This window comes from Selenihalanaerobacter shriftii (assembly GCF_900167185.1).
Taxonomy (GTDB): Bacteria; Bacillota; Halanaerobiia; order Halobacteroidales; family Acetohalobiaceae; genus Selenihalanaerobacter; species Selenihalanaerobacter shriftii.
Window position 1 is genome coordinate 1 of the sequence record NZ_FUWM01000011.1, and the last position, 115,343, is coordinate 115,343.

Annotated in this window: 101 protein-coding genes, 5 tRNA genes, 1 pseudogene and 1 other annotated feature (1 of these 108 running past the window's edge); of the genes and pseudogenes, 3 read left to right on the top strand and 104 right to left on the bottom strand. The window is 32.3% G+C overall.

The features are described from left to right. Window positions 1-202, bottom strand: a 202-nt coding sequence (locus B5D41_RS07145; protein ID WP_143555677.1) for a helix-turn-helix domain-containing protein, incomplete at its 3' end; no start/stop codon positions are given. 180 nt (window positions 203-382) lie between these two features. Between B5D41_RS07145 and B5D41_RS14605 the strand changes: the two genes are divergently transcribed. Then, on the top strand, window positions 383-559 hold the full coding sequence (locus B5D41_RS14605; protein ID WP_234983915.1) for a hypothetical protein: 177 nt from the start codon (window positions 383-385) through the stop codon (window positions 557-559). 36 nt (window positions 560-595) lie between these two features. Here B5D41_RS14605 and B5D41_RS07155 read toward each other — a convergent pair whose 3' ends face one another. The 43 genes from B5D41_RS07155 to B5D41_RS07365 all read right to left on the bottom strand — a co-directional run bounded on the left by B5D41_RS07155 (window position 596) and on the right by B5D41_RS07365 (window position 41,876). Then, window positions 596-1,108: a hypothetical protein gene (locus tag B5D41_RS07155; protein WP_078809943.1), complete on the bottom strand. Its 513-nt coding sequence runs from the start codon at window positions 1,106-1,108 to the stop codon at window positions 596-598. A gap of 125 nt (window positions 1,109-1,233) precedes the next feature. Next, window positions 1,234-2,535 (bottom strand): glutamate-1-semialdehyde 2,1-aminomutase, encoded by a 1,302-nt coding sequence (gene hemL, locus B5D41_RS07160; protein WP_078809944.1) that lies wholly within the window; start codon window positions 2,533-2,535, stop codon window positions 1,234-1,236. A 49-nt stretch (window positions 2,536-2,584) separates the two neighbouring features. Then, the gene (gene ahbB / locus B5D41_RS07165; protein WP_078809945.1) at window positions 2,585-3,079 is read right to left on the bottom strand and encodes a siroheme decarboxylase subunit beta; all 495 of its coding nucleotides are present in this window, start codon (window positions 3,077-3,079) and stop codon (window positions 2,585-2,587) included. Further along, window positions 3,079-3,567 carry a siroheme decarboxylase subunit alpha gene (gene ahbA, locus B5D41_RS07170; RefSeq protein ID WP_078809946.1) on the bottom strand — a complete coding sequence of 163 codons (489 nt, stop codon included), beginning with the start codon at window positions 3,565-3,567 and terminating at the stop codon, window positions 3,079-3,081. The genes ahbB and ahbA overlap by 1 nt, the downstream gene beginning before the upstream one ends. After that, complete coding sequence (gene nirJ2 / locus B5D41_RS07175) at window positions 3,564-4,559, bottom strand: putative heme d1 biosynthesis radical SAM protein NirJ2 (RefSeq protein ID WP_078809947.1); 996 nt, start codon at window positions 4,557-4,559, stop codon at window positions 3,564-3,566. The genes ahbA and nirJ2 overlap by 4 nt, the downstream gene beginning before the upstream one ends. Window positions 4,560-4,563: 4 nt before the next feature. Next, window positions 4,564-5,541 carry a porphobilinogen synthase gene (gene hemB / locus B5D41_RS07180; protein WP_078809948.1) on the bottom strand — a complete coding sequence of 326 codons (978 nt, stop codon included), beginning with the start codon at window positions 5,539-5,541 and terminating at the stop codon, window positions 4,564-4,566. A 62-nt stretch (window positions 5,542-5,603) separates the two neighbouring features. Continuing rightward, window positions 5,604-6,782, bottom strand: coding sequence for a putative heme d1 biosynthesis radical SAM protein NirJ1 (gene nirJ1 / locus B5D41_RS07185; protein WP_078809949.1), 1,179 nt, complete (start codon window positions 6,780-6,782; stop codon window positions 5,604-5,606). Window positions 6,783-6,815: 33 nt separating this feature from the next. Continuing rightward, window positions 6,816-8,327 carry a uroporphyrinogen-III C-methyltransferase gene (gene cobA, locus B5D41_RS07190; protein ID WP_078809950.1) on the bottom strand — a complete coding sequence of 504 codons (1,512 nt, stop codon included), beginning with the start codon at window positions 8,325-8,327 and terminating at the stop codon, window positions 6,816-6,818. Then, the gene (gene hemC / locus B5D41_RS07195; protein ID WP_078809951.1) at window positions 8,327-9,271 is read right to left on the bottom strand and encodes a hydroxymethylbilane synthase; all 945 of its coding nucleotides are present in this window, start codon (window positions 9,269-9,271) and stop codon (window positions 8,327-8,329) included. Before hemC ends, cobA begins: the two co-directional genes overlap by 1 nt. Beyond that, the gene (locus B5D41_RS07200) at window positions 9,261-9,989 is read right to left on the bottom strand and encodes a precorrin-2 dehydrogenase/sirohydrochlorin ferrochelatase family protein (RefSeq protein ID WP_200806434.1); all 729 of its coding nucleotides are present in this window, start codon (window positions 9,987-9,989) and stop codon (window positions 9,261-9,263) included. Before B5D41_RS07200 ends, hemC begins: the two co-directional genes overlap by 11 nt. 127 nt (window positions 9,990-10,116) lie before the next feature. Further along, on the bottom strand, window positions 10,117-10,941 hold the full coding sequence (gene ccsB, locus B5D41_RS07205; RefSeq protein WP_159442916.1) for a c-type cytochrome biogenesis protein CcsB: 825 nt from the start codon (window positions 10,939-10,941) through the stop codon (window positions 10,117-10,119). A gap of 1 nt (window position 10,942) precedes the next feature. Beyond that, a complete protein-coding gene (gene hemA, locus B5D41_RS07210; protein ID WP_078809954.1) occupies window positions 10,943-12,223 on the bottom strand; it encodes a glutamyl-tRNA reductase in 1,281 nt (426 codons plus the stop codon). A gap of 160 nt (window positions 12,224-12,383) precedes the next feature. After that, window positions 12,384-12,911, bottom strand: coding sequence for a NapC/NirT family cytochrome c (locus tag B5D41_RS07215; protein ID WP_078809955.1), 528 nt, complete (start codon window positions 12,909-12,911; stop codon window positions 12,384-12,386). 38 nt (window positions 12,912-12,949) lie between these two features. Then, complete coding sequence (locus B5D41_RS07220; protein ID WP_078809956.1) at window positions 12,950-13,954, bottom strand: polyprenyl synthetase family protein; 1,005 nt, start codon at window positions 13,952-13,954, stop codon at window positions 12,950-12,952. A gap of 49 nt (window positions 13,955-14,003) precedes the next feature. Continuing rightward, window positions 14,004-14,723 carry a bifunctional demethylmenaquinone methyltransferase/2-methoxy-6-polyprenyl-1,4-benzoquinol methylase UbiE gene (ubiE, locus tag B5D41_RS07225; protein ID WP_078809957.1) on the bottom strand — a complete coding sequence of 240 codons (720 nt, stop codon included), beginning with the start codon at window positions 14,721-14,723 and terminating at the stop codon, window positions 14,004-14,006. Between the two features lie 542 nt (window positions 14,724-15,265). Next, entirely contained in the window at window positions 15,266-16,117 is an 852-nt protein-coding gene (locus tag B5D41_RS07230; RefSeq protein WP_078809958.1) for an FAD/NAD(P)-binding protein, read from the bottom strand. A 3-nt stretch (window positions 16,118-16,120) separates the two neighbouring features. Then, window positions 16,121-17,152, bottom strand: a complete 1,032-nt coding sequence (locus tag B5D41_RS07235; RefSeq protein ID WP_078809959.1) for a 4Fe-4S dicluster domain-containing protein — start codon at window positions 17,150-17,152, stop codon at window positions 16,121-16,123. A 29-nt stretch (window positions 17,153-17,181) separates the two neighbouring features. Further along, the gene (locus B5D41_RS07240; RefSeq protein ID WP_078809960.1) at window positions 17,182-18,159 is read right to left on the bottom strand and encodes a 4Fe-4S binding protein; all 978 of its coding nucleotides are present in this window, start codon (window positions 18,157-18,159) and stop codon (window positions 17,182-17,184) included. Then, window positions 18,156-18,599, bottom strand: coding sequence for a hydrogenase iron-sulfur subunit (locus tag B5D41_RS14385; protein ID WP_159442917.1), 444 nt, complete (start codon window positions 18,597-18,599; stop codon window positions 18,156-18,158). The genes B5D41_RS07240 and B5D41_RS14385 overlap by 4 nt, the downstream gene beginning before the upstream one ends. Next, window positions 18,590-20,566, bottom strand: a complete 1,977-nt coding sequence (locus B5D41_RS07250; protein WP_078809961.1) for a CoB--CoM heterodisulfide reductase iron-sulfur subunit A family protein — start codon at window positions 20,564-20,566, stop codon at window positions 18,590-18,592. Before B5D41_RS07250 ends, B5D41_RS14385 begins: the two co-directional genes overlap by 10 nt. Before the next feature lie 26 nt (window positions 20,567-20,592). Then, complete coding sequence (locus tag B5D41_RS07255; RefSeq protein ID WP_078809962.1) at window positions 20,593-21,456, bottom strand: CoB--CoM heterodisulfide reductase iron-sulfur subunit B family protein; 864 nt, start codon at window positions 21,454-21,456, stop codon at window positions 20,593-20,595. Beyond that, a complete protein-coding gene (locus tag B5D41_RS07260; protein ID WP_078809963.1) occupies window positions 21,456-22,022 on the bottom strand; it encodes a 4Fe-4S dicluster domain-containing protein in 567 nt (188 codons plus the stop codon). The genes B5D41_RS07255 and B5D41_RS07260 overlap by 1 nt, the downstream gene beginning before the upstream one ends. A gap of 330 nt (window positions 22,023-22,352) precedes the next feature. Further along, window positions 22,353-23,531 carry an RnfABCDGE type electron transport complex subunit B gene (locus B5D41_RS07265; RefSeq protein ID WP_078809964.1) on the bottom strand — a complete coding sequence of 393 codons (1,179 nt, stop codon included), beginning with the start codon at window positions 23,529-23,531 and terminating at the stop codon, window positions 22,353-22,355. A 106-nt stretch (window positions 23,532-23,637) separates the two neighbouring features. Further along, window positions 23,638-24,216 carry an electron transport complex subunit RsxA gene (gene rsxA / locus B5D41_RS07270; protein WP_078809965.1) on the bottom strand — a complete coding sequence of 193 codons (579 nt, stop codon included), beginning with the start codon at window positions 24,214-24,216 and terminating at the stop codon, window positions 23,638-23,640. 59 nt (window positions 24,217-24,275) lie between these two features. Further along, window positions 24,276-24,878, bottom strand: a complete 603-nt coding sequence (gene rsxE, locus B5D41_RS07275) for an electron transport complex subunit RsxE (RefSeq protein ID WP_078809966.1) — start codon at window positions 24,876-24,878, stop codon at window positions 24,276-24,278. A gap of 2 nt (window positions 24,879-24,880) precedes the next feature. After that, window positions 24,881-25,426 (bottom strand): RnfABCDGE type electron transport complex subunit G, encoded by a 546-nt coding sequence (locus B5D41_RS07280; protein WP_078809967.1) that lies wholly within the window; start codon window positions 25,424-25,426, stop codon window positions 24,881-24,883. Next, complete coding sequence (locus B5D41_RS07285; RefSeq protein WP_078809968.1) at window positions 25,426-26,352, bottom strand: RnfABCDGE type electron transport complex subunit D; 927 nt, start codon at window positions 26,350-26,352, stop codon at window positions 25,426-25,428. The genes B5D41_RS07280 and B5D41_RS07285 overlap by 1 nt, the downstream gene beginning before the upstream one ends. Window positions 26,353-26,363: 11 nt before the next feature. Continuing rightward, complete coding sequence (gene rsxC / locus B5D41_RS07290) at window positions 26,364-27,692, bottom strand: electron transport complex subunit RsxC (protein ID WP_078809969.1); 1,329 nt, start codon at window positions 27,690-27,692, stop codon at window positions 26,364-26,366. A gap of 372 nt (window positions 27,693-28,064) precedes the next feature. Then, window positions 28,065-28,421, bottom strand: a complete 357-nt coding sequence (locus B5D41_RS07295; protein ID WP_078809970.1) for a (2Fe-2S) ferredoxin domain-containing protein — start codon at window positions 28,419-28,421, stop codon at window positions 28,065-28,067. Beyond that, window positions 28,418-28,972 (bottom strand): ATP-binding protein, encoded by a 555-nt coding sequence (locus B5D41_RS07300; RefSeq protein ID WP_078810057.1) that lies wholly within the window; start codon window positions 28,970-28,972, stop codon window positions 28,418-28,420. Before B5D41_RS07300 ends, B5D41_RS07295 begins: the two co-directional genes overlap by 4 nt. An 18-nt stretch (window positions 28,973-28,990) precedes the next feature. Next, on the bottom strand, window positions 28,991-29,731 hold the full coding sequence (locus tag B5D41_RS07305; RefSeq protein ID WP_078809971.1) for a PHP domain-containing protein: 741 nt from the start codon (window positions 29,729-29,731) through the stop codon (window positions 28,991-28,993). Between the two features lie 11 nt (window positions 29,732-29,742). Next, window positions 29,743-30,075: a DRTGG domain-containing protein gene (locus B5D41_RS07310; protein ID WP_078809972.1), complete on the bottom strand. Its 333-nt coding sequence runs from the start codon at window positions 30,073-30,075 to the stop codon at window positions 29,743-29,745. 27 nt (window positions 30,076-30,102) lie between these two features. Further along, window positions 30,103-31,401, bottom strand: a complete 1,299-nt coding sequence (locus B5D41_RS07315) for a [Fe-Fe] hydrogenase large subunit C-terminal domain-containing protein (RefSeq protein ID WP_078809973.1) — start codon at window positions 31,399-31,401, stop codon at window positions 30,103-30,105. Between the two features lie 18 nt (window positions 31,402-31,419). Continuing rightward, complete coding sequence (locus tag B5D41_RS07320; RefSeq protein WP_078809974.1) at window positions 31,420-32,322, bottom strand: CBS domain-containing protein; 903 nt, start codon at window positions 32,320-32,322, stop codon at window positions 31,420-31,422. 5 nt (window positions 32,323-32,327) lie between these two features. Beyond that, window positions 32,328-32,684 carry a DRTGG domain-containing protein gene (locus tag B5D41_RS07325; RefSeq protein ID WP_078809975.1) on the bottom strand — a complete coding sequence of 119 codons (357 nt, stop codon included), beginning with the start codon at window positions 32,682-32,684 and terminating at the stop codon, window positions 32,328-32,330. Between the two features lie 137 nt (window positions 32,685-32,821). Next, the gene (locus tag B5D41_RS07330; RefSeq protein WP_159442918.1) at window positions 32,822-33,346 is read right to left on the bottom strand and encodes an SPOR domain-containing protein; all 525 of its coding nucleotides are present in this window, start codon (window positions 33,344-33,346) and stop codon (window positions 32,822-32,824) included. Window positions 33,347-33,498: 152 nt separating this feature from the next. Beyond that, window positions 33,499-34,788 carry a bifunctional folylpolyglutamate synthase/dihydrofolate synthase gene (locus B5D41_RS07335; protein WP_078809977.1) on the bottom strand — a complete coding sequence of 430 codons (1,290 nt, stop codon included), beginning with the start codon at window positions 34,786-34,788 and terminating at the stop codon, window positions 33,499-33,501. A gap of 272 nt (window positions 34,789-35,060) precedes the next feature. Further along, a complete protein-coding gene (locus B5D41_RS07340; RefSeq protein ID WP_078809978.1) occupies window positions 35,061-36,374 on the bottom strand; it encodes a TolC family protein in 1,314 nt (437 codons plus the stop codon). 48 nt (window positions 36,375-36,422) lie between these two features. After that, window positions 36,423-36,884: a S1 RNA-binding domain-containing protein gene (locus tag B5D41_RS07345; protein ID WP_078809979.1), complete on the bottom strand. Its 462-nt coding sequence runs from the start codon at window positions 36,882-36,884 to the stop codon at window positions 36,423-36,425. A gap of 209 nt (window positions 36,885-37,093) precedes the next feature. Continuing rightward, window positions 37,094-38,179 (bottom strand): Fic family protein, encoded by a 1,086-nt coding sequence (locus B5D41_RS07350; protein ID WP_078809980.1) that lies wholly within the window; start codon window positions 38,177-38,179, stop codon window positions 37,094-37,096. A gap of 118 nt (window positions 38,180-38,297) precedes the next feature. Continuing rightward, window positions 38,298-39,938, bottom strand: a complete 1,641-nt coding sequence (locus B5D41_RS07355; RefSeq protein WP_078809981.1) for a hypothetical protein — start codon at window positions 39,936-39,938, stop codon at window positions 38,298-38,300. A gap of 1 nt (window position 39,939) precedes the next feature. Next, window positions 39,940-40,701: a hypothetical protein gene (locus tag B5D41_RS07360; RefSeq protein WP_078809982.1), complete on the bottom strand. Its 762-nt coding sequence runs from the start codon at window positions 40,699-40,701 to the stop codon at window positions 39,940-39,942. A gap of 533 nt (window positions 40,702-41,234) precedes the next feature. Next, on the bottom strand, window positions 41,235-41,876 hold the full coding sequence (locus B5D41_RS07365; protein ID WP_078809983.1) for a flavodoxin family protein: 642 nt from the start codon (window positions 41,874-41,876) through the stop codon (window positions 41,235-41,237). A gap of 219 nt (window positions 41,877-42,095) precedes the next feature. On the opposite strand from B5D41_RS07365, the pseudogene B5D41_RS14545 reads away from it, so the two are divergent. Beyond that, window positions 42,096-42,242, top strand: a pseudogene (locus tag B5D41_RS14545) (transposase); the annotation flags it as partial. A 109-nt stretch (window positions 42,243-42,351) separates the two neighbouring features. Here B5D41_RS14545 and B5D41_RS07375 read toward each other — a convergent pair. The 45 genes from B5D41_RS07375 to nhaC all read right to left on the bottom strand — a co-directional run bounded on the left by B5D41_RS07375 (window position 42,352) and on the right by nhaC (window position 93,044). Continuing rightward, window positions 42,352-43,482: a protein kinase family protein gene (locus B5D41_RS07375; RefSeq protein WP_078809984.1), complete on the bottom strand. Its 1,131-nt coding sequence runs from the start codon at window positions 43,480-43,482 to the stop codon at window positions 42,352-42,354. 552 nt (window positions 43,483-44,034) lie between these two features. Next, a complete protein-coding gene (gene istB / locus B5D41_RS07380; protein ID WP_078809985.1) occupies window positions 44,035-44,796 on the bottom strand; it encodes an IS21-like element helper ATPase IstB in 762 nt (253 codons plus the stop codon). Continuing rightward, entirely contained in the window at window positions 44,797-46,377 is a 1,581-nt protein-coding gene (istA, locus tag B5D41_RS07385; protein WP_078809986.1) for an IS21 family transposase, read from the bottom strand. It abuts the gene before it with no gap. Between the two features lie 202 nt (window positions 46,378-46,579). Then, on the bottom strand, window positions 46,580-47,737 hold the full coding sequence (locus B5D41_RS07390) for a DUF3800 domain-containing protein (protein ID WP_078809987.1): 1,158 nt from the start codon (window positions 47,735-47,737) through the stop codon (window positions 46,580-46,582). A 310-nt stretch (window positions 47,738-48,047) separates the two neighbouring features. Then, entirely contained in the window at window positions 48,048-51,329 is a 3,282-nt protein-coding gene (locus B5D41_RS07395; RefSeq protein ID WP_078809988.1) for an Eco57I restriction-modification methylase domain-containing protein, read from the bottom strand. 125 nt (window positions 51,330-51,454) lie between these two features. Then, complete coding sequence (locus B5D41_RS07400; RefSeq protein WP_078809989.1) at window positions 51,455-54,103, bottom strand: valine--tRNA ligase; 2,649 nt, start codon at window positions 54,101-54,103, stop codon at window positions 51,455-51,457. A gap of 45 nt (window positions 54,104-54,148) precedes the next feature. Beyond that, window positions 54,149-54,381, bottom strand: a binding site (T-box leader). Window positions 54,382-54,478: 97 nt separating this feature from the next. Next, window positions 54,479-55,087 carry a UbiX family flavin prenyltransferase gene (locus tag B5D41_RS07405; protein WP_078809990.1) on the bottom strand — a complete coding sequence of 203 codons (609 nt, stop codon included), beginning with the start codon at window positions 55,085-55,087 and terminating at the stop codon, window positions 54,479-54,481. Window positions 55,088-55,097: 10 nt separating this feature from the next. Then, window positions 55,098-56,444 (bottom strand): amidohydrolase family protein, encoded by a 1,347-nt coding sequence (locus B5D41_RS07410; RefSeq protein WP_078809993.1) that lies wholly within the window; start codon window positions 56,442-56,444, stop codon window positions 55,098-55,100. A 36-nt stretch (window positions 56,445-56,480) separates the two neighbouring features. Continuing rightward, window positions 56,481-57,560 carry a cyclic dehypoxanthinyl futalosine synthase gene (gene mqnC, locus B5D41_RS07415; protein WP_200806436.1) on the bottom strand — a complete coding sequence of 360 codons (1,080 nt, stop codon included), beginning with the start codon at window positions 57,558-57,560 and terminating at the stop codon, window positions 56,481-56,483. Next, window positions 57,547-58,395: a menaquinone biosynthetic enzyme MqnA/MqnD family protein gene (locus tag B5D41_RS07420; RefSeq protein ID WP_078809996.1), complete on the bottom strand. Its 849-nt coding sequence runs from the start codon at window positions 58,393-58,395 to the stop codon at window positions 57,547-57,549. The genes mqnC and B5D41_RS07420 overlap by 14 nt, the downstream gene beginning before the upstream one ends. Continuing rightward, a complete protein-coding gene (gene mqnE / locus B5D41_RS07425; RefSeq protein ID WP_078809997.1) occupies window positions 58,395-59,492 on the bottom strand; it encodes an aminofutalosine synthase MqnE in 1,098 nt (365 codons plus the stop codon). The genes B5D41_RS07420 and mqnE overlap by 1 nt, the downstream gene beginning before the upstream one ends. Window positions 59,493-59,566: 74 nt before the next feature. Further along, a complete protein-coding gene (locus B5D41_RS07430) occupies window positions 59,567-60,418 on the bottom strand; it encodes a UbiA-like polyprenyltransferase (protein ID WP_456154137.1) in 852 nt (283 codons plus the stop codon). Then, window positions 60,402-61,853, bottom strand: a complete 1,452-nt coding sequence (locus tag B5D41_RS07435; protein ID WP_078810001.1) for a menaquinone biosynthesis decarboxylase — start codon at window positions 61,851-61,853, stop codon at window positions 60,402-60,404. Before B5D41_RS07435 ends, B5D41_RS07430 begins: the two co-directional genes overlap by 17 nt. 212 nt (window positions 61,854-62,065) lie before the next feature. Further along, window positions 62,066-62,554, bottom strand: a complete 489-nt coding sequence (locus tag B5D41_RS07440; RefSeq protein WP_078810002.1) for a flavin reductase family protein — start codon at window positions 62,552-62,554, stop codon at window positions 62,066-62,068. 168 nt (window positions 62,555-62,722) lie between these two features. Continuing rightward, window positions 62,723-63,304 carry a ribosome biogenesis GTP-binding protein YihA/YsxC gene (gene yihA / locus B5D41_RS07445; protein ID WP_078810003.1) on the bottom strand — a complete coding sequence of 194 codons (582 nt, stop codon included), beginning with the start codon at window positions 63,302-63,304 and terminating at the stop codon, window positions 62,723-62,725. A 2-nt stretch (window positions 63,305-63,306) separates the two neighbouring features. Then, window positions 63,307-65,643 carry an endopeptidase La gene (gene lon / locus B5D41_RS07450; protein WP_078810005.1) on the bottom strand — a complete coding sequence of 779 codons (2,337 nt, stop codon included), beginning with the start codon at window positions 65,641-65,643 and terminating at the stop codon, window positions 63,307-63,309. Between the two features lie 75 nt (window positions 65,644-65,718). Then, a complete protein-coding gene (gene lonB, locus B5D41_RS07455) occupies window positions 65,719-67,395 on the bottom strand; it encodes an ATP-dependent protease LonB (protein ID WP_078810007.1) in 1,677 nt (558 codons plus the stop codon). Window positions 67,396-67,499: 104 nt separating this feature from the next. Beyond that, window positions 67,500-68,753 (bottom strand): ATP-dependent Clp protease ATP-binding subunit ClpX, encoded by a 1,254-nt coding sequence (gene clpX, locus B5D41_RS07460; protein ID WP_078810008.1) that lies wholly within the window; start codon window positions 68,751-68,753, stop codon window positions 67,500-67,502. Between the two features lie 20 nt (window positions 68,754-68,773). Then, window positions 68,774-69,373: an ATP-dependent Clp endopeptidase proteolytic subunit ClpP gene (gene clpP / locus B5D41_RS07465; protein ID WP_078810009.1), complete on the bottom strand. Its 600-nt coding sequence runs from the start codon at window positions 69,371-69,373 to the stop codon at window positions 68,774-68,776. 72 nt (window positions 69,374-69,445) lie between these two features. Beyond that, window positions 69,446-70,726 carry a trigger factor gene (tig, locus tag B5D41_RS07470; RefSeq protein ID WP_078810011.1) on the bottom strand — a complete coding sequence of 427 codons (1,281 nt, stop codon included), beginning with the start codon at window positions 70,724-70,726 and terminating at the stop codon, window positions 69,446-69,448. A 207-nt stretch (window positions 70,727-70,933) separates the two neighbouring features. After that, window positions 70,934-71,008 (bottom strand) — tRNA-Gly (locus B5D41_RS07475). Between the two features lie 27 nt (window positions 71,009-71,035). Continuing rightward, window positions 71,036-71,112, bottom strand: a tRNA-Arg gene (locus tag B5D41_RS07480). Window positions 71,113-71,122: 10 nt separating this feature from the next. Continuing rightward, window positions 71,123-71,199 (bottom strand) — tRNA-His (locus tag B5D41_RS07485). A gap of 20 nt (window positions 71,200-71,219) precedes the next feature. Next, window positions 71,220-71,296, bottom strand: a tRNA-Arg gene (locus tag B5D41_RS07490). A gap of 7 nt (window positions 71,297-71,303) precedes the next feature. Then, window positions 71,304-71,380 (bottom strand) — tRNA-Gly (locus tag B5D41_RS07495). A 154-nt stretch (window positions 71,381-71,534) separates the two neighbouring features. Then, on the bottom strand, window positions 71,535-72,002 hold the full coding sequence (locus B5D41_RS07500) for a YfcE family phosphodiesterase (protein WP_078810012.1): 468 nt from the start codon (window positions 72,000-72,002) through the stop codon (window positions 71,535-71,537). Window positions 72,003-72,028: 26 nt separating this feature from the next. Continuing rightward, window positions 72,029-72,634: an XTP/dITP diphosphatase gene (locus tag B5D41_RS07505; RefSeq protein ID WP_078810014.1), complete on the bottom strand. Its 606-nt coding sequence runs from the start codon at window positions 72,632-72,634 to the stop codon at window positions 72,029-72,031. Next, window positions 72,627-73,388, bottom strand: a complete 762-nt coding sequence (rph, locus tag B5D41_RS07510; RefSeq protein WP_078810015.1) for a ribonuclease PH — start codon at window positions 73,386-73,388, stop codon at window positions 72,627-72,629. Before rph ends, B5D41_RS07505 begins: the two co-directional genes overlap by 8 nt. A 27-nt stretch (window positions 73,389-73,415) precedes the next feature. Beyond that, window positions 73,416-74,309 (bottom strand): alanine-tRNA synthetase second additional domain-containing protein, encoded by an 894-nt coding sequence (locus B5D41_RS07515; RefSeq protein ID WP_078810016.1) that lies wholly within the window; start codon window positions 74,307-74,309, stop codon window positions 73,416-73,418. Window positions 74,310-74,445: 136 nt separating this feature from the next. After that, on the bottom strand, window positions 74,446-74,979 hold the full coding sequence (locus B5D41_RS07520) for a Fe-S-containing hydro-lyase (RefSeq protein WP_078810017.1): 534 nt from the start codon (window positions 74,977-74,979) through the stop codon (window positions 74,446-74,448). A gap of 16 nt (window positions 74,980-74,995) precedes the next feature. Further along, entirely contained in the window at window positions 74,996-75,838 is an 843-nt protein-coding gene (locus B5D41_RS07525) for a fumarate hydratase (RefSeq protein ID WP_078810018.1), read from the bottom strand. 4 nt (window positions 75,839-75,842) lie between these two features. Further along, window positions 75,843-77,258: an aspartate ammonia-lyase gene (locus B5D41_RS07530; protein WP_078810019.1), complete on the bottom strand. Its 1,416-nt coding sequence runs from the start codon at window positions 77,256-77,258 to the stop codon at window positions 75,843-75,845. Between the two features lie 17 nt (window positions 77,259-77,275). Further along, entirely contained in the window at window positions 77,276-78,439 is a 1,164-nt protein-coding gene (locus B5D41_RS07535; protein WP_078810020.1) for an NAD(P)-dependent malic enzyme, read from the bottom strand. Between the two features lie 405 nt (window positions 78,440-78,844). Next, window positions 78,845-79,822: an asparaginase gene (locus B5D41_RS07540; RefSeq protein ID WP_078810021.1), complete on the bottom strand. Its 978-nt coding sequence runs from the start codon at window positions 79,820-79,822 to the stop codon at window positions 78,845-78,847. Continuing rightward, window positions 79,809-80,957, bottom strand: a complete 1,149-nt coding sequence (locus B5D41_RS07545; protein WP_078810022.1) for a M20/M25/M40 family metallo-hydrolase — start codon at window positions 80,955-80,957, stop codon at window positions 79,809-79,811. The genes B5D41_RS07540 and B5D41_RS07545 overlap by 14 nt, the downstream gene beginning before the upstream one ends. Window positions 80,958-81,002: 45 nt before the next feature. Further along, window positions 81,003-83,057: a sigma-54 interaction domain-containing protein gene (locus B5D41_RS07550; protein WP_078810023.1), complete on the bottom strand. Its 2,055-nt coding sequence runs from the start codon at window positions 83,055-83,057 to the stop codon at window positions 81,003-81,005. Between the two features lie 137 nt (window positions 83,058-83,194). Beyond that, the gene (locus tag B5D41_RS07555; RefSeq protein WP_078810024.1) at window positions 83,195-83,521 is read right to left on the bottom strand and encodes a DUF4387 domain-containing protein; all 327 of its coding nucleotides are present in this window, start codon (window positions 83,519-83,521) and stop codon (window positions 83,195-83,197) included. 13 nt (window positions 83,522-83,534) lie between these two features. After that, complete coding sequence (locus B5D41_RS07560) at window positions 83,535-84,893, bottom strand: acyclic terpene utilization AtuA family protein (protein WP_078810025.1); 1,359 nt, start codon at window positions 84,891-84,893, stop codon at window positions 83,535-83,537. Between the two features lie 18 nt (window positions 84,894-84,911). Next, window positions 84,912-86,159: a methylaspartate ammonia-lyase gene (locus tag B5D41_RS07565; RefSeq protein ID WP_078810026.1), complete on the bottom strand. Its 1,248-nt coding sequence runs from the start codon at window positions 86,157-86,159 to the stop codon at window positions 84,912-84,914. Window positions 86,160-86,510: 351 nt separating this feature from the next. Then, complete coding sequence (locus B5D41_RS07570; protein WP_078810027.1) at window positions 86,511-87,959, bottom strand: methylaspartate mutase subunit E; 1,449 nt, start codon at window positions 87,957-87,959, stop codon at window positions 86,511-86,513. Window positions 87,960-87,971: 12 nt separating this feature from the next. Further along, on the bottom strand, window positions 87,972-89,366 hold the full coding sequence (glmL, locus tag B5D41_RS07575; protein ID WP_078810028.1) for a methylaspartate mutase accessory protein GlmL: 1,395 nt from the start codon (window positions 89,364-89,366) through the stop codon (window positions 87,972-87,974). Between the two features lie 27 nt (window positions 89,367-89,393). Beyond that, entirely contained in the window at window positions 89,394-89,810 is a 417-nt protein-coding gene (gene glmS / locus B5D41_RS07580; protein WP_078810029.1) for a methylaspartate mutase subunit S, read from the bottom strand. A 200-nt stretch (window positions 89,811-90,010) separates the two neighbouring features. Next, window positions 90,011-90,148, bottom strand: a complete 138-nt coding sequence (locus tag B5D41_RS14095; protein ID WP_159442919.1) for a hypothetical protein — start codon at window positions 90,146-90,148, stop codon at window positions 90,011-90,013. A 234-nt stretch (window positions 90,149-90,382) separates the two neighbouring features. Further along, window positions 90,383-91,390: a formimidoylglutamase gene (hutG, locus tag B5D41_RS07585; protein WP_078810030.1), complete on the bottom strand. Its 1,008-nt coding sequence runs from the start codon at window positions 91,388-91,390 to the stop codon at window positions 90,383-90,385. 235 nt (window positions 91,391-91,625) lie between these two features. Continuing rightward, complete coding sequence (nhaC, locus tag B5D41_RS07590; protein WP_078810031.1) at window positions 91,626-93,044, bottom strand: Na+/H+ antiporter NhaC; 1,419 nt, start codon at window positions 93,042-93,044, stop codon at window positions 91,626-91,628. 233 nt (window positions 93,045-93,277) lie between these two features. On the opposite strand from nhaC, the gene B5D41_RS07595 reads away from it, so the two are divergent. Then, window positions 93,278-93,460, top strand: a complete 183-nt coding sequence (locus tag B5D41_RS07595; protein WP_078810032.1) for a hypothetical protein — start codon at window positions 93,278-93,280, stop codon at window positions 93,458-93,460. A 70-nt stretch (window positions 93,461-93,530) separates the two neighbouring features. Here B5D41_RS07595 and hutH read toward each other — a convergent pair whose 3' ends face one another. From hutH to B5D41_RS07670, 15 genes are all read right to left on the bottom strand, one after another. Continuing rightward, on the bottom strand, window positions 93,531-95,060 hold the full coding sequence (hutH, locus tag B5D41_RS07600) for a histidine ammonia-lyase (RefSeq protein ID WP_078810033.1): 1,530 nt from the start codon (window positions 95,058-95,060) through the stop codon (window positions 93,531-93,533). A gap of 425 nt (window positions 95,061-95,485) precedes the next feature. Further along, complete coding sequence (locus B5D41_RS07605) at window positions 95,486-98,554, bottom strand: AAA family ATPase (protein ID WP_078810034.1); 3,069 nt, start codon at window positions 98,552-98,554, stop codon at window positions 95,486-95,488. 212 nt (window positions 98,555-98,766) lie between these two features. Beyond that, complete coding sequence (gene hutI / locus B5D41_RS07610) at window positions 98,767-100,020, bottom strand: imidazolonepropionase (RefSeq protein ID WP_078810035.1); 1,254 nt, start codon at window positions 100,018-100,020, stop codon at window positions 98,767-98,769. Then, a complete protein-coding gene (gene ftcD / locus B5D41_RS07615) occupies window positions 100,020-100,922 on the bottom strand; it encodes a glutamate formimidoyltransferase (protein WP_078810036.1) in 903 nt (300 codons plus the stop codon). Before ftcD ends, hutI begins: the two co-directional genes overlap by 1 nt. A gap of 116 nt (window positions 100,923-101,038) precedes the next feature. After that, window positions 101,039-101,647 (bottom strand): cyclodeaminase/cyclohydrolase family protein, encoded by a 609-nt coding sequence (locus tag B5D41_RS07620; RefSeq protein ID WP_078810037.1) that lies wholly within the window; start codon window positions 101,645-101,647, stop codon window positions 101,039-101,041. Between the two features lie 173 nt (window positions 101,648-101,820). Continuing rightward, on the bottom strand, window positions 101,821-103,845 hold the full coding sequence (locus tag B5D41_RS07625) for a urocanate hydratase (RefSeq protein ID WP_078810038.1): 2,025 nt from the start codon (window positions 103,843-103,845) through the stop codon (window positions 101,821-101,823). A 290-nt stretch (window positions 103,846-104,135) separates the two neighbouring features. Then, window positions 104,136-105,518: a sodium/glutamate symporter gene (locus B5D41_RS07630; RefSeq protein WP_078810039.1), complete on the bottom strand. Its 1,383-nt coding sequence runs from the start codon at window positions 105,516-105,518 to the stop codon at window positions 104,136-104,138. A 30-nt stretch (window positions 105,519-105,548) separates the two neighbouring features. Next, window positions 105,549-106,952, bottom strand: a complete 1,404-nt coding sequence (locus B5D41_RS07635) for a trimethylamine methyltransferase family protein (protein ID WP_078810040.1) — start codon at window positions 106,950-106,952, stop codon at window positions 105,549-105,551. 182 nt (window positions 106,953-107,134) lie between these two features. Then, a complete protein-coding gene (locus B5D41_RS07640; RefSeq protein WP_159442920.1) occupies window positions 107,135-108,604 on the bottom strand; it encodes a trimethylamine methyltransferase family protein in 1,470 nt (489 codons plus the stop codon). Window positions 108,605-108,715: 111 nt separating this feature from the next. Then, the gene (locus B5D41_RS07645; protein WP_078810042.1) at window positions 108,716-109,834 is read right to left on the bottom strand and encodes a PucR family transcriptional regulator ligand-binding domain-containing protein; all 1,119 of its coding nucleotides are present in this window, start codon (window positions 109,832-109,834) and stop codon (window positions 108,716-108,718) included. Window positions 109,835-109,872: 38 nt separating this feature from the next. Beyond that, window positions 109,873-111,852: a hydantoinase/oxoprolinase family protein gene (locus tag B5D41_RS07650; RefSeq protein WP_078810043.1), complete on the bottom strand. Its 1,980-nt coding sequence runs from the start codon at window positions 111,850-111,852 to the stop codon at window positions 109,873-109,875. 166 nt (window positions 111,853-112,018) lie between these two features. Then, entirely contained in the window at window positions 112,019-112,816 is a 798-nt protein-coding gene (locus tag B5D41_RS07655; protein ID WP_078810044.1) for a methyltetrahydrofolate cobalamin methyltransferase, read from the bottom strand. A gap of 68 nt (window positions 112,817-112,884) precedes the next feature. Then, window positions 112,885-113,517, bottom strand: coding sequence for a corrinoid protein (locus B5D41_RS07660; RefSeq protein WP_078810045.1), 633 nt, complete (start codon window positions 113,515-113,517; stop codon window positions 112,885-112,887). A 95-nt stretch (window positions 113,518-113,612) separates the two neighbouring features. Then, the gene (locus B5D41_RS07665) at window positions 113,613-115,016 is read right to left on the bottom strand and encodes a trimethylamine methyltransferase family protein (RefSeq protein ID WP_078810046.1); all 1,404 of its coding nucleotides are present in this window, start codon (window positions 115,014-115,016) and stop codon (window positions 113,613-113,615) included. A 169-nt stretch (window positions 115,017-115,185) separates the two neighbouring features. Then, window positions 115,186-115,343: the 3' portion of a helix-turn-helix domain-containing protein gene (locus B5D41_RS07670; protein ID WP_078810047.1), read on the bottom strand. 385 nt of this gene lie beyond the right edge of the window; only the last 158 of its 543 coding nucleotides appear in the window; its start codon lies off the right edge, out of view; the stop codon is at window positions 115,186-115,188.

Here is a 115,343-nt window from a genome sequence, read left to right on the forward strand (position 1 = left end):
TATCAGACCAATCTGCGTTTTTAAAAGTAGTTAAACCCTTTTTTATTTCTCGGCTTATTGTTGTCCTATGACAGTTCATTTCTCGGGCTATTTCACTATAATTTTTATTTTGCTTATTATATAAATGAGCAATAATCTTACGAGCTCCTAGTTTTAAATGTTTCCCTTTTTCTCTTTCTATGATATAATTACTTTGACGCATATTTGTGCCTCCTTAATGTTTAAGTGTGGTTACTTAACATTTTATCAGAGGAACAAGTATGTGTCATTTTTTTATTAGCCCGTGCATTTAATTATACAATGCACCCCTAATAACTATATCTTTCCTGTATACCTGACTTTATTATGGAGATAGTAAATATTAAATGAGGAGGGAAATTAAATGCAACTAACAAGCAAAGAAAAAAGTTATCTACAAGATGCTAAAAAACATGAGGAAATGTGTGTTAAAAAGAAGAACAACAGCATGCAGAACAGATCTTTAATGCTATGCAACAACGCGGTTGGTATAATCCCGAAAGCAACCAATAAAACTATATTATTTTCAGTGTCAGTGTAATTCCACTCTTACCCTGACACTGATTTCATAATAAATCTATTCTATCGAAATTAGGTTACCAGCTTTGATAGAAAATAAATCTACAAAACTAAAAATAATTATAATTAATAAAAGTTGATTAGTTATAGTTGCTGCTATAAAACTGACAACAGCTACATCAACACTAGTAATAATCCCTAATTTTATTAAAATAGCCATTTTATCCTCTTCTACATCTCCTACACTCAATCTATCCTCTATAACCTTTATTCTTTTAAATTTATTATTAACAACGTATGTTTTATTTGGGTCTTTCATAATTATATAGAATAATAAGCTGATTGCTCCTAATAGTAAGACACTAATTAATTTAGAAATCTCTGTTCCTGCTAAGATGAAAGTTAATCTTCCTAAAAGAGTAGTAATAGTAATTAATATAATAATATATCCAAGTATAATTAATAAATTAGAATACTCTATCTCCCCACACTCTTTTTTATATACCAGTCCACTATAAAAGCTATCTATACTAACTAATACAGCTAGTAAAACTAAGGTTCCTACTCCCAAGCTAAGTACCTCCTTTATAGGTCTTTATCTCATTATCTATAATATGATACTAATAGGAAAAGTGTGTTTCATTGCTTGGGAAATGAAAAAAGTAGCAGAACAATAATAGCCCTGCTACTTAAATTTTATAAATTTTCTTTTACTGCCTTTAAAGCATTATAATTAGCTTCAATAGTCTTTTGAATATCCTTATCAGTATGAGCTAAGGACATGAATGCTGCTTCAAATTGTGAACATCCCAAGTAAATACCTTGCTCTAACATTTTTCTAAAATAAATAGCAAATGAATCAGTATCACATTCTTGGGCAGTAGCATAATCTACTACTGGATTTTCATTAAAGAAGAGACTAAACATAGCTCCTTCTCTGGATTGATAACAATTAAGTCCTAACTTCTCTAAATTATCTTTAATTCCTTCATTCAACTTAGCTGACTTTTCTTCTAACTGTTCATAAACTCCTGGTTCTCCTAAAAGTTTTAAAGTTTCGATCCCTGCTGTCATAGCTAATGGATTCCCAGATAAAGTTCCAGCTTGATAGACTGGACCATCTGGCGCAATATGATTCATGATTTCTTCTTTTCCTCCATAAGCACCTACTGGCAATCCTCCGCCAATTATTTTACCTAGACAGGTTAAGTCAGGTGTTACTCCATACTTCTCTTGTACACCGCCGTAAGCCACTCTAAAACCGGTCATTACTTCATCAAAGATTAATAGCGACTCATATTCATTGGTAACCTTTCTTAAACCTTCTAAATATCCTTTTTTAGGTCTAATAACTCCCATATTACCGGTTACTGGTTCCAAAATAATTGCTGCAATATCGTCACCATATTTGTCAAAAATATCTTTAACTGCATCTAAATCATTATAAGGTGCAGCTATAGTCTCCTTAGCAATCTTCTCCGGAACACCAGGACTACCTGGAATCCCTAGAGTTGTCACTCCAGAACCTGCATTAATTAATAAGCTATCTCCATGCCCATGATAGCAACCAGTCAATTTTATAATTTTATCTTTACCAGTATATCCTCTTGCTAACCTTAAAGCACTCATAGTAGCTTCAGTACCGGAATTGACCATTCTTACTTTTTCAATTGACGGCACAGCTTCTACTACTAATTTAGCCATTTCAGTCTCTAATGTAGTTGGTGTCCCAAAACTAGAACCTTTAGCCACCGCTCCTTGTATAGCTTCTGTTACTTTAGGATGAGAGTGACCTACAATCATCGGTCCCCAAGAACCTACATAATCAATATACTCATTCCCATCGGCATCATACATTTTAGAACCTTCAGCTTCTTCAATGAAAAGCGGTTCAGCCCCTACCGAACTAAAAGCACGTACTGGGCTATTAACTCCACCAGGAATTACTTCTTTTGCTTCCTGAAATAATTCATTTGATTTCTTTCTGTCTAAACTCATAATTTATGTAATCTTCACCTCCAAAAGTTATTAATAACAACTTATTTAATTATTCTTCCTCACGAAAGTATTTCATACTCACTTTCTTTAATTGCTCAGTGCTATATAAAATAGTATATTCTTCAATTCCTGTCTTTTTAGAAATATCTTTTGCTACTCTTTCTACATCTTCTTTACTTCGACCATGAATCATACTAAATAAACTATAAGGCCAATCAGGATAAGTTGGCCTCTCATAAACATGGCTAATTTCATCATAAGTCGCCATTAATTTACCTATTTCTTCTCGCTTTTCTTCTGGTATTATCCAAGCACCCATACCATTAAAGGAATAACCTGATTCACGATGGTGAAGAATGACCCCCATGCGACGCAATTTACCTTCTTCATCTAATCTATTTAATCTAGTTAAGAGTTCATCCTCTGTTATTCCTATCTTCTCTGCAATTTTTCTATATGGTCTTGCTTCTAATGATAAATCTTCTTGAACTTCTCTAATAATTGCTTTATCTATTTTATCTATTTCATCAATTTCAACAGGCATTATGAAACCTCCTTTTCTGATTGATCCTCTTTCATATTAAGATTAACACCTAATTTAAAGAATCGAGTTGCAGGCAAATTTCTTAAGGTTTTAATCCCTGTTAAATCTGAAATTTCATTAAATTGCTTTTCTAATTCTTCCTCAGAAGGAGCAATTAAAGTAAACCAGAGATTAAATTTATGGTTTCTACGATAATTGTGAGTTACACCGTGATACTCATTAATCATCTCAGCTACATCATAATATTTATCTTCTTCTACTTTAGCAGCTACTAAAGTACTGACATATCCTAATTTTTTTGAACTGAAGATTCCACCTAATCTTCTAATGTATCCTGTCTCTTTTAAATTCTTTAATCTTTCAATTACTTCTTCACCACTGATATCTAATCTGCTACCAATCTCTTCGTAAGGATTAGCTATTAATGGAAAGTTGCGTTGAGTAATATTTAGTAATTCTTTATCTATTTGGTCTAGTTCTTTTTTCATGCACATCCACCTCTATGACACCAAGGTTCTCCGGCCATATAATCACCATCTGAATAGTAATAGGCTCTAGCTCTACAGCCGCCACAGATATCAGTATGTCCACAGCTTCCACAACTACCACTATAATCCATAGTCCTTAATTCATTAAAGATTTCAGCATCCTCCCAAATTTCATCAAAAGGAGTATCTTTGACATTCCCTACTTCTACTGGAAGATAAGGACAGATATGAACCTCTCCGTTAGGTAGAATACAACAATAATCTGTACCTGCTAAACAACCACGAGTAAATCGCATGTCCATATCTTTTTCTTTAGCTGCTGGCATAAACTGCGGGGCACAAGTCGGCTTTAATTCAATATCGACTTCCTGCTGCTTTTCTAAAATCCGATCAATCATATTATGGTAACGTTTAGCTCTAACCGAATCCCTTTCGATTTCCTTTCCTCTTCCAGTTGGCACTAAGAAGAAAGGATGATGAGCTTTAACACCTAAATCTATTACAAAATCAGTAATCTCTTCAAATTCATCATAATTAACATCGGTAATAGTAGTATTAATCTGCACTGAAATTCCTACTTCAATACAATTCTTAATTCCTTCTACTGCTTTTTCCCAAGCACCCTCAAATTGTCTAAATTCATCATGTATTTTAGGATCAACACTGTCAAGACTAATCCCCATACCGGCAGTTCCAGCATTTTTTAATTTCTTAGCAACCTCTTTAGTAATATACATTCCATTAGAACCAAATACAGGCCGCATTCCTAAACTAGCAGCATGTTCAACTAATTCATAAATATCATCCCGTAATAAAGGCTCCCCACCACTAAAAATCATAATTTTAAAACCAGCTTTAGCAATCTCATCTAACATTTTCTTACCTTCTTCAGTAGTTAATTCATCATTTTGTTTTGCTTCAGGTCCTGATTCTCTATAACAATGTTTACAGTATAAATTACATTCTTTAGTAGTATTCCAAGAAATAATCATTATCTTATTCCTCCCTTAACCATTCTGCTACATCTTTAGCAAAATAAGTCAGAATTAAATCTGTTCCAGCCCGCTTCATACTTAACAACATCTCTAAAACTATTTCTTTTTCATTAACCCAACCTTTTTCGGTTGCTGCTTTAATTAATGAAAATTCACCACTAACATTATAAGCTGCTACTGGATAATTAAATTCTTCTTTAATCTCTTTAATAATATCTAAATATGATAAAGCAGGTTTAACCATTACAATATCTGCACCTTCTTCTATATCCAAGGCAGTCTCTTTTATAGCTTCTCTACTATTTGCTGGATCCATTTGATAAGAACGACGGTCACCTTCCTGTGGAGCAGAATGGGCTGCATCTCTAAATGGTCCATAAAAACTAGAAGCATATTTAGCTGAATAAGCCATAATTGATACATCTTCAAATCCATTCTCATCTAATCCCTGACGAATAGCTCCTACTCTGCCATCCATCATATCAGAAGGAGCTACCATATCAGCACCTGCTCTAGCGTGAGAGACTGCTGTCTGTGCTAATAATTCTAATGTTGGATCATTCTTGACTTTCCCATCTTCTAATATACCACAATGACCATGATCTGTGTATTGACAGAGACATACATCAGTGATAACTAATAATTCTGGGTACTTTTCTTTAATCTTTTGACAAGCCTGCTGTACTATTCCTTCTTCAGCCCAAGCATTAGAACCTTGAGGATCTTTTGATTCAGGAATTCCAAATAAAATTACAGCTTTAATCCCTAAATCAACTAACTCCTCTATCTCATCCATAACTAAATCTAAAGACCAATGATAATTACCTGGCATTGATGGAATTTCTTCTTTAATTCCTTCTCCATGTACTACAAATAGCGGATAGATTAAATCATCAACACTCAGCTGTGATTCCTTAACTAAATCTCGAATATTACTATTTCTTATTCTTCGTGGTCTTTTAATTAAATCTGGGAACATACTTTTCACACTCCTCTGTTACTGATCATCACTTACAAATTATAGCTTACGTCTACAACTTATTATTCTAAACCAATCTCTTCATCGGTTAAATAACAAGCAGGATCTTCATGCCAAAAGTCATCATGTATTGCTTCAGCTCTTGATCTAAAGTTACCATTACATACTTCCAACCACTTACATTTAGCACAACGTCCTTTTAATAATGGCTTCCTATCCTTTAAACCTGCTAAGATTTCATTCTTAGAAGTGTCAGTCCAAATTTCACTAAATTTACGTTCACGAACATTACCAAAAGTATGGTTTTGAGTAAATTGATCAGGATGTACATCCCCAATCCAATTTACATTAGCAATCGCAATCCCTGTTCTATTTCCACCGTTTCTACTCAATAGCTCCCAAACTTCTTCTGCTTTTTCAGGATATTCTTCCTTCATTCTTAAATATAAATAAATTCCGTCAGCATGGTTGTCTACAGTTAAAATTTCTTTGTCCAAACCTCGATCTAAAAAGTCCATAGTCCTATCGATAATTAGATCCATTACTTTTCTAGACTCTTCTAAAGAAATATCTTCCTTAACCATTTCACTTCCACGACCAGAATAAACTAAATGATAGAAACAAGCCCGAGGAATATTCTCTTCTTCAATTAAATCAAAAATATCATTTAAATCCTTATAATTATGACGATTAATAGTAAATCTTAAGCCTACTCTTTGGTCAATCTCTAAACAATTATGCATTCCTTCTAAAGCTTTATCAAAAGCTCCATCTTTACCTCTAAATTTATCATTTGTTTCTGGCATTCCATCAAGACTAATACCAACATAACCTACTCCTATATTTTTAAGTCTTTGAGCAACTTCTTTAGTAATCAATGTTCCATTAGTAGAGATAGTAGGTCTAATTCCTTTCTCAGCAGTATACTCTGCTAATTCGAAAATATCATCACGAATTAATGGTTCCCCACCAGAAAATAATAATACTGGTACATTAAAATCTGCTAAGTCATCAATAAATTTCTTAGCTTCTTTAGTTGTTAACTCACCATCATATTGTTGATAATCTGAATCTGAATAACAGTGGGTACAACTTAAATTACAAGTTCTAGTCATATTCCAGACCACAATCGGACCGCTTCCTTCTCTAGTACCATGTTTTTGCCCTTTTGACTTACGGCTATATCTTAATTTATCACCGTATTGTTTTGCGCCACCTAATAGTTTTGAAACACCAATCATAATTTATCCCACCTTTATTAATTTTAAATAAATTTATTTTACATACTTTAACAAAGCATCTACCAGACCATCTATCGTATATTCTTCAGCAATTATATCTACATCTAATCCTAAATCTCCAGCAGTATCTGCAGTAATAGGACCAATACAAGCAATAGTTACGTCAGCCAATAATTCTTCATGATCACGATCACCTAACATTTTAACAAAATTTCTAACTGTAGATGAACTAGTAAAAGTTATAATATCTACTTCTTCTTCATTTATTAATTTTAATGCTTCCTTATTACCTTCACCCGTAATAGTTTTATAAGCTACTACATTATCAACTTTAGCACCTTTTTCTTTTAATCCTGCTGGCAATGCATCCCGAGCAATATTTGCTCTTGGTAGTAAGAATTTCTGGTTAGAAAGATCTTCATCTAAACCTTCTACAATAGACTCAGCTACATATTTTTCTGGAACATAATCTACTTTCAATCCGGATTTTTCTAGTTCTTCAGCAGTCTTTGAACCAATGGCACAGATTTTAGCATTACCAAATGCCCGTACATCTTTATTTAACTCTTTTAATCTGTTTATAACTCCTTTAACTCCATTAACACTAGTAAAGACCACCCAATCATACTCATCAGCTTTTAATAACTTTTTATCCAATGATTTAAAATCTTCTGGAGGAACAATTTTAATCGCTGGACATTCTACTGGATCCGCTCCTAATTCGTATAATTTCTTAGAAAGCCTACTAGCTTGTTTTCTAGATCTAGTTACTAAGATCCGCTTACCGAATAAATCTTTATTATCAAACCATTGTAATCTCTCTCTTAATTCAACCACATCACCAACTAAAGTAATAGCAGGCGGCTTTAATTCTGCTTCCTTTACTTTTTTCACTATAGTATTCAAATTACCAACTACTGTCTCTTGTTCTGGTCTAGTCCCCCAACGAATTAAAGCTACTGAAGTTTCAGGATCACGCCCATGCTTCTTTAACTGCTTAACAATATTAGGTAAGTTTCCAACTCCCATTAAGAAAACAATTGTTCCTGTAGCAGTAGATAACTTTTCCCAATCAATATTTGATTCATCTTTAGTAGGATCTTCATGACCGGTTACAAAAGCTACTGACGAATTAAAATCTCGATGTGTTAGAGGAATTCCTGCATAAGCTGGAACAGCTATTGGAGAAGTAATTCCTGGTACAATTTCAAATTCAACTCCATGCTCTCGTAAATATTCTGCTTCTTCTCCTCCTCGACCAAAGATAAAAGGATCTCCCCCCTTAAGTCTCGTGATGACTTTTCCTTCTTTAGCCTTTTGAACTATTATATCATTAATCTTTCCTTGAGAATATGTATGATCTCCAGCCTTCTTACCTACATAGATTAACTCTACTTCTTCAGATGCTTCAGTTAATAATTGAGGGTTAGCTAAATAATCATAAATTAATACATCAGCATCTTTGATTGCTTCTAACCCTTTGACCGTAATTAACTTTGGATCTCCTGGGCCTGCACCAACTAAAAAGACTTTTCCCTTCTTCATTATTTATCAGTCTCCTGTCTTGCTTTTTTTAATATTTGATGAGCACCTTTCTTAGCTAAATCTTTAGCTAATTTAACCCCTAGATCACTTGCTTCATCCACAATACCTGAAATCGTTGCCTGTAAGGTTTCTTTACCATCTAAAGTTGCTACCATTCCTTCTAAATTGATGTTATCTCCTTCAACTTTAGCTAAAGCACCAATAGGAACTTGACAGTCACCTTCTAAATATTCTAGAAAAGCTCTTTCTGCTTCTAAACGATACTTGGTTTCTTGATCATCAATCCTTGAAACAATCTCTTTAATCTTTTCATCATCTTCTCTAGTTTCAATAGCCAACGCACCTTGTCCAGCAGCTGGTAAAATCACATCAGGTTCTAAATATTGAGTAATCTTATCTTCCCAGCCCATTCTAATTAAACCAGCAGCAGCTAAAACAATGGCATCTAAATTTAATTCTTCATCCTGTAATTTCTTTATTCTAGTATCTATATTACCTCTAATTGGAACTATATCTAAATCAGAACGATAACTTAACAATTGAGAAGTTCGGCGCAAACTACCTGTTCCAATTCTAGCCCCTTTAGGTAACTCATCAATTAACAAATTATTATTAGAAATTAAAACATCACGAGGATTTACCCGCTTAGGAATAGCTGTAATTTCTAAATTATTTGGTAATTCTGCTGGCATATCCTTCATGCTATGTATTGCCAAATCTATTTTAGACTCCAAAAGTGAAACTTCTAATTCTTTAATGAATAAGCCTTTACCACCTACTTGAGCTAAAGGCTTATCTAAAATTTTATCACCTTTAGTTACAATCTTTTTTAATTCAAATTCATATTCAGCCCAAGCATCAGCTAACATATCTGCTACTAATTGTGTCTGACCAACAGCCAGTTGGCTTTTTCTAGTTCCAATAATTACTTTATTATTCTTCATTATTCGCCTCCTTTACCTCAATGATTTTAAATTTATCATCATCTTGATCATCTTGATCATCTTGATCATCTAGCAATGCAACTTTAATTTCACTAGGTAAGATATTATTGATTATTTCTATTGCTTGTTGATAACTTCCTTCTTGCATGTATTTAATCGCTTTAGAATAGGCTAAATCTTTAAAAATTTGTTTTCTAACTCTTTCCTTATTAACTTTAGCAATGATTTTTCCTCTTAAATCTCCCATTAGTTCTAGGAAGTGATCGTATTCAACTCCAAAACCTTCTTCTAATTCCCTTCTAATTCTACCAGAGAGCGCTGGGCTCTTCCCACCCGTAGAGATACTTAAACATAATGCACCTTCCCTAACTACTGCTGGTACATTGAAGTTTGATATCTCCGGTTGGTCAACAATATTAACTAACAAATTTCTAGCAAAAGCATCTTCAGCTATTTGTTTATTAACATCGGGGGAATTTGTAGCCCCTATTACTAGGAATTCATCCTCAATATCAGCCGTTTGATAGTTCTTTCTCTCACAAGAAATTAAATCCTGATCCTTTTGCTCCTCTAGTTTAGGAGTTAATTCTGGACTGACAACTGTAATATCTGCTCCTGTCTCTAATAAAGCACCTACTTTTCTTTCAGCTACAGTCCCTCCACCAACTACTAATATTGATTTATTATCTAAATTTAATGCTATTGGATAATGACTCAATATTTTACCCCCTTAAATTTTTTATAATATAATTAATATATTCTATACAAATTAGATATAACCTTGCAACCGTACAAAAGTTCACTAATAATTCATTTTTAAGAAGTATTATACCTTTTTGAATTAATTAAGTAAAATTATGCAAACTGGATGAAATAAAAGTTAATCCTAAATAAGTAATTAAGATAGTTAAAAATCCGATTACAGTAATATATGCACTATTTTTTTTACTCAAATTATTCCTGGCTCTATTATATAAATATATGGCATATATTAACCAAACTATCCCAGTCCACACTTGTTTAGCATTCCAATTCCAGTACATACCCCAGACTTGATTAGCCCATAGGGAACCAGTGATAATTCCAGTCGTTAATAATGGAAAACCAATCATTATCAATTGATAGCTTAGCTTATCTAATTTATTGAGTGAAGGTAATCGATAATAAAAACGAGATGGTGTTTTATCATTTAATTGTTTCTCTTGTAAAAGATAGGCAACACTTATACAAAAAGCTAAAGTAAAGACACCATAGCTAATGAAAATAGCTGAAGTATGAATATCTAACCATATGCTATGGATCTCTGCTGGTAAATTATCTATTTCATTAGGTAAAAAACTAGCATATAAAAGTACTAATGAATTAAAGGGAATAATAAATGCTCCTAATACTCTAACCTTATATAGATATTCAATTAACATATAAATAATAATTATAGTCCAAGTTATTAATAAAAGAGTTTCATAGAAATTTTTTATAGGTAAGTAGCCTGTTTGTAAAATCAAAATTAACAGACTTAAAGTATGAGTTCCTATCCCAACATACAGAAGGTTTGATGTCCAATGATTTGGGCTTTTAGGATTGGAAAAGAATTCACGTTTAATATAAAATCCGCCACTAAATAAATAAATTATTAAAGTTATTTTAAATAATATTTGAGACCAGTCCATTTTACTCATCCTCCTCATTATTCTTTAAACCGAATAATTTATTAACAGCTTGAAGATACAACTGGCCATTTTCAATATTAGCAAACTCTTTAACTTGAACAGTAGGTTTATGCAATAATTTATTAATAATTTTATAAGTTAACCCTTTAATTATATTCTTATCTTCTTCATCGATACCGTCTATCTTTGCCAAGGCTCTTTCTAATTCTTTTTGCCTAATTTGCTCAGCTTGTTTTCTTAAAGATTTAATAATTGGAACTACATCTCTAGAGTTTCTCCAGGTATTAAAATCTTTAACTTCTTCTTCAATAATTTCTTTAACAGATGAAACACAGGCTTCACTTTTCTTTAAATTTGCATTAACTACTGATTCTAAGTCATCAATATTATACGCATAAACATTTTCAATTTGATGAATATTAGGGTCTATATCTCTCGGTACCGCAATATCTATAAAGAATAAAGGTTTATCATTACGTTTAATTAAGATATCCTTAACCATATCATAATTTACTATATAGTGTGGAGCTCCAGTAGAACTAATAACTATATCTACTTTATTAAACCAGTTGTCAACTTCTTCCCATTTAATCGCTTGACCATTAAACTGCTCAGCTAAATTAACCGCTTTAGAAAAGGTTCGATTAGCCACAACAACTTTATCAACCCCATGATCAACTAAGCTTTTTAAAGTTAATTTACTCATTTCTCCAGCCCCTAAAATTAAAACAACTTCTTCATCTAAAGTACCAAATATCTTATTAGCTAATTCAACTGCTGCATAACTAACTGATGCAGCATTATCATTAATAGCTGTTTCATGCCTTGCTCTTTTACCTACTTTTAAAGAATCAGTAAATAACTGATGAAGAATAGTGCTTATAGTTTCTTTTTCCCGGGCTAAATTAAAAGCATCTTTAACTTGACCTAAAATCTGTGCTTCTCCTAATACCATTGAATCTAATCCTGAAGCAACACGATATAAATGAGTAACAGCCCCCAAATCAAAATAATAATACATATATTCTTCTAATTCCTCTTTAGATAGAGAAGAAAATTCACTTAAAAGATTTAAAATGAATTTTATACCTACTTCTTTTTTCAAACTTACCACATAAACTTCAGTCCGATTACAAGTAGCTAAAATTATTCCTTCTTCTATTTCATCATCTTCATCTATTCTTTCTAAGGCTGCATCTTTCTCTTTTGAAGTAAACGATATCTGTTCTCTAATTTCCACCGGAGCTGTCTTATGATTTAAGCCCATAGTTACAATAGTCACAATGGTGGCCTCCTTAGTAGAGTAATAAATCAGCATAAAGGATTACTAGTTTTTTAAAAAACTAGTAATCCTTTATGTCACAATTGTATATTCTTCAAGCATCAATCAAATATGACAATAATTATTATGTTATTTTACTATAGTATTTAATGTTTTAATTTTAATCTGTAGAATGACACTGTGCACAATTATTTATATCCGTAACATCATGACATTTAGCACAAGTATCCATACTTGGTTTTGATGCCTTTAAACTCTCAGCATGTACTACATCCTCATGACATGTAACACACTCTAAATCTTTTTCCATATGACTGTCATGTGGTATCTTTATATTCTCCACTTTAGAAACTTGACCAATATCTTTATGACATTTAATACATCTTTTATCTGGAACATGAGCTACAATCTCTTCTGGTACATTATTAGTTACTACTTGATATAACTGTCTTGTTCCTGCTATTTTAACTTTAACTTTTCCAATTATACCTGAATCAGCATGACATTTTAAGCAATTAACATCCTTATGGGTAGTATTCTCCCAAGTTTGATAAGCCTCATCCATCACATGACAAGAATTACAAAATTGTGGTGTTGAAGTGTATTCAATAGCCCCAACACTAAATACGATTAAAAGAATAAAAACACCAACAATTACTTTCCAGTTTAAATAATCTTTAATAGCCATATAACTTATCCCCTTTCTAATAATTTCTAATTACTATTTTAAATTGTTACCCCAGTTTCTAATGGTTTTATCCCCTTATAAGAGTTGATTACAGTATGTGCCATTAACTGTAATGAGCTCTTGGCTGGTGAGTCTGAAAAAGGACTTAGAGAATCTAAGGCTTGATTAATGTATTGTTGACTTATTTTAATAGTATATTCTACTGCCCCTGAATTTCTTAGAATCTCTAATGCTTTCTTAATCTCTTGGTCAGAATTTTGATGCTTAACAATTACCTCTTCTAAAAATTCCTGTTCTATAGATTCACGCAAAGCATAAAGTACTGGTAAAGTTAAAGTACCTTGTCGCAAATCATCTCCAGGTTCCTTTCCTAAGTCTTCTTTATCAGCAACTATATCATTTAAATCATTGATAATTTGGAAAGCAATCCCGATTTTCTTACCATAATTCTCAATGGAATCTAATTGTTGAGGAGTAAATCCTGAAACCATACCTCCTAATCTACAACTTGCTGCAATTAAAAGAGCTGTTTTCTTTGTGATTTTATCTACATAATCTTTCATTTGTTGGTTTAAATCATGATTAGTTACAGCTTGCTTGGCTTCTCCCTCACAAATTGAACCCACAACATCTAACATATACGATAATAATCTCTTATCTTCATATTCCAGAAGTAATTTTAATGCTTGAGTATATAATAAATCTCCACTTAAAACTGCTACCTTATTACCCCAGTCTCTATTAACTGTATTCTCTCCTCTGCGATGAAAAGAATTATCAATTACATCATCATGAATTAATGTTGCCATATGCAATAATTCGACTGATGCTGCAGCAGAAGTTAGTTCCTCAACTGAATATTCTTCACTTAATTTTCCGGTTAATAGAACCATCAATGGCCTTAATCTTTTACCACCAGCTTCTAATAATCTATTTGAAATTCTATATAATAGATTAAACTTTGTTTCAGTTATTTCTTGTAACTGATTCTCTACTTTCTGTAACTCCTTGTTAAGTGATGGCATCATTTCTAATTTAATCATTCTCTCACCCACTCTACCTTAAATAAAATTCTAATATAAAACTAACATACTAGTGGGGCTTCTCGCCAACATGAACAGCAACAATTCCACCAGTTAATTCATAGTATTGTACATTGATAAGCCCTACATCTTTATGAATTTGTGATAATTTATCTTGATTTGGAAATTCTTTTAACGATTTAGGTAAGTAATCATAAGGCCCGCGCTTACCATAGATAATTCTTCCTAATAATGGTACGATATTATTTAAATATAAGTAATATATATATTTAAATAGTTTTACTTTAGGTTTAGCTAAATCTAAAGAAATAACCTTTCCTCCTGGTTTTATAACTCTTGTCATTTCAGATAATACTGTTGAAATATCTTCAACATTCCTTAGGACTAAAGCATTAGTTGCCACTTCAAATTCATTATCAGAAAACGGAATATTCATTGCATTACCTACTTTAAACTCAAGTGAATCATAGTATTTATGATCTTCCAAATCTTTTTCTGCTTTCTTTAACATATTCTCACTAAAATCCATACAAACAACAGTACCTTGATCATCCATAGACCTAGCTAACTCTAAACTTAATCTACCTGTTCCTGCTCCTACATCTAGTACTTTATTTCCTGGCTTTAAATCTGCTTGCTTGGCAACAAAATAGCGCCAATACTTATCAAGCCCAAATGACATTAGCTTATTTAATAAATCATATGTTGGGGCAATAGATTGAAACATTTTATATACATAACTTTCTTTATCTTGACTATTAAAAATCATTATTTACACCCCAGTCCGTAATTTCCTACAATTAATTCCTATTTATGAATTATATTTAATAGTACTAATTCCCCTTTAACTAAAAACATTGCTTGTTTATTTAAACCAACGTCTAGATTAATACTTTCCTCCTTTCTTGATATCTATTTGTCTTGATGTACTCCATCAAACTTAATATAAATTAATCATTTGATAATAGCAACTATATATAATATATGTCATATATTATATGCTTAATAATAGTAAATTTAATTTTGAGAATAACAGAATTATACTTTCATTAAATATTATACTACTCCCAATTCTAATGAAATAATTTAATTCTAATTTAAGAATATATTCACTATCTAATTTTATTCTTGATTTTAACACTAATTTCCTGCTTCTATTCTAATTTTTTATATAATTATTTTTATTTTAGCAGTAAACTGCTATTTCTTGGTGCCAATATAATCTTTTAAAATAAATATCTATTCATTAAATAAATAAAAAGGGACTTTGATATCAAAGTCCCTTTATCAATACTACTTCTCAATTTATTACTAAAACTCCTTGTCAATCGGTAATTCTTTTAATTCTGTTAAATCAAATACTGGCCCATCAAGACAGACATACTTACTACCTATATTGCAGCGACCACATTTACCAATGCCACACTTCATATTTAACTCTAAAGTGGTTATAATCTGTTCATCTTCAAAACCCATTTCCTGTAGTGCCTCTAAAACAAATTTAATCATAATTGGTGGACCACAAGTAACGGTCATTTTATTTTCTGAATTAGGATCGATATCCTTTAAATAATCGGGAACATATCCTGTTCTTCCATCCCAATCATCATCTTCATCAGCATCATCAACAGTTAAGTGAACATCTACATCATCAATTTCAGGCCACACATTAAAAATTTCATCTTTAAAACATAAATGTTCTGGAGAACGAGCTCCATAAATGATATCTATATGTCCATAATCTTCACGATTATCAAAAACAAAATTAATTAAAGACCGTAATGGAGCTAAACCGATTCCTCCAGCAATAAATACTAAATCTTTTCCTTTCATATCTTCATATGGAAAGTTATTTCCTAATGGCCCTCGTAAAGCTATTTTATCTCCTTCTTCAAATTCATGAATAACATCAGTTAATTTACCTACTGCTGCAATACTGAATTCTAAATATTCACTTCTAGTCCGAGGAGAAGTAATGGAAATCATAGCTTCTCCAACACCCATAATAGAAAGTTGAGCACATTGTCCTGGTTCTTGATTAAAGTTTTCCATCATTTCTTCATCATCTAACACAACTTTAAATGTCTTTATTTCTGCTGACTCATCTCTCACATCGATAATCGTCGCTGAATATGGTCTTAATGGATTATCACAATTACACATAAACTATGCCAACTCCTTTACATCAGAAATGACTTGAGTAATATCCAAATTCACTGGACATTTCTCTATACAACGCCCACACCCTACACATCCTGCGTCACCATAACGATCATCAAAGAATCTTAATTTATGCATGAAACGTTGTCTAACTCTTTCTCTCCTAGTCGGACGTGGGTTATGATCTCCTGCTGCTTCTGTAAAATCAGGAAACATACAAGAATCCCAACAACGATATCTAATGCCTTCAGTTCCTCTGCTATAATCTCTAATGTCATAGCAGTGACAAGTAGGACAAACATAAGTACATGCTCCACAACCCAAACATTTCAAAGATAACTCTTCCCAATAGTCATCCATATATACTTCTTCCATTCGTGCCTTAATATTATCAATCTCTACTGATAACTTCATTTTATTATTCATCTCTTCAGTCTTCTTTTCTTTATCAGATTCAGAATACTTATCATTAAAATATGAACTATTATTAGAAATTAACTCTTCACCTTTATCTGTTAATACTTCTACTAAGTAATCATTATCTATTTCAGTTAACATTATATCAGCACTACAAGCTTCAGTTGGAGAAAGTCCCTCTAAACTATTACAGAAACAATAAGGCCCTGGTTTTTGACAAGAAAGCCCTATAATAGTCGTCATCTCCCTTTTATCTGTATAGAATGAATCACTAAATTTTCCATCCTCATCAAAAACTAAGTCTAATAATTCAACGCTTTTTAAATCACATGGCCTTGCTCCAAACACCACATGCTCTTGCTCTGCTGCTGGCAAATCTTCAATCTCTAACTCAGTAATCTCATTTTTGAATTTAAATAATTCTTCAGTTTGTGTAAAAAACCAATCTTTGACTGGCGTTACAGTATTCTGATATTCAAAGGCTATCTTATCACTTGAATCCACATCCTTAAATAATAAAACATCATCTTCAGCTTCTACAGGGGCAATTACTCTTTTACCCAACATTAAAGAATCTAAAAAATCACTTAACTTATCCTTAGTAAGTGCTTTAACAGTCATCAATAAACCTCCTTTAAATTGTTTAGTTCTTACATAAATTCCTCCGGGTCTTCTGTTAAGAATGTACCTAAAGGAGGCGGATTATCTATCTCCTCTTCATTAGTAGCTACTTCATTGATTCCAAATAATTCATCCATATCTAAAGTTACTTTTCGATTTAACTTCTGAATTGGAAGCCCTACTGGACATACTCTTTCACATTCTCCACAGTCTATACATCTTCCTGCTACATGAAAAGTACGTGTGATATGAAAGGCTTCATTATCAGAAAGACTCTTTCCTTTAGCCAACCAAGTAGATCTTTCATCTCGGTCAAATACACAATCTCGACAAGTACAAGCAGGACAAACATTTCGACATGCATAACATCTAATACATCTATCAAAATGTTCTCCCCAGAATTCATCCTTTTTTTCTGCTGATTTTTCTGCTAATTCTGCTACCTCCTTGTCCCTATCCTTATCTTGTGGTAACTCATTAACTTCATCACCAATTACATTATCAGCAATAACTGGATTAGGAAAACTACAATCTAAGCATCTAGAAAGTAATGCTTCTTCTCTAGAAAAGTTTTCGCTTCCACTTTCAGTCTTAACTATAACTTCACTATCAGTTACTTTTGCTTCAGTAATAGTCGTAATATCAATCTTACCTTTAATCTTATTAATATCTATATTTCCAGCACAAGGAAGACCTATTACCTTCAATTCTTCCCGCTTAATTTGATTATCTTGTAGTAATCTAACTACTGCTCGAGAATCACAACCTTTAACAAAAACTGCTATCTTATCTTCATCATGATCTTCTTTTTTAGTTAATAATTTAGGTAAATTATTAACACAAAAAGGATTCCATAACAGATTTTCTGTCTTCTCTACAGTGTCAGCAAAAAGAGGAGTCGTACGACAAGCGTAAGTTCCCTCTTTATAGCCAAGAACTAACTCTACTTCATCATTGTCTAACAATTCTTTAGCTTTATTACGCACTAATTCCGTCTCTTTACTCATTGCATATCCCTCATTTTCTTATTCGGCCCTAATTTTTTGATATTTTCAACAATTTCAGTTGCAGTATCAGCAAATTTCTGTCCTTCAGAACCTGAAATCCACTTAACATATAGACGTTCTGGATTAAAACCAACATACTCTAGAAGACGTTTCATGACTAAATAACGCCTACGAGTAAAGTAATTACCACTATCATAGTGGCAGTCACCAGGATGTCAGCCAGCCACCAACAATGCATCTGCACCTTTTTGGAAAGCCTTTAATATGAATTGTGGGTTTACACGTCCAGAACAAGGCACTCGAATAATTCGTATATTAGAAGGATATTCTAGTCTGCTAGTACCAGCTAAATCTGCTCCAGTATAACTACACCAATTACAGCAAAAAGCCACTACTACAGGCTCCCAATCTTCTTGATTAGGCTTTGGATTTATTGACATATAGCTTCCACCTCCGCCAGAATTTGTTCATTAGAGAATCCTTTCAAGTTCATGGCACCAGGTCTACAAGTAGCAGAACAAGTTCCACAACCAGCACATAGACTGTCATTAACTTCTACTACCATGCGAGTACCCTCTTTACCATGATTTCGCTCTGTAATTTCTTTTTCAGAAATTGCAGAGTATGGACAAACCGGTACACAACGTAAACAACCTGAACATCTACTAGTATTACATACGGCAGTCATTGGATCATTCTCAATTTCATCTTTGGAGATTAAATTAATCGCTTTAGCAGCTGCACCACTGGCTTGAGCTACAGTTTCTGGAATATCTTTAGGCCCTTGACATGCTCCAGCTAAAAAGATACCTGCAGCATTAGTTTCTACTGGCCTTAATTTAGGATGAGCTTCTGTCATAAATCTATTCTCATCATAAGAAATCCCCATCATTTGTGCTACTTGCTGAGCATCTGAATTAGCTTCTACTGCTGTAGCTAAAACAACCATATCAGTCTCTAAAACAACTTGTTCAGCTAACATTGTATCTTCACCTTTGACAATTAATTTATCTCCTTGTTTATATATTCTAGAAACCCGTCCTCGCACATAATCTGCCTCAAACTGATCAACAGTTCTTTTATAAAACTCTTCATAACCTTTCTTAAAAGCCCGTACATCCATATAAAATACACTAGAATCTATATCATAATGTTCTTTAAGATATGTAGCATGTTTAGCAGTATACATACAGCAGATTCCAGAACAATACTCATGACCTTTTTGGCCATCTCTTGAACCTACACATTGAATAAATGTAACATGCTCTGGTTTCTTCTCATCAGAAAGCCTTTTGACTTTTCCTCCTGTTGGACCAGAAGCATTCATTAATCTCTCTAAGTGTAAACCAGTAATTATATCATCATACTTGTCATAGTTATACTCTGGATATCCAGTTGGATCATAAAGGTCATAACCTGTAGCAACTATTACTGCTCCAATTTCTTCTTCTACAAATTCAGCTTCTTGTTCGAAATCGACTGCATCTTTAGGACATAGCTTCTGGCAAACGCCACATTTACCTGTCTTAAAGTATAAGCAGTTATCTCTATCAATTACTGGTACACTTGGTACCGACTGTGGAAATGGAATATAGATAGCTGATCTATCTCCTAAGGCCATATCAAACTCATTAGCAACTGAGCTTGGACATTTTTCCCAACAGATCCCGCACCCCATACATTTATCTTCATCTACAGATCTAGCTTTTCTCTTAATAGTAGCCTTGAAGTTACCTACATACCCTTCTAACTTATCTACTTCAGAATAAGCATATAAGGTTATATTTGGATGTCCTGATACATCAACCATCTTAGGTGCTAAAATACAGATGGAACAGTCTAAAGTAGGAAATGTCTTATCTAACTGTGCCATCTTACCTCCAACAGTCGGTTCTTTTTCCACAACTACAACTTCATGACCGGAATCAGCTAAATCTAATGCAGCCTGGATACCGGCAATACCGCCTCCAACCACCATAGCCCTTCCGGTTACATCAGCAGTAGTTGTCTGTAATGGAATAGCAAATTCTGTTTTTTGCACTGCTCTTCTTACTAAAGCTATTGCCTTATCAGTAGCTTTATCTTCATCATGATGAACCCAAGAACATTGCTCTCGTAAATTAGCCATTACTAATGTATATGGATTTAATCCAGCACTAGCTATCGTCTTTCTAAAAGTAGGCTCGTGCATTCTTGGTGAACAAGCAGCTACTACTACTCGATTTAAATTATGCTCTTCAATAGCTTGTTTAATTTCTTCCTGTCCTGGTTCTGAACAAGTATATTTATAGTTACAAGAATATACAACGTTTGGTAGTTCTCCTATTCTTTCAGATACTTTTTCTACATCAACTGTACCTGCTATATTAGAACCACACCAACAAACAAATACTCCTATTCGTTTCATAAATCATCTCTCCTGCTTTTTAGAATTTATCCAACTAGTGACCCTAATAACTCTTCAGATTCAACAAAGTGTCTCTTAAGTCCTAGCTCTTTAGCACTAACGCCTAAAGCTAAACCGATTAGCTGCGTAAAGTAGAATATAGGCATATTAAAGTCATTACCATACTTCTCATTAATCTGTTCTTGACGCATATCTAAATTGGCATGACATAACGGACAAGCAGTTACTATACAATTAGCACCTGCTTCTTTTGCAGCATTTAATATATCTCTACTTAATTTTAATACTATTTCACCCCGTGGCATTACTAAACTTCCGCCACAACACTCAACCTTGTGAGTCCATTCAACTGGTTGAGTACCAATTACTTTCATTAGTCGGTCCATACTCTGCGGATTTTCAGTGTCATCAAACTCTGTTACCTCAGGAGGTCTAGTTAATAAACATCCATAATAAACAGCAGGTTTAATATCACTTAACTCATTACTAACCTTCTGTTTAAGTAAATCTATGATTCCATCTTCAAATACTTCAATTAAATTTAAAACTTCAATATCAACATCATAATCCATTTCAATGATATCATTAACTGTGTTCTTTAATTCACTATCTTCTGCAAGCTTTTTGTTAGCTGCTTTAAATCTATTATAACAAGCCGCACATGGGGCTACTACATCAAGTCCTTCCTTCTCAGCAATTGCTAAATTTCTAGCAGGTAAAGCTAAAGGAAGCAAATGACTAGTAGTATGAGCCGGAGTAGATCCACAGCAATTCCAATCAGGAATCTCTCTTAACTCTACATCCAACTTTTCCATAACTAACTCAGTAGCCATATTATACTCTTCAGCCATTGAATGGAGAGAACACCCTGGATAGTATGCGTACTTCATTACTTATCACCCTCCATTCGTCTAACCTTATTAAATATTTTTTGAACTTCATTAATCCCTTTAATCTTATCTGGAGTCAAACTAATCTTATTCTTCAAAAACATCGGTAGACCTAATTCAGCATCTTGCATTAAGTTACCGCTTTTCATATTGTATTCTATAGTCATACCCATTTCGAAAACTCTACCGCCCTTCTTAACTGAATTTAAAAAGACATCATGAAATAAAGCAACATTTTTTTCTTTTGGCTTTACTCCTTCATGTCTAGCTTCAATTCTTAATGAATCCATTATTGCAGCTAAGTCTACTTCTCGAGGGCAACGAGCTGTACAAGTAGAACAGGTAGCACATAACCAAATCGTTGAATTGTTTAACACTTTATCTTTCATATTCAATTGAACCATACGAACGATCTGTCTAGGAGCATAATCCATAGCATAACTAAGTGGACATCCTCCAGTACACTTACCGCATTGATAACAACTTTTTATACTTTGACCACTCTCTGTTTCAATCTTCTCTTTAAATCCCTGGTTCTTATTCTTTACAGCTGATAAGTTTATCATAACAATCCCTCTTTTTAATGAATTTTAAAAATATTTAGAATAAAAATTAAAACCAAACCATTAATACCTCTAAACATTGCCTAATAAGACTTCATCCTATTTATCACTTCTCGCCTACTCCTGAAATCTCACCTCCTTTTATTACCATATATTATTAGTATATGATATAAATGGATAAATATATTAAAATATATCACAAAATACTAAATTGATTAAATTTACTGAAAATTTAATTATGAAATAATTCACTTCTTTTTATTATTATTAAATGTAAAAAAGAGACTTTGTCACCAAAGTCTCTTTCTCAATAATTTTAAATTTAATTTTATTTTAATCTACTTCTATTGCCTCTGTCGGACATGCATCCACACAATTTTCACATTCAACACAGACCTCTGGATTAATCTCATGAATTTCTCCTGCTTCACCACTAATAGCTTCTACAGGACATTCCTCCACACATACAGTACAGCCTGCACAGGCTTCAGTAATTTTCACTTTACATCCACTCTCATCTATTGCAGCAGATTCGTCATCTGTTTTATCTTCTGTTTTATCTTCTGTTTTATCTTCTGTTTTATCTTCTGTTTTATCTTCATCTTCATCTTCATCAGATGAAGCAACTTTTAAATCAGGCCTATCATCTTTTTTCTTATTTTTCTTATCTTTCTTATCTTTCTTTTTCTTCTTCAATTCTGCATCTGTTTCAATAACATTAATAGTATCCATTGGACAAGCTTTAACACATGCCCCACAATTAATACAGTCATTATAATCTAAAACAGCTAAATTATTTTCCATAGTTATAGCATCTACAGGACACTTTTTAGCACAAATCCCACAGCCAATACATCCTACCTTACATACTTCTTTAACACTTTTTCCCTCATTATGCGAACTACACTGAATATGCACTTCTTTATCCTCACGAGCCAAAGTGATAATTTCTTTAGGACATTCATCCACACAATTTCCACAACCAGTACATTTCTCATCAATAATCTCTGGTAAGCCATTATCATTCATCTCAATCGCATCAAATGGACAGATTGCTGCACAATCACCAAAACCTAAACATCCATATGCACAAGATTTATTACCATTGCTAGCAATATCAGATGCTTTACAACTTTGGATTCCTTGATAATGTGAACGTTTGAATGTTTCTTGATTACCACCATGACATAAAATCCGAGCTACACTCCCAACACTATCATCACCAGTATTTGCTCCCATAATTTCTGCTATCTTGTCAGCTACTTCACTACCACCAACAGGACAACCGTCCACTTCCACATTACCTTCTACTACTGCTTCAGCAAAACTACCACAACCTGGTTCTCCACAAGCACCGCAATTAGCACCAGGTAGAGCATCTTCAATATCTTCTATTCTAGGATCTACTTCTACAGCTAATTTTACTGAGGCAATCGTCAGTCCACCAGCAAAAACTCCACCTAAAATTGCCATACTTGGCACTGCTGTTTTCAACAAACTCATATAATCCATTAATTATCTCACCTCCGTTTGACGATGAAAGCTAGAATTAATTACAAAATATATCAATACTATATCGTAATTCCTAATTGAAATCAAACATATTAAGGAATTACTATTACATTGCAATCATACCGGAAAAACCCATAAATGCCATAGCCATCATACCGGCTATAAGTAAAGTCATCGGAGCTCCTTGTAGTGGTTCAGGAACATCAGCGAATTCTAAATTCTCTCGCATTCCTGCCATTAAAACCATAGCTAAAGTAAAACCAACCCCGGCACCGAATCCAAAAACAGTACTCTCAATGAAACTATATCCTTTTAAAGGAATTATCAAAGCTAAACCTAAAATCGCACAATTAGTTGTAATTAATGGTAAGAAGATTCCTAAAGCTTTATACAGCGGTTCACTAATCTTCTTTACTGCCATTTCTGTTAACTGCACAAAGGATGAAATTACTAAAATAAAAGATACATACTGTAAATATGGTAAACCAAAAGCATCAAGAACAAAAGTTTGAACAAACCAAACTACCATTGCTGAAGTAGTCATTACAAAGGTTGTAGCTAAACCCATACTAAAAGCAGTAGGAATCTCTTTGGAAACACCTAAAAATGGGCAAATGCCTAAAAATCTGGCTAAAATAAAGTTATTAGTAATGGCTGCTCCAATAAATATAAGTGCTAACTCCATAATTGGTTAACCTCCTTCTATGTTAATTCAATAATTTTAATTAGTTAGATTTAATAAAATTAAGCTCCAGCAGGTGAGTCATTCCGAATTGCATTAAAGATTGCTAAAACTACTCCTAAAGTTAAAAAAGCACCGGCTGGTAAAACCATAATAATCCAAGGTGTAAACCAATCTCCCATTACCTGTACTCCAAAGATTGTTCCAAATCCAAATACTTCTCTAATAATACCTAAGAAAGTTAAGGCCCAAGTAAAACCAACACCCATTCCTAAGGCATCAGAAATTGCATAATGGACTGGATTTTGCGTAGCAAATGATTCTGAACGTCCTAAGATTAAACAATTAACCACAATCAATGGAATGAATAAACCTAAAAGCTTATGAACTTCTGGGAAATAAGCTGCCATTACATAATCAGCAATCGTTACAAAGGTAGCAATTACTACGATATAACAAGGGATCCGAACCTTATGTGGAATTACCTTTTTAAAGATAGAGTTAACTATCCCACCACCTAATAGCACAAAAGCAGTAGCTAGCCCCATGGCCAAACCATTAACAGCTGTATTAGTTACCGCTAAAGTAGGACACATTCCTAAAAGCAAGATCCAAACCGGATTTTCATCCCATAAACCCTTGAAAAATTCTTTCCATAATGACATATTTATTCACCCCCACCCTCTACAGATTTAACCTTCTCAATAGTATTTTCAATAATATCACTAACTGCTTGTGAAGAAATTGTTGCACCAGCAATTGCTTCTACATCATCTTTTGCTTTAAAATTATCGGAAAATGATTTATTATCAAACTGATTTTCAAACGATGGTTCAGTTATTCTTGCTCCTAAACCAGGTGTTTCTAAATGACTTAAAATCTTAATTGCTAAAACTTTATCATTTCGAAGATCCATACCTAACATTATCTTAATAATCCCCTGGAAACCAGGTCCTTCAGTCTCTATGGCTGTTCCTACTAAATTACCATTATCATCATAACCTTTATATAATTCAAGACCATCTTTATTTACTGTTTCATACTTTACAGCCCCTGGAAGTACATTTAAAATAGCTTGCTTCTTCATTTTAGCTGCATAAGCATCGATCTTAGGCTTAGTAAGCGCAAAAGTAAAAGTCAAAACTGTAGCTGATACAATCATAATAATAGTTAATACAGCAACCATTGCTACTTTAGAATCTTCTTGAGCCATTATTCAGCCACCTCCCCATATACAGTTGGAAGAGTATATTTATCAATAATTGGTACAAACATATTCATTAAAATAATCGAATATAAAACCCCTTCTGGATAACCACCATAAAGTCTAATTAATACTAATAAAACTCCTGCTCCAATTCCAAAAATCCAGCGTCCTTTCTTAGTAATTGGAGTGGTTACCATATCTGTAGCATAAAAGAAAGCACCTGCTAATAAACTTCCTGCTAATAAATGAAAGATAGGGTCCTGCCCTAAAATAGTTATCAGTACCACAACAGTACCTAAATAACTGAATGGAATTCTCCAATCAATATAACCTTTATATAATAAGTATAATCCACCTAATAAGATAGCTACAGCAGAAACTTCACCTAAAGAACCACTAACTGTTCCCATAAACAAATCACTATAAGGCGTTATTTCCCCTTGCATCTTCATTAAATTTAAAGGAGTTGCTTGAGATTGAGCATCAACAAATGGTTTCTCCCAAGTAGTCATTAATACTGGAAAAGATGCTAATAAAAAAGCTCTTCCGATTAATGCTGGATTAAAATAATTATAACCTAATCCACCAAATATCTGTTTACCTAAAACAATTGCTACTACAGTTCCTACTACTGCTACCCATAAAGGTAACTCTGGAGGTAAACTCATTGCTAATAATAAAGCAGTTACTAGAGCACTTCCATCATCAATTGTAATTTCTACTCCCCTAATCTTCTGGAATAATGCTTCACTAACTAAAGCCGTTATAGTACAAGTTAATATTAACCATAAAGCATGTAAACCAAAAGTTCTAACAGCAATAACTAATGCTGGCACTAATGCTAAAACAACGTTATACATAATTTTAGAAACTGAATCGTCATCTTTAACATGAGGTGCTGGAGTTACTGTTAAACCTCTTCCCTTACTCATTCTTTGCCCTCCTATTCATCATTTTTTCTCTCTTCTGCAGTTAATATTGATTTGCCTAACTTGATCCAATGTAATAAAGGAATTTTAGCCGGACAAATATAAGAACAAGAACCACATTCAATACAATCAAAGATATTATAATCATCTAATTCAGTAATCATATCTACTTGTGCTAGTTTAGATAATGTAATCGGCATTAAAGATACTGGGCATACATCTACACATCTAGCACATCTAATACAATGCTTAGGTTTAAACTCATCAATTTCATCTTTCTGGAAGATCAAAATTCCAGAAGTTCCTTTAGTAGCTGGAACATCAGTAGAATGTTGAGCAATCCCCATCATTGGACCGCCTAAAATTACTTTACCTGTATTCCCTTTAAATCCTCCGCATTGTTCAATTAATTCATCTAATTTAGTCCCTAAACTAAAAACTAAGTTTTGAGGGCTTTGAACTCCAGACCCAGTTATCGTCACAGTCCTTTGAATTAGAGGCATTCCATTATTTATTGCATCAGTTATGGCTACAGCAGTCCCTATATTATTAACCACAACTCCTACATCCAAAGGTAATCCTCCCGATGGTACTTCACGATCAATGCACGCTGTTATCAATTGCTTTTCTGCGCCTTGTGGATACTTAACTTCTAGTGGAATTACTTTAATATTTGGCTCATTTCTAACTGTCTCTCTCATAACTTCAATAGCATCTGGTTTATTTAATTCAATTCCAATATACCCATTATCAGCTTCTGTCATTTTCATAATTGCTTTTAAACCATAAACAACCTCATTAGGCATCTCTAACATTGTACGATGGTCAACAGTCAAATAAGGTTCACATTCTGCTCCATTTAAAATTACTGTATCAACATTCTTATCATCTGGAACAGAAACCTTTACATGGGTAGGAAAAGTTGCCCCACCTAAACCAACAATACCAGCCTCACGTACTATATCTCTTAATTCTTGTGAAGATAAACTTTCTATATCTCCTTTAGGTTCTACACTTTCATGTAAGGTATTATGTCCATCTGAACTAATAGTTACTGCTACTGTTTCACTTCCATCAGCAGTACTAACCGGACCAATATCTATCACTTCCCCGGACACACTAGCATGAATCGGTGCAGAAACAAAACTATCACTATCTCCAATCTTTTGACCAGCTTTTACTTTATCACCAACTTCAACAAGTGCTTCACATGGAGCACCAATATGTTGTTGAAGCGGAATAACTACTTCTTCAGGTATTTGTGCTGCTTTAAGACTCTTGCTAGCAGTAGCTTCTTTTTTGTAACAAGGATGCACTCCTTGTTCAAAAGTTTTTGCTTGCATTCTTTCACCCCTTTTGCTTTTTAATTCAATTTACTCTTATATATAACTGTAGTAAATGAGCCTCAATCCAAATATATAACTTCTATAAATACTGCTTAAAACCTTTTAATTTTAGATAATTTAAATTAATTATAGTTCTATTGTTGTAAATATTACTTTCATTGAATAATATTTGAATTTATTATACAATTATTACTAACTTTTCAAATGTTACTAATTATGTTTGCCATTATTTAATAATTTTATAAACTATTATGACAGCCCTACTTACTTAAGTTATTAAAATACTTATACATAGACATTATGATTTCTTACTATAATAATATTTGTCATCATATTAAACAATGAAATATATCACACTCACAGTTTATTTTATTGAATAACTAAATCATTTACTACTTCATCATTAACAATATGTTTAGTAACTATTTCTCGTGCCTCTTTAGAACCAACCTTACCATAAGTTACCGAATCCTCTCCTTGTTTCTTCACCTCTATTATAGGTTCTTGATTACATAAACCAATACAACCTGTTTGAGAAATTGTAACATCATTAATTTCTCGCTTGTTTAATTCATCTAAAATAGTATCTAACGTCTCTCGAGCTCCTGCTGCAATACCACAAGTTCCCATGGCTATAGTTATTCTTGGACCAGCTTTGTCTTCACGAATTTTCATTTCTTCTCTAGCTTTCTCTTTTATTTGCTCTAATTCTTCTAAAGATTTCATTTAATTTCTTCCTCCTTTAATATTGCTAGATTTTCTACTAAGTACTCTCTAATAAATTTTATAACTGATGATTCATTTAAGGGAATATCTTCTAATTTTTTACGTAATTCCTTAGTGTCAAAAACAAATTCTTGATCATTAATTATATGTTGATAATATATATCTAACTCTGGATTACCTTGAATAATAGTTGTAAGAGTTCCCTCTATATTTCCTAAAGGAGCACGATCGATATGATCATGTTGAAAAGTAGCTTTAACTGTCGTCCCTTCCCCTTCTTGAGAATCTATGATTAAATCCCCATCGCATCGTTTAGCTGCTGTTTGAAATAGTGGCAAGCCTAAGCCTACATTCCTAGTCGTTCTAGTCGTCTTAAAGGGGTCTAAAACATTTTCCAAAAAATCTTTAGACATTCCATTTCCATTATCCTTAATTATTATTACCAATAAATTATCATCTAAGTCTTCATTTATCTTTATTTTAACTTCTGTTGCATCTGCTTTAATCGAGTTTTGTACCAAATCTAAAATATTTAAAGATAATTCTTTCACCTCTAACTCCTCCATTAATCACTCTAAAATCATAACTTTTCTCCCACCTTCATTCTTAAAAGCTAAAATCATCTCAGACAAAGAAGGTTCAGCCAAAGTTAATTTTAAACTTGGCTTTAAATCATGTAAAAAATGAGCATCCGATGACTTAATTACTTGATATGACTTTAATAAAGGGAAATCATTATATAACTTATCTAAAGAATCTTTATTATAAATCTCTATAATAGGAAATTCAATCCCTGCTGGAATAAATCCTAAATTAGTTAAAATGCTGTATTCCTTCTTATCTATGTGTGCTGGAAATATAATTCCATTTCTATTAAGTACCTCTTTTACAATTTGATGTACAGAAAGATTTGCTGAAACTAATAATAATCTCTTTACTCTAGATATGAACTTATCATCTTGGTCAGTAAGTAACTGAGGGCCAAATAAGTCTTCATCATTATTTATAAAAGGTAAGTTGTCGTAAATTAATTTTTGAAAAGATTTAGCCTCTTTAAGGTTAGGAAATAACGAAACTAAATGAACTCCTTCTTTACTTTCCACCTCCATGCCTGGAATAATAGTAAGATCATAATCTTTAGCTAATTCCAAAGCAACTTCTAAATTTCCAATAGAATTATGATCAGTAATAGCTAAAATATCTATCTCTCTAGCTAAAGCTGTATCAATAATATTCTGAGGTGTCATAATAATATCACCACAAGGAGACAAAACAGTATGAACATGAAGATCTACATAATAATCTATCATTATAATACTCCTTAAACTCCTAAATTATACAACCGACCTGCTACTTCATAAATTGATAAATCAGTAGTTAATATTGGAATATCTTCTTGACGAGCCTTATTAATAGTTTCGGTATCTACTTCAGCCCCACAGGCTACTACTATACCTGATAATTCTATTAAAGAAGCAACTGCTACTATATTTTGATGAGTTTGGAGAGTAATCCATAGATTTCCAGGTTCTGCTTGTCCCATCACATTACTTAATAAATCAGAGCAATAGCCTCCTGTTACTTGTTTATCTAATTCCACTGACTCTATTACTACTTCTAATTCTAATTCATTAACTATCTCCAATAATTCCAATCTAACCCCTCCTAAAAATTAACCTATTTAGACTAAATCATTTATTTGCTGGGATAACTTGTTTATCTTCTTTTTTAATATAATTATACAATCTTCTATTTGAGCAGAATCATTAATTATATCTTCAGCTAAAGCTCTACAACTTGGTGCTCCACAAGCTGTACAATTTAATCCAGGTAATTTATCTTCTATTTTCTCTAACTTATCTAATTTATTAATAGCCTTTTTAATATTATTATCTAATCTATCACATGAGCTTGGTTTTAATATCTTAGAAATACTATACTTACCTTGACTATAATTATTAATGATTTTTTGCTTATTGATCAGGTCACTTAAACCATCTTTGGATAAGTCTTCACTAATATCTTTTATAATCGATTGAGAAATAAAGCGGTTTTTAAAATTTAAAGGGCCACCTATACACCCTCCTGGACAAGCTGCAAATTCAAAAAACTCTACTTCTTGTAAATGACCTCTTTCTAATTCTTTTAAAACAGAAATTACATTATCAATTCCATCAACGGCTAAACTCTTATTACATTTTTGACATAATGCTTTTTGTCCTCCACTTATAACCCAATTAACACCCTTCTTAGAAGCTCTCTGCAGCTTAGGATTAGCCTCTACATCATTAAGGAATTTTATTAATGGCCTATAGATATCCATTACTGAAATAGCACCATCAATATAACTATCTTCTAAACCTAAAGGAGCATTAATTGCGGTAATCTTTGCTGAACAAGAAGTAATATAAAAAATCCCAATACGATCTAACGGAATTCCTAACTCTTTAGCTTTTCTCTCTTTTATTGTCCTTGCAAGAATCTCCATTGGTTCTTGTAACGGAATAATATTAGGTAAAAACTCAGGAAAAGAAACTTGTATTAATCTTACTACTGAAGGACACGTAGCAGAAATTAATGGTGAGGTTTCTGGCCGTTCTTCCAAAAATTTAAGCAAAATAGCATGCAGAATATCAACTCCTACCCCTACTTCCCAAACATCATCAAAACCTAATTCTAATAGGCCAGCTAAAATTTTAGCTGGAGAATATTCTGCTTTGAATTGTCCATAAAGCACAGCCGTAGGTAAGACAATATTATAATCATAATTATTTAATTCCATTAAGGAATCTGTCAAAACGTAATTAGCATTCTCTTCACAGACTTGCACACATACTCCACAGTCTATGCATTTTTCATCTTTTATAATAGCTTCAAACTCTCTAACCCTAATTGCATCTGTAGGACAACTTCTTACACAGTTTGTACAACCATTACATTTAGTCTTATCCAACTTAACAGAATGAAAGTTTGTGGACATTAATGAATCACCACTTTTTTATAAGTATATTGTAATCTCTAATCTTGTTCCTTTGTCAACTTTAGATTCAATCTCTAAATCGTCTGCCCAACGTTCAATATTTGTTAACCCCATGCCAGCACCAAAACCTAATTCTCGCACATGTTCAGAAGCTGTAGAGTATCCTGGCTCCATAGCTAAATCAACATTTTCAATCCCTGGTCCTTCATCCTCAACTATAATTTTGATCTCTTCAGGAGTTATTTTAGCTAATATTATTCCTCGTCTTGCATGAATAACTACATTCATTTCTGCTTCATATGTTACAATTGCTGCTTTTCTGATTGCAGTTGACGGTACTCCAACTTGCTGTAATACTTCTTTTATTCTACTAGATGCTTCACCTGAGTTACTAAAGTCTCCACCTTCAATTTCTATTTCAATCTGTAGATTATCTCTTTCTTCTTCATCTATTGAATCGTTAACAAAGAAGAAATTCTCTTCTTTACTTGCTTTTTCTACTTCTTCTAGTAACTTTCGCGTAATATCTCCTGGAGTGATAATCCCCATTAATACATCGTTTTCGTCTATTACAGGAAGCCTACCATATTTATGTTTTTTAAATTTTCGTAAAGCTTCAATTACTGAAATATCATGCTTAATTGTTATCAACTCTGTACTCATGAGGTTACTAAGGTTATCTTCTAATCTATTCTCCTCTAATCCTCTAATTATATCATCTATACTAATAATCCCTTTTAAATGTCTATCACTATTAATAATTGGAATTCCCGAAATCTTTCTTAAACGCATTATTTCCTTGGCATTCTTAAGTTTATTATCAGGCCTAAGCGTAATTACATCATTAGTCATAATATCCTTAACTGTTAAATCATTAGCTAACTTTTCAACGAATTCAAGATTTACTGAGGAGTTTTTCAAAGTAATTATTCCCCCTTTAATTTATCTCCTTTTATTCCTGCTTCATATAGTTGTCCACAAGTCTCATATAATGAATGCTCAGTATATAATAAAGGAATATTGCTATCCTCAGCTAATCTAACTGTTTGGTCATTTGGCTTCTTTCCTCTAACAAAAATAATCGCTGATAAACCTAACATTTCAGCAGTTCTAATTACTTGTGGTTTAGTTAATCCAGTTAATAATAATGTCTTTTCTGCAGAAAAAGCTAATACATCACTCATTAAATCCGCTCCACATACCGCTAAAATTTCTAAATCTAACTTATCTTCACCGAATATTACCTCTGAATCTGTTATCTCTTTTATATCTTGGAGCTTCATCTTGTAGTTCCTCCTCTCTAAACACCACTAACTAAAGGCTATATTAATTTTATTATTATACTTAATATATACAATATTCTTATTTAGAATTCCTGCACTAAAATAAAGAAAGCCCACTTGTAAGTGGGCTTTTAATATTAATGAGCTATAAAAACTGGAAATCCATCTTTCTTTAATTTGCTTTCTAATTTAGCAGCTGCTTCGCTAGTTTCGAATGCACCTACCTGGACTTTATAAGGATTTTCAGAAGTAATATAAGCTGAGTATCCATTACTTTTTAATTGTTCTACCCGTCTTTTAGCATTATTATGATTATTAAAAGCACCTACTTGAACTATAAACAACCCGCTATTATCTTGTACAACTCCTGTTTGACTATGTTTAACTGCATTATCTTCTGCCATAAAATTATTCTGAGTATTAGAATTACTTTGAGATGAATCCTTTTCAGTGTCATTTTCCAACTGAGCAGTATCAATCTGTTCTTCTAAAACGACTTTTTCGCTGGATACACTTTTAATTTGATCATCTGATGATGTAACATATCCAATCATCCAGCTCCCTAAAAAGTATCCAACAACACTAGCTAATAATGACATGACTACAACCATTGCTGCCAGCGAAACCCCTGATTTTAACTTAGGCCTATCTAGCTTCATCATCACCACTTCCTTCATTAAGGTTTTCAGTTCACTCTATTTTAACTCTCTATTATTACATCAACCCCCTTTAAGATTTTAAACACCACTTCAATATTATTTCTAGTAAATCTCCTCCTAAAAGACTTCTTACTAAAATACTATGCAGCTAATTTTTAATTTATTATGTTTTTTACTAAAAACTTTCTAGCTTCTGCTATAGTATAGAGTGAACCACTAACACTAATTAAATCTGCTGAATCAGCTTCTTTAATTGCTTCCTGCACTGCATCAGCTATATTAGGAACTACATCTACTTCCTTACCGCTGTTAGCTAAAATTTCTGCCACTTCATGAGGATCAGCAACTCGTTCATTAGTATTTTTAGTGATAATAATTCTATCAGCTAATGGAGTTAAAATATCTAACATTTTTTCTACATCTTTATCCCCCAGTATACTTAAAATTAAAATCAGTTCTTTATAATCTAAATCCTCTTGGATTACCTTTCTTAATTCGTAAGCTCCATCAGGGTTATGAGCACCGTCTAGAATTACTAAAGGCTCCTCACCTAAAAGTTCTAACCTTCCAGGCCATTCTACTTTTTTAAGACCTCTTTTAATCGCTTTAATATTGATCTGAAATTCATTAGGTAAAGCCTCTATTATTCCTAAAGCCATACCTAGATTCTGTTGTTGATACTGCCCTAATAAAGGAATTTTTAAATTCTCATCAATTTTCTTCCCTTCAACTCTAAAATGCTGTCCTGTTAAGTCTCTTTTTAATCTTTTTACTTTTAAATCTTTCTTAACTTGAATCATATCAGCATTTCTTTCTTCACAGATATCTTTTAATTTATTTAATGCTTCATCATCTTCAACAGCTGTTACTAATATGCTATCTTCTTTTATAATTCCACCTTTTTCAAATGCTATCTCTGCCATGGTCTCTCCTAGATAATCTGTATGTTCTAAACTAATATTAGTAATTCCAGCCACTAAGCTATTCGTTGCATTAGTAGCATCTAACCTGCCGCCAAGTCCTACTTCTAATACAGCTATATCTACTTCTTTTTCAGCAAAGTATTTAAAGGCTATAGCAGTGACCACTTCAAAAAAGGTCGGATGACCTAGCCCATCTGCTTCTATCTTATTTAAATAAGGCTTAACTTCCTTAGTTATCCTCTCTAATGCTTCTGGTTCCATATATTCACCATTAATTCGCATCCTTTCATAAAAAGAAATAATTTCAGGTGAATTATAAGTACCTACTCGATAGCCAGCTTCTGCTAAAATAGAACTAACCATAGCTGAAGTAGAACCTTTGCCGTTTGATCCCCCTATATGAATAATATCTAATTCTTCTTGGGGATTTCCTAAGTATTCTAATAAAACTTCTACTCTTTCTAATCCTGGATTAATACCGAATTTACTCAAACTATTCAAATATTTAACTGCTGAACTCATTATCTTCACTTCCTTTTTTATGTAATATTTAACAGTTACATAATCAGTTGATTATGACAAAAGTTTGCTTATTTATTAATTCTAGGTTTTGTTTAGAATACCTTCTTACTTCATTGCTTCGTTTAATATTATCACTTTGCATTATTAAACCCCCTTTTTCCTTATTCTATTATTTAATAAAACATAATAAAAATCCCCCCGCTATAATTAGCAAAGGGAAAATTGTCTCTTATCTTAGATTTTAGCTTTAACAACTACTGTATAAATTATAGTCAAAACTCTAAGATGCCTAGTAACTTAATTAATTCATACTTGCTCAACAGTAGTTCCTGCTCTTTTCTCTTCAGATCAAGCTGATCTTCTTTTACATCTAGTAATTCTGAATCATAATCTAATTGACTTAAATCTTTGCTTGCAAATTCTTCTTTAATATTTTCTAATTCTAAATTACTTCTTTCTAATCTAAGTCTTTCTTCCTTTACTTTCAGCTGATTAACTGTTATTTCTCCTACTAACTGATCTATTTCTGTTTTCAACTCTTGTAGATGCTCATGTTCTTCCCGATCTAATTCTTCTAAATCTGTTGCTAATTCTTCCCGGGCCAACTTATCATTACTTCGATTAAACAATTTATCAGTTATATTCAAAGCTACTTGCCATTTATCATTAGCAGAATTATAATCAGCAGCAATATCTACTGTCGGTTCTTCTTCATTCTCTTGCCATTCTTTTTCTTGTTTGATCTGCTCTCGCTCTAATTGGTGGATCCATAATTCTTTGCTATTTTCTGTAGCCAACTCTAATAACTCATCTCTATCCTCAAAACTAGGTAATTCAATTTCGATTTTGGCTATGGATTCTAAATCAAATTTTTTATTTGTTGCCACCTCTAACTCTTCTGCTTCAATCAATCCTAATTCTTGTAGCAACTCTCTATAGCGTTTGTGGTAATCATTTTTAGTTTCTTCCCAATATCGCTGAGCCTTAGTTAAATCTATTTTAGCCTTAAGTATATCTTGACGATCATTTACGCCTGCTTGATAATCTTCTTCTTTCTTTAACTGTCGTTGTGCTATCTCATATTTTTCTTCTTCAATCTCTTCTTCTATTTTTAATTCAATTAAGCGAAAATAATCTGCTAGCCAATCTACTACTTTCTTCTGTCGTAATTGCCATAGCTTAACCCTTGCTTTAGCTTGTCTAAGTCTAGTTTTTAGATAATACTTTTGATTTTTCCCTAATTCAAGCGGATAAATCTGTTGTTCTAAATTCATAGCAAAATTAATATTATCCATACTTAAACCATCTTCTACTAGCTCCGCCTCTTTTAAATAAAGTTCTGGGTTGATAGTTAATCCCTTAGCAAAGGTCTTTTCTAACTCTAAAGAAGCCATCTTTTTACGGGAAGTAGTTCTAATATTATTGCTGACAAGTCTTCCCTCTAGACCAGCTTCCAACTCCCAGTCATCTCTTTGCTTAATCTCCTCCAATTTAAGCTGCAAACTATCTATTTTCTCTTTAGTTTTTAAAATCTGATGATTCCTTTTTAAACCTAGTTTAACAGCCTCTGTAAAAGTTAACTTCATTATTATCACTCTTTCTGATTACTCAATTTTTCTAAAAGCAAAATTTCTTTAAGTAATTTTAATTCCTTCTTCAGTTATATTTATTATCTTTTCTTTATAGAGTCCACCAATAGCTTTTTTAAAACTCCCTTTACTTATTTGCAACTTTCTCTTTATCACTTTAGGAGAACTATTATCATTTATAGCTAAAAACCCTCCATTATTCTTTAACTTTTCCAGTATCTTTTGCTTAGCATCTTCTATTCTTCCATATCCTATTTTTCTTAGACTTACATCAATTTTGTTATCTTCTCTTATCTTTTTAATATATCCTTTAGTCTTATCTCCAATTTCTAAATCTTTGTAAATATCATTTTCATATACCAAACCATAATATTTACCATTAATTATTACTTTTACTCCTAGGTCAGTAAACTGATCAACTACAATATTAACTTCATCTCCATCACTAAAACCTACATTTTCGGGAGCTAATTCTATATCCTCAGCTATTATTTCTCTTTTATTCATTCCTTTAACACCTCATATAATAAATTTATTGTATTTAACTACATAATTATTATAAACTTATTTAAGAACAATATCAATCTTATGATAGAATCAGTTGCATTATTTCTGCATTATCAATATACTGCTGAACTATAAGATTTCCAATTAAGAAACGAATACGATCATCTTGATGATTTCACATTAACTCCTTATGATCCTAAATTTGACTTCTAACGTAATAAATCAAGTAAATTGTAATAATAATATTTTCTATTTCTCATCTTATTATCAGAGTATATAATCTGTTTTTCTTCTAAAATTGACAAATATCTTCTGCATGTAGAGTCAGGAATTCCTGCTAATGAACTAATTGTTTTTACATTAAAAATAGGTCTTTGAAACATACTCTTAATCAGGTCGACTACATTAGTACTATTAATTAAACCCATTGTCTTCTCTAAATCTTTTTCATAAAGCTTATCAATTTCTTCAATAGTGTTAATATTTTTTAATGCTTGTTTATTTACACTTTCCAAGAAAAAATTTACCCACTCATCCCAATTTTCTTCCTTTCTTGTTCCATTAAGTAATCTATAATATTTATGTTTATCTTTTTCTAAAGTTTCACTTATAAATAAATTAGGAAAATCAATCAAACCAACATCATATAAATACAGTGGAATCAAAATACGCCCTATTCGACCATTCCCATCTAAAAATGGGTGAATAGTTTCAAATTGAGCATGGATAATTGCAATTCTAACTAAAGGATGTAAATCATCATTAGGTTCATTTATGTATTTTTCTAAATTAGATATACAATCATCTACTAACTGTGGTTCTGGTGGTACAAAGGTTGCTGTTTTCATTGTACAACCTTCTGGACCTATAAAGTTTTGTATTGACCGATATTCACCTGGTGCTCTACTTTCACCTCTTACACCACCACTTAATAACATTTTATGAAGCTCTTTGAACATTCTTGTTGAAATAGGCAATCTAGATAAAGCCCGCTTGCCATACTGCAAGGCTTCATAGTAATTTAATACTTCTTGAGCATCATCATTTTTTTCTTTTTTATCAATATCAAATTCTAAAACTTCATCAAAAGTAATCTGTGTACCCTCTATCTTAGTTGATTGAACTGCCTCTTGTAAACTCAGTGGAGTAATAAGAAAATCTTCATTTATTTTTGATTTTTTCAACATTACCTCATATTTTCCAACATTCGTATTAGCAGAAATCAACTCATCATAAAATTCTAAAGGATTTATGTAATCATCTATTGGTAGTTCAACCGGCACAAATGATTTCATATCAAAATCATCTCCTCACCATTATTTTCAATTTATATATATTATTATAATACATACTATTATTATGGTCAATTATTTTCAAAAAATACATTATTGAAAATAAACTATAAGTTTTATTCTATCCATAGTATTCTTTTCTACTCATATATTTCGTACCATCAATCTTTTGAATTACTATCCAGCCATCTGTTTTATTCTCTTCTTTCTTATCTCCCATGCTATCTTGATTAGATATAGCTACTCCAGATTTTTGATTATTATTCTTCTTCTCAGCCATTCTTTTTTCTGCTTTTTGTTTAGTCTTCTCTTTTTTAGCCTGTTCTTTCTTCTTATCTTCTTCGGTTATAAAGCTTTTGAAGAACTCATGACTTTTCTTAGTATCTGGTGAATTAAATTGTTGAGGCTTAAAAGCTGCTATCAATCGCTTCTTTAACTCTAAATTTGTTAAATCCTTATTATTATCTCGCTTATAACCAGCTTTCTTATATCCACCTAATTCTACTATTACTTTTTCTAATATTCCTTTACATCTATTTATGAACTCTTTTATTGACTTATATAATTCATCATCTTTACCTTTTGCTTTCTCTTCTTCCTTCTGCATATTTACTACTAACCTATCCATTAAAGGAAATATTAGAACATCAGTATGCTCTTCAATTTTGGTTATACTGTTATATATTGGTCTTTCTGTATCTAATATTAGCCCGTATTCTTTATCATACTTTTTTAAAAATTCTTCACTTACATTATCTAAAAATTTACCTTTTCCCTCTACTTCTGTTTTTATTTGTTCTACTGGATCTTGCCTTAAAATTCCTAATATTTTTTCTATCTTAACTTGTTTTTTATTTCCTAAATCATTATTAGAAGGACTAAATTCATTTTCGTATTTTTTAATTGTTTCTGTAACATTTTTATTATTTCTTCCTTGATTACTATCTAAAAACTTCAATATTCCATCTTTAGTAGCTTGATTTAAGTTTTGTTGTTTCCTATTACACAACCCATATAAACCAAATTTCAGAGAGTCTTTGTAGCGTCTATTAGCTAATCCATCATCACCTTCCGCTTTTTTATCTTCCTTACCATCTATATATTTCCAACCTGATTTATGAGAATTATATCTAATCTCGTACCAAGCTTCTGTTTTATAATAGGCTTTATCCTTTTCACTAATTCCATTTTTAATATAATTTTTGAGTGCATTGCTTAATCCAGAACCTATTAAAGTGAGAGCATTATAAACACATGAATATGTAGCAATTTTTTCATCCATTGATAAAGATTTGATAATTTCTTTAGCTTTATCTTTAGTTAATCCTGCTTTTAACCTAAGTCTATTTATTAAATAACCTTCATATTCAGCTTGTGTTATCTTAAATAATTCTTTTGCTTGAGTCGCTGTGATTGTTAGTTTATTTAAAATAGTTGCATTATCTTCAACTATCTTTTTAGCTACATTTTTATTATCATTCTCTAATTCAATTATCACATTATCTAATATATTTTCTATTCTTTTTATATCAAGCTCAGTTGGTAAAGTTATACCTGCTTTATCTAATGGCCCTTTTATGGCAAAAAGATTTTCTCTAATACTCCATTTGTCATCATTTTCAATCAATAAAGCAAAACCGACTCCAATAGTAGGAACCCCAGAACTACAAGTGTATATATTAGCTTTATACTTTCCCCCTTCTTCAACTTCCTTCATATAAGCATATAAATCATCAGTATTTATTATTAATTTCTCATCCATTCTAATTTGCCTCCAACTCTATTGTAGATTTAAGAAATACTAAACTTTCTTTAGCTTTTTTGTTCCAACAATAAAATTTTATAATAGCCATTATATCCCAGTCCCAGACCTCATAAATATAGTATCTGTTCTTATATTTAATTATCCCTGTATAATTTTTTGTTCTTTTTTTATTCTTCCCTACGTATTCTGCTTCTATTACTTCCCCACCAATTCTATGTTTAGTTTTTTGATAACTATTTTTTATCTCTTTTTCATTTAAAACATCATAAACTGCTCTCTTAGATAATTCCTCTTCATTCCAGTATCCACTACTATAAAACACATCTTCTTTTCCATTCTCTTTATTATTATCAAAATCTATTTGATAAACTTTAAAGTTGTAATGAGGAAATTTGATATTAAATATTATATATTCATCTTCAATTTTTTTAGTTCGCGCTAATATAAAATTGAATTTTAGATATTTATTTAAATACTTCTGAAGTTTTGGATCTTTAATATCATCTGTTTTATAGTCCGGTAGTACAAATTCTACATTTCCTTTTAGAAAATCTTCATAAAATTCTTTAGCAAATTTATCATTATCAGATAGATATCCTTCAAAATTATCTGTATAATCTCTTAATTTATATTCTAACCCTTGTAAGCTATCTAAAAATTTCAATAACTCCTCTTCATTTGCTTCTGCTTTCTGCTCACAACCAATTAATACTAACATCATACTTATTATAATCCCTAAAATTAATATCTTTCTTTTCATGTTTACTCTCCTCTCTCTTCTTACATCATTAATACTTACATAATAAGAATTGGTCTTTTATTAATAATACACTATTGATTTATTAATCCCCTGCCTAACATTTAAATATATAACCACTATTACAAAAATATGTTATTTAACAAGATTAACTCTATTAATTTTAAAAATAAATAAGATAGAACAAATTCAACACATATCTTCTGTTTGTCATTAATTTAAATTTAAGTATACTTTCCTTAATAATAAAAAGACCAATTCAGCTTGATGATTAATAGTTGAATTGGCTTTAATTATATTATTTTACTTTTTTAGTCCAGAACCTGTTAAGGGAACAACTATCTTCATTTCTATTTCATCAACTAAATTCTTTTCAGCATATTTTTTAGCTCCGGCAAGAGTGGTGGCAGAAGTCGGTTCCGTAAGCCTTAATCTGTTTTATCTTCCCTAGCGAAGTTGTAGCTGGAAGATAGATACTGCATTCTGGGCATAAGAATTTCATAGTAGTTTTTCTTCTCCTTTTTTTGTGCTTCAATTTATTTAGCAAATCTTGCTCCCATTTCAAAAGCTTTTTTGCAATCCTTTGGAAATTCTTCTTCCCGATGTTTTACTTTTTCTTCTACATCAAACATTGTAGTGACATATTTAGAATAATCTTCAAATTGATATGTATTAGTGACAAATAATGATTCTGATGCTCCAAAAATCCTCTTTAGTGATCTTTCTGTACTTTTGAAAGTTTCTTCATATCCTAGTTCTTCCATTTGCTGCTGTCTTACATTCATGGTATAAATAAAACCTGTAAGTATCTCTTTATCCAAAAGATTAGAATGTTCTTTGTCATATACTAAATACTGAAACATTAACCGTTCTAAGCATGATCTCATCTCTCCAGTAGCCCTTCCAAAATAGACAGGTGAAGCAAAAATAACAGCATCTGCTTCTTCAATTTTTTCTAAAACTAGTGCTAAATCATCTTGCAAAGCACACTTACCGTAACTATTACCATTGATTTTTTTACAAGCAAAACAACTTATACAGCCTTTATAATCTAAGTCATAAAGATGTACAAGCTCTGTCTTAGCTCCTTGTGAGGATGCCCCTTCAAGTGCTTCAGTAAGAAGGGTTGCAGTATTCCATTCTTTTCTCGGACTCCCGTTAATTCCTATTACTTTCATATGATATACCTCTCCTTTTTATAAGAATTATATTTTATTTTGCTAGATTGATTATTTTACATAGTATCACAATAGAATTATTTTGTACAGGGTTTTGACTTTCAATCTGATAGGAATTTCACCTATTAGATATGTCCAGCTTTGCTGGACATAGTCATGGTAGGAACGCTAGTTACCAAACATTTGAGCTGATAAAAAGGCATTTGTAAAATTAAAACAGATCCTACGGTTTACCAGTCAGGCAGATTTAAAACCTCTAATAATAAAATCTCTAAACGTGGTTCTACCTACTTGCGTAAGTCTATATATCAAGCTACCACCGCCGCAATTAGAAAAGTAAAAAGCAAACCTAATAATCCAACTCTATATGTAACTAAATTTTTTTAAATTAATTCTTGACATGTATTAGCTGGTTTATACGAAATGGCTATTTCTTTAATTATTAAACTAAGTTTCCAATATATCTTCGCTAATATTAAAATGGAACTTCAACATCATCATATTCAATTTTTACATTTTTTAATCTCGAATTAATATTATTAAGAACTATTTCTCGTTTTGAAATAGATAATTTTTTAAAAAATTCATAAAAGTCTCTAATACATTCAACTTCTATATTGTTCCTAGTAGAATAAGTATATGCATTTTTAACAAAGCAAGAAATTAATTTGCTATTATCTTGTAAAAATTCTTCTAAAAGACATTCATTAATAATCTCTTCTAAAGATCTTATGATTTCTTTTGAATCTTGTACTAACTCAATCTCATCTCTCATTTTTATTATGTTATTAGTTAAACTATCAGCAAATCTTAAATATATATATCTTTCATCATCTATAAAACTATATTTATCAAAAATATCTTTTGAAATCTCTTCAAGAACATTAGAAAAACTTTTAATTCTATATTCTGGATTTAAATTTATCATCTCATTAATAATATGCTGATATCTAAAGTTATTTATATTGTTTTGCTTTAAAATTTTATTAAACGTTTTTCCTACAAAATAAACTTCAGTTTGATGGTTATATTCAGAATCATTAATTTCATCAGGAAATTCAGTAACAGGCCAATTAAGTATAATACTAGCTTTCTCTTTTGAACTCATATTAATTTTTTTACCAAATCCAAAATCTATTATTTTTAATACTCCATCATTTGTTACTAGAATATTTTTATTTCGTATATCTCTATGTAATATTGCATTTCTTTGAAGATAATCAAAACCTTCTATTAGCTGAATAAAAATATTTTCAAAAACATCATTATTTTCAAATGTAAGATATGCATCAATTGGTGTGCCATCTATATATTCCATGAAAATATACCCTGTTTTTTGTTCTGGATATAAATCATAATTATATATTCGAACAATATTTTCATGAAAAATAGGATGCATTATCTTTATCTCTTCAATAAATCTTTCAAAATACTCATCTTGCATACCTTCATCATATGGAGAGTATTTTTTACAAACGAAGTCAAAATTTGTAATTATATCTTCTACAAGAATTGTCTTACCTGTTCCACCTTGTCCGATATGTTTTTTAAATATATATTTTTTTGATTGATTAAATTCAATAATAGAATCCTTTTTAAGTTCCATTTAATAATACCCCCTTCAAATAATAATATTCTTTGATACACTTTATTTGCCATTTCGTAGTCATGGTAGGAACGCTAGTTACCCGCCCTTGCGCATCCGGCTAGTGTTTCCTTTATAGTTGCGTGTAACTGTTCCTTCCCCATGTAGCCAGCTTTCCTGACCTCAAAGTACTATGAGTCAATTCGACTTCCTACAGACTACGGGTCGTCCTCTTTTTCGATTGGATAGACCTTCCAGCAATTACTGGAACCTGTAGGACCTCCCAAGTTCCTGATATTTCTCTCTCTTCATACCAGGTTCTTTGACCCCGACAGACCCTCCGGAATCTCACCTTATCAACATTATCCTAAGTCTACTTTAGTAGACGGCTTCATTTTGCCAGAAATATCAAACTTACTTGGCGTACTAACGTTAATGGTGTTTACGACGCCTCATCAAAGCTCACCTGATTTCAATTTAGCATAATAATTTCAATTGTATAACCCGATGTTAATGTCAAGTAAAAATTGACCCTTTTTTCAACTCAAAATTGACCCATCTTGAGTAAAAAAATTAACTACTTTTTTCTAACCAATCTTTAGTTTCTTTCATCCTAAATGAGTTTCCATTCATATTTAAAACATACGATTTATGAGTTAATCTATCTACCATTGCTGCTGTTAATGCTGGGTCATTGAAGATTTCATTCCATCTATCAAAAGATAGGTTTGAAGTTATTATCGTTGATTTTCTTTCTGCTCTAAGTGAAAGAAATGAAAATAATAATTCACTACCTTCCTTATCAAACGAAATATATCCTAGTTCATCAAGTATAATTAAATCATACTTTTCAAATTTCTTCTCAAAGGACCGTAATCGTTTTTCACTTCTTGTTTCTTTTAAAGTATTAATTAGTTGTGGTACTGTTGCAAAAAACACCTTATAACCCTCATTACAGGCTTTAATACCTAATCCAATTGATAAATGGGTTTTACCTGTCCCTGGATTTCCTGAAAAGATTATATTTCTATTATCATTTATAAATTTAAGAGTCTTTAGTTCTTTCAATTTTTCCTGAGCACTATCTGGTAAATATTCAGCTATTATATCGCTTAAATACTTTTTATAAGGGAATTTTGCGTTTTTGATTCGTCTTTTTCTACTGTTCTCTTTTCTTACATCATAAGCTTTTCTAAAAACATCTCTTAAAAATTCCTCATATGATTGATCGTCTTTATAGGCTTCACCTACTCTTTCTATTAAGTCTCCTCTAATTCCAGCTAATCGCAAAGCTTTTATATAATCTTTAGTTTCTTGAACTAGCTTTTTATCCATTTAACACACCTCCTGTCTGGTATCCTGTTCAACATTGAAAATTTCGTTATAATTATTTAAAAGATGCATTGAATTTTGAATTATTTCATCTTCTTGATTGGTTTCAAGAGATGTTTTTCTATTTACTAAAGTTTTAATATTATCTGTAGTCACCATGGATGCTTTATTCTTAGATAATTTATTAATTGCTTTTTTTACCTTATCTAAACCTTTTTCTTTAATAATTTCTAAAAGTTCTATGAATTCTTTCGTTTTTGTGGTAGAATTATTATTATAAAACATTTGATATATGTTTTTGATTTCAGGAGCTAATTTCTCGAGGGCAAGAGAATTTTTTAAAGCTCCTGGTTTTCTTTTTAGGGTAGATAAATAATGGTCTATATCTATTGTGCATTTATGTAATTTATAACATCTCTTATGTTCTGCGATTAAATTATCTTTATAATAAACTTTAATTTTTTCTGAATAGATTTTTGCCATTACAAATTTACCTACTAAATAATCTGGCACTGAATATTTATTTTGTTCTATAGTAATAAAGCTATATTTATTTACCCTACACTCTTTATCCCTTGCAACATCGTAAGTTGGCATTAGTTCTTTTAAATATTCTTTTTCTTCATTAAGTTTATCAAGTGGACTCTTCCTATTAAAACGATTCTTCTTAATCTGATTTAACTTATTTAGCTTATTTAATAAATATTGATTGGCTTCTTTCAATGAGTCAAACTCATCTTTTATAGAAAATGCCCGTCTTCTTACAAATTCTACTGATCTTTCTACCTTACCTTTTTCATTTCCTCGTCTTACATTACAAAATCTATAGTTAAATTTATAATAAAGTGATAATTTAACTAAATCTTCGGTTGCTTTTTTTTCAGTAGGGCCCACAAATCTCCTAACAGCTTGTTTTAAATTGTCATAAACTATTTCATTATGAACCCCTCCAAAATGTTTAAATGCATTGACATGAGCATCTAAAAAGTTTACGATCTTTTTATTCTCATAAAGTTTACCATAGCTATAAAAACCATATCCTGTTGTAAATAGGGCCAAATTTAGAACTCTATTTTCACCAGCTATATTAACTTTTACTTCTCCATAGTCAAATTGAAGAGTCTTTCCAGGCTTATATACTTGCTTAATATAAGCTTCTTTAGTTTCTTTAGTATGTTCCCTGACATAATTACAAACTGTACTATAACTAATATCATAACCTTTATCTACTAAATAATCATGGATATCCACTTTCTTCATAAGTTGTTTATGTTTACCTTGAGTTTTCTTCTTTTTATTTTTCTCTAAACATTTATTAATTTCTTCAATAATTTCATCGGTTAATTTTCTCTTACTCCTATTTGATGAATCATATTGTGGCTCTTTAACTAAATTTTCAATTAAACTTAAAATCTCATCTTCCCTTAACGACTTATCTAATTTTGATAGTTGTTCTTCATGGTCTCTAATATATTTCCGTACTGTATTTCTAGATTTATTTGTTTCCCTTGTAATTTTTCTAATTGACTTATCTTCAATAAAATATTTTAGTAATATATCTGCTTTTTCATTCAATTTAACCAACCCTTATTCACCACCTATAATAATTTAATTATTATAGATAGTTTATTTTATTGTGGGTCAATTTTCAATTAATATCGTGGGTCACTTTTAGATTAACATAAACAACCCGACCAATCTTGCATAAGTTATTACCAAGACTAGTATTATGCACTAGGATTAGGTGTCTTAAATGCCATGTTAGCCGACGTATTTGCTGTACCAATTAATTTAAACAATCTACTATATTTGGATGATTAATTGCCCAAAAGTCTGCTAACATTACCCAATTAATTTGCTTTCCCAAAATTATATTAGAAATGATTCTTTTTGCTACACACCAAAAAATAAGCTCTTCTTTAGAATAACCTTCATGAATTTTTAACGTATCAAAAACCATAATAAAACTCTTACATAATTTCTTAACTTCTTTAATAGTTAACTTTTCCTTTTTATGAATTATCTTATCTATTCCTTCTAAAAAGCGATTCATATATTCTAATTCATTTCTTTTTTTAGCCATAACCTTATCCAACAACTTTTCTACATGCAAAAATAAATTTAATAACTCATCATTATTCAAATTTCTTTGTTTTTCTTCTACTTCCTTTGCTGTTACTTCATAGGGGGACAATAAATCAATATTATTAACTCCTCCATTTATTTGAAAATCAACTGATAAACTTAAAGATTTCTCTTTTATATTAGTTTCTATACTAATATCCTTTTCAATTCTTTGGAACCAAACATTTTTATTAGATAAATAACTTCTTTTAATTGCCCATAATAAAAAATCTGAAATTTGAATTCCAGGATGACTTCCATCAACAATTTTTAAATTTACTTTAGGAAAATTTGCCTTCAACAAGGAGGTATTAGCAACCACTGCATTAATTAAAGACTCATAAAAATTCCTCTTCCAATTTTTTTCAAAATGTTTTGGGAAACTACTTTCTCTTTCTGCTACAAAAACATTTACTACATCAACATCTCGATTACTTACAAAAACACTAGCAAGTTCCACCATATGGTTATGTAATAATTTTTCAGTATCAAACTCATCATTTCCATTTTGTCTATATTTTTTCTTATCAAAAGATAAAAAATCAAATTTTAGTTCCAAATCATTAATTAAATACATTATAGCAGAATGAGCTTCCGGACCATCAACACAACTGTGAAAATAACCTCGCTTTAAAGTTTTAACATCACTTTTTCCTAAATCTTCTCTTTGCTTTAAATCATTCATCGCTTTTTCGATTAAATTAGAAGAAACTTCATTTCCTAGAATGGCTGCTCCAATACTAAAATATTGATTATCCCCTTCATAACTCCTTATATTTGGATTTCCGCTTTCATCAATATAAACATAAATTTCTTTCAAAGCAAATCCCTCCTAAAAATCCTATCAAATATGTCAGATAATTTATATATTTACGTCATATGTCGCATATAATTTCCATTTTAAAGTATCACTGACACTAATGTCGATAATATCTACTATAGATTACCTCTCATCTCCCTAAAACTATCCTATACATTAACACTACACTAATCACCCATTAATTTCCTGTCTAAAGTTTAAATTATATAACTATTTTTGGAAATTTTTGAAGTGATTTTTATTTATAATAAAGCTTATTTAAATAAAAAAGCCATTGCTTACCAACAGCAATGACCTAAAAACTAAATTTTTAATTATCCTCTAAACTTTCTTCAACTATTTCAATCTCTTCTTCCGTTAATCCATAAAGTTCATATACCATCTCATCTATCTTTCGATCAGTCTCTTCTATCTTATCTCGCAATTCATCAATTTCCCGCTGCAACTGATTCCACTCGTTAACTACTTTACGTACTACTTGGTATTTATTGTAATCAGGCAATTCAACCTGCAACACCTTCTTAACCAAACCTCCACTGAAATTATCTGCTTCTTCTAACTGCTTCTCCGTAAATTTTTCTAGATAATACTTAATATATTGGCGTTTATATTTATCCTTAACTTCAAATTTCATTAGTTCATATTTACCACTACTCGATTTATCTGCATAGATAGTTAAAATAGTATCATTAATATTAACTGTCATCTCTCTAACTTTTCGCGCCCGACCAGAATATATTTTATTGTAAAAACCACCTTCTTCTACTATATCAGTTAATTGTGGACCAGCTTTAGAAGTATATTTGTTGATTAGATCAATGAAATTAGTTTGTCTAAGTTGAGCTAGTTTTTTATTGCCTTCAATCATAAAATCAGCTTTTTTGATAAATGGTTGTTGTTTTTCTTTACTAATTTTAGGAATTTTAAAATTTCTAAAATCATTTAAGCTAAATGACGGAAAATCATCTCTTTGTAATGATGGATTAGTTTTAATTTGTATATACGAATATAATTTTGAATTTAAAATTGCTAATAAATACTTATTTAAATAATTCTCATCCTCTAAACAAATAGCATAAAGATTCTTTTTAAACGCAAAAGAAGAATCAACATAAGTAAACATTAATCTAAATTGACGACTTACTAATTGTCTACCAAAGATTTTATCTGTATTAAATAATTCTAATGGCTTATTTTCTTTAAGTTTTGTATGGTCTACAAATATCTTTTTAGCATTTTCAGTTTGAAGGTAACGATATATTTGACCATCAAACCATCTAATTGTACTATCTTCATTTTTATCTGCAATCATATATTCTTTAGGTGGTAAAGTTCCTCGGTTAACTGTAGCTATTTCTTTAAGATTAACAGATTCAGTATTATTATATTTAATTTTAATATTAATAACGTCCTTTTCTAAGAAAATAACTTTCCCTTCATTGTTTTCCCAAAACTTTTTATTGATTTTTTGAAAATCATCTATATTAATTTGATTTTGTCTTTCATGAATAGGAAATTTATATGTTTTCACTATTGGACTTATATTATCTGCCTTTTCAAAAGATAAGATAAGTGTATCAACATAAGCATTGAATCTATCATAAGGTAATTGAATTATCTCTAATATATTATATTTAGATAATAATTCATATCTAAAATCATAATATTTCTCACCAGCAAGCCAAGTTATAGGTATTATAAAAGATATTTTCCCATTATAATTTATGATTTCTGTTGCTAATTCAGCGAAAGCAGTATAAGTATTAAAATTACCTTTTGACATTTGAAATTCTCTCAATTCATGAGGAGATAATACAACATATGGTGGATTTCCAATTACTACATCAAAACCACCATCAGCCATAATCTCAGAAAACTCTTCTTTCCACTTGAATGCTTTATCTCCAGCTACTTCTGGATCATCAATTAACGAATTACCACATTTAATATTATCATCAAGATTAGTTAATGGTTTATTCTTATTAGCAGTTTTTAACCACAGAGATAATTTAGTAATCTCTACTGATGATTCATTAATATCGACTCCATAGATATTATTCTTTAAAATCTCTTTTTGTAATGATTCTAGGCCAAAAATACTGCGTTGTCCTTCCTGAATTAAGTCAATCTGCCTATGAATCCATTGATATTCTTTTAATAGAAAATCAAATGCTTGATTTAAAAATGCTCCTGATCCACAAGCTGGGTCTAGTACTTTGATCTTCTTTAACCGTTCTTCATATTCTTTGTAAAACTCCAGATGTTGCTTTTTATACTTACCTTCTACCTGAGGGGTAGCAGCCTCTTCTATATCTGGTAATTCTTCTTCTCCCAATTCCTTCCGTATATCTTCAAGACACTTTCCAACTGAATTTTCAACAATATACTTAGTTATATATTCTGGAGTATAATAAATTCCATCTTTTTTACGCTTCGATTCCTTTTCATTATATTCATCATTCTCAATATCTGCCTTAATCTCTTCAATATCCGAAATAGACTGCTCAAAAACATGACCTAAAATATTAACATCCAGTTCACTATCAAAATCATAAGCTGATATTTTATCTATAACATCGAAAAAATCGTTTTTAATTATTAAATTATCTAATACCTCATCTGCTTTAAACAAGCCACCATTATAGGCATTAATATTATGAGGTTCACTACCTTTATCTATAGCCCTAAAGATTCCTTTTATCTCTTGCCAAATTGTTACTTCACTAAAACTATATGAACTCTTACCACTCTCAATAGCTTGATGGAGTATTTCCGCAGGTAATAAACCCAAATCTTCACAGAAACAGATAAAGATAATTCGGTCTAAAAACTTTTGAGCCTTTTCTAATAATAATTCTTCATCATAATTAGGATTATTAACTTTAAGATGTTCAAATAATTCAACTCTTGTCTGCTTATAAAGGTTATAGAATTTTATAGAGATATCTTCCTCTTTTTTCTGAGTCTGTTCACTTAATCTTAAGGTATTGCTCTTATCTTGTTTATTAATTAAATTCTTTCTAGATAATAATAAATGAAACTTCTTAAAGTTATCCTCTAAGTCTAATTCCTCAATACGAAACTCTTCATAATATCCTTGTCCCCGAATTACTGAATATAATCTAATCTCTATCATATTAGAAACAATAACCCATTTACAACCATCATACTTACTGGCATAACTAAAAGCCTGTTCTACCGGTGTTCCATAATGTTTCCCAGACCGTTTCTGTTTCTTATCTAAACTAACTTTAGGACCTTTTAGTTCAATTACTGCCTCTGTTTTACTCTCTTCATCTTGATAATAAAATCCTAAGCTCCCATCCGGCTTTGTAGCATCAACTTCAGTTGACGGCTCAATCTGTAATGTATACTCGCCTTCTTCACCCGCTTCCGTCATATCCTTATAACCTAAAACAATTCCAAAAATTCCTTTTAAAAAAGAAGCCTGTAACCTTTCCTCATTAGCCCCAATTATAGATTTTAAATTTCGTTTCCAACTTTTGATAGTATCTATCTTCGTCTTATAATTAAGTATAGAATGTTTATTCAAATGTGCTTTTAAAACTTTTTTATTAAATAAATTATCCATTACTATTGCCTCCTAATTCTACATTTACCACCTATGCTATATTTCTATAATTAGAATAAATTTCCTTCAAAATACAAAAAGAGAGCTAATACCCAATTGGATATTAGCCCTCTAAACTTAAGCAATTATGATTTTAACATCTCTAGTCGCTCTTTTAACTGTTCCTTCTTAGCTTTATACTCTTTGACCTTCTCTTTCTCTTCTTCTACTAACTTATCTGGAGCATTATTAACAAATCCTTCATTTCCTAACTTACCTTCTGCTCGTTTAATTTCAAACTCTGCTTCTTCTACTTCATCTTCTAATCTTTCAATCTCTTTATCTATATCTACCATTCCTTCTAATGGCAGGATTACTTCTACTCCATCAGTAATAGCTGTAGAAGCATTCTCAGGTTTTTCAGCTAATTCTTTATCTATTCTTAAATCAGATATATTAGCTAAATTAATAATATAATCTTGCCCAACACTTACTATATCTTCTTTATCAGAACTCTCTGGTTGTAAGATGGCAATAACTTTTTTGCCTGGATTTACTTTCATCTCATTTCTGATATTTCGAATAGATCTAATGATATTCATAATTACATCCATCTTTTCTTCTGCTTCATCATCAAGCTTTTCTTCTTTACCTTCTGGCCATTTAGCAAGCATAATAGTTTCTCCATCATTAGGTAGATTCTGCCATATTTCCTCGGTAATAAAAGGCATGAATGGATGTAATAATCGCAAAATCTGATCTAATACTGACCAAACTACATATTGAGCTGTCTCTTTAGCTGCTTGATCCTCTTCTTGATACAAACGTGGCTTAATTAACTCTATATACCAGTCACAGAACTCATTCCAGATAAAGTCATAAAGAGTCTGAGTAGCTTGCCCTAATTGATAATTATCTAATTCATCTGTTACCTTCTTAGCAACGCGATTTACTCTACTAGTTATCCATTTATCTGCTAAAGTAAGCTTTAATTCCTCTACATCTTCTGGATTAAAGTCTTCTAAATTCATCAATACAAATCTAGAAGCATTCCAAATCTTATTAGCAAAGTTACGACTAGCTTCCACTTTCTCTTGTCTAAATCGCATATCATTCCCTGGAGTATTTCCAGTAATTAAAGTAAAGCGAAGAGTATCTGCTCCGTACTTATCAATAAATTCTAATGGGTCAATACCATTACCTAAGGACTTACTCATCTTTCGTCCTTGACCATCTCTAACTAATCCGTGAACATATACATCAGCAAAAGGTGGTTCATCCATGAATTCAAGAGCTGAGAATATCATTCTTGCTACCCAAAAGAAGATGATATCTCGACCAGTTACCAATACTGATGTTGGATAATAAAGATCTAATTCCTCAGTCTCTTCTGGCCATCCCATAGTAGAAAAAGGCCAAAGCCCAGAGCTAAACCAAGTATCCAATACATCTTCATCCTGTTCTAAATTCTCACTATCACATTCTGAACAACTTGTTGGCTCATCACTAGCAACGATCTCTTCTCCACAGTCTTGACAGTACCAAACTGGAATTCTATGTCCCCACCACAATTGACGTGAGATACACCAATCTCTAATATTCTCCATCCAGTTTAAATATACTTTAGTAAATCGCTCCGGTACAAAGTTAGTATCTCCATTCTTAACTGCTTCAATAGCCGGCTTAGCTAATGGTTCCATCTTAACAAACCACTGCTTAGAAACTAACGGCTCAATTACTGTATCACAACGATAACAATGTCCTACTGAATGATCATGCTCTTCTACCTCAACTAATTGATCATTTGCCTCTAAATCAGACACTAACTCCTCACGACATTGATATCTATCCATTCCTTCATACTTACCAGCTTCTGCTGTCATTTTGGCCACATCATCGATTACTTTAATCACATCTAAATCATGACGCTGACCAATCTCAAAATCATTAGGATCATGAGCAGGTGTTACCTTTACTAATCCTGTTCCAAACTCTGAATCTACATAATCATCAGCAACTACTGGAATCTCTCTTTCTACTATCGGTACAATTACTCTCTTCCCAACTAAATCTTGATACCTTTCATCTTTAGGATTAACCGCAATGGCAGTATCACCTAACATAGTTTCAGGTCGAGTAGTAGCAACGATAATTTCATCATCACTGTCTTTAATCTGATATCTAAGGTGATAAAAATGTCCTGGAATATCTTGATGTTCTACCTCAATATCTGATAAAGTAGTTCCACAATCAGGGCACCAATTAATAATATAATCGCCTCTATAGATTAAATCTTTATTATATAATTGAATAAAGGCTTCTTTAACCGCTTCTGAACAACCTTCATCCAAAGTAAATCTCTCTCTAGTCCAGTCACAGGAAGTACCTATTTTCTTTAACTGGTCTGTAATACGACCACCATACTCATCCGTCCATTCCCACGCTTTTTCTAGAAAACCTTCTCGGCCCACATCATCTTTTTCTAATCCTTCTTCTCGCATCTTATTTACTACCTTAACTTCTGTAGCTATACTAGCATGATCAGTACCTGGAATCCACAGAGTAGTATATCCCTGCATTCGTTTCCAACGAGTTAAAATATCCTGTAAAGTATTATCCAAAGCATGACCTATATGTAATTGACCTGTTACATTTGGCGGTGGCATTACAATTGAAAAAGATTCATTATCTTGATTTAGGTCTGCTTCAAAATATCCATTATCCATCCAATATTGATACCATTTGTCTTCGACAGCAGCTGGATCATAAGTTGTTGCCATTCCTTCTTTACTCATTATTTTCTCCTCCTTTAAAATCATAAAAAACCCTCTCCATCCTATGACAAGGACGAAAGAAGGTTTACTCCCGCGGTACCACCTTAGTTTCTAAAAGATATACTTTTAGACACCTTAACTTAAGACTAAATAACGGCTAGCAACCGATTAAACCTACTTACTTTCAGTCTAATAGCTCAGAAGCTACTTCAATAATTAAGTACTTAGGAATACTTTCAACCTAGGAATTCCCTCTCTGTAAGCTTAGATTATCTACTACTCTTCATCATAGCTTTTAAATAAAATTTGTAATCAAACTATTTATATTTTAATTTAATACTTTCCTATATTATCTTATAATGATTTAAATCATTTGTCAACTAATAACTACAACAATTAACTCCATCTCTTATATAAATTATGCTCGATCCCTAATCGGTCTAAAATTCTACCTACTACAAAGTTAATTAAATCATCTATACTTTCTGGCTTATTATAAAAACCCGGCATTGGAGGAAGAATATCTACTCCTAAATTAGCTAACTTTAACATATTCTCTAAATGGATAGCATTTAAAGGTGTCTCCCTAGGAACTAATATTAATTCCCGTTTCTCCTTTAAAATAACGTCGGCTGAACGCTCTAATAGATTTGAAGATAATCCATGTGCTATTCCAGATAAAGTAGACATGCTACAAGGAACAACTACCATCCCCTCTGTTTGAAAAGAACCACTAGCTGTAGGAGCACCAATATTCTCATTATCTAAATAAGTAATAGTTTCATCATCCTTATCATAACCCAAACTATGCCGAATATTCTCAGCAATCTCTCTTCTTTCCTCGCCTAACTCTATTTCTAACTCATCTCCCCAAACTCTTCGGCCTGGTTTGCTGATTATTAAATAAATTTTATGTCCTTGAGCTGCTATCTCCTCTATGAGGCGTTTAGCATATATACTACCACTGGCTCCTGTAATTCCAATTACATATTTCTTCAATTCCATAGCCCCCTAATTATAATCCCATTATCTTCTGCTGTAAGTTCTTGAATTCAAATATCATCTCTTCTTTTGCAACATCTAAAAATTCTCCTTGATCATAGAGAACCTCTCCTCCAATCATAGTAAAGGCTATATCTCTACTAGAAGCTGTATAAGCTAAAGCAGAATAAGGATTATAAACCGGTTGATTAGCAAAGTTACTAATCTTAACTGCGGTTAAGTCTGCCTGTTTTCCTGGTTCTAAACTCCCTACCTTATCTTCTAACCCTAAAGCTTTAGCCCCATTAATAGTTGTCATCTTGACTAACTCTTTAGCCGTTACAATACTAGCTTCTCTATCTTTTGCTCTCTGTAATAATAATCCAAACTCCATTTCTGAAAATAAATCCAATGAATTATTGCTGGCTGCACTATCTGTTCCTAATCCAACCAATACTCCAGCATCTAACATAGCTGATAAATCAGCTATTCCAGCGCCTAGCTTAGCATTACTCTTTGGACAGTATGCCGCTTTAACATCTAATTCATTTAGTATTTCGATTTCCTCTGGATCGGTCTGTACTAAATGTACAGCTAAAAATCTATCATTTAAGATTCCTAAATCATTTAAATATCTAACTGCTGGAATTCCTGGAGGATCCCAATGTATATTGCTCCAACCTACTGCTTCTCGATAAGTAGTAGCAAACGGGCCTGTCCCATCTATTAAAAAATCTATTTCTTCTTCTGTTTCAGCTACATGCATACAGAGAGGAATATCTTCACTTTGAGAAACATCAGCCACCTCTTGTAATAATCTCCTAGAGACAGAATAAGGAGCATGTGGTGATAAACCTACTTCCAATCTATTACTTGCTTTAGCCTTTAATTCATTATACCTCTTCTTGATATTTAATAAGTTAGCCTCTAATTGCTCATCATCCATACCAAAGACCTCTTGATAAATAATACCTCTCAATTTCATTTCAGAGGCCGCCTGTAAGGAAGCACCAGTCGCTGTCGTATCAGCAATAGTCGTTACTCCTGCTGCTAACAGCTCTAAAGCACCTAGTTTAGCAGAAAGAAGTACTTCATCATACTCTAAAGCTCTACTCTTTTGAACTAAATTACTAATCCAAGGTAAGAAAGGTAGATTATCATTCTCTCCTCTCAAAATGGTATAATCAAGATGAGTATGTAGATTAATTAAACCAGGCAATAAGATAGCTTCACCTAAATCTCGAACTTCTTCTTTCGGATAATTAGCTAATACTTCTTCTTTAAAACCTACAGCTTCAATCTCTTCATCATTAATTACTACTGCCCCTGGACTTATAGGCTCAGCACTTATGGGTAATACCCATTTAGCCGTTAAAATCATATTACCTCTCCTTATTTTATCTAAAGATATCTCTATTTAAAATTCTCTTAACTCATTATATAAAGTATCGCGTTGTACCGGCTGTCGACCAGTATCCTTAATTAGTTCAACTATTCTTTCTAATGGTACTCGATAAGATGTCCCAGCTGCTTTTACCACATTTTCTTCAATCATGGTACTACCGAAATCATTAACCCCAAAATCTAAAGATATTTGAGCTATTTTTGCTCCTTGAGTTACCCAAGAAGCTTGAATGCTAGGAATATTATCTAATACAATTCTAGATACTGCTACCATCTTTAAGTATTCAAATCCAGTAGCACCCATCACTTCTAGGTCATCCTCTAACTGGGTATTACTCGGTTGGAAGGTCCAAGGAATAAAAGCAGTAAATCCACCGGTCTCATCTTGTAAATCTCTAACTTTAATTAAATGTGCAATTCTATCTTCTAAAGTCTCTACATTTCCAAACATCATAGTGACCGTACTCTTCATTCTTATTTCATGAGCAGTTCGCATTACCTCTAACCACTCACTAGAACTAATCTTATTAGGACTAATCTTCTTTCGTACCTTATCCACTAAAATTTCTGCACCGCCTCCAGGTAATGAGGCTAAACCGGCTTCATTTAATTCTTCTAAAGTCTCTTTAATAGATAAGTCAGACTGTTTGGCGATATGTATTATCTCCGGTGGTGATAAAGAGTGAATATGAATATCAAATCTTTCTTTAATAGCTTTGAAAAGATCAACATAATATTCTAAAGTTAATTCAGGATGCAGACCACCCTGCATTAATATCTGCGTTCCATCTAAATCTATAGTCTCTTGAATCTTACGAAAGATTTCATCTCGATCTAAAATATAAGATTCTTCATCCCCTTGTTGACGATAGAAAGCACAAAAATCACATTCTGCTTCACAGACATTTGTATAATTGATATTACGGTCAATAGCAAAAGTTACTTTATTATCAGGATGTAATCTTTCTCTAATTTGATTAGCTACCTTTCCAATAGGGAGTAATTCATTACTGGCTAGTAACTTCACTCCTTCATCTAGAGTAACTCTTTTACCTGCTTGGGCTTTCAGTAATATCTCTTTAACCTCTTTCATTACCTTCACCCCAAATATTTAATTCAGGTTTCTCTTCCACTAATTCTAGCTCATAAGCGTCAGTAAAATACTTCATTACTCCTTCCTGATAACTCTCATTAAAATCATATCTTAAACTTTCAAAGTATCTCAATGCTATTTCCCGAGGAATATCCATCTCTTTAGCAGCTCTATCAGCCAATAATTCAAATTCTTGTAAACCTAACTTTTTAGATTTTAATAATTTATCACTAATTTCATCAACCAATTCAGGATTCTTTTCAGCAAATTCTTTTCTAATTACCCAGATAGCATAAACCATCTTCAATCCAGTGAATCCCTTCCAAGCTCTTCCTAGGTCAGTTATATTTAAATTAGAATTAAGATTTTCCACATATCCATCTAAAGCAGGATCACCAATTAATAAGGCTGCATCCGCCACATCTAACATATGATCTAAATCTTGTTCACAAGTAATATATTCAACATCCACTTGATAATAACGTTTTAAGAGTATTTTAAGTAATGCTACTGTAGTCCGAGAATCTTTAGGTAAAGCCACTACCTTACCATTAAGTTCTTCAATCTCTAGCTCACTAAATAGAAAAAGACTTCCCACTGGACCATCAGATGCAATGGCCAAATCCGGTAGAATATAACAATCATCAAAATTTCGAGCATATTCAATTGCTGATATCGGCGTAATATCAATTTCGCCACGTAAGAACATTTCATTTAATTCTGCTGGTGGTCCGGCAGTAATATCAGCATTTATATCGATCTTTTTATAATCAACACCATAATGTACCGGCCAACAATTAATATACTCAACAATCCCTAATTGTAATTTTTCCATTATTTATTCACTCTCCCAACTCTATTATATACAGTATCTCTTTCAACTGGAATTCGACCAGCCTTCTTAATCATATTGACTATTTCTGTTCGGGTTAACCCTTGGCTTGTCTCAGCTCCAGCAGCATGAGTAATCTTCTCTTCAACTACAGTTCCATCTAAATCATTTACGCCAAAACCTAATGAAACTTGGGCTAACTTAGTGCCTAACATAATCCAGAATGCTTTAATATGATCAAAGTTATCTAACATCAATCGCGCAACAGCTAATACTTTCAAGTCATCATATCCAGTAGTTGGAGTTATATCATCTAATTCAGTATTTTCTGGATGGAAAGCTAACGGAATAAATGTTAAAAAACCGCCTGTCTTATCTTGAAGTTCTCTTAATTTTATCAAGTGATCAATTCGCTCTTCAGATGTTTCAATATGGCCATATAACATCGTTGCATTAGTTTTAATTCCTAAATTATGTGCTTGCTCCATTACTGATAACCATTCTTCACCGCTAATTTTATTCTCACAGACCTGCTCTCTAACTCGAGGACTAAATACTTCTGCTCCCCCACCAGGAATAGAATCTAAACCTGCTGCTTTTAATCGTTCTAACGTCTCTTTGACATTAAGCTCTGCTTGTTCGGCTAAATAAGCTATTTCAACTGCAGTAAAACCTTGAACATATGTATCAGGTCGTTTCTCTTTAGCTAGCTTTAACATATCCTCAAAATATTCTAATGGAAGATCATGATGACAGCCCCCTACAATATGCAGCTCTGAAATTCCTTCAGGTGATTCATCTATTGCTTTAGCAACTTCCTTTAAGTTCATAGTATAAGCATCTTCTTCTTCTGGTTCTTTTCCAAAAGCACAGAATTTACATTGAACTTCACAGACATTAGTGTGATTAATATGACGATTATTTATGAAATAAACTTCATCTCCGCATTTTCTCTTCCGTACATAATCAGCCAAATAGCCGATAGTCAATAAGTCATTACTCTTCATCAATTTAATTCCATCTTCTCTATTCAATCTTTCTCCTGCTAATACTTTCTCTTTAATATCAGCTAATTCTGAATCGATAAATAATTCTTCCATATTCATTCACTCCTTTGTAGTGTCGTACAAATTATTTGATAGTTAACACTCACACTAACCACTCACACTTAATACTACTTAAAAAGATAATCAGCCAAAGTAAAAATAAAGATAGTAATACTGACTATACTATTAATATTAAAGAAAGCAAATTTGACTTTATCAAAATCTGATTTAACCAAGGTATTCTCCTTATAAAGAAGCAACCCTACAATTGCTATTCCTATAGCATATAACCAACCTAAGGTTAGGTATTTTCCAATAAATGCAAATAACAAAAACGTAATTGTATGGAATGCTACTGTAATTCGTAATGATCTTTCCAATCCAAATTTAACTGGGATAGAATAAAGACCATGTTCACGATCGAATTCTAAATCTTGTATAGCATAAATAATATCGAATCCTGCCACCCAAAACATTACTGCTATCCCTACTAAGATCGGTGCCAATGAAATCTCACCAGTAACCCCAACCCAACTTCCTACAGGAGCCATGCCTAAGGTAAACCCTAACACCAAATGACAAAGCCAAGTAAATCTCTTGGTATACGAATAAAAGATTAATAAAAAGACTGCTAACGGTGATAATTTAAATGCTAAAGGATTCAACTGCCATGCAGCAACTAATAATAACGCTAAAGAAAAAACAATAAACAGAATAACCTCAATCTTAGATAATAAATTTTGAGGTAAAACCCTACTTTCAGTTCTAGGATTAGCAGCATCTACTTTCCAATCTAATAAACGATTCCAAGCCATGGCTGCACTCCGTGCTCCAACCATGGCTAAAGTAATCCATAAAACCTTACTCCAGCTAGGAATCCCCTCCGCTGCTAAGATAGCACCCATATAAGCAAAAGGTAAAGCAAAAATAGTATGTTCAAATTTAATCAATTTCATGATTAGTTTAATCTTCAAAGCCATATTCCTCCCATTTCCGATCTACCAACTCTTTAATATCAGAACTCATTTCTATTTCATTAGGCCATTCTCTAGTATGTCCTTCTCCTGGCCAAGCCTTAGTAGCATCAATGCCTAATTTAGAACCATAATTAGGCCGAGGTGAAGCATGATCTAAAATATCTAAAGGACCTTTTACAACTGTTAAATCTCGTTCAGCATCTATATTATTAAACACCTTCCAGGCAACTTCAGATAGATTCTGAACATCCACATCTTTATCAACTATAACTACCATTTTAGTAAACATCATCTGACCTAATCCCCAGATAGCATTCATTACCTTTTGAGCATGTCCAGGATATTTTTTATCAATAGAAAGAATAGCACAATTATGAAAGACTCCTTCTAAAGGCAGATTCATATCTACTACCTCTGGTAGTTGTAGCTTTAATAATGGCAAAAAGATTCTTTCAGTTGCTTTAGCCATATAACAATCTTCCATAGGTGGTTTACCAACAATAGTTGTTGGATAAATAGCATCTTTTCTATGTGTAATACAAGTTACATGGAAAACCGGATACTCATCAGCTAAAGAATAATATCCTGTATGATCACCAAAAGGACCTTCAGTTTGCCTTTCTTGTGGATCAACATATCCTTCAATAATTATTTCTGCATTAGCAGGCACTTTAATATCTACAGTCTTACATTTAACCATATCTACTGGTTCTTGACGTAAAAAACCTGCAAATAACATCTCTCCAATCTGTTTTGGTAAAGGAGCTGTTGCAGAATAGATAGTAGCTGGATCTCCTCCTAAAGCAACGGCAACCTCCATTCTTTCCTCCTGAGATTCATGAGTTCGATAAGTGTCCGCTCCATCTTTATGAAGATGCCAATGCATACCAGTAGTCTTTTCATCATATACATGTAGTCTATACATCCCAGCATTAGGAATTCCACTCTCTGGATCTTTAGTAAAGACCAATGGTAAAGTAATAAATTTGCCCCCATCTTCTGGCCAACATTTTAAAATTGGCAATTCTGATAAATCAGGATTCTTCTTAACTACTTGTTGACAAGCAGCTTTTTTAACAGTCTTAGGAAAATAATCAGCAAGTTCTTTTAATTTTGGTAAAGCTTTTAACTTACTGAAAAAACCTTGATTCTTAGGATCAGGAAACTCTAATACCTCCATAATTCGTTCTCCAATATCATCTAGATCATTAACTTCTAATGATAATTCCATTCTTTTATAAGAACCAAAAGTATTAATTAATACTGGAAAATCTGAACCTTTTACATTTTCAAATAATAAAGCCGGTCCTGCTTCTTTAGAAATTCGATCTGTAATTTCAGTTATTTCTAAATCAGAACTTACTTCAGTTGTAATTCGCTTTAATAATCCTTTGCGCTCTAATAAGTCAACGAATTCTCTTAGATCTTGATATGCCATCTTTTATCTACCTTCTTTCTTTTTATTTGTTCTGTTTTTTTACAATTAATATTACATTTATATCCTTTGTTAATGAGAATAACTCTAGAATTATAAGTAACATTTCTATAATTTCCTTTAACTTACTCTACATTAATATATTTTACATTGATAAGAAAAATCCTCTTTTTAAATAGGAAAAACCCAAGTACTAAACTTGGGTTTATTAAATATTATTTTAATTTTTGATACTCATTATTGCTATATAGTAAAGCATGAGTAGACTTATAATTTTTAGCTACATGTACTTCTTTGACTTCGCCAAAAAACCAATCACAGTTACCAATCCTATCCTCTTTAATTACTTTACATTCAATATTAACTGGACATTCTGCAATTAATTGTCCATTAACCTTTTCTGCCCTTTTAGATGTTAAACCAGTTTCTAAAAATTTATCAAAATTCTTACCAGAGTTATTACCACAAAATTTAACCTCATTTACTAACTCTACTGTTGGTATATTAACCACAAACTCTTTTCTCTCCTTAATCAATTCATGTGAATAATTATCAGGACATATCCCAATTCCAATAATTGGAGGGTTAAAAGAAAAGAATTGTACAAAATCTAGAGTAATAATATTATTGCCTATAGTAGCTAAAACTACAGGGAAATATGGAAATATTTCTTTAATTCTTTCTATAGGATACTTATTCTTCACTAAAACTCACCTTTCTTCAACTAGTACTTAGAGTGTTTCGATTTTCTCAATAAAAACTTTATTAAGTTAGCTATATTAAAAGATATCAAATATTACTGCTTGATTATAATTATAACTAGTGTAAACCTCAATGTCAAAATCACCAGAATTGACACTAATCAGATATGACTATAATAAATTATTAATAAATTTTAATACATCTTTCTTGCCTCCACTACTTTTTGCAGAAAAGTAAGTGAATGGAGTATCTGGTTCTAATTGTAATTTTTCAAATATCTTCTTACGATTAGGTTTCCTTTGACTATTAGATAACTTATCAACTTTTGTTCCTACTACTAAATGTGGTACTTCCATCTGTAATAGCCATTCATACATCATTAAATCATCATCAGTTGGTTTATGTCTAGCATCTACAATTAAAATTACGCCTTCTAAATTTCTTCGTTTAAATAAATATCCTTCTATCATTGTTGCCCATTCATCTTTTACTTCATCAGGCACTCGAGCAAATCCATATCCAGGCAGATCAACAAAATAGAATGTATTATCAACTTGATAAAAATTTAGTGTCTGTGTCTTTCCAGGTTTTGAGCTAGTAAAAGCTAAATTCTTTCGATTTATTATTTTATTAATTAATGATGATTTCCCAACATTAGACTTGCCAGCTAAAGCAATCTCTGGCAAGTCATGTCGAGGATAACCTTCTCTTTTAGCAGCACTAGCAATATACTCTGAATTACTTAAATTCATAATTACTCCTCCTTTAATAAAGCAGTAGCAATTACTTCATCCATGTGCTCTACTAGTTTAAATTCTAAATCTTTTTTAATATTTTTAGGAACATCTTCTAAATTCTTTTTATTCTCTTCACACAAAATTATTTTTTCAACACCAGCACGATGAGCAGCTAAGACCTTACTTTTAATTCCACCTACTGGTAATACTCTACCACGTAGTGTAATCTCTCCGGTCATAGCTATCTTCTCATTTACTTTTTCTTTAGATAAAGCTGAAATAATCGCCATAGCGATTGTTATTCCTGCTGATGGCCCATCTTTAGGAATAGCTCCCTTTGGAACATGAACATGTATATCATACTTCTCATGAAATTCCTCTTCTAAATTGAATTCTTTTACTTTACTTCGAGCATAACTTAAAGCAGCTTGAGCAGACTCTTTCATTACATCTCCCAATTTTCCAGTTAAAAGTAGTTTCCCTTTACCAGGAACTACAGAAACTTCTATTTTTAAGATATCTCCTCCGGTCTTAGTCCAAGCTAATCCAGTTGCTACACCTACCTGTGGTTTTTCATTAGCCTCACCGTAACTAAACTTCTCTATACCTAAGTACTTGTCTACATTCTGCACAGTAACCCTACTAAGCGTTTCTTTTCCTTTGACTACTTCTTTAGCTACCTTTCGACAGATATTAGCTAATTTTCTTTCTAAATTTCTGACACCAGCTTCTCTAGTATAATTACGAATCACAGATTTAATGGCATTTGTAGAAACATTGATCTGTTCTTCATCCAAACCATGATTCTCAATTTGCTTAGATAAAAGATGTCTTTCAGCAATCTTTACTTTTTCTTCTTCTGTATAACCAGGGATTCTAATGACTTCCATTCTATCTAATAAAGGTCTTGGAATCGTATGGCTCACATTAGCAGTAGTAACAAAGATTACATCTGATAAATCAAAAGGCAATTCTAAATAATGATCAGCAAATTCATCATTCTGTTCAGGGTCTAATACCTCTAATAATGCTGAAGCTGGATCACCACGGAAATCACTACTGATCTTATCAACCTCATCTAATAGGAATAAAGGATTATTAGTCCCAGCATCACGAATAGCATTAATAATCCGCCCAGGTCTAGATCCTACATAGGTACGACGATGTCCACGAATTTCTGCTTCGTCTTTAACTCCTCCTAAAGATAGTCTTACAAATTCTCTACCAATAGCTTCTGCAATCGATTTACCTAATGAAGTCTTACCTACTCCTGGAGGCCCAACCAAACACAAAATAGGACTCTTCATTTCAGAAGTTAACTTCCGTACAGCTAAATACTCTAGAATCCGATCCTTTACATCCTCTAATCCATAATGATCTCTTTCTAAAATATCTTCAGCTTCATCTAAAACTAAACGATCCTCAGATTTATCATTCCAAGGCAAATCTAATATACAATCTAAGTAGTTTCTAATTACTACCCCTTCGTTAGCCATTGGTGGCATCTTATCTAATCTATCAACTTCTTTTAATGCCTTTTCTTCTACTTCTTCTGGTAATTCTGTTTCTTCAATCTTTTCCCTATATTCATCAATTTCATTAGAAATATCATTATCGTCACCTAGTTCTTTTTTTATTGCTTTTAATTGTTCCTTAAGATAGTATTCTTTCTGCCTCTTTTCTACTTGACTTCTAACGCGAGAACTAATCTTTTCCTCTGCTTTTAAGACTTCAATTTCTTTATTAAGCAATTTATATAATTCTTCTAATCGTTCTTTATAAGAAATAGCTTTTAAAATCTCTTGTTCTTGAGTCACCTTAAGAGACATATGTGAAACCATAATATCTACTAATCTGCCTGGATCTTCTACATTTACTACTGTCATCATAGTCTCTGGCGGTAACTTCTTATTTAACTTCACATACTCTTCAAATTGACTAATTAAACTTCTCATTAATGCTTCTAATTCTTGATCTTTTTCTTCTTCTCCCTCTACTTGTTCAAGTCCAACTTTAAAATACGGTTCTTCTTGTATATATTCACTGATTTTAGCTCTTTTAATCCCTTCAACTAAAATCTTAATTGTACCATCAGGTAGTTTAACTAACTGCTTTACTTGGGCTACAGTTCCAATATCATAAATTTCATCTAACTCTGGTTCTTCTATTGTTTCATCTTTTTGAGCTGCTAACAAAATTAATCTATCTTCAACCATAGCCTCTTCTAAAGCCTCTATCGATTTATCTCTTCCTACTAATAGAGGCATTACCATATGAGGGAATACCACTAAACCTCTTAAAACTAATAAAGGTAATTCTTGACCAATCTCAATTTCATCAATTTCTTTAACCATTACCTATCACCTCCAATATTTACTGTGACACTTAAATACTATTCTATTAATCTTACAAAATTCCTTCATTATCACTTAACTTATTGGTGAAGCCGTCAATAAGTTAATATTTTGTTCCAATTGAGTAGAACCTTCTACTTCATTAGTCAAAATTGCTTCTTTAAATACTTCTTCTAATCTTTCAACTTTAATAATCTCAATATCAGTAAATTGTGTAAACATTTCTTGCCAATTTTCCTTTGGAATAATTACTTTTTTAGCACCAGCTCTTTTAGCTGCTTCTATCTTAGCAATTACTCCTCCTACCGGCTTAACTAACCCTCTAATAGAGACTTCCCCAGTCATAGCTAACTGATTCTCTACAGAACTTCCAGTCAATGCGGAATAAATAGCAGTAGCTATAGTTACTCCTGCCGATGGTCCATCTAAAGGAATTCCCCCTGGAAAATTAAGGTGTATATCATAATCTTGGGGAGTAATGTCTACAAATCTACGTAAAATAGTAATTACATTTTCAATAGAGCCTTTGGCCATACTTTTTCTCTTTACTTTACGCTGTTGATTACCAACCTCTTCCTCTTCAATTACACCTGTAACTTTAACTTCTCCAGTACCAGACTTCACTTTGATAGCAGAAGCCTCTAATTCAATCAAAACACCTAGATTAGGTCCTCGCACTGCTAAACCATTTACAACTCCTACTTGAGGTTCATTTCCTACCTTTTTGTCAGGACGTGGACTATACTGTCCACTGTTTACTACCCATTCGATATCTTCAGTAATAATTTCCTTATCTTCTCTTTCTTCAGCTAGAACTAATCCCCCAGCAGTTTGAATCATATTAACAGTATCTCGGCCATTTTTAGAATATTTTTTAATTATATCTACAGCTTCAGATTCAATTTTAAACTCTGCTTTTTTAGCTGCATTTTCAGCAATTCTTTCTATATGATTAGGTGCTAATGGTTTAAAATAAATTTCTAAACATCTAGAACGTATTGCAGGCGGAATATCTGAAGGTTTACGGGTAGTAGCACCTACTAGCCTAAAGTCGGCTGGTAATCCTCTCTGAAATATTTCATGAATATATTGAGGGATATTATCATCTTCTTCATGATAATAAGAACTTTCTAAAAATACTTTACGGTCCTCTAATACTTTCAATAATTTATTCATTTGAATCGGATGTAATTCTCCTATTTCATCAATGAAAAGCATACCTCCATGAGCCTTAGTAACGGCTCCTTGTTTAGGTTGAGGAATGCCTGCAGTCCCCATAGCTCCTGCCCCTTGATAAATAGGGTCATGTACTGAACCAATTAAAGGGTCTGCTATTCCTCTTTCATCAAACCTCGCTGTAGTTGCATCTAATTCTATAAACTTTGATTCTTCATTAAAAGGAGAATTAGAATTATCTTTTGCCTCTTCTAATACTAATCGAGCTGCTGCTGTCTTACCTATCCCTGGAGGACCATAAACAATTACATGTTGAGGATTAGGTCCACACAAAGCTGCTTTTAAAGCCTTTAATCCTTCCTTTTGTCCTACTATCTCTTTAAATTTTGCTGGTCTTGTCTTTTCTGAGAGTGGTTTAGTCAATGAACGTTTTCTCAAACTTCTAAGCTTCTCCATTTCTTTTTTAGACTCTTTAATAACTGCCACTTTATTAGTATGTTGTTTCCTCAATAAATTCCAAAAATAAAGTCCAATAATTACAGCAAAAACAAACTGAATAATCCCGAATATATTCATAATTTAAATACCTTCCTCCTTACAAAATTATAGCTTAATCAACATTAATTATTATATCCGGAATTATTTTTTTTATCCTATAAAACTGAAAAAGAGACTACCTATTAAGCAGTCTCTTCTTTATGATTATTAACCCTAATTAATTTAGGCTTCTCTCCTTCAACAACAACCTTTTCAGTGATAATACATTTACTAATATCATCTTGAGAAGGAATATCGTACATTATGTCTAAAATCGCATCTTCAATAATTGATCTTAGACCACGAGCACCAGTATTATGTTCTAACGCTTGTGCAGCGATGGCCTCTAGGGCTTCATTTGTAAACTCTAAGTCTACATCATCTAATTCAAAGAACTTACCATACTGCTTAACTAAAGCGTTTCTAGGCTCAGTTAAAATTTCAACTAATGCATCCTTATCTAATTGCTCTAAGGTAACTAAAACTGGTATTCGACCAACAAACTCAGGAATCAACCCATACTTTAATATATCTTGTGATCGAACATGTTTTAAAATTTCACCAATTTCTTCCTCTTCTTCACTTTGAATATCAGCACCAAAACCCATTACTTTCTTCTTCATTCGAGACTTAATAACTTTCTCTAATCCATCAAAGGCTCCTCCACAAATAAATAATATATTAGAAGTGTCTATTTGAATAAACTCCTGATGCGGATGTTTTCTTCCTCCTTGTGGTGGTACACTAGCTTCTGTTCCTTCTAATATTTTGAGCAATGCTTGTTGAACACCTTCTCCAGAAACATCTCTAGTAATTGATGGATTTTCAGATTTACGAGCAATCTTATCAATCTCATCTATATATATGATTCCTTTTTCTGCTTTTTCCACATCATAGTCAGCAGCTTGAATCAATTTCAGAAGAATATTCTCAACATCTTCCCCTACATAACCAGCTTCAGTTAAAGAAGTCGCATCGGCTATTGCAAATGGAACATCCAATATCTTAGCAAGAGTCTGAGCTAATAAAGTCTTTCCACATCCAGTAGGACCTATCATACAAATATTACTCTTCTGTAATTCGACTTCATCAACCTGCATTCCAGAATTAACTCTTTTATAATGGTTATATACAGCTACAGATAGAGACCTTTTAGCTCTCTCTTGTCCGATTACATATTGATTTAGAATATCATTTATCTCATTAGGCTTTGGTACACTTTGCAACCCCATACCCATGTCATCATTTAATTCTTCTTCAATGATTTCGGTGCAAAGTTCAATACACTCATCACATATATATACACCTGGGCCTGCTACAAGTTTTTGAACTTGGTCCTGAACTTTTCCACAAAATGAACATTTTAATTGGCCCTTTTCATCACCAAACTTGAACATTTTATCACCTCTTTATTGATTTAATCTTCTAAGTCCTCTTGTCGGGAGATAACTTCATCAATAATTCCATATTCTTTAGCTTCCTCTGCGGACATGAAGAAATCACGGTCAACATCTTCTTCTATTTTTTCTAAAGGTTGCTCTGTATGATCTGCTAAAATATTGTTCAAGACTTTTCTTAATTCTAAAATTTCTTGAGCTTGAATCTCTATATCAGCGGCTCTACCTTCAGCACCACCAGCAGGCTGATGAATCATAATTCTTGCATGAGGTAAAGCATACCTCTTGCCTGCAGTACCAGAGGCTAATAATAAAGCTCCTGCACTAGCACCTAATCCCATACACATAGTTGAAACATCAGGTTTTATATACTGAATAGTGTCATACATTGCTAAAGCTGCTGTTACAGATCCTCCTGGACTATTAATATATAAATAGATATCTTTATCAGGATTATCTGCTTCTAAAAATAGTAACTGAGCAATTACTAAGTTAGCAACATTATCATCAATTGGACTACCAATGAATATAATTCTGTCCTTTAATAAGCGAGAATAAATGTCATAAGATCTTTCACCACGATTCGTCTGCTCAACAACCATTGGTACTAAATTACTCATATTACTTTATCCCCCTTTTTCGTTTGTCATTTTCTCTTGCTCTCCCAAGCATACTTTAATTAATAAAACTTTTTAGTTATTCTCAATCAAAAAGTCAATTGTATTTTCCATCTTAATACTATCTACTACAGAATCATATTGTCCTTGCATCTGTAAGAAAGCTTTAATCATATCTGGTTCTTGATCTTGTGCTTCAGCTATTTCTTTTATTTTATTCTCAATTTCTTCATCTGTTACTTCAATTCCTTCTTTTTCTGCAATAGCTTCTAAGGCAAGGTTAGATTTAACCCTTTTTTCAGCTTCAGACTTATGTTGGGAACGGAAAGCTTCTTCATCAGTTCCAGTCATCTCTAAGTATTGATCAAAATCCATTCCTTGTTGTTGTAACCTTTGCTGCATACCTTGCATCATAGTATCAAGTTCATTTTCAATCATAGTTTCTGGAATATTAACTTCTGTATTTCCGGCAACTGTTTCAATTAAATTATTAGCAAATTCATTTTCCGCTCTTTGCCCAGCTTCCTCTTTTAGTGTGCTACTAATATCCTCTTTTAATTCATCTAATGTTTCAAAATCACTAACTTCCTTAGCAAGTTCATCATCTAATTCTGGTAAAACTTTCTCTTTAATCTCTTTAACTTTAACTTTGAAAGTAACCCCTTCTCCAGCTAAGTTATCTGCATGATACTCTTCAGGGAAAGTCACATCTACTTCAACTTCTTCTCCTACCTTTACTCCTATTAACTGTTCTTCAAAACCAGGAATAAAAGTACCAGAACCAATCTCTAACGTATATTCTTCACCAGAACCACCTTCAAATGGTTCTCCATTATGATAACCATCAAAATCAATAATTGCAAAGTCTTCATCTTTTACTTCTTCTCTATCTGCAACTTTTAATTCTGCAAACTTTTCTCTCCGGTTCTCTAACTCATTCATAACATCTTCTTCCGTGATCTCTTCTGTTTCGTCTTCTATATCTAAATCAGTATATTCTCCTAAATTAACTTCTGGTTGAGTTTCTACTTCGGCAGTAAAAGTGGCTGGTTTATCCTTTTCAATAAATGCATCTACTATATCTGGTTGACTAATCGGTTCTATCTCTGATTCTTCTACTGCTTCACTATATGCTTTAGGAATTAAGATATCTAATGCATCTTTATGTAATACTTCTTCCCCATATCTAGCTTCTAATACTCCTCTTGGTACCTTACCTTTTCTAAAACCATCAATTTCAACATCCTTAACTATCTTTTTATATGCCTGGTCTAATGCATTGTTAACTTCCTCTGCATCTACTTCTACATCTAATTTTACTTCGTTTTCTCCAATTTGCTCTTTATTTACCTTCATTTATATTGCCCCCTTATTAAAAAATATATGTAATTTTTATTAATTTGTGCTATTTTTAACCCTATATTATAGATTTTGATTACCTCTTATTATTTCTATACTTCATATTAAATCTCCTGCATATACTATTTATTATTAACTTACCACATAAAAACAATACCTCGGCTCACGACATTAACCGCCGTTCCGAGGTTTTATATTCTTTAATGGAGCGGAAAACGAGATTTGAACTCGCGACCTTCTCGTTGGCAACGAGATGCTCTACCACTGAGCTATTTCCGCATAATAATTCAATTATATCTAATAAAATGGCACGCCCGGAAGGATTTGAACCTTCAACCTACAGATTCGAAGTCTGCCACTCTATCCAGTTGAGCTACGGGCGCTTAATTAATATGGGGTGAGTGATGGGATTTGAACCCACGGCCTCAGGAGCCACAATCCTGCGCTCTAACCTACTGAGCTACACCCACCATATTGTTAAAATTGCAAATGGCGCGCCTGGGAGGATTCGAACCCCCGACTCATGGATTAGAAGTCCATTGCTCTATCCACCTGAGCTACAGGCGCAAATAAATGGAGCGGGAAACCGGACTCGAACCGGCGACACCCAGCTTGGAAGGCTGGTGCTCTAGCCAACTGAGCTACTCCCGCTCAACTGTCTCATAACAAGACAGTTAATAGTATAACTTAAATCCCCTTTACCGTCAATCATATTTAAATATGATTTATAGCTTTTAAGCTTGTTTAACTACTCATTACTATAATATACTCATCATTTCTACAAGTTATGATTAAATTTAATCAATTATAATGCTTTAATCTCAGACTTGATTTCACCTTCATTTATCTCTATTATTCCATAAGAAGCTTGCCCATCCCGAGGATAAGTTAAGCTGCCTGGATTTAAATATAAAATATCATCTTCTTGTACTTGCAAACTTTTATGAGTATGCCCAAATACTACAATATCCGCTTCTAACTCTACAGCCTTATAGGCTAGATTAGATAATCCATATTTAGCTCTATATCTATGTCCATGAGTTAATAATATTTTCTTATCTTCTATATATATTAACTCATCTAAGTTTCCCTCACATCCTCTATCTCTATTCCCTTTAACCTTAACTATATTAAAGTTATCTTTTTCAATAGATTCTACATCAGTTATATGATCCCCGGCATGTAATAAAAAATCAATATTATCTTCTATTGGAATTATTCTTTCTAATTCAGATACCTGTCCATGAGTGTCACTTACACATAATATCTTCATAACCTAACCCACCCTATTCTATTACACTATAATCTTTTTAAATATTTTTTCATTTTAATTAATGCTTTAGCTCTATGACTAATTTGATTCTTAACCTCTGAGTTTAATTGAGCAAAAGTCCTATCATACCCTTTAGGAATAAATAATGGGTCATAGCCAAATCCATTTTCTCCTAATGGTTTATATCCAATCTGACCTTCACAAACTCCTTGAATAGTCTTGAATGCTATACTTTCCTCTTCTTGGCCAGGATTAGCTAAGGCAACTACTGTTTTGAATCGAGCAGTTCTCTCTTCTAAAGAAAGATCAGCTAATTCATGTAATAACTTTTTATTATTCTCTTCATCTGTTGCATTCTCTCCTGCATAACGAGCCGAGTAGACACCAGGTTTACCATCTAAAGCATCTACAATTAAACCGGTGTCATCAGCTATAGCAATTAAACCAGTATACTCAGCTAATTCTTTAGCCTTCTTTATAGCATTATCAGCTAAAGTATCACCATCTTCTATTACTTCCGGTACATCCTCAAATTGATCAGACGTAACTATTTCTATATCTAAGTTGGATAAAAGTTCTTTCATCTCCTTAATCTTGCCCTGATTTCCAGTGGCCAAAAATATTTTAGTCATTATTATTTCCCTTACCATTTAGTAATAATTCTACTCTATCCCCTAAAGCTTCTTTTTGATACTTAACTAATTCCTTAACTCCTTTTTCACCTAATTCAAGAAATCTATCCATTTCTTTTCTACTAAACGGATTCTCTTCACCTGTTCCTTGAACTTCAATAATTTTCCCTTCTTCAGTCATTACTAAATTTAAATCTACCTGAGCTGTAGAATCTTCTTGATAACGAAGATCTAACAGAGGTTCTCCATCTGTAATTCCCACACTTGTAGCTGCTACCATTGATTCAACAGGCATTTCATTTATCTTTTCTTTTTCTAATAAATATGCTAAAGCATCTATTAATGCTACAAATGCCCCAGTAATCGACGCTGTTCTAGTTCCTCCATCAGCTTGAATCACATCACAATCTAACCAAATAGTTCGTTCTCCTAATTTATCTAAATCAACTATTGATCTCATAGCTCGCCCAATTAACCTCTGGATTTCAGTTGTTCTACCACTTAATTTACCTCTAGCAGCCTCTCTAATATTCCTACTCTCTGTAGCCCTTGGTAACATAGAATACTCTGCAGTTACCCACCCTTGACCCTGACCTCTTAAAAAACGTGGTACACTATCTTCTACTGACGCATTACAGATTACTTTTGTATCTCCAGTAGCAATTAATACAGATCCCTCTGCATATTTAGTAAAATTTCTAGTGATATTAACAGGTCTTAATTCATCTACTTTTCTTCCATCAACTCTTTTCATGTCTAATTCCCCTCTCTATATTTATAATTACTTATGACTTAATTCAAATTGACTTCTTTCAGTACCTACTAGACCGGCCAATAAGTAACGTCCAGTTTTTGGATCATGCTTTAAATCTTTTATTAATTTGAAGTTTTCAATATCTCCTGTCCGTTTAACATGAATTCTCGGCCCTCTACATGAATGAATTTCTTCACCTACTTTAATATGAGTGTCATCATATGGATTAATTCGAATATCATTATCAATTATACTTTTAACTTTTTCTTCTAATTCTTTAAGATTAATATCTGGCTTTCTTTCAAATTGCATTACAAATCCACTCTTTATATCACTATGATATATTGTCTTTTCTATTCCCTTTTTAGCCAATATAGCAGTAATAATATCTTCTGCAGTATGAGCCATTCGTCTATATTTAATTGATTTATAGACTATTTCTGATATTTCCTGAGGCCAAGGTCCAAAAACTCCAGGCCGAGTTATTAATACCTCTTCGCCGATACCAATTAACAAATCAGGGTCACCTAAATGATCAGCTAATAAATCAAAATGTTCAACTACAACTCGCTGTTCGTACTTTATTGCTTTTTTTATTGCTTCTGCTAACTTCCATGGCTGATTAAATGCAGCTTCAAACCTAGCATCAACATGATATGTATGATTATTAAAATTATCATTTTCAGATGCTTCTAATACAGGTAATGGTCTAATATTGACTCCATTATCATCATTAGTTAAAGTTAATCCCGGAAACATTCCTCTAATCAACAATGACTTTCCAGCTCCTGCATCTCCAATCAATCCAACAAGCTGGTCATTAGGACTTAAATAAGCGTGAGCTAAATCATTACCTAATTCACTAATTCTATCTTTACCCCGGGGAGCAAAGTATACTGACTGTGCAAAGCTATTGAACATTATGAGGTCTCCCTTCTATTCTTTGTATTATTTCAATAATTATTAATTTATCCCTTTATTTTAAGTTAAAAAATAAAAAACAGGTACTAGTTATAACTACCAGCACCTATTAGTATGACATTATAATATCATCCTATTAATCCCGCTTATATAAACTATTACCTTCACTATCAATTACTACAATCACCGGTAAATCTTCTACTCTTAATTTTCTAACAGCCTCTGTACCAAGATCATCATAAGCAATTACCTCAGCTTCTTTTATCCGCTGGGCTATTAATGCAGCTGTACCACCGATGGCACCAAAGTAAACTGCACCTTCTTCTTTCATAGAGTCTATTACTTTTTGATTTCTATCTCCTTTACCAATCATACCTCTTAATCCTTCTTCAATTAATGTAGGAGCAAAAGAATCCATCCTATAACTAGTAGTTGGACCTGCTGACCCAATCGGTTTTCCTGGTTTAGCTGGACATGGTCCTACATAATAAATCACCTGTCCTTCTATCTCCATAGGCAGTTCATCTCCTGCTTCTAGAGCAGCAATTAGCCGAGCATGGGCTGCATCTCGAGCAGTATAAACTATTCCTGACAAAAGCACTTTATCTCCAGCCTTTAAATCTCTAACCTGCTTTTCTGTTAAGGGAGTTTCTATTTCAATCTCACTCATCAGTACTGCCTCCTTTTTAGCCTAAAACTCTTTCTTTATGTCTAGTTACATGACAATTAATATTAACCGCTACTGGTAATCCAGCAATATGGGTTGGATAAGTTTCAATATTAACTGCTAAAGCTGTAGTTTTTCCCCCAAAACCTTGAGGCCCAATATCTAATTCATTTATTTTTTCTAATAGCTCTATCTCTAAATCTAATATACTTTCTCTGTCATTATGTTCTCCTATAGGTCGTAAGAGTGACTTCTTAGCTAATAAGGCAGCCTTTTCAAATGTGCCACCAATCCCTACTCCCACCACAATTGGTGGACAAGGATTAGGTCCAGCCTCTTTGACCACTTGTAAAACAAAGTCTTTAACTCCTTCTACACCATCTGCTGGTTTTAACATTTTGATCTGACTCATATTTTCACTGCCAAAACCTTTAGGAGCTACAGTAAGTTTTAATTTATCTCCAGGAACTATTTCAGTATGTATAACCGCTGGTGTATTATCTCCAGTATTAATTCTTTCTAAAGGTCCCGCTACCACTGACTTGCGTAAATACCCTTCTTCATAACCACGTCTAACTCCTTCGTTAATAGCTGTGGACAGCTCTCCACCTTCTATTTGAAGGTCTTGTCCCACTTCTACAAAGATTACAGTCATCCCTGTATCTTGACAGATAGGCATTTTTTCGTTTTTAGCAATCTCTGCATTTTCCAATAAACGTTCTAAAATCTCTTTTGCTATTGGTGATTCTTCTCTCTTAAGAGCCTGCTGATAACCATTAATAATATCATCACCTAATTCAAAATTAGCCTTCATACACATCTCGGCTACAGCTTCAGTAATCTCATCTACATGAACTGTCATTAGCTTACGCCTCCTTCTTTAGCGACTCCTTACCAGCAATTCCTGGTTCAGTCATTTCAATTGGATCTAATATATTAGAAGCTTCTTCTTCACTTAAAACTCCCTCTTCTAAAGCTACTTCTTTAACTGAACGATCTTCTTTTAGAGCTTTTTTAGCTATCTGAGATGCTTTATCATATCCAATATGAGGATTAATAGCAGTAATTATCCCAATGCTATGATGGAGTAATTCCTCACACCTTTCCCTATTAACTGTAATTCCTTTAATACATCTCTCTGCAAATAATTCACTTGCATTTGTAAGAATATCAGTAGATTGCAATAAATTAAAAGCCATTACTGGCCCCATTACATTTAATTCCAATTGACCTGCTTCCGAAGCTAAAGTAATAGTTTGATCATTACCCATTACTTGAAATGATACTTGATTTACTACCTCAGCCATTACTGGATTTACTTTTCCTGGCATGATTGATGAACCTGGCTGAACTGCTGGTAAATTAATTTCATTTAATCCTGTTCTAGGCCCTGAACTTAATAACCTTAAATCATTAGCAACTTTCGACAGACTACTGGCTAATGTCTTTAACCTTCCAGAAACCTCAACTATTATATCTGTATTCTGGGTTCCATCAATAAAATCCTTTATAGATTTAAGACCTAACCCAGTAACTTTTCTTAATTCCTTTATAACTAATTCTATATACTTAGGTTCTGCATTTAAACTAGTTCCTATAGCTGTAGCTCCTAAATTTACTTCTTTTAATTCATTCATTACATTCTTGATTCTATTAATATTTCTCTCAATTACTTTTCTATAGGCACCAAACTCTTGACCTAATCTAATTGGGATCGCATCTTGTAAATGTGTTCGTCCCATCTTAATTATACCATCAAATTCAACTTCCTTCTCTCTAAACCTTATGCTTAACAATGAAAGAGCAGAAAGTAGGCTATTAAGTTGTTCAATAGTAGCAATTCTAATTGCTGTTGGTACTACGTCATTAGTAGATTGGGCCATATTGACATCTGTATTTGGATGTACTCTTTCGTAGTTTCCTTTTGTATCATCTAAAATCTCTAAAGCTCGATTAGCAATTACTTCATTAATATTCATATTAATTGAAGTTCCAGCTCCGCCTTGAATGGCATCTACAATAATCTCACTATCAAATTTACCTTTTTGTACTTCTTTAGCAGCTTCAATAATAGCTTTTCCCTTTTCACGATTTAGATACCCTAACTTCATATTACTTGTAGCCGCAGCAACCTTTACCATCCCAATAGCATGAACTAACTTTGGGTGAATTGAAATCCCAGTAATCTTAAAGTTTTCTGCTGCCCTCATACTTTGAATACCATAATAACTATTATCAGCTATTTCTTTTTCCCCTAAGAAATCTTTTTCAATTCTTGCCACAGTTAACCCCTCCTATTTTATCTTATTAGTCCTTTTTCTCTAGCTAATTTACTAATGGTGTTAGCAACCCGATTAACAACTTCTTTATCAAAAGGATCTGGAATTATATAATCATCATTAAGTCCATTATCTTCAGCAATTTTAGCTATAGCATATGCTACTTTTAGTTTCATATCATCAGTAATATCTGTAGCCCTAGCACTTAATAAACCTTTAAATACTCCAGGAAAAGCTAATAAATTATTAACCTGATTAGGGTAATCTGAACGTCCAGTTCCAACTATTCTACTTCCTGCTTCCTTAGCTAAATCTGGTTTAACCTCAGGATCAGGATTAGCCATGGCAAAGATAATAGAATCATCACCCATGCTTTCTAGCATATCCTTGGTTAATATATTACCAACAGAGACTCCAATGAAAACATCAGCATCTTTAATTGCAACATCTAATCCACCTTCTTCTCCATTAGGATTAGTTTGTTCAGCTAACTCAATCTGTTTATCTGTTAAATCTTGAGTTCCTGGATTTAAAATTCCCTCTTTATCACATAATATAACCTCTTTAATTCCTGCTTCTAATAACAACTTAGTAATTGAACTACCGGCAGCCCCAATTCCATTAACTACTACTTTAATCTCTTTTAAATCTTTATTAACTAACTTGGCGGCATTAATTAATCCAGCCATGGTGACAATAGCTGTTCCATGTTGGTCATCATGGAATACTGGAATATCTAATTCTTCCTTTAATCTTTCTTCAATCTCAATACATCTTGGGGCTGCTATATCTTCTAAAAGAATCGCTCCATAAGTTGCAGAGATATTCTTAATTATGTTAACTATCTCATCTGACTCTTGGGTTGATAAACAAATAGGAACAGTATTTACTCCGGCAAACTTCTTAAGTAAGACTGATTTTCCTTCCATCACTGGTAATGCTGCTTCAGGACCGATATTACCCAATCCTAATACAGCTGAACCATCGGTAACAATTGCTACTGTATTCCCTTTCGATGTATACTCATAAACAGTCTCTTTGTTTTTAAATATCTCTCTACACGGCTCAGCAACTCCTGGTGAATACACTAAACTTAAATCTCTCTTATCTTTTACATCTATTTTATTATTGACTTCTATTTTACCTAATAATTTTTTATGTAATTTTAAAGCTTCATTTCTCATTTATTAGCCCTCCTAATTTATTCTTATCTTCTAATAATATTTTCACTAATTTATTAATGCATATAGTATGCCAATTTTTTTACAAAATAACTATTTCATTTTCAAGCACATATTTAATCCAGTTAACATATAATTGATTAGTGTTAAAGACTAATTTTAAACTTTCTAATATTTTTTGAAATATAATTATCCTCTAAATTGATATTAAGAATAGGTTGTCCTTACCTATTAATGGGGTTTTAATAACCCAATCCTACCATTAGTTATCTATAATCTATGAAATTTTAACAAATTTAATAATAAAATAAAGGAAGACATTACTGGATAGTAATGTCTTCCTCTAATAAAAATCTTTTATTTAATTTAATAATATAGATATAATTCTCCTACAAAAAGATCATCTTTCTATGCTTCTTTAAAAAAATCACATATTTCTTCGTCTTTATAATCTCCTCCTAAGAGTAACATTAATTTTATTCTAGCTTTTGGTCCACTAATACCATCACTAAAAATAACTCCCATCTCTTCTAAGTCTTTATCGCCTCCTGCAGCAGCATATGTATTATGGACTTTCCCTTCTAAACATCTTGATGTTAAAACAACCTTCATACCTTTATTAAGTGCTCTTTCTAGACTTGGTAGAATATAATTAGGAATTGTACCCGAACCAAAAGCTTCAATAATCAAACCATCAAACTCATTATTACTGACTAACATATCTATTATTGTACTGTTAAATCCTGATACTATTTTAACAAAAGCCACTTTAGTATTAATTGCATCTGTCTTAATATTTTTAGGAGGCATTGTTTTATAAAAATAATTCACTTCTTCTTTAGTCACTTCTCCTAATCTACCACTATTTGTTGAACGAAAAGCTGCTAAATTGGTAGTATGCCTCTTAGTTAATAAGTGAGCAGTATGAATCTCATTATTAAGAACTACTAAGACTCCTTGATCCTTACTCTTTTCTTTAACTGCAACTTTGAAAGCCTGGTATATATTAGCACTACCATCACTACCTAACTCTGTAGCCCCTCGCATAGCTCCAGTAATAATCACAGGCTTAGAGCTATCAATAAGCACATTTAACATATAAGCCGTTTCTTGTAAAGTATCTGTTCCGTGAGTAATTACAATCCCATCTATATCAGAATTACGAATTTCTTCTTTAACTAATTGAGCCAGTTTAAACATTCTCTCAGGTGTCATTTGAGAACTATCAATATTACAAAACTCATTAACTTCAACCTCACACATTTCTTCTAATTCAGGAATACTTTCAATTAACTCTTTGCCAGTAAATTTGGGGATCAGCTTTCCTTCTTTATTTTCACCCATAGCAATAGTTCCACCGGTTGAGATTAATTTAATCTTCTTCATTAATTTCACCTCTGTTATTTAGCTTATCAATAATTAACAACAACTGTTTTAAACCTAACTTTACTGGCTCTATTTCCATATACTCATCTTCTCGATGAATATTATCTCCCCGGGTTAATCCAATAGTTACAGCAGGAATACCTAAATTTAATGGTAAATTTCCATCGGTACTAGCCGCTTCATACTTAGATTCAATACCCAACTCTTTATGAGTCTGTGATATTATTTTTATTAATTCATGCTCACTAGAAATTCTCCCTGCCGGTCTTTCTCCTATTAATTCAAATTCAGTTTTTACTTTATCTTTATTAGCAATACCTTTAATAATATCTTTAAATTCTTTCACTACTTGCTCTAAATAATTAGATTCTAATGACCTAACCTCCCATAACATTTCAGCCTCTTGAGCAATAGTATTAATTGTTCTCCCACCACTAACTTTTCCTACGTTATATGTGGTCTTTTTATTATTAGGTAATTTAAAATCATTTAAAGCTGCAATTGCTTTAGACATAGTATGAATCGCACTAGGTTGACCAAAATCACTCCAGCTATGACCGCCTGTTGCTTTAAATTTGACTCGCCAACGACTACTTCCAATTGCTTGATTAGTAACCCTACCTAACCCATCTCCTTCTAAAGCAATTACCTCATCTACCTTTTCCTCATAATCTTCCATCAATTGGGTCATCCCTTTTAAATTACCAAGTCCCTCTTCACCAACTGTAGCTGCCAAAATCAAATTATAACCCAATTCAATATTAAATTTATTCAAAACTTTCGCCACTACTAATAATCCTTCTAGCCCCAAACTATTGTCACAAATCCCTGGTGCTGCTACTATGGGATCCTCTCTTGTCACTTGCAAGTCTACTTCTTCATTAAATACTGTATCCAAGTGAGCAGCTATCATAACAGTAGATGCAGTAGGGTCTACTCTATAAGATGCAATAACATTGCCTACTTCATCTTTTCTAATCTTAGTAGCTCCAAATTCTTCTAACTTTTGTTGAATATGATTAGCTCTCTTTTCTTCTTGAAAAGTAGGGGCAGAAATTTGACTAATTTCTATTGTCTCTTCAATAATTCTATCTATCTTTGCATTAATAAAGTCTAAAACAGCTTCTATCTCCATAATTTCATCCTTTCCTATTAATTTAAGTATAATCTACTTTTATTATTAACTATTTAGCTTCTTTAAAATCTGTATTCCTTTATCCGTAATTTCAGTTCCTTGTCTTCCTCTACCAATCTTAACTAAACCCTGTTTTTCTAATTTTTTCAATCTGCTTCTTACCATTTGTGATGAAAGTTGAACTTCATTAATTTTTGCACTCTTAGCTATCTCACGTCTACCTATATGTTCATCTAACTGTTTAGCTAAATAAAGTTCATTTAAAATAAGTTTATATTCAATTATATCCCCTAATTCCTTTAAATCAACTTTAATTTTCTCAAGTTCATCTAAATCCCCATCATTGATTCTATGATTATTCTTAAGGTATGGTGGTAAAGCATCTAACCTTACCTTATTATTACATGTTTGTGTAATATATTCTACACAATTTTCTAACTCTCTAATATTTCCCTCCCAATTATAATTATATAATTTACTCATAGTCCCTTTAGTTATCACTAAATCTTCTCTATTAAACCTTTGCAAAAAGAAGTTAATTAATAATGGAATATCTTCTCTTCTATTATTTAAGTTAGGTATTTCTAAAGGAAGGACATTTAATCTATAATATAAATCTTCTCTAAATTTATTTTCATTAATTAATCTTTTTAAGTCTTTATTAGTAGCAGCTATTACTCTAATATCTATAGGTGCCACTTTAGTAGCTCCTATACGCATCACTTCTTTCTCTTGTAATACTCTCAAGAGCCTAGTTTGAATATTTAAAGGCATATCTCCAATCTCATCTAAAAAGATAGTACCTGTATGAGCTTGTTCGAAAACTCCTGGTCTTCCACCTTTTTTAGCTCCAGTAAATGCACCATCCTCATATCCAAATAACTCACTTTCTAATAAACTTTCAGGTATTGCAGCACAATTAATGGCCACAAATGATGCTTCTGCTCGATTTGAATAATTATGAATTGCTTGAGCAAATAATTCCTTACCGGTTCCACTTTCCCCTTGAATGAGAATCGTAGATTCACTTTTAGCTAAATTCTTTGCTTTCTTGATAGCCTTATTTATTGCTTCACTCTCACCTATTATGTCGTTAAATCTATATTTAGCAATATGTCCTTTATCTTTTAATTTCTTTCTTAGATTCTGTTCTAACTTTTTTACTTCCGTTATATCTTTAAAAGTAGCTAAAGCCCCAATAATCGCTTCGTCTTGCTTTACAAGAACCCTAGTAGTTACTATCTTTTTATCCCCAACATTCTGTAAAGCATTTATATCCTCAAGGCCTGTTCTTAAAACCTGATGAAGTTTAGTATTAGGAACCTTGTCTACTACATTCTTATTAATTACATCTTCTGCTTTAATTTCAAAAAAATCTTCAGCCATTTGATTAAAGACTTCTACTTCTTCTCTTTTATTAATATAAATTATACCATCATGAACATGATTAATTACTGTCTCTAACATTTTGTTTGCTTTTTCAACCTTTTTTATATTGGTATCTAATTCTTTATTTAGTTTAACCAATTGTCTGATATGTTTAGAAACTAATAAGTTAGCCTTTTCATCTAATAGATTTAGTTTAATTAGCACCTCTACAATTGTTGTTAAATCTAAAACTCTACTTCCAATATCAATAATTTGTTCAACACCTTCTGGGACATATTCGACCTCTTCAGGTGTAATAGCTAGTTTTATTTCATCATCTACTTCTTTGCCCGGATAAGAAAGAATCAACTCTATATGATCAATTCCTGCCTCTTTTAAGATCGTCTCTGTCTCCTGAGCTGCTAACTTAGTATTATTGACTAATAATACCTGCTTACCTGTAGATATTTTAATTAGCTTTTCTAAAGAAGAGATATCTAATGATCTTCTAGCAAAAACAACTTCACTATCCTTTGAAACATATTTATTTACCTTCCCATTTAATGAATTGGTTGATAAGATTAAATCTACTTGAACAACTTCTTCTAAATCATTAATTACATACCCTACAATATTTACTTTATCTTTTAATACCTCAGTTAACTGCTCTTTAAAAAGATGATTTGTTGCTTCACTCATAGTTATAATTGCTAATTCTTTCTTCTTTGACATCCCTTTCACCTCAGAATTTATTTTCTCATCTATTTTTTTCGACAAAACAATTTATATTCCTGTGCCTAAATTCCTTGACAATAAAAATAGGTTATAATAGAAATATTTCTATTATAACCTATTTTTATAATCATATATTAATCCCATGGTATTTCAATTTTTAAAAGTGGAGCATGTTGTTGAGCACCATATACATCGGTTTCACCGATAGCTCCTGAAGAGAATGGTCGAACAATAGTCGCCTTAATAGCCTTTGCAGGATCATAATTTATTACTGAAATTACATCCTCTAATTTAATATCATATAATTCAGCTATTAATTCTTCATTAATTACTCCTGATGATTTAACTTCTTCATAAATCTCAAAACTCTTAAATATAAAATCAAATGTCAACTCATAAGGACCTGCATTCTTACTTCTAATTACATCTACTAACTCTCTGATATTCTTAGTCTTTGGCATTTTATCACCTTCTTTATATTTCCTCTATTTTTATTGGGAATAACTCACATGGATCATCTACCTTAATTAAATGATAAAGATTAAATTCATACACTACACCGGCTTTAAGGTCTGATGGTGAATACGGAAATGCCAGATTACCAGCAGTAGCTACTCTTCCAGGATATCCATAATGTAACATAGTTGATCTAGCAAAACTACATATTGTATTGGCTAACTCTTGAGTATTAGCCACAACTTCAAGAATAATTCCTACTTCATGAGATAAAACCTCCGGTTCTGGTTCTAAATCCCCCATTACTCCATTTTGGCCATATACTCTAAAGATCAAATCATAATCATCTTCAGATAAGTCATCAAAATTATCTCTAACTGTATCTCTAACAACCTCTATTATATGATCTAGCTTCTCAATCATAATTGGATCTCTAGTTCCCGCAATAGATAATGTCCGATACCCTACTTCTTTAGCTCCCTCTAATTTAATTGTATATTCATCACTTTCAATGAATTTACTTCCGCTTACTTTTACAGTTCGCTCATCATATTCTTCAAATTCTGTCTCTGAAAGGTCAATAATTCCACCAGGCCCATGTAATTTAAACGGATTAGCTTTTTCATAAAGAGTATGAGCAGCTACAGAAGTAGTTGTACATTTTCGTTCATGATTTAACGGCTCTAACAGAAAATGATCTTCTCTTAACGTTCCAAACATACAATCACTACCGCTACCTGGATTAGCAGCTATTGAAGCACACTCCATAATTTTGCCCATATGTAATGCTAAGCCCGCTGGGAATCCTTCTCTAATGCAGTAAGCTGCAAAAACTGTAGGATCATAAGCTCTACCGGCTACAATTACTTCAGAGCCTTCATCTAAAGCTTTGATAATAGGTTCTACCCCCATCTGTCCAACAATTCTAGTACTAGCTTTTATCTCTGCTTCATTCGTTTCTTCGACTGGTGCCAATGGAGAAACTCCATCTTTTTTAAAGATATCTAATATTAAGTCTTTATCTTGTTCAGACTGAATAGTTGCTAATTTAAAACTTAAATTCTGCTCCTGAGCTATTTCTTTTACTATCTCAGTACACCATTCCAAATGAGGTGCACCTCCTGCTCCACCGGCAGTACCTAGAATAACTGGTATATCTCTTTGTTGACCTGCTTCAATCATCAATTCTAAATCTCGTTTAACGGCTTTTCGATCAGTAAAAGATACTCCTGCTCCTAAATAATAAGGACCAGGGTCCGTAGAACCTGCATCTACTGCTATTAAATCCGGTTCTTTCTCTAAACCTCTTTCAAACGAATCAACCGGAAATCCATACCCTAATATTGCTGTGGGAGATAGAATTTTTAATTCCTTCATTTATAACACCTCCTATAATTATAGTCTTTGACTCACCCGAAGTAAACTCAACACTCTTTCCATTTCATTTTTCACAATCATTAAACCTTCATCTACCCCCATACCTGGTTTAGCAAGCATTTGATCTGGTCTAGTTGCTAAAGCTAAATTAACACAAATCTGAGCTGAACGTTCAGTTTCATTACAAGTTCCACCTTGATAAGCTCCAACACCATTCTCTTTACAATAAAGTACTGCTTCTATAGTATTATTAATTCCACCTAAATCTGGAGTCTTAATCTGTACTATATCTGCCGCTTCTTCATCAACAAACATCTTAATATCTTCTAATGTATTACACCATTCATCAGCAACTAACTCTACATCTATATCCTGTTTCTTTACTTCTTCTCTTAAGGCCTTCATGTCCTTAATCTGAGCTTTTCTACTTCCAGAATCCATCGGTCCTTCTATCCTAAGTGTATACGGCTGAGCTGCTTCATCTAATCCTTTTAAATACTCTGCCATTTTTTCTGGATCATTATCAAAAGCTAAACCAATAGTCCCATAAACATCAATATGAAAGATAGGTTGATAATCTTCTTCATTCTTAAGCTCTTCAACTCTATCTTTTAACCATTTAACATATTCTAATAATTTTTCACCATTCTCGCCTAACTTTTCTTTTACATTATTAATTAACCCATGAGGTAAAACATCAGCATGTTTAATAATCATCTTATCAGCATTTAGATATCGGTCATCACCAGTTTGAGTAAAGATAGGTACTGGCTTTACACTTAATTCTAAACCATATTCTTCAGCTACTACTTCAGTCATCGTCTTCTTCTTAGCTTTAGCTACAGCATCTAATAATACTTGAGTAAGTCCATACCGAATAGCAGTATGCAATCTTTTACCATTTACTTTAAAATTATCAAATTCTTCTGCTAACTCTCTAAAACTATTTAACTCTTTTCCAATTAATTCTGGTCCGATCTTCTCCTCAATAATCGGTATAAACTCTTCGGCTAAAAATAACGGATCTCTACCACCAGCTCCTGAATATTGTACAGCAGCACAATCTCCATAAGCAACTTGACCATCTTCTAAAATAATCATAATGGAAATAGACTCACCTGCTTGACGAATAGAAGTAAATCCCTCAGTAATTGCCTCTCCTATATATGTAACTCCATCATGTTCAGCACCGTCTTTAATTGCTTGTTGATCATCAAAGTAGAATCCTGTTAATCCTGGAGATGTAACAATTTCTTTTATCTTCATTTTTACTTCCCCCTTTAATAGAGCATAAATAACAACTGATAAATAGAATTATTAAATAATGAAGGTTAAGTGGTGAGAAGTAAGTATGAAACATTAGTGTGGGTAAAAGTTCTCACCACTTAAAGCTTATAAACCAACCATCCAGCCTAAAAACCAAGGCTGGCTGTGGACGTAGGATTATGTTCTGGGTTTTCCTCATCCAGCCTATAAACCAAGGCTGGCTATGGACGTAGGATTATGTTCTTGGTTTTCCTCTACCAGCCTATAAAACAAGGCTGGCTATGGATTTGGGTTTACGTTCTGGGTTTTCCTCTACCAGCCTATAAAACAAGGCTGGCTATGGATTTGGGTTTACGTTCTGGGTTTTCCTACTAACATCCCTTTACCAATAGCATAAATATCATCAATTACCATTTGAAAACTTGGATCTCTTTCTTCATCTTTACCTCTTTCTTCTAATTTTTCTTTATTGAAATTAATTACTTCTTCAGAGAATGGTAAATTTCCATGATTTAAATAACGGACTGCGCCATTATTATCTCTAGCCGGTAATAAGTTACCTGCATTGTATTTACTTGGAGCAAATGGAATATCTAAAACTCCTGCTTCAAAAGCTCTAACTGTTCCTTTAGCCAAATCTCCTTTACCTAATTCAAAGACTCGATTAAGTATCTCTTTAGTCTCTTTTTTAATCATCTCTTTTTCCTTTTCTAAAACACCATTAGGCATAAAATGTTGATCCTTTAACATATTAACTACTTGCTTAGTTGTTTTCAATCCTTGAGCATTTGCTTCCTTAGTTGGTACTCCTAAAGCTTCATGAGGGGTCTTTACTATTACTTTAGTAGCTTGTGCTAATGCAGCAGTTGCTCCTCCCCATGAAATAACCCCAAATGCTTGAGATTCATCTTGTGGGAAACCACCCATCCACTGATGAAATACTGTAGTTAAAACTATATCATCATATTCTGATAAATATTCTTCAGCTAATTCTTCTAAAGTCTGAATAGCTGCTACATCTTGTGTTAGGTTTCCACACTGTCCATATCCTAGAGTAATATTCTTAACACCTTGTTCAGCTGCCAAAAGTCCTTCAATAATGGCTACACTATGAGATATAGACGGTGGTACTAATGTTCCCGTTAGGGGACCAAATGGTTCTCTATTAATTGAAATTCCCTTTTCTTCATAATATCCAATTAATCTATCAACATACTGCCAATCATAAATAGTCTTTTCAATAGAAACATCTTTAGCATAAGGAATATTATAAGAAATTCCACCACCTTCATAACTAGTAAAACCACCAGCTAAAGTAATCTCCGCTAATAGTCTAGCATCCGGTGTTCCATGTCTAACCTGAACTGGAGCATCTAAGGATTCAATTACTTTCCTGCATCCCTTAATACCATGGTTAACTGCTGGAAATCCATTTAACATTGAACGTTCTTCAGTTTTACTCTGTTTAATACCCTCTTCAGCCTCTTGGTATTTATTCTGTCTTGTATAACTATCAATGGTAGTCGGCAATAAATCAGCCTGACCTTCTTCTTTTAAAAATTTAAGTAACTCAACATGTTCATCGATTAAAGCTACCCCTGCTCTAGGTTGAGTTAAGGTAATTTTTTCTTCTTTAGCTTCAATTAATTTCTTGGACATATCCTTCTGCTCTGGTAGAGATTTATGATATTCAATAGCATCTTCTAAATCAACTTCAGCTCCTGTATCCCACTGCTTTAAAACTTCCTCTCTAATCTGCATAAATTTATCTAAGCTCCACTTTTTATTTTTTAGTTTCATTCCTCTTCCTCCTTAGTTAAGCTTTTTAAGATGTTTTTTAGCCAATCTAACAGCCTTAGACTTTGAAATTTCCATCAATAAGCCAATAGCTGCCAAAATATATTTATCATCTAGCATTAATTTAGGTTCCATAGGAGCTAGAATAGTAGGATCTGTTTCAGTAAATAGCCCTTCTTTTAATATTGTATTAGGTGCTTTACTATGAACCAGAACTCCCCCTGTTCCTATAATTAAATTTAAATCTGTTAAATCTTTACCATATTGAATATATTCTGTTCCAAAAGGAGTATAAGTAGTCTGTATCTGACCTACATGTCTTTGTACAGCTAATTTAGTAGCTATTTTAGCAATAGCCGAATCAATCTTTTCTTCTAGTTCATTCTGAGGTATATACTCAACATTCTTTCTAACTTTATTAATATATTCTTCTAAATCATCCTCTGTTACTCCTTCTGAAAGATAACTTAATATTTCTTTATTTCTAACTAATTCTAACAAGGCTGGAGCACTATAACGCATTCCTAAATCGCCTTCAACTGTTCTTTTAACATACGGCTCTACCAAACCTTTTACCTTAACTCCACTTTTAGTAGGAGTTCCTTTAGCTATTGAGTGAATATCAGTAGTAGCTCCACCAATATCAACTATTAGTAGTTCACCTAAGCCCTCCTCATTATCTGTTCCTTCAGCAATTAACTTAGCAGCATTCATGACGGCTGAAGGTGTAGGCATAATCACTTGGTTTATATACTCTTTTGCTTTAGATAAACCTTTAGCATGAATGATCTTATCTAAAAATATTTTCCTAATTATTTCTCTAGCAGGTTTAATATTTAATTCTTCTAATTTAGGCATTACATTAGCAGTAACGTACACTTCCTTTTGTCCATCTACTAAAATATTCTCTGCTTTTTGAGCAGCAACTTTATTACCAGCTATTACAATAGGAGTAGATAATTTAGATTCTGCAAATACTTTTGCATTATGCAATATTACATCTTTATTCCCCCCGTCTGTTCCTCCAGCTAAAAGAATGATATCTGGTTCTTCTATTATTATTTCATCTAGTTCATTTGCTGTTAGTTCATAAGAATATACATTAGCTACCTTAGCTCCTGCTCCTAAAGCAGCTCTCTTAGCTGCTTCGGCAGTTAATTCAGGTACTAAACCAACTGCTATCATCTTTAGTCCGCCAGCTGCGCTACTACAAGCTAAACGGTGTTCTACATCATTTAAATCAATTCCCTGGTCAACTAAATTATCTAAAACTTTTTTTATCCCAATCGTCACATCATCCTGTACAGTTGTTAAAGCTTTAGCTTGAGCTTTTAATTCAATTTTGTCTAAATCTACAACTATAGCTTTAGTATAAGTACTTCCTATATCGAATAATAAAGTTAACCCCATAGAATCACCCCGTTAAATAATTAATAACTACTCTTTGATGCCTAAATCCTTTTTCAAATCAGCAATTGGTTCTTCAGGTAAAATTCCAGGAGGATAAACTCGATCAAATCCCATATCCAAAAACTTCTTTTTAGTCTCTTCCCAATTTTGTTTGCCAATCACTAAATTACCGCCAATATATAAAAGCACATCCTCCAAACCTGCTTCTATACATTTTTCTTTAAACCCTTGACAATCTATCTCACCATGTCCATAAAGAGATGAAACTAAAATAACGTCTGCATCAGTCTCAACAGCTGCATTAATAAAATCTTCTTGTGGTGATAAAACACCAATATTTATAATCTCAAATCCTGCCTTAGTTAATGCTTCTTCTAAAATCCTATTCCCAATGGCGTGAACATCTGAACCGATAACCCCTAATACTAATGTCTTTTTCTCCATTAAACTCACACCTTTCAAAACTTATTATAAACTACTTATTGAAAAATTTAATTAATTACAATATTTTTTTAATAACTCACTAACTACCTTAGACATCTATCTTTGTTTACCTGCAAAATAAACCAAATTGTAATATTATTCTGCTTTTTTAATAAATATTAAAGTAAGAACACCATATCATCCATAATTAATAGTTCTTTCTAATAACATTTTATCCCTTGCTTTAACCTTAATATAAATTCAGACATAGTCTTTACATTTCTACTAGCTAAAAGATTAATAATTGTCATACCTAAAATAGTAGTTACCATTCCAATAATATGAGCCATACTTAGCATTTTATCCCTTCTTGCTTTTCATTATTTAACTAAAAGTATAATTTCTAACTTAAGTATATACAAGAAGGAAGAAATAGCCAATGTAAAATCTGAATTAATTATTGTAATTCAGAGTTATATCCCTTCTTTAATTGTTCGTTTATTAAAATTTTAATTTAATGATAAAGTAATCGCGTCAAATAAAAGTCAATTCTAAGACCAAATTTTTAATTTTACTTTAAAATGATTAATAATTTATTCTTCTCCGATTAGAGTATTAATTACTGCAAATATAATAATAGCTGCAAGATTAGCTGTGGAATTATCTTGGTCAAATCGCGGTGAAACCTCTGCAATATCAAAACTCAAAACCTTGTCTGATTTAATAATATATTTTAATAATTCCAACACAATCTTTGGTGTAAGTCCTAAAGGCTGAGAAGAACTTACTCCTGGAGCAAAAGCTGAAGAAAACACATCGGAACAAATTGTAATATATATATATTCATTACTTTTAATATAATCATCTAACTGATTTAGTACATTTAAAATATTAGAATTGTTAATATCTTTTGCTAATATATACTCTGCACCTAACTCATCTGCCTTTTTAAATAAACTAACTGTATTTCCATACTTTTGAATACCAACACCAAAATATGAATAATCAATCTCTATTTCTTTACATTTATCAGCAATCTGTCTAAACATAGTTCCTGAGTTACCACCATTTGGATACGGCCTTAAATCAAAATGAGCATCAAAATTTATAATTCCTATTTTAGGATCTTTATATTCTTTTAAAACTGAGCTTAATATTCCATTATAATGACCAAAAGCTATCTCATGTCCTCCACCTAAAATTATTGGGAAAAGATTTAAGGAAAGAATCTTTTCTACAGCTATTGCTAGCTCATTTTGGACAGTTTCTAAGTCATCACCTAAGGAAATTATATTCCCACCATCAAATAACTTTGTCTCTTTATCAAATCTACAAGGGAGTTTTGCCATCTCTTTTCTAATACTAATTGGACCCTTTGCAGCCCCAGGTCTCCCTTCATTTAGTTCAACCCCTTCATCACAACAGAATCCTAAAAAACAGAAACCATTTACTTCTTTAGAAATAGGTTGTAAATTTTTATCTAATAAATCTATGGTCTTTACCCATTGATGCCATCGAAATGCATCAAAATTTTCTGGATCATCTATCCTTCCTTGCCATACATCATTTTCTAACCTTTTATACTTTGTCAATTTCTTCATACCTTATTCTCCTTTTTATCATAATTACTATTATATATAATGTAATAAAAATTTTATTTTAAACTTCATTTTCTGTCCTTAACTATAAACCTTATATTCTAATCATAAGATAGATGTGTCAAATAAAAGTCAAATTTTTTCACAAAGTCAAAAAGACATTTACCGAACTTTTAAAAGTTCGGTAAATGCCAAATAATATTACCATGAATTTTTCATGATATATTTTAAAAGTTTTTTAAAGTGAACTACTCTCTCCACTTGTTGTAACCATTTGTTCATCATCTAACTTAGTGATAGTAATTCCCATGAATCCATATAACATAGAAACTATAGGAACTAATAAGTTAAAGAAGCAGTAAGGAACATAAGCTAACGTATCTACCCCTAGAGTTGCAGCCATATATGCTCCTCCAGCAGTCCATGGAATCAATACTGCAGTTAATGTACCACTATCTTCTAATACTCTAGAAAGGTTCTTAGGATGTAACCCTTGCTTTTCATAAGCTGCTTTATACATCTTACCTGGCACAATAATAGATAAGAATTGATCCCCTAGTAATGCATTAGCGCCAATACAAGCTAAGATATTACTAGCTATTAACTTCCCTGTTGTGGTAGCAAATGATAGTATCTTATTTACTATAACTTCTAATACTGAAACCTTATCTAAAATACCACCAAAAGCTAAAGCACATAAAATAAGTGAGATTGTCCACATCATGCTATTTAATCCACCACGAGTTAAAAGACTATCAATCACTTCTAAACCTGTGTCACTACTATATCCATAATGCATAGCATTAATTACATCAGAAAATCCGGCTCCTTGAAATAACATAGCAAAAATTCCACCAACTACAGAACCGATAACTAAAGTAGGAACTGCTGGTAGCTTCTTAGCTGCCATCCCGAATACTAATACTGCCGGTAATAACATCCAAATATTAATAGTAAATGTTTGATCTAAAGTAGTTAAGATCTGACTCACTTGTTCTGGATCAATATTTCCACCACCAAACCTTAGCCCCATTACTCCAAATAATATTAAAGATAATATATAAGCAGGTGTAGTAGTATAAACCATATGTCCAATATGTTCAAATAAATTACTTCCTGCCATAGCTGGTGCTAAGTTAGTAGTGTCAGAAAGAGGTGACATCTTATCACCAAAATAAGCTCCAGAAATAATAGCACCTGCCACCATTGGTAAAGGAATACCTAACCCTTCTCCAACTCCAATTAAAGCAAGGCCTACTGTTCCTGCTGTTGTCCAAGAACTTCCACTTGCAATTGCAACTACAGAACAGATTAAAACTGTTGCTACTAAGAATATTTTTGGCGATAAAAGCTGCATTCCGTAATAAACCATAGTTGGTACAGTACCGCTTAAAATCCAACTACCAATTAAGATTCCAATAATAGCTAAAATTACTATTGAACCCATTGCTACATTAATTCCATCTATCAAACCATCTTCGATTTCCTTCCAACTAAAACCTAATTTAATACCTAAAATACTTGCAACTGCTCCACCTAAAACTAAAGGTATATGAGGATCTATACCTAAAAAGACTATTCCTGTAAATAATAAGACTGCTGTAACTAAAATAGGTATTACCGCTTCAAATAGACTTGGTTTCCTTCCCTTACTCATTATATCTCCTCCTAATATGATTTTGACAGATAAATATTATCATTGAAATTATAAATATATAGATTAATTCTTTATCTTCACCCCCTTTATAAAAACCTGATTATTTTGCAAATAACAATTTAATCTTTTATTATATTAATTCTTTAATGTAATGAAGGAATTTGGATAATGATATAGAATTAATTATTTAACACTACCTTTTAATACTTTCTTTTAATAGAGGAGGATTAATTATGAATCAAATAAAAAGTTCTACTATATCCAAACCTAAAAATAAGAACATTCACGAATTAACTACAGAAATACTAGATAATGTTGGCATTGATGAATCAAACTCTAAATATTCTGATACATATAATAAAATTTATAAACTGCTAACTAAAAAAGCTTTTAGCGCAGTTACCTATGGTTGCTAATAATATTATAATAGAAGCATCCAATTGGATGCTTCTACTTTTATTTATTTTTGATTAAAAATTTAATATTCTAATGTAATTCTCCTATTTCTTCTTCTACAGCATCTACTATAACATTTTCTTCAATTAAAGAAACAGATTTATTAATATCTAAATTCATTATTCTATCTTCACATAATTCATCTATGACTTCTCGAACACTTCTATAAGTAATTTCTGACCCTTTACCCAATTGCTTAGATTCATCTCTTAAATCTATCGCTTGAGCTGCTGCCATTAATTCTATTGCTAACACATGTTTTGTGTTATTTAATATTTCCCGTGTTTGTCTTGCAGCTGTAGTCCCCATACTTACATGATCTTCTTTATTAGCTGAGGACGGTATAGAGTCAACACTGGCTGGATGAGCTAATACTTTATTTTCAGAGACTAAAGATGCTGCTGAATATTGAGTAATCATAAATCCAGAATTCACCCCTACATCTCCTACTAAAAATGGTGGTAAATCGCTTAAATTTGGGTTTACAAGTCTTTCTATTCTCCGTTCTGACACGTTAGCTAATTCTGCTATAGCCATTCCTAAAAAATCGAATGGTAAAGCCATAGGTTGTCCATGAAAATTACCTCCAGAAATAACCTCTTTATCTTCATCAAATATTAAAGGATTATCTGTAGTAGAGTTTATTTCAATTTCAACTTTCTCCTCCACATATTCAATAGCATCTTTGCTTGCTCCATGGATCTGTGGAAGACATCTTAACGTGTACGCATCTTGAACTCTTACCTCACCTTGTCTTGTTGTATATTCACTACCTTCTGTTAATCTTAATAAGTTCTTAGCACAACTAATTTGATGTTTATGAGGTCTAACCTTATGTACTCTTTCATCAAAAGCATCTGTGATTCCATTTAACGCTTCTAAAGTTAAAGCAGATGATATCTCTGCTAATTTAATTAAATTAATAGCATCATAAACTGTTAAAGCTCCAACAGCTGTCATTATTTGAGTACCATTAATTAAAGCTAAACCTTCTTTAGCTTTAAGCTTAACAGGCTCAATTCCTGCCTTCTCCATTGCTTCTTTTCCAGGCATTCGTTTCCCTTTATAAATTGCCTCTCCTTCATTAAGCATTACCAATACCATATGAGATAATGGTGCTAAGTCTCCGCTAGCCCCCAATGATCCTTGCTGAGGAATAACTGGATGTACTCCTTTATTAAGCATCTCTATTAAAGTATTTAAAGTCTTTAATCTAATACCTGAAACTCCTTTTGCCAGGGCATTAGCTCTCAATAACATTACCGCTCTAGAAATATCTTCTTCAAAACATTCTCCAACTGCACAGGAATGACTAAAAATTAAATTCTTCTGTAAATCTTCAGTCTTATCTTTTGAAATATAAACATTACTAAGTTCTCCAAATCCAGTAGTAATTCCATATATAACTTCTTCTTTTTCTACAAATTCATCTACTACTGCTCTAGACTTTCTTGCTTTTTTCACTGCTTCATCTGTCAACTTCACTTTTACGTTGTTTCTAGCTATTTCTATTACATCATCTAAAGTTAAACTATTACCATCGATAGCAATACAACTCATATTTTTCCCCCTGACATAATTTATAATTCTATTAAGTAAATACATAATCATATTAGCTATATGAAAATCTTATAGTATAACGACTTACATTTTTAATTAATTATGCAAAGATATTTTTAATATTAAAAGTTACAAAATATATCTTTAAACTTAATATTAGAGAATAATGGTTCAATTTTCTGAAAAAATAAAGAAAATTAAAATTTTACAATTTAATTATATTTCATAATCGTCAAAAAAACGTCATTAATTAAAATAAATTATTCTTTATTTCTAATTTTTCTTGAATATTAAATTTAATATTCATCTTCTTTCTCCAAAAATAATTTTCAAAATAGCTAATACTAATTTAAAGAATTATCTTTTCACTTTCTATATTAATTTTAATACAATGTCGTCTTAATAACGTCAAAAGTCAATCAATTCTAACTTAGGTTATCTACTAATTCTATTTCATAATCAGCACCTATCTCTTCTAAAATAGACAATGCATCTTTAGCATACTTACTATAATCCTCATTTAAATAACCTTTAAATACTTTTGCTAATTCTCCATTCTCTTTCATTTCCTTAGCAATCTCTGCTTTAATTCTTAATAGAATTCCTAGCCAATATCTTTTATGATATTGCTTTACCGTTTCTTCAGCCGTTATTAAATAATCATAAGCCTTTTCATAATCTTGTCTTTGAATAGAAAGCAAGGACATAAAACCATTGCTAATAGCTGAATAACCCCAAATAGTCTTTAATTTCTTAAAAATTTCTAAAGAATTATTAAAATATGTCCTTGCTTTATCATATTCTTCAAGTTCAAAGAAGACTTGACCAGCATTAACATGAAAAATCCCTAATCCCCAATTAATATTTTGAGATTTACAAAGGCTTATGCCACGTCTATAAAAATTAATTGCTTCTTCAAATTTCCTCTCATATCTTTTAACCTCACCTAAATAATTATAAATAACAGCAATACCTAATGTATATTTTTTTCCTAGTGTTTCAGCATCTTTAAAGATTTGTAAAGAATTCTTAAATAATCTCTCTGAAGCTTGATAATTTCTCTGATAAAGTTTAGCAATTCCTAAAAACCTTAGAGCTATTGCCATTTCCACATCTTTTTCCATTTCTTCAGCTAAGCTATACATTCTCTCTGCGTTATCTTCTATAAATGTAACCTCTTCTTTTTGAACACCTAAACCTGCCATCTGTTGATAACCTCTTAATATACTTAACCAATCATCTACATTTCTGGCTTCTGAAATCATATTTTGTATAGTATCAATAGCAGTACTATAATCTCCTTCAGAAATCAAAAATTGCGCTTGCATTCTTAAAAACTTAACCTTCATCTCTCTTATTACTAAATTCTCACTAACTTCCTGCTCTACTTCTTCTAACAAAGAGCTAATCTCTGTTAAGTAACGATGTGCCCCTTCTTGATTAAAGGATATAATCTGATCCTTTTCTAGACTTTTATCACTAGTAATAGGAAACAGCTCATGAGTATGATGGAAATATATCTCTGATTCTTTAATTAAATATTCTAAATGTTTTAGCTTATCTCCAGCTTTTGAATAATGATAAATTAACTTAGCATACTGATCTCTATTTCGAACTCCTTGTTGTAAATTCTGTTCTATAAATTGTGCAATCCTTTTATGTAGCAACTTAACTCTAGAAAAGGATTGGTGATTATAAATAAATTCTCTAATCTTTGAATGTGTAAATTTATAGGCTGGTGAACCATTTCTTTCACTAAGCATTTCTTCAATTAAATAATACTCTTGTAATTCTTCAAGCAAATCTATTAATTCAAAATCATTTTTTCCACTAATATCTAATAATAATTCATAACTCACCTTATCAAAACAGATAGAAGCTAGTTTTAAAATATTTTGTGCTTCTTTTGAAACAGATTGTACTCTATTCCTTAAAATATCCTTACTTTTATCCGTCAGTAAGTTTGATAATGCCTGATCTTTACCTTTACTTTTCAATAAGTTTAGAGTCTCTACTAAAAAGAAAGTATTACCCTCAGTTTCATCATAAATTTTTGTCACTAACTCCTCTGGGAACTCATAACTTGATAGTGAATTATTAGCAAACTTCTGTACTTCAGACAAACTTAATCGCGATAAATTAATTTCATTAATATAATTATGTCTTTTTAAATCTAAGAATATATTCTCTATTCTATTCTTTCTTTCATTTCTAGAAGTCATTACAATTAAAATATTATTATTTTTGCTTTCTTGAATTAAATTCTTTAAAAGAAAGAGACTCTTATCATCACACCATTGCAAATCTTCAAAGACAAGAATTAATTTTTGATTTTTAGCAATTTCAGTTAAAAGAAAAAGAAGAGCCTCTGTAGCTGACTGACATTGAATGGATTCAAAACTGAACATTTCTTCTGACAATACTTCCTCTTCTTCAATTAAAAGCGATGGAAATAAAAAAGATATTATTTTTTTCCACGGTAAGGAGATATCTATATCATTAAAGTCAACTTTCTTTTTAAGTTGTTGTAAAATAATTTTCCAAGGTTTAAAAATATATCGTTCTTCAGCTTGAAAGCAATTTGCTTTTAAAATTAAAGAATCCTTCAATTCAATTGCAGATAAAGCTTGTTTAACTAAAGTAGTTTTCCCAATCCCCGCTTCTCCAAAAACAGAAATAGAAGCACTCGATTTATCATTAAGGAATCTAGACAAATTATTTATTAATATATCTAACTCATCTCTTCTAAAGATATACTCATCCTTTTTATCATCATTACTATTTATATCATGAGAAATTCTTTCTCTTATATTCTGCAAAAGATTTACTGTCTTTTTGTCTGGAGTAATCCCTAATTCACTATGCAATTGTTCTTCTAATTCTTTATAAATATCAACTGATTTAGCTATAGAACCCTGTTTTGCATATAACCCCATTAAATCACGATAAGCAACTTCATTAAATTCATCAACTTCAATTAATAACTTTAAATAATAAATGGCTTGTTGAAATTCTTCTTTAACTTCAAGTTGCTTACTATAATTTCTTAATGTTTTGATATATAACTGTAGATAGTAATTCCTCTGTTCAAAAATCCAATCTGTAAAATCAGGAGCATTTTTAATTAAAAAACTATTTAAGAATTCTCCTTTATATACTTCAATTGCTTCTTCTCCTTCTTCATTTAAAAAAACATCTATATCTAAATCCAATTGACAATCTTCACAAATAGATATAGTAGACCTATCTGGTGTATTAATTATACCTTTACCAACAACCTTCTTTAGTTGATAAAGAGCATTACGAAGATTTTTTTTAGCCTTTCCATCTAACATATCCCCCCATAATAATGAGGCTATTTTAATTCTTGACACTTTCTTTTTTACTACAATATAATAAAAAAGAGCTTCAACCTTTTTATAAGGAAAGTCTATAGAATCTCCATTGATCTTTATTGTTGGGCTTCCTAATAATTTTGCTTCCAATTGCAACATATCCTTCCCTCCTATATGTTTATTGACATTTTTCAACAGTAATTACCTATATTATATCAATTATATCTAAAAAAGGTCAAATCAATATCATCTAAGCAACGTATGCTTTAACTTAAAATAAATTTAAATATAAAAAACCAAGTTAGTTCTTGATGAAATTAATTAAATCAAGATACTAACTTGGCATATATCAGAAGAGAAGTACATTATATTTATTCCTTATGATTAGCTACTACCTCACCATTCTTAATAACTCTTTCAATTATATTAACTCCTATATGATAGGCTAAATGATTATAAGAAGGAGCATCAAGAATAACTAAATCTCCTTCCTTACCTACTTCGATACTACCTATCTCAAGGTCTTTATCTATAGCCGCAGCCCCATTAATAGTTAAGGCGGTTATTGCTTCTTCTGGAGTTAAACCCATATATAATGTAGCTAACGAAATAAGTAAAGGAATAGATTCTGAATAACAACTTCCAGGATTAAAATCCGTAGCTAAAGCTACTGGTAATCCATTATCAATCATGTATCTGCCTCGAGCATAAGGTTCTTTGAGACTAAAAGCAGTAATTGGTAATAAAGTCCCTATAACCCCTTTTTCAGCCATAAATTCTATTCCTTCATCAGAAGCCTTAAGTAGATGATCAGCAGATACTGCTCCAATCTCCGCTGCCATTTCTGCTGCTCCTACTTGAGCAATTTCATCAGCATGAAGCTTTGATTTCAAACCTAATTCTTGACCTTTAAGCAAGATTCTTCGAGCTTCATCTACTGTAAATACTCCTTGATCACAGAAGACATCACAAAACTCTGTCCCACCTTCTTCGACAACCTGAGGCATAACTTCATCTATTAGATAATCTATAAATTCTTCTGAGCGACCTTCATATTCAGAAGGAATAGCATGAGCCCCCATGAAAGTAGCACTAATATCTATATCATGTTCTTCTTGTAATTCTTTCATCACCTTTAACTGCTTTAATTCAGTTTCTAATTCAAGTCCATAACCACTTTTTCCTTCAACAGTAGTTACTCCAAAAGAGATCATGGAGTCTAACCGTTTGCAAGCATCTTCTTTTAATTCTTCAAATGAAGCTTTACGAGTAGATTCTACAGAATTAACAATACCTCCACCTCTTTCCATTATCTCAGTGTAAGGTACTCCTTTTAATCTCCAACTATACTCTTCAGCTCTATAGCCTCCAAATACAAAATGAGTATGAGCATCAACAAACCCTGGCAAAACCGGTTTGCCATCAGCATCAATAACTTCAAACTCTTCTTCATTAATATCTTTTAAGACGTCCTCTGTTTTACCTACTTTAGTAATCAATCCATCTTTAATTACTACAGATCCATCATTAATAACTGCTAATTCATTCATATCTGAATCAGTTTTAGGAGCTTTTCCTTTACAAGTAACTAATTCTCCAGCATTCTTTACTAATACTTTTTTCATTATAGATCCTCCAATAACCTATTTTCCATTATCTGTTCTGAAGAGAAATCTTCCACACCTAAGTAATACTCAGCAACATCAAATAATGCCTGAGCAGGCAATAGGCCAATTAGCTCACTACCAATAATATTTACCCCATACCTTTTTGCCTCAAATTTGATCATTTCAAATGCTTGATAGAGTGAAGTCTTAGTGTAATTTGTCATGTTCATAGAAACCTGAACAATACCTCTTTCACTTAAGTCAATACCGATAGCTTTACAATATCTTAAACCTCCACCAGAATGACGTACCTTTCGAGCAATATCATTTGCAAGCTCTAAATCATCTGTGTCAAGGTTAACATTATAAGCTACTAGCGGCATCCGAGCTCCTATAACAGTTGCACCGGCAGTTGGATGAACTTTATCTGAGCCATAATCTGGTTTCCATTCAGGCTTTTGGACTTTCTCTTTCATGGCTTCATATTCACCACGTCTAATATCAGCTAAATTCTCTCTTTCTGGACAAGTAGCTGCATCTTCATAAAGATAGATAGGTAAGTCAAATTTTTCAGCAGCCTCTTTAGCTACTTCATTAGCTATTTCTACTGCTTCTTCCATAGTAACATTTCGTACCGGCGTAAATGGCACTACATCTACTGCTCCCATTCTTGGGTGTTCTCCTGTATGTTCATTCATATCAATTACATCAATAGCAATCTCCATTGCTTCTAACATGGATTGCTTTAAACCTTCTGGACTACCAATCATAGTAACTACAAGACGATTATGATCTTTATCCGCTGAATAATCTAATAATTTAACTCCATCAGTGCTCTTAAATGGTTCCACAATTTTTTCAATCTTTTCTTCATCTCTTCCTTCACTAAAGTTAGGAATACACTCTAATATTTTACTCATTACTGCCACCCCTTTAATTTATTAGAATATTAAGTAATTATCAACCTTAGTCTTAATCTCAACTTAGTCTGTTCCTTGCCTGTGTAATCTTATATCTAATTTTTAATATATTTAAATTAGCCTGAAATTTTACTTGCAGTGATCTCTTCAATCTCATTAGCTAATTTTTCTGCCTTAGCAATTATATCGTTAGCTTCATCTTTTAGTTCCTTAGAAACTTTTTCATCCTTTAAAGATTGAGCATTTATCAGCACATTATAGCTCCCGCCTTTAACAGTACTTAAAGCCATCAATCCAGCTACTCCCACATCAGAAGCAGCATTAGGGTTACCTTCCTTAGCTACCTCTTTAGCAATTTCTAATACCTTTAAGCCTAATTTCATTGTATTAAGCGGAGTAATACTAGCTCCTTTTAATGCTTTTTGAATCTCTTTACTACGTTCTTCTTTTTCTTCTTCAGTCTCTTTAGGTAATTTAAATGCTGACATTACTTTATCAAAGCTCTCTGAATCTTCATCAATTAATTCTAGTGCTTCTGATTTCATATCATTTAAATCAGCAGTATATTTATCTAAATCCGAATCTTTAGTTAATTTAATTACCATCAAAGCTAAACTAGAAGCTAAAGCACCACCTAATCCAGCAGTACTTCCTCCTCCTGGTGTAGAAGACTTACTACCTAATTCATTTACAAATTCTTCTAGAGTATAATCAGAAAAACTCATTATTTATCCTCCCTTATATCAGTTTATAGTTTACAGTGTCCAGTTGACAGTTAAAACCCCAAATTTAAAATCACCCTAAATCTGTAGATATAAATCTTTTTAGGTCACTTAAGCTCTTAAGATCTTAAGAGCTTGATCTTATAACTGTACACTGTCAATTGTGAACTATATTATTACTCTTTATCTAAATAATCAGCAACGATATTTTCAACTAGTCCTTCTTCTGGTTGATATGGAATCGTTACATGGCCTCTACCTTCATTTCTTTCATTCCATTCCTGCATAGTTTCAATTGCATTCTTATTTCTAGCCCATGCTCTTCTAGCAACACCGCCATGAACATCCCAATCTAAAGCAGATTTAATAACCTCATCAACTCTCTTACTACCATCTAGTACTAAACCAAAACCACCATTAAAGGATTTGCCGATTCCAACACCGCCACCATTACTTTCTACAGCTAGAGTCATTCCTCGAGCACAATTACCAGCAAAACATTGAATAGACATTTCAGCCATCACATTACTACCATCTTTAATATTAGCTGTTTCTCTAAATGGAGAATCTGTCCCACTAACATCATGATGGTCTCGTCCTAACATAATTGGATCAATTTCACCTTTTCGAACTAATTCATTAAATTTAAGAGCAATTTTAACTCGACCTTGTCCATCAGCATATAAAATTCTTGCCTTTGAACCTACTACTAAATCATTCTCTTCTGCATCATTAATCCACTGATAATTATCATAATCTTGAGCTCTTCGTTCTGGATCAATACATTCTTTAGCAGCTTCATCTGTCTTTCTTAAATCTTCATCTGTACCGCTTAAGCAAACCCAACGGAAAGGCCCATAACCGTAATCAAAACAAATCGGTCCCATGACATCTTCTACATATGACGGAAAGATAAATCCTTGACTTGGATCCTCTTCATTCTTAGCTATCTCTGGAACTCCTGCATCATAAACAGCTTTCATGAAGCTATTACCATAATCAAAGAAGTAAGTTCCTCGATCTACTAACTCTTTAATAAACCCGTAATGCTTTCTTAATGTTTTATCTACTTTTTCACCAAACTTATCAGGATTATTATTAAGTAATTCTCTACCATCTTCAAAATTATAGCCTACTGGGTGGTATCCACCAGAATATACAGCGTGACAAGAAGTCTGATCTGATAATAACTCTAATTCAATATCATTCTCAACAACATATTCTAATAAATCAACTACATTACCATGATAAGCTATCGAAACAGCTTCTTCTTTTGCTTGGTATTCTTCTACCCACTCAAAAATTTCATCTAAATCATCAGACGCTTCACTAAGCCAACCTTGTTCATGACGAGTCTTAATTCGAGACTTATCAACTTCAGCAATTATTCCAACACCACCGGCAATTTCAATAGCCTTAGCTTGAGCTCCACTCATACCACCTAATCCAGAGGTAATATATAATTGACCAGCTAAATTCTCATCAAAATCATTTCCTAAGAATTTACGCCCAGCATTAAGTAAAGTAAGATAAGTACCGTGAACTATTCCCTGTGGTCCTATATACATCCACCCACCAGCTGTCATCTGTCCATAATTAGCTACTCCCATAGCTGCTGCTTTATTGAATGCTTCATCGTTATCAAACATCCCTACCATTAATCCATTTGTAGATATTACTCTAGGAGCATCTGGCTTAGATGGAAATAAACCCAAAGGATGACCAGATTGAACTACTAAAGTCTGATCCTCAGTCATTTCTTGTAAATATTTTTTAATTAATCTATACTGCATCCAATTTTGACATACCTGTCCAGATTCACCGTATGTTACTAACTCATAAGGGTAAAGTGCAATATCAAAATCTAAATTATTATCAATCATTAATTGTAATGCTTTACCTTCAGTAGTCTTTCCTTCATATTCATCTATCGGTTTAGCCTTAATATTTCCTTCCGGACGATATCGGTATCCATAAATCCTTCCATGTGTCAATAATTCTTCCATAAATTCTGGTGCTAATTTTTCATGTAATTCAGGCGAAATATACCTTAAAGCATTCTTTAAAGCAATCTCCATTTCCTTTTGATTTAAATTAAGTTCTCTTTTTGGTGCCCTTCTAATTCCCTCTTCAAACTCAGGCATTTCTGGTAATTCATCAGATAACTTAAACTCCATAGCTTCAGAAACATCAAATTCCATTTTATAATCCTCCTTTAAATCTTATATTTAAATAATTAATTAAATTATAAACTTTTAATTTTACTACAATATTGAGTAGTTTAATTTCATTATAAGAAATTATCGTCAATGGAAAGTCAATTCCTGAATAATTTTATGGATTTTTTAATTTTTTTGATGCTTGCTAATTAGAATGAATTAAAATCATTTTTATTTCAATTAAAAATAAGTAATTCCATGCTTTGAATTCAAAGCATGGAATTACTATAATTTAAGGCATGAAATTGCTATAATTTAAATGTCACAAGAACTTATCCTTCAATAACTTCCTTCTCTCCTGGTCTAAAATCAGCTACTCCTTCATCACGCACACCATATTTCCATGCAGTAATGAGTAATAAGATTGCCCAAATTGCAAGTAAAATTGCACCTGACAGCATCACATTACCTTTAGCAACATAGAGAGGTACTATAGAAACTATTGCCAACTCAATAAAAGCAATTACCATATATGCCATACCATAATCCTCTAATGTCCCACTTTCAAACTCCGGGTCTACAATTCTAAGTAGAGTAACTCCCATTGCTACAACTCCAGTACTCCAACCATATACAAATATTGAACGCTCGAACCAAAAGTTTTGGAATAACTTCCTTCCAACAAAAAATAAAAAGAAGATCCCATAACCAACACCTATTGCCGTCATGATTATAATTGGTGCAGCATACTTAACAACTATTGCTACCTTAATTGAAGCGACTCCAAAACCAACTAAATAATCTGTAGCAGTACTACCTATTCTAGTAATAACCTTCCTATCTACATAGTCTCCTAAGCCTACTGCTTTTAGAATAAAGTGTAAAAGTACACCCGACAACATCGATAAACACATCATCGGTAAAGTAATTTCAGGTAATATAGCTTTAAATCCATAATAACTATAATATCCACCAGCAGTTGCTATTAACACCAATAATAAATGCCAGGAAAGAGGGTCTATTGACATTGGATTAACTGTCTCTTGTCCCATTGTATTTCGTTTATCTTCCGGAACTAATCCTGTTCTCATACTATCTGGCAATTCAGCCATAGTCTTAATAAACCTAGTTGCCTTTATTCTCGTAGCAATATTAATTAAGACTAATCCACCAAAGACTCCAGATAAAATACCTACAGTTGCAAAAGTTTGTCCAATAGTTAAAGCTTCTTTCCAGCCAGCTACAGTTTTAAGAGTTCCACCTATAGCTGCTGCATAACCGTGACCCCCAACAAAGCCAGCCGGTTGTAATATTGCAAACATCTCTGGGACATCTGGAAAAAACTTTTTAAGTATGAAACCACCAATTAATAAGGAAGTACCAAACCCACCAATCTCAGCTGCTAAATTTAAAGTAAATGTATCTCCTACTTTATCTATAACTTTTTTAACTGATGTTTGTTGTTTCTTACCAATAAATAAAGTAGCAAATAAGACTACTACCAACATATAAGCATAGCTTGCCATTTGATCACTAAAAGGAAGCCACCCCAAAAACTGTGGCCCTAAAAACAACCCTAAAAATCCAGCGATCAAAGAAGATGGTAAATACAAGTTTTGAATTAATTTAATCCTAGATCTTAGAACCTGAGCAATGAATAAAAGTCCCGACATTAATCCAAAGTCCATTAATAAATCATAAGGTCCAAATTGCATATTTTTACTTCCCCCTTCTTATAATTAAATTTAAAATCCTAATAATTCTTCATCAACTAATGAATCAGTGTTTTGAGCCAAAATTTCCTGGGCAATATTTCGAGCTCTTTCTCGAGCATCTGGTGCTCCATCTTTAACCCAATCTCCCCAGTCAGAAGCATCATATAAAGCATCATCAAAGAATTCAGTACGCATATATTGGAGAGTACTTGCCTGGGTTAAAAAGTTACCACCTGGACCTACTTCCTTAATATCATCATAAGCTAACCTATCTTCACTAAACTCTAATCCTCTTAAAACTCGTTTCGCCATACCTATCATTTGATTATCAATTACATATTGCTCATAAGCAGCAGTCATTCCACTATCTATTAATCCTGCTGCATGATGAATATAATTCGTTCCAGTTAAAGCTGACATCAAGATATTTGACATCTTTTCGTATCCTGCTTGAATATCTGGAGCCTTAGAATCAGAAATTCCTGCTGTATTATAAATAGGTAATTCATAATATTGAGCCATCTCTGCACAAGTTGCATTCATAATCCCCATTTCAATGGAAGCAAATCGGAAATTAGAAGTCTTCATATCCATATTAGTTGGAACAGTTCCATATAATGTTTTAGCCCCTGGTTCTATTAATTGACTAAAAACAACCATAAATAGAGCCTCAGCATTAGTCTGTACTATAGTTCCAGGTAATGTAATTGGACTTGTAGCGCCAGCAATCGGAGCAGTCGGTCCTACAACCGGAACACCTCTCTCTACTGCATATCTAAAATAATCTGTGTAATCCTTCTCCATAGTTAATGGGCTCATGATATTAGCTATAAATGAAATAAATGGTTTTTGTCTAAACTCTTCTTCAGACCCTGCAATCTTTACAGCGGCATCTATTACTTTCTTTTGCCCTTCTAAAGTATAAATACCACCCATAATATGTTTAGTAGTATTCTTCATTGCATTAAAGAACCTGGCTTCATCTGCCCCTTCTTTTCCAGCATCATCTGGAAAAACCGGAATAACTAAAAAATCAATATTATCTAAGTTATGAACTAACTTAGTAATCTTAGACACATCTTCAGATGTTGACATCCTCCGTTTACCAGTTTCTATATCCAAAACATTAACAGCAGTACCTCCAGTACCTAAATAAACATTAGTACCACCTAATTCTAGATTATGTTCATCTTCTCTTCCGTATAATATTACCTTAGATGGTGCAGTGTCAATGGCATCTTCCACCATACTTGGAGGTAGTTTAACTAAACTTTCATTAAAATCAACTTTTGCCCCTTTATCATCAAATAGTTCTAAAGCTTTTTTATTCTCTACTTTTACTCCTACCTCATTAAGTACTTTTAATGTTTCCTGATGGACCCTACCCTTCTGTTCTTCATTTAAAAATTTAAGCATTCCACCTTGATATGGCATAGCACCCCTCCTTGTAGTTTATTACTTTATAACATTACTAAAGATAATACATTCTAGCATATTTACTTCGTAGCACCATATTATTATATAAAATACAATTTGTAGTAAATATTCTGAAAATTTTCGTTAATATAAACTTGCCTAAAAGCTATTAATAAGCCCCTAGACAAGTTCGTTAACATCTACGAAGCATTTTCTCCTGCATTATTTTCTAATAAAATATGTGGAAACTCCTTTTTAATCTCTTTATCTAATTTCTCATCAATACCCAGTGGCTGATGATCATTTAAGATATCTTTAGCCATCTCAATCGCTCTTTCTCGAGTAGGTTTAGAGCCTTGTTCCTCCCAAGCTTCACGAGTTAAGCGGTCACTAACTTTTGGTTGGAAAAATTCTGTACGCATATGTTTTCTTGTATGTTCATCCGTTAAGAAATGTCCACCTGGCCCAACCCTCTCAATTACATCTGTAGCAATTGTTTCTTCATTTACTTCAATACCTTTAATTGCTCTCATAGCCATACCGATAATTTCATTATCTATTACATACTGTTCATAAGCAACAGTCTGACACATCTCTAATAATCCAGCTGAATCATGAATAAAGTTAGCACCTGACATACCTGCTAATAGAGTAGTCATCGCTTTTTCATAACCTGCTTGCACATCTGGAAGCTTAGCATCACTCATTCCAGCAGTAGCATAAAGCGGTAATCCATAATACTGAGCTACCTGTGCTACACCTGCATGCATAAGCCCCATTTCAACTTCACCAGTAATATAAAGAGCCGTATTAAGGTCCATTGCTGAAGCAGTAGAAGCAAATAACACTGGAGTACCTGGATTAACTAACTGTGCTAAAACTACACCAGCTATAGATTCAGCAGCCATTAAAGCTATATTACCAGCAATAGTAATTGGTCCTGTTGCTCCAGATAATGGTTCTGCTGGAATAGCTACTGGTAAGCCATGTTTAGCTATTTCTATTAAGAAATCAGTATAAGTATCGTCTAATACTAATGGAGACATTACGCAAGTAATAAAAGAAATAAATGGTTTTTTTACTAAAGCTTCTTTACTTCCAGCAATCTTAGAAGCCATATCAATTACTTCTCTAATTCCTTTAATTGAGTAAACTCCACCCATAATATGCTTAGATGTATTTGACAATGCTGAATAAAATCTATTAACATCCACATTTTGATCATCACATTCTTGAGGGTAAACTGGAATTACTAAGAAATGAATATTTTCTAAATAATCAACCAACTTAGCAATATCAGCTACATCTTTAATATTAATCCTACGCTTCTGTCCTGTTTCTAAGTCTAATACATCTAATACTGTTCCACCTGTTCCATAATGAACTCTATTTTCACCTATCTCTAGATTATGCTCTTCTTCTCTACCATATAATGTTACATTTGATGGTGCTTTCTCAATACATTCTTTAACTAAACTCTGGGGAATCTTCACCATCTTTTCATCATAATCGACTTCTGCTCCATTCTCTTCAAAAATCTCTAATGCCTGCTTACTATTAACATTGACTCCTGTTTCTGATAACATATGCATAATAGAATCGTCAAGTTGTCTTAAATCATCATCAGTAAACGGTTTATAATGTCTTCCTCTCACTCCACCCTTAATCATAATTATTTTCCTCCCTATTTTTTTGATTATACTCTTATTTTCTATATTAAGTATATCCAATCCATAATTTGAAAACAATGTATGAGAGGAAGCTACCATTGTATTAAATAATCAACTTCTTTTGAAAGTATTTAACCTATACTGACCAGGGGTTATCCCTGACTCCCTTTTAAACACTTTGCTAAAATAACTAGCATCATAATACCCTGAAATTTCAGCAATTTTATTTAGTGGCATCTCAGTCTTTCTTAATAGTTTTTTAGATTCTCTTAACCGAATTTGATTTACATATTCCATAATTGTAACACTAGTAGCTTCTTTAAAAATCTTACTTAAATGAGAAGCACTTAAATAAACATGAGAAGATATCTGGTCTAGGGTTAACTTATCTGAATAATTATCCCAAATAAAATCTTTTACTTTTTGAACAGTCTCTAAATTCTTCATTTTAGCCTTTTCATGAATTAAATCCATATATCTATTAACAAAATGTTTAGTTAAATCAAATTTGTCTTTTAATTCATTAGTTTTATCCATTTCTTTAATTAATTGATCATTTAGATGTAAAGCCGTTTCTAAATTCACTCCACCTTCGATTGCTGCTCTAGATAACATAATAGCAATTTCTAGACATCTAGTTTTAATTAACTTCTCCTCTAATCCACTATTTAACATATCAATGAAGATTTCTTTTAAGAGTCTAAATACCTCTGTTCTGTTACCATACTTAACCTCATCAAATAGTATTTGCTCTTTATCAATACAGAACAAAGCCTTAGGACCAGTTTTAGATTCAAGTCCATAAATCTCATGTGAATCATCAATTAATTTATCAAAAGGTGATTGATTAACTATTTTATCCATTAGCACTTCAGTTAATTTTAAAAAAGGCATCCCTTTAGGAATTTCTAATAAAGTTAAATCTAATTCATTAGCTAATTTAATCATATTTTGGGGGATATTTTCAAAGTAATAACCTGGCTCTATAGCTAAAGCCGCTATATCCTTATCTGCTAACTCTTTAATCAAATATTCCTGTTCATCATCATTATCTTTAATTCCATGTGCACAAGTTAAAAGCAGTTCTCCGCCTTTTAACCAATCTGCTATAGAAGATGTTTCTCCTATATGAATCCATCTGATTTCATTATCAACCTTCTTTCTACCTGCTACAATCTTTACCTCTTGTAATTCTTTTAATTCTAAAGCTTCTCTTATAGTTAACCCCATATTGTCTCCTCCTTTTTAATCTTTAAATATAACTTAACCTAGTTTCTTACATAAGGAGAACCAATTACAGTAATTATAACTTTAACCTCTAACAGAGTACCACTAAATTTTGAATTAAGTCCTATTTCTTTCTTCTCAACTTCTAAATCCACTTCCCAATCTATAGCTCCAGCCTCTTTAACCTTATTAATTGCAATTCTTTTTCCTAAATCTTTAGCATAAGTAATAGCTTCATCTAATTCAATAAATTCTTCTTTTCCTGTAGTATGATGCATAATATGATTCCCTTGCATAGGATTTGGCTTAATTAGTATTTCTTCTTCAATTAATATACTACCTACTGCTGCTCCAATCGCATTGGCTACTTCATAGTTTTGTGGTAAAATCACATCTGTATGAAGATATCTATCTAAATCTTTGAGATAAGCTTGAGCCGGAGCTCCTATAGCTATAATCGGTAATTTAGGTTTAAAATCCCAATTAAAGTTATTAGAAATATTATTTATCGAAAGATTTAAAAGTGATTCACATATTTCACATTTGTCATCTTCATAGTTATCATATTCTTGAGTGATTAAATAATTAGCAATCTCTTTAGCACTCTTTTTAATTACATCATCTGTTATCTGTACTGCTAATGCATCCCCATCTGTTAACATTTCATCAACTAAAATATTAAAACCTAATTCTGCCGCTTCATTATTCCATTTATCGTATTTATTTAAAACATGCAAAATATCTGTTGGGGTCAAACCAATTCTTTTAATAACCTCTAATCTTTCTAAACTTTTTACTTTTAAAAACTTATTACTAATTATGTCTAATTCATTAGTAATCTGTCTTAAAGATTTAGGGCCACCTTCTAATAATTTTATTAATCTCTTTTCTTCTTTACTGAAACTAATATTATCTGGAATACGATTTAATATTAAAAACTCTCTTTGTTGTGAATCTACTTTTCTTCGATTCATTTTTTCTAATTCTATTAAAACTCCATCATCCTTAGTTGCTGCTACGGAATATGGTATCACCCTTTTAGGACCAACATCTAACTTCCTTTCTTGATTGAAGAAAATTCGACTGTCTCCTCCTAAACCGCTAGTTTTAAATTTAATAGCTTCTATACTACTTGACCATCCCTCTATTACTGCACCAGTCGGGTCAAGTTTAGGACGACCATCCTCAATTAAACATATATCAGTAGTCGTTCCACCCATATCTACAATTATCCCATCTTCAACTTCAGCTAATTTTTTAGCCCCAATAGTACTAGCAGCTGGCCCTGATAAGATAGTCTCTATAGGCCTTTTTAGTATTACTTTATCTTTTAATAATGAGCCATCACCTTTCACCACCAACAATGGTGCCTCTATTCCTTTAGCTTGCAAAGCTTTCTTAGTTTTATCATTTAAATCTTTAATAATTGGAATCAAACTAGCATTTAATACAACAGTAGTTGCTCGTTTAATAGAATTCAATTTATTAGTTAAAATATGTCCACATACTACAGGTAAATTAGTAAGTTTTCCAAGAATCTTTTTAGCTTCTATTTCATGTGCTGGATTGCGAACACTCATATATCCTGATACAGCTAATACATCAACTTTATCTTTCCAAGCTAATCCCAATTCCTTAATTCTATCTATATTTAAAGCTTCAACCTCTTTGCCTTTAATGTTAAACCTACCTGCAACTATCCCTATTCTTTCAGCTGGAATCTTTTCATCTAATTTAAACTGTTCTATTAGTTCTTGGTCATATCCTAACAAAAGCAATCCTACTCTAGCACCATTACTTTCTACAATAGCATTAGTAGCCAATGTAGTAGATAATGATACTATCTCTATTCTCTCAAACCACTCTTGCTTCAATCCTCCAATACAATTATTTATACCTTCTGTTAGATTGTAATGTGTTGTTAAAGCTTTATTCTTATCTATCAATTCATCTTGTTCTCTATCATAGATAACTGCATCAGTATATGTACCGCCTGTATCTATCCCTAGAACAACCCTCATCCCTATCTCTCCTTTGATAAACTGCCTAATAACATTCAAATAATAAAAATACAATTTTGTTTTACAGATTATATCCTAACTATTATTACTTAATGATAATGATTACTAAACTAAGAATGGCAAAAAGAGAGGTATATACCCCTCTTTTTAAAAGCTAACATTTGAATTAAATAGTTAACTTATCACTTTTAGCTGCCTTAATATAGTTAGCACAATAAGTATCATTACCTAAAAGAGTATCAGATGCCGTAGCTAATGACATAATCTTATCATCTAATGGATCCATAATTGCACTATCTAAACCTCTACTCATAGCTAATACCAAATACGCTTGATTCAATAACTGCCGCTTAGGTAACCCATGGGAAATATTACTTAAACCACAAGTAATATGCACCCCTTCATACTTATTTGTAATTTCATCAATAGCATTTAAAATATGCATTCCCATTCCATCATCAGTTCCAATCGGTTGAATAATAGGGTCAACATAGATATCATCTAAAGCAATACCATCTGCTGTTAAATTGTCGATTAGTTCAGAAGCAACTCTAATTCTATCATCAGCATCGTTTGGCATACCGCTATCATCCATAACTAAAGCAACTACTGCTGCATCATGTTCTTGGATCATTGGTAAAATTTCATCATATCTATCACCTTCGCCAGTAATAGAATTAACTAATGCTTTACCTTCATGAGCTTCTAACCCTCGCTTTAATGCCTCTGGATTAGGACTATCGATACAAAGCGGTACATCTACAACTTCTTGCACAGTAGTAACTAACCATTCTAAAGCTTCAGGCTCTTCTTTAATCAATGTTCCACAGTTAACATCAATATAATCAGCACCTGCTTCTTCTTGTTCTTTAGCTAATTTTTGAATAAACTCTGCATCTCGCTCTTTTACAGCCGGTTCTACCTCATCTCTACTGGTATTAATTAACTCACCAATTACTATCATCTATACGCCTCCTTTTTATTTTAGTTGTTAGGTGTTGGTTGTTAGTTGTTAGTGACACTGTCTACTGCTTATTGAACAAACTCTCGAGCTAAGTCTGTAGATGTACTTCCGTCTGGAGCATATGCGTCAGCACCAATTTCATTACTAAATTCTTCAGTTACTGGAGCTCCTCCTACCATAATCTTAACTTGGTCTCTGATTCCAGCTTCCTCTAATGCTGCAATAGTCTCTTCCATAGCTGGCATAGTAGTAGTTAATAAAGCTGACATACCTACTACCTCAGGTTGATGCTCTTTAACAGCTTCCACAAATTTATCTGCTGGTATATCTACACCTAAATCTACCACTTCAAATCCTGCTCCTTCTAACATCATAGCTACTAAGTTCTTACCTATATCATGTAAGTCACCTTCAACAGTACCAATTATTACTGTTCCTGCAGAAGATTCATCTTCATCAGCTAAAAGTGGTTTTACTATATCCATTCCTGCATGCATAGCCTTAGCAGATATTAGTACTTCTGGTACAAACATTTCATTCTTTTTAAATCTTGCTCCCACAACATCCATACCTTCAACTAATCCTTGCTTAATGATTTCACCTGGTTCTGCCCCACCATCAACAAGTCCTTGAGCTAAATCAGCTACTTCATCAACACTTCCCTCAATTACTGCCTCTGCTATCTCTTCAAATTTACTCATTTTAATGATTCCCCCTATTTATATTAATTTTAATATTTGAATTTATTTACATCCACTATTTATAATCTTTCTACATACTTCATTCACTCAATCACTTAACCCTTAAGCAGTTCTTCATCTACTAATGATTCGCTATCTTGGGCTATGATTTCTCTAGCAATATCCTTAGCTCTTTCTCGAGCATCTGGACCACCATCTTTAACCCAATCTTCCCAATCAGTAGCATCATATAAAGCATCATCAAAAAATTCAGTACGCATATATTGGAGAGTACTTGCCTGCGTTAAGAAGTTCCCACCTGGTCCTACTTCTTTAATTTCATCATAAGCTAATCTATCTTCACTAAATTCTAACCCTCTTAAAACTCTCTTAGCCATTCCTAACATTTGATTATCTATTACATATTGCTCATAAGCAACACTCATTCCAGTATTCAATAATCCAGCTGCATCATGAATATAATTAGCACCAGATAAAGCTGCTAGTAAAATATTCGACATCTTTTCATATCCTGCTTGAATATCAGGAACCTTAGAATCCGACACTCCTGCAGTATTATAAATAGGTAAATCATAATATTGCGCCATTTCTGCACAAGCAGAATTCATCATACCCATTTCAATAGAACTAAATCTAAAGTCAGAACTTTTCATATCCATAGTCGTTGGTACTACTGAATATAATGTTTTAGCACCAGGCTCAATTATCTGACTGAAGATTACCATAAATAAAGCTTCAGCATTAGTTTGAACTATAGTGCCTGGAAGAGCAATAGGACTAGTTGCTCCAGCAATTGGTGCCGGAGGACCTACAACTGGCACTCCTCTTTCTACAGCATATCTAAAATAATCTGTATAATCTCTTTCCATAGTTAATGGACTCATGATATTAGCTATAAATGAGATGAATGGTTTTTCTTTTAATGCCTCTTCAGACCCTGCAATCCTAACAGCAGCATCTATTACTTTCTTTTGACCTTCTAAAGTATAAATACCACCCATAATATGTTTAGTAGTATTCTTCATTGCATTAAAGAATCTAGCTTCATCTGCCCCTTCTTTTCCAGCATCATCTGGAAAAACAGGTACTACAAAGAAATCAATATTATCTAAACTTTGAACTAATTTAGCTGTATTTACTACATCCTTTGAAGTAGCTCTTCTTCTTTCACCAGTATCTATATCTAATACATTAACTGCAGTACCACCAGTTCCTAAATATACATTAGTCCCACCTAATTCTATATTATGTTTATCTTCTCTTCCATATAGAATCACTTTAGATGGTGCAGAATCTATCGCTTCCTCTACCATACTATTAGGAAGTCTAACAATCTCCTCATCAAAATCTACCTCTGCTCCTTTTTCATCAAATAATTCTAAAGCTTTCTTATTCTCTACTCTAACTCCTATTTCTCTTAGGATATCTAATGTCTTTTGATGAACTTTCTCTTTCTGTTCTTCATTTAAAAATTTAAGTAACCCACCTTGATATGGCATCTTACCCCTCCTTATAGTTTAGTACTTTTTAGTACTTTAAAGTATAATTAATATAAATTTTATTTAATGGTACCACTCCTTTCAATTAATAATTTTCATTGCTAACAATTTTGTTCGACTTATTTCGACACAATTGCAAATTTTCTGATTATTAATAGTAAATTAATCTTTAAATATTATATATTGGTGGGACTATAGAAACATAAAAGCAACATTCTTCATTACCTTTATTGACTAACCTATGAGGAACAGTACTATCATAGTAAATGCTATCTCCTTCTTTTAAGTAATAATCTTGATCGGGATGCTCTATACATAGCTCTCCTT

What these genes read in the sequence shown, in the direction of transcription:
- nhaC (WP_078810031.1), bottom strand. Translation starts at nt 93,044, where the DNA reads ATGAGTAAGGGAAGGAAACCAAGTCTATTTGAAGCGGTAATACCTATT.
- B5D41_RS07345 (WP_078809979.1), bottom strand. Translation starts at nt 36,884, where the DNA reads ATGAATAAAAGAGAAATAATAGCTGAGGATATAGAATTAGCTCCCGAA.
- B5D41_RS07525 (WP_078810018.1), bottom strand. Translation starts at nt 75,838, where the DNA reads ATGACAGTTCATGTAGATGAGATTACTGAAGCTGTAGCCGAGATGTGT.
- B5D41_RS07560 (WP_078810025.1), bottom strand. Translation starts at nt 84,893, where the DNA reads ATGAAGGAATTAAAAATTCTATCTCCCACAGCAATATTAGGGTATGGA.
- B5D41_RS07555 (WP_078810024.1), bottom strand. Translation starts at nt 83,521, where the DNA reads ATGCCAAAGACTAAGAATATCAGAGAGTTAGTAGATGTAATTAGAAGT.
- B5D41_RS07235 (WP_078809959.1), bottom strand. Translation starts at nt 17,152, where the DNA reads ATGACTGTTAAAGCACTTACTAAGGATAAGTTAAGTGATTTTTTAGAT.
- tig (WP_078810011.1), bottom strand. Translation starts at nt 70,726, where the DNA reads ATGAAGGTAAATAAAGAGCAAATTGGAGAAAACGAAGTAAAATTAGAT.
- B5D41_RS07340 (WP_078809978.1), bottom strand. Translation starts at nt 36,374, where the DNA reads ATGAAGTTAACTTTTACAGAGGCTGTTAAACTAGGTTTAAAAAGGAAT.
- hutI (WP_078810035.1), bottom strand. Translation starts at nt 100,020, where the DNA reads ATGAAAAAAGTATTAGTAAAGAATGCTGGAGAATTAGTTACTTGTAAA.
- B5D41_RS07430 (WP_456154137.1), bottom strand. Translation starts at nt 60,418, where the DNA reads ATGGCTTTGAAGATTAAACTAATCATGAAATTGATTAAATTTGAACAT.
- B5D41_RS07630 (WP_078810039.1), bottom strand. Translation starts at nt 105,518, where the DNA reads ATGCAATTTGGACCTTATGATTTATTAATGGACTTTGGATTAATGTCG.
- B5D41_RS07605 (WP_078810034.1), bottom strand. Translation starts at nt 98,554, where the DNA reads ATGTTGCAATTGGAAGCAAAATTATTAGGAAGCCCAACAATAAAGATC.
- hemC (WP_078809951.1), bottom strand. Translation starts at nt 9,271, where the DNA reads ATGAAGAATAATAAAGTAATTATTGGAACTAGAAAAAGCCAACTGGCT.
- B5D41_RS07255 (WP_078809962.1), bottom strand. Translation starts at nt 21,456, where the DNA reads ATGAAGTACGCATACTATCCAGGGTGTTCTCTCCATTCAATGGCTGAA.
- mqnC (WP_200806436.1), bottom strand. Translation starts at nt 57,560, where the DNA reads ATGAAAGAGGTTAAAGAGATATTACTGAAAGCCCAAGCAGGTAAAAGA.
- B5D41_RS07285 (WP_078809968.1), bottom strand. Translation starts at nt 26,352, where the DNA reads ATGAGTAAGGGAAGAGGTTTAACAGTAACTCCAGCACCTCATGTTAAA.
- B5D41_RS07220 (WP_078809956.1), bottom strand. Translation starts at nt 13,954, where the DNA reads ATGATTAAATTAGAAATGATGCCATCACTTAACAAGGAGTTACAGAAA.
- rph (WP_078810015.1), bottom strand. Translation starts at nt 73,388, where the DNA reads ATGAAAAGAGTTGATGGAAGAAAAGTAGATGAATTAAGACCTGTTAAT.
- B5D41_RS07230 (WP_078809958.1), bottom strand. Translation starts at nt 16,117, where the DNA reads ATGTGTAATTGTGATAATCCATTAAGACCATATTCAGCGACGATTATC.
- clpP (WP_078810009.1), bottom strand. Translation starts at nt 69,373, where the DNA reads ATGAGTAATTTAGTACCAATGGTTGTTGAGCAGACGAATCGTGGTGAA.
- B5D41_RS07645 (WP_078810042.1), bottom strand. Translation starts at nt 109,834, where the DNA reads ATGGGGTTAACTATAAGAGAAGCTTTAGAATTAAAAGAATTACAAGAG.
- B5D41_RS07410 (WP_078809993.1), bottom strand. Translation starts at nt 56,444, where the DNA reads ATGATTTTAACGGCTAAATGGGTATTACCCATAAGTGCTGAGCCTATA.
- B5D41_RS07650 (WP_078810043.1), bottom strand. Translation starts at nt 111,852, where the DNA reads ATGAGGGTTGTTCTAGGGATAGATACAGGCGGTACATATACTGATGCA.
- B5D41_RS07280 (WP_078809967.1), bottom strand. Translation starts at nt 25,426, where the DNA reads ATGGCTCAAGAAGATTCTAAAGTAGCAATGGTTGCTGTATTAACTATT.
- B5D41_RS07400 (WP_078809989.1), bottom strand. Translation starts at nt 54,103, where the DNA reads ATGAGTAAAGAAGGAATGGCAACAACTTATGATCCAGCTGCTGTCGAA.
- B5D41_RS07640 (WP_159442920.1), bottom strand. Translation starts at nt 108,604, where the DNA reads ATGATTAAGGGTGGAGTGAGAGGAAGACATTATAAACCGTTTACTGAT.
- B5D41_RS07360 (WP_078809982.1), bottom strand. Translation starts at nt 40,701, where the DNA reads ATGAAAAGAAAGATATTAATTTTAGGGATTATAATAAGTATGATGTTA.
- ubiE (WP_078809957.1), bottom strand. Translation starts at nt 14,723, where the DNA reads ATGATTTTTAATAGTCAAGATAAAGAAAGTTATGTATATAAAATGTTT.
- B5D41_RS07550 (WP_078810023.1), bottom strand. Translation starts at nt 83,057, where the DNA reads ATGTCAAAGAAGAAAGAATTAGCAATTATAACTATGAGTGAAGCAACA.
- B5D41_RS07405 (WP_078809990.1), bottom strand. Translation starts at nt 55,087, where the DNA reads ATGGAATTGAAGAAATATGTAATTGGAATTACAGGAGCCAGTGGTAGT.
- rsxE (WP_078809966.1), bottom strand. Translation starts at nt 24,878, where the DNA reads ATGTCATTATGGAAAGAATTTTTCAAGGGTTTATGGGATGAAAATCCG.
- B5D41_RS07665 (WP_078810046.1), bottom strand. Translation starts at nt 115,016, where the DNA reads ATGCCATATCAAGGTGGGTTACTTAAATTTTTAAATGAAGAACAGAAA.
- B5D41_RS07260 (WP_078809963.1), bottom strand. Translation starts at nt 22,022, where the DNA reads ATGATAAACTTATCAGCTGTAAAGAATAAGAACCAGGGATTTAAAGAG.
- B5D41_RS07265 (WP_078809964.1), bottom strand. Translation starts at nt 23,531, where the DNA reads ATGGATTATATGAGTTTGTTGAAAACAGCAGTGCCAAGTATGGCAATT.
- ccsB (WP_159442916.1), bottom strand. Translation starts at nt 10,941, where the DNA reads ATGGACTGGTCTCAAATATTATTTAAAATAACTTTAATAATTTATTTA.
- istB (WP_078809985.1), bottom strand. Translation starts at nt 44,796, where the DNA reads ATGGATAAAAAGCTAGTTCAAGAAACTAAAGATTATATAAAAGCTTTG.
- B5D41_RS07500 (WP_078810012.1), bottom strand. Translation starts at nt 72,002, where the DNA reads ATGAAGATATTATGTGTAAGTGACACTCATGGACAGGTATCTGAATTA.
- glmS (WP_078810029.1), bottom strand. Translation starts at nt 89,810, where the DNA reads ATGGAGAAAAAGACATTAGTATTAGGGGTTATCGGTTCAGATGTTCAC.
- lon (WP_078810005.1), bottom strand. Translation starts at nt 65,643, where the DNA reads ATGGTTAAAGAAATTGATGAAATTGAGATTGGTCAAGAATTACCTTTA.
- B5D41_RS07595 (WP_078810032.1), top strand. Translation starts at nt 93,278, where the DNA reads ATGAATCAAATAAAAAGTTCTACTATATCCAAACCTAAAAATAAGAAC.
- B5D41_RS07355 (WP_078809981.1), bottom strand. Translation starts at nt 39,938, where the DNA reads ATGGATGAGAAATTAATAATAAATACTGATGATTTATATGCTTATATG.
- B5D41_RS07540 (WP_078810021.1), bottom strand. Translation starts at nt 79,822, where the DNA reads ATGAAGAAGATTAAATTAATCTCAACCGGTGGAACTATTGCTATGGGT.
- B5D41_RS07655 (WP_078810044.1), bottom strand. Translation starts at nt 112,816, where the DNA reads ATGATAGTAATTGGTGAGTTAATTAATACCAGTAGAGATGAGGTAGAA.
- B5D41_RS07375 (WP_078809984.1), bottom strand. Translation starts at nt 43,482, where the DNA reads ATGGAACTTAAAAAGGATTCTATTATTGAATTTAATCAATCAAAAAAA.
- hemB (WP_078809948.1), bottom strand. Translation starts at nt 5,541, where the DNA reads ATGTTCCCAGATTTAATTAAAAGACCACGAAGAATAAGAAATAGTAAT.
- hemL (WP_078809944.1), bottom strand. Translation starts at nt 2,535, where the DNA reads ATGAGTTTAGACAGAAAGAAATCAAATGAATTATTTCAGGAAGCAAAA.
- B5D41_RS07535 (WP_078810020.1), bottom strand. Translation starts at nt 78,439, where the DNA reads ATGAGAAATGAAGCTTTAAAATTACATAAAAAATTATTAGGTAAAATA.
- B5D41_RS07520 (WP_078810017.1), bottom strand. Translation starts at nt 74,979, where the DNA reads ATGAGTGAGATTGAAATAGAAACTCCCTTAACAGAAAAGCAGGTTAGA.
- mqnE (WP_078809997.1), bottom strand. Translation starts at nt 59,492, where the DNA reads ATGGAAGAATTATTTATCGATTCAGAATTAGCTGATATTAAAGAGAAA.
- lonB (WP_078810007.1), bottom strand. Translation starts at nt 67,395, where the DNA reads ATGAATATATTCGGGATTATTCAGTTTGTTTTTGCTGTAATTATTGGA.
- B5D41_RS07420 (WP_078809996.1), bottom strand. Translation starts at nt 58,395, where the DNA reads ATGGAAAAATTACAATTAGGGATTGTTGAGTATATTAATTGTTGGCCG.
- B5D41_RS07635 (WP_078810040.1), bottom strand. Translation starts at nt 106,952, where the DNA reads ATGCCATATCAAGGTGGAATGCTTAAATTTTTAAATGAAGAACAGAAG.
- B5D41_RS07625 (WP_078810038.1), bottom strand. Translation starts at nt 103,845, where the DNA reads ATGGAATTTGATGTTTCTGAAGCTATGGAGTTTAAGTTATCTGATGAA.
- B5D41_RS07620 (WP_078810037.1), bottom strand. Translation starts at nt 101,647, where the DNA reads ATGAGTTTTTCTGATTATACTCTAGAAGAATTTGTAAATGAATTAGGT.
- B5D41_RS07250 (WP_078809961.1), bottom strand. Translation starts at nt 20,566, where the DNA reads ATGAAACGAATAGGAGTATTTGTTTGTTGGTGTGGTTCTAATATAGCA.
- B5D41_RS07335 (WP_078809977.1), bottom strand. Translation starts at nt 34,788, where the DNA reads ATGAGTTCAGCAGTTAAATATTTGAATAGTTTGAGTAAATTCGGTATT.
- nirJ1 (WP_078809949.1), bottom strand. Translation starts at nt 6,782, where the DNA reads ATGATTGGTGTTTCAAAACTATTAGGTGGCGCAAAACAATACGGTGAT.
- B5D41_RS07515 (WP_078810016.1), bottom strand. Translation starts at nt 74,309, where the DNA reads ATGTTCAATAGCTTTGCACAGTCAGTATACTTTGCTCCCCGGGGTAAA.
- B5D41_RS07315 (WP_078809973.1), bottom strand. Translation starts at nt 31,401, where the DNA reads ATGTCCACAAACTTTCATTCTGTTAAGTTGGATAAGACTAAATGTAAT.
- B5D41_RS07545 (WP_078810022.1), bottom strand. Translation starts at nt 80,957, where the DNA reads ATGGAGATAGAAGCTGTTTTAGACTTTATTAATGCAAAGATAGATAGA.
- B5D41_RS07565 (WP_078810026.1), bottom strand. Translation starts at nt 86,159, where the DNA reads ATGAAGATAAAAGAAATTGTTACATCTCCAGGATTAACAGGATTCTAC.
- nirJ2 (WP_078809947.1), bottom strand. Translation starts at nt 4,559, where the DNA reads ATGATTATTTCTTGGAATACTACTAAAGAATGTAATTTATACTGTAAA.
- B5D41_RS07435 (WP_078810001.1), bottom strand. Translation starts at nt 61,853, where the DNA reads ATGGCATATCAAGATCTAAGAGAATTCGTTGACTTATTAGAGCGCAAA.
- rsxA (WP_078809965.1), bottom strand. Translation starts at nt 24,216, where the DNA reads ATGGAGTTAGCACTTATATTTATTGGAGCAGCCATTACTAATAACTTT.
- B5D41_RS07330 (WP_159442918.1), bottom strand. Translation starts at nt 33,346, where the DNA reads ATGATGAAGCTAGATAGGCCTAAGTTAAAATCAGGGGTTTCGCTGGCA.
- rsxC (WP_078809969.1), bottom strand. Translation starts at nt 27,692, where the DNA reads ATGCAAGCAAAAACTTTTGAACAAGGAGTGCATCCTTGTTACAAAAAA.
- B5D41_RS07570 (WP_078810027.1), bottom strand. Translation starts at nt 87,959, where the DNA reads ATGAAACTAAAAAATAAAAAGTGGAGCTTAGATAAATTTATGCAGATT.
- B5D41_RS07325 (WP_078809975.1), bottom strand. Translation starts at nt 32,684, where the DNA reads ATGAAGCTCCAAGATATAAAAGAGATAACAGATTCAGAGGTAATATTC.
- B5D41_RS07365 (WP_078809983.1), bottom strand. Translation starts at nt 41,876, where the DNA reads ATGAAAGTAATAGGAATTAACGGGAGTCCGAGAAAAGAATGGAATACT.
- clpX (WP_078810008.1), bottom strand. Translation starts at nt 68,753, where the DNA reads ATGTTCAAGTTTGGTGATGAAAAGGGCCAATTAAAATGTTCATTTTGT.
- B5D41_RS07215 (WP_078809955.1), bottom strand. Translation starts at nt 12,911, where the DNA reads ATGGCTATTAAAGATTATTTAAACTGGAAAGTAATTGTTGGTGTTTTT.
- B5D41_RS14095 (WP_159442919.1), bottom strand. Translation starts at nt 90,148, where the DNA reads ATGCTAAGTATGGCTCATATTATTGGAATGGTAACTACTATTTTAGGT.
- ftcD (WP_078810036.1), bottom strand. Translation starts at nt 100,922, where the DNA reads ATGAGTAAAATATTAGAGTGTATTCCTAACTTTAGTGAAGGAAGAGAT.
- B5D41_RS07660 (WP_078810045.1), bottom strand. Translation starts at nt 113,517, where the DNA reads ATGAGTAAATTTGAAGAGATAGCAGAGGCAGTAATTGAGGGAAGTGTT.
- B5D41_RS07395 (WP_078809988.1), bottom strand. Translation starts at nt 51,329, where the DNA reads ATGGATAATTTATTTAATAAAAAAGTTTTAAAAGCACATTTGAATAAA.
- hutH (WP_078810033.1), bottom strand. Translation starts at nt 95,060, where the DNA reads ATGAGTTGTATTGCTATCGATGGTAATAGTTTAACTTTAGATGATGTA.
- glmL (WP_078810028.1), bottom strand. Translation starts at nt 89,366, where the DNA reads ATGGGGTTAACTTTATTATTCGATATAGGAAGTACTTATACTAAAGCT.
- B5D41_RS07350 (WP_078809980.1), bottom strand. Translation starts at nt 38,179, where the DNA reads ATGAAATCATTTGTGCCGGTTGAACTACCAATAGATGATTACATAAAT.
- cobA (WP_078809950.1), bottom strand. Translation starts at nt 8,327, where the DNA reads ATGAAGAAGGGAAAAGTCTTTTTAGTTGGTGCAGGCCCAGGAGATCCA.
- ahbA (WP_078809946.1), bottom strand. Translation starts at nt 3,567, where the DNA reads ATGAAAAAAGAACTAGACCAAATAGATAAAGAATTACTAAATATTACT.
- B5D41_RS14605 (WP_234983915.1), top strand. Translation starts at nt 383, where the DNA reads ATGCAACTAACAAGCAAAGAAAAAAGTTATCTACAAGATGCTAAAAAA.
- yihA (WP_078810003.1), bottom strand. Translation starts at nt 63,304, where the DNA reads ATGAATTTAAGTAATTCAGAGTATATTGCTAGTGCTGCTAAAAGAGAA.
- B5D41_RS07305 (WP_078809971.1), bottom strand. Translation starts at nt 29,731, where the DNA reads ATGATAGATTATTATGTAGATCTTCATGTTCATACTGTTTTGTCTCCT.
- B5D41_RS07295 (WP_078809970.1), bottom strand. Translation starts at nt 28,421, where the DNA reads ATGAAATCTTTAGAAGAATTAGAGCAAATAAAAGAGAAAGCTAGAGAA.
- hutG (WP_078810030.1), bottom strand. Translation starts at nt 91,390, where the DNA reads ATGAAGAAATTGACAAAGTATAAAAGGTTAGAAAATGATGTATGGCAA.
- ahbB (WP_078809945.1), bottom strand. Translation starts at nt 3,079, where the DNA reads ATGCCTGTTGAAATTGATGAAATAGATAAAATAGATAAAGCAATTATT.
- B5D41_RS07505 (WP_078810014.1), bottom strand. Translation starts at nt 72,634, where the DNA reads ATGACTAAAATATTTTTGGCCACTGGAAATCAGGGCAAGATTAAGGAG.
- B5D41_RS07240 (WP_078809960.1), bottom strand. Translation starts at nt 18,159, where the DNA reads ATGAGTAAAGAGACGGAATTAGTGCGTAATAAAGCTAAAGAATTGTTA.